Annotated in this window: 121 protein-coding genes, 1 tRNA gene, 1 pseudogene and 3 riboswitches (1 of these 126 running past the window's edge); of the genes and pseudogenes, 92 read left to right on the forward strand and 31 right to left on the reverse strand. The window is 41.0% G+C overall.

Annotated elements, in window-relative coordinates:
- The first annotated feature begins 233 nt into the window (after positions 1–233).
- The 9 genes from LCL91_RS10955 to LCL91_RS10995 all read left to right on the forward strand — a co-directional run bounded on the left by LCL91_RS10955 (position 234) and on the right by LCL91_RS10995 (position 9,212).
- A complete protein-coding gene (locus tag LCL91_RS10955; protein WP_098444888.1) occupies positions 234–566 on the forward strand; it encodes a hypothetical protein in 333 nt (110 codons plus the stop codon).
- 45 nt (positions 567–611) lie between these two features.
- A complete protein-coding gene (locus LCL91_RS10960) occupies positions 612–884 on the forward strand; it encodes a YusU family protein (RefSeq protein WP_160917736.1) in 273 nt (90 codons plus the stop codon).
- Positions 885–1,217: 333 nt separating this feature from the next.
- A complete protein-coding gene (locus LCL91_RS10965) occupies positions 1,218–2,132 on the forward strand; it encodes a proline dehydrogenase family protein (RefSeq protein ID WP_224882369.1) in 915 nt (304 codons plus the stop codon).
- A gap of 185 nt (positions 2,133–2,317) precedes the next feature.
- Positions 2,318–4,714, forward strand: coding sequence for a 3-hydroxyacyl-CoA dehydrogenase/enoyl-CoA hydratase family protein (locus LCL91_RS10970; RefSeq protein WP_224882371.1), 2,397 nt, complete (start codon positions 2,318–2,320; stop codon positions 4,712–4,714).
- A gap of 19 nt (positions 4,715–4,733) precedes the next feature.
- The gene (locus LCL91_RS10975; protein WP_224882372.1) at positions 4,734–5,909 is read left to right on the forward strand and encodes an acetyl-CoA C-acetyltransferase; all 1,176 of its coding nucleotides are present in this window, start codon (positions 4,734–4,736) and stop codon (positions 5,907–5,909) included.
- 26 nt (positions 5,910–5,935) lie between these two features.
- Positions 5,936–7,720, forward strand: coding sequence for an acyl-CoA dehydrogenase family protein (locus LCL91_RS10980; protein ID WP_224592347.1), 1,785 nt, complete (start codon positions 5,936–5,938; stop codon positions 7,718–7,720).
- 240 nt (positions 7,721–7,960) lie between these two features.
- Positions 7,961–8,320, forward strand: coding sequence for an arsenate reductase family protein (locus tag LCL91_RS10985; protein WP_224882373.1), 360 nt, complete (start codon positions 7,961–7,963; stop codon positions 8,318–8,320).
- Between the two features lie 97 nt (positions 8,321–8,417).
- Positions 8,418–8,807 (forward strand): glycine cleavage system protein GcvH, encoded by a 390-nt coding sequence (gene gcvH, locus LCL91_RS10990; protein ID WP_098444881.1) that lies wholly within the window; start codon positions 8,418–8,420, stop codon positions 8,805–8,807.
- Between the two features lie 156 nt (positions 8,808–8,963).
- Complete coding sequence (locus LCL91_RS10995; RefSeq protein ID WP_224882375.1) at positions 8,964–9,212, forward strand: YusG family protein; 249 nt, start codon at positions 8,964–8,966, stop codon at positions 9,210–9,212.
- Positions 9,213–9,412: 200 nt separating this feature from the next.
- Here LCL91_RS10995 and LCL91_RS11000 read toward each other — a convergent pair whose 3' ends face one another.
- Positions 9,413–9,916: a peroxiredoxin family protein gene (locus LCL91_RS11000; RefSeq protein WP_224882379.1), complete on the reverse strand. Its 504-nt coding sequence runs from the start codon at positions 9,914–9,916 to the stop codon at positions 9,413–9,415.
- Between the two features lie 139 nt (positions 9,917–10,055).
- Here LCL91_RS11000 and LCL91_RS11005 point away from each other — a divergent pair, with 139 nt between their 5' ends.
- The 5 genes from LCL91_RS11005 (at position 10,056) to LCL91_RS11025 (ending at position 13,899) form a co-directional block, all read left to right on the forward strand.
- Positions 10,056–10,580 carry a TraR/DksA C4-type zinc finger protein gene (locus LCL91_RS11005; protein WP_224882383.1) on the forward strand — a complete coding sequence of 175 codons (525 nt, stop codon included), beginning with the start codon at positions 10,056–10,058 and terminating at the stop codon, positions 10,578–10,580.
- A gap of 140 nt (positions 10,581–10,720) precedes the next feature.
- A complete protein-coding gene (locus tag LCL91_RS11010; protein ID WP_224882384.1) occupies positions 10,721–11,050 on the forward strand; it encodes a toprim domain-containing protein in 330 nt (109 codons plus the stop codon).
- Positions 11,051–11,122: 72 nt separating this feature from the next.
- On the forward strand, positions 11,123–11,425 hold the full coding sequence (locus LCL91_RS11015; RefSeq protein WP_224882385.1) for a thioredoxin domain-containing protein: 303 nt from the start codon (positions 11,123–11,125) through the stop codon (positions 11,423–11,425).
- Between the two features lie 352 nt (positions 11,426–11,777).
- Entirely contained in the window at positions 11,778–12,542 is a 765-nt protein-coding gene (sigI, locus tag LCL91_RS11020; RefSeq protein ID WP_224882387.1) for an RNA polymerase sigma-I factor, read from the forward strand.
- Positions 12,543–12,564: 22 nt separating this feature from the next.
- Entirely contained in the window at positions 12,565–13,899 is a 1,335-nt protein-coding gene (locus LCL91_RS11025) for an anti-sigma factor domain-containing protein (protein WP_224882390.1), read from the forward strand.
- Positions 13,900–13,968: 69 nt separating this feature from the next.
- Here the strand turns inward: LCL91_RS11025 and LCL91_RS11030 are convergent, their stop codons facing one another.
- Entirely contained in the window at positions 13,969–14,388 is a 420-nt protein-coding gene (locus LCL91_RS11030) for a TlpA family protein disulfide reductase (RefSeq protein WP_224882392.1), read from the reverse strand.
- Between the two features lie 181 nt (positions 14,389–14,569).
- A riboswitch (SAM riboswitch) is annotated at positions 14,570–14,680 on the forward strand.
- Between the two features lie 95 nt (positions 14,681–14,775).
- Here LCL91_RS11030 and metX point away from each other — a divergent pair.
- From metX to LCL91_RS11100, 14 genes are all read left to right on the forward strand, one after another.
- Positions 14,776–15,861 (forward strand): homoserine O-acetyltransferase MetX, encoded by a 1,086-nt coding sequence (gene metX, locus LCL91_RS11035; RefSeq protein ID WP_224882394.1) that lies wholly within the window; start codon positions 14,776–14,778, stop codon positions 15,859–15,861.
- Position 15,862: 1 nt separating this feature from the next.
- Positions 15,863–17,161, forward strand: a complete 1,299-nt coding sequence (locus tag LCL91_RS11040) for an O-acetylhomoserine aminocarboxypropyltransferase/cysteine synthase family protein (protein ID WP_224882396.1) — start codon at positions 15,863–15,865, stop codon at positions 17,159–17,161.
- A 760-nt stretch (positions 17,162–17,921) separates the two neighbouring features.
- The gene (gene ilvE, locus LCL91_RS11045) at positions 17,922–18,827 is read left to right on the forward strand and encodes a branched-chain-amino-acid transaminase (protein WP_224882399.1); all 906 of its coding nucleotides are present in this window, start codon (positions 17,922–17,924) and stop codon (positions 18,825–18,827) included.
- 358 nt (positions 18,828–19,185) lie between these two features.
- Positions 19,186–20,901: an acetolactate synthase large subunit gene (gene ilvB, locus LCL91_RS11050; protein ID WP_224882400.1), complete on the forward strand. Its 1,716-nt coding sequence runs from the start codon at positions 19,186–19,188 to the stop codon at positions 20,899–20,901.
- Complete coding sequence (gene ilvN / locus LCL91_RS11055; protein WP_098444868.1) at positions 20,898–21,419, forward strand: acetolactate synthase small subunit; 522 nt, start codon at positions 20,898–20,900, stop codon at positions 21,417–21,419. Before ilvB ends, ilvN begins: the two co-directional genes overlap by 4 nt.
- Positions 21,420–21,454: 35 nt before the next feature.
- The gene (gene ilvC / locus LCL91_RS11060; RefSeq protein ID WP_224882401.1) at positions 21,455–22,480 is read left to right on the forward strand and encodes a ketol-acid reductoisomerase; all 1,026 of its coding nucleotides are present in this window, start codon (positions 21,455–21,457) and stop codon (positions 22,478–22,480) included.
- Positions 22,467–24,008 carry a 2-isopropylmalate synthase gene (locus tag LCL91_RS11065; protein ID WP_224882402.1) on the forward strand — a complete coding sequence of 514 codons (1,542 nt, stop codon included), beginning with the start codon at positions 22,467–22,469 and terminating at the stop codon, positions 24,006–24,008. Before ilvC ends, LCL91_RS11065 begins: the two co-directional genes overlap by 14 nt.
- Before the next feature lie 16 nt (positions 24,009–24,024).
- Positions 24,025–25,131 carry a 3-isopropylmalate dehydrogenase gene (gene leuB, locus LCL91_RS11070; RefSeq protein WP_224882403.1) on the forward strand — a complete coding sequence of 369 codons (1,107 nt, stop codon included), beginning with the start codon at positions 24,025–24,027 and terminating at the stop codon, positions 25,129–25,131.
- Between the two features lie 26 nt (positions 25,132–25,157).
- Complete coding sequence (leuC, locus tag LCL91_RS11075) at positions 25,158–26,570, forward strand: 3-isopropylmalate dehydratase large subunit (RefSeq protein WP_224882405.1); 1,413 nt, start codon at positions 25,158–25,160, stop codon at positions 26,568–26,570.
- A gap of 17 nt (positions 26,571–26,587) precedes the next feature.
- On the forward strand, positions 26,588–27,178 hold the full coding sequence (gene leuD / locus LCL91_RS11080; protein WP_224882744.1) for a 3-isopropylmalate dehydratase small subunit: 591 nt from the start codon (positions 26,588–26,590) through the stop codon (positions 27,176–27,178).
- Positions 27,175–28,185: a threonine ammonia-lyase gene (gene ilvA / locus LCL91_RS11085; protein WP_224882407.1), complete on the forward strand. Its 1,011-nt coding sequence runs from the start codon at positions 27,175–27,177 to the stop codon at positions 28,183–28,185. Before leuD ends, ilvA begins: the two co-directional genes overlap by 4 nt.
- 135 nt (positions 28,186–28,320) lie before the next feature.
- A riboswitch (SAM riboswitch) is annotated at positions 28,321–28,430 on the forward strand.
- A 157-nt stretch (positions 28,431–28,587) separates the two neighbouring features.
- A complete protein-coding gene (locus LCL91_RS11090; RefSeq protein WP_224882409.1) occupies positions 28,588–29,610 on the forward strand; it encodes a methionine ABC transporter ATP-binding protein in 1,023 nt (340 codons plus the stop codon).
- Entirely contained in the window at positions 29,603–30,271 is a 669-nt protein-coding gene (locus tag LCL91_RS11095) for a methionine ABC transporter permease (protein ID WP_224882412.1), read from the forward strand. The genes LCL91_RS11090 and LCL91_RS11095 overlap by 8 nt, the downstream gene beginning before the upstream one ends.
- A gap of 18 nt (positions 30,272–30,289) precedes the next feature.
- Positions 30,290–31,129: a MetQ/NlpA family ABC transporter substrate-binding protein gene (locus tag LCL91_RS11100; RefSeq protein WP_224882414.1), complete on the forward strand. Its 840-nt coding sequence runs from the start codon at positions 30,290–30,292 to the stop codon at positions 31,127–31,129.
- 39 nt (positions 31,130–31,168) lie between these two features.
- On the opposite strand, the gene LCL91_RS11105 is transcribed toward LCL91_RS11100, so the two are convergent.
- Positions 31,169–32,119: an L-lactate dehydrogenase gene (locus tag LCL91_RS11105; protein WP_224882415.1), complete on the reverse strand. Its 951-nt coding sequence runs from the start codon at positions 32,117–32,119 to the stop codon at positions 31,169–31,171.
- 179 nt (positions 32,120–32,298) lie between these two features.
- On the opposite strand from LCL91_RS11105, the gene LCL91_RS11110 reads away from it, so the two are divergent.
- The 14 genes from LCL91_RS11110 (at position 32,299) to LCL91_RS11180 (ending at position 47,091) form a co-directional block, all read left to right on the forward strand.
- Positions 32,299–32,670, forward strand: coding sequence for a carboxymuconolactone decarboxylase family protein (locus LCL91_RS11110; RefSeq protein ID WP_224882416.1), 372 nt, complete (start codon positions 32,299–32,301; stop codon positions 32,668–32,670).
- Positions 32,671–33,408: 738 nt separating this feature from the next.
- Positions 33,409–34,194 carry a Fe-S cluster assembly ATPase SufC gene (gene sufC, locus LCL91_RS11115; RefSeq protein WP_224882417.1) on the forward strand — a complete coding sequence of 262 codons (786 nt, stop codon included), beginning with the start codon at positions 33,409–33,411 and terminating at the stop codon, positions 34,192–34,194.
- A gap of 18 nt (positions 34,195–34,212) precedes the next feature.
- Positions 34,213–35,520 (forward strand): Fe-S cluster assembly protein SufD, encoded by a 1,308-nt coding sequence (sufD, locus tag LCL91_RS11120; protein WP_098444857.1) that lies wholly within the window; start codon positions 34,213–34,215, stop codon positions 35,518–35,520.
- 3 nt (positions 35,521–35,523) lie between these two features.
- Positions 35,524–36,744, forward strand: coding sequence for a cysteine desulfurase (locus LCL91_RS11125; RefSeq protein WP_224882746.1), 1,221 nt, complete (start codon positions 35,524–35,526; stop codon positions 36,742–36,744).
- Positions 36,734–37,177, forward strand: coding sequence for a Fe-S cluster assembly sulfur transfer protein SufU (sufU, locus tag LCL91_RS11130; RefSeq protein WP_224882418.1), 444 nt, complete (start codon positions 36,734–36,736; stop codon positions 37,175–37,177). The genes LCL91_RS11125 and sufU overlap by 11 nt, the downstream gene beginning before the upstream one ends.
- A gap of 101 nt (positions 37,178–37,278) precedes the next feature.
- The gene (gene sufB, locus LCL91_RS11135; RefSeq protein ID WP_194218983.1) at positions 37,279–38,676 is read left to right on the forward strand and encodes a Fe-S cluster assembly protein SufB; all 1,398 of its coding nucleotides are present in this window, start codon (positions 37,279–37,281) and stop codon (positions 38,674–38,676) included.
- Positions 38,677–38,847: 171 nt separating this feature from the next.
- Positions 38,848–39,702 (forward strand): DUF72 domain-containing protein, encoded by an 855-nt coding sequence (locus tag LCL91_RS11140; RefSeq protein WP_224882419.1) that lies wholly within the window; start codon positions 38,848–38,850, stop codon positions 39,700–39,702.
- Between the two features lie 11 nt (positions 39,703–39,713).
- Positions 39,714–40,535 (forward strand): sulfite exporter TauE/SafE family protein, encoded by an 822-nt coding sequence (locus LCL91_RS11145; RefSeq protein ID WP_224882420.1) that lies wholly within the window; start codon positions 39,714–39,716, stop codon positions 40,533–40,535.
- Positions 40,536–40,550: 15 nt separating this feature from the next.
- Positions 40,551–41,939, forward strand: coding sequence for a bifunctional metallophosphatase/5'-nucleotidase (locus tag LCL91_RS11150; protein ID WP_224882423.1), 1,389 nt, complete (start codon positions 40,551–40,553; stop codon positions 41,937–41,939).
- A gap of 84 nt (positions 41,940–42,023) precedes the next feature.
- The gene (locus LCL91_RS11155; RefSeq protein ID WP_224882424.1) at positions 42,024–42,326 is read left to right on the forward strand and encodes a YunC family protein; all 303 of its coding nucleotides are present in this window, start codon (positions 42,024–42,026) and stop codon (positions 42,324–42,326) included.
- 141 nt (positions 42,327–42,467) lie between these two features.
- Positions 42,468–43,247, forward strand: a complete 780-nt coding sequence (gene yunB / locus LCL91_RS11160; protein WP_159784581.1) for a sporulation protein YunB — start codon at positions 42,468–42,470, stop codon at positions 43,245–43,247.
- Positions 43,248–43,318: 71 nt separating this feature from the next.
- Positions 43,319–43,499, forward strand: a riboswitch (Lysine riboswitch).
- 149 nt (positions 43,500–43,648) lie between these two features.
- Positions 43,649–45,223 (forward strand): Na+/H+ antiporter NhaC family protein, encoded by a 1,575-nt coding sequence (locus LCL91_RS11170; protein ID WP_224882425.1) that lies wholly within the window; start codon positions 43,649–43,651, stop codon positions 45,221–45,223.
- A 235-nt stretch (positions 45,224–45,458) separates the two neighbouring features.
- Entirely contained in the window at positions 45,459–46,985 is a 1,527-nt protein-coding gene (locus tag LCL91_RS11175; protein WP_159784572.1) for a sodium-dependent transporter, read from the forward strand.
- Position 46,986: 1 nt separating this feature from the next.
- On the forward strand, positions 46,987–47,091 hold the full coding sequence (locus tag LCL91_RS11180; RefSeq protein ID WP_098444849.1) for a methionine/alanine import family NSS transporter small subunit: 105 nt from the start codon (positions 46,987–46,989) through the stop codon (positions 47,089–47,091).
- 37 nt (positions 47,092–47,128) lie between these two features.
- Here LCL91_RS11180 and LCL91_RS11185 read toward each other — a convergent pair whose 3' ends face one another.
- Positions 47,129–48,115 (reverse strand): M23 family metallopeptidase, encoded by a 987-nt coding sequence (locus tag LCL91_RS11185; protein WP_224882426.1) that lies wholly within the window; start codon positions 48,113–48,115, stop codon positions 47,129–47,131.
- 183 nt (positions 48,116–48,298) lie between these two features.
- Here LCL91_RS11185 and lipA point away from each other — a divergent pair, with 183 nt between their 5' ends.
- Positions 48,299–49,186: a lipoyl synthase gene (lipA, locus tag LCL91_RS11190; RefSeq protein WP_098444848.1), complete on the forward strand. Its 888-nt coding sequence runs from the start codon at positions 48,299–48,301 to the stop codon at positions 49,184–49,186.
- Between the two features lie 48 nt (positions 49,187–49,234).
- On the opposite strand, the gene LCL91_RS11195 is transcribed toward lipA, so the two are convergent.
- Positions 49,235–49,894 carry a YhcN/YlaJ family sporulation lipoprotein gene (locus LCL91_RS11195; RefSeq protein ID WP_224882427.1) on the reverse strand — a complete coding sequence of 220 codons (660 nt, stop codon included), beginning with the start codon at positions 49,892–49,894 and terminating at the stop codon, positions 49,235–49,237.
- Positions 49,895–50,019: 125 nt separating this feature from the next.
- On the opposite strand from LCL91_RS11195, the gene LCL91_RS11200 reads away from it, so the two are divergent.
- The gene (locus LCL91_RS11200) at positions 50,020–50,325 is read left to right on the forward strand and encodes a YutD family protein (RefSeq protein WP_159787681.1); all 306 of its coding nucleotides are present in this window, start codon (positions 50,020–50,022) and stop codon (positions 50,323–50,325) included.
- An 11-nt stretch (positions 50,326–50,336) separates the two neighbouring features.
- On the opposite strand, the gene LCL91_RS11205 is transcribed toward LCL91_RS11200, so the two are convergent.
- Both LCL91_RS11205 and LCL91_RS11210 read right to left on the reverse strand, forming a co-directional pair.
- Positions 50,337–50,606, reverse strand: coding sequence for a hypothetical protein (locus LCL91_RS11205; protein ID WP_224882428.1), 270 nt, complete (start codon positions 50,604–50,606; stop codon positions 50,337–50,339).
- A 48-nt stretch (positions 50,607–50,654) separates the two neighbouring features.
- Positions 50,655–50,927, reverse strand: a complete 273-nt coding sequence (locus tag LCL91_RS11210) for a DUF3055 domain-containing protein (RefSeq protein WP_098444844.1) — start codon at positions 50,925–50,927, stop codon at positions 50,655–50,657.
- A gap of 154 nt (positions 50,928–51,081) precedes the next feature.
- Between LCL91_RS11210 and LCL91_RS11215 the strand changes: the two genes are divergently transcribed.
- Both LCL91_RS11215 and LCL91_RS11220 read left to right on the forward strand, forming a co-directional pair.
- Positions 51,082–51,528: a DUF86 domain-containing protein gene (locus tag LCL91_RS11215; RefSeq protein ID WP_224882429.1), complete on the forward strand. Its 447-nt coding sequence runs from the start codon at positions 51,082–51,084 to the stop codon at positions 51,526–51,528.
- 169 nt (positions 51,529–51,697) lie between these two features.
- Positions 51,698–52,462 carry a TIGR01457 family HAD-type hydrolase gene (locus LCL91_RS11220; RefSeq protein ID WP_224882431.1) on the forward strand — a complete coding sequence of 255 codons (765 nt, stop codon included), beginning with the start codon at positions 51,698–51,700 and terminating at the stop codon, positions 52,460–52,462.
- Between the two features lie 31 nt (positions 52,463–52,493).
- On the opposite strand, the gene LCL91_RS11225 is transcribed toward LCL91_RS11220, so the two are convergent.
- Positions 52,494–52,991 (reverse strand): phosphatidylglycerophosphatase A family protein, encoded by a 498-nt coding sequence (locus LCL91_RS11225; protein WP_160920723.1) that lies wholly within the window; start codon positions 52,989–52,991, stop codon positions 52,494–52,496.
- A 169-nt stretch (positions 52,992–53,160) separates the two neighbouring features.
- On the opposite strand from LCL91_RS11225, the gene LCL91_RS11230 reads away from it, so the two are divergent.
- Complete coding sequence (locus LCL91_RS11230; RefSeq protein WP_224882433.1) at positions 53,161–54,156, forward strand: hypothetical protein; 996 nt, start codon at positions 53,161–53,163, stop codon at positions 54,154–54,156.
- A gap of 44 nt (positions 54,157–54,200) precedes the next feature.
- Here LCL91_RS11230 and LCL91_RS11235 read toward each other — a convergent pair whose 3' ends face one another.
- Positions 54,201–54,422 (reverse strand): NifU family protein, encoded by a 222-nt coding sequence (locus LCL91_RS11235; RefSeq protein ID WP_142329613.1) that lies wholly within the window; start codon positions 54,420–54,422, stop codon positions 54,201–54,203.
- 236 nt (positions 54,423–54,658) lie between these two features.
- Here LCL91_RS11235 and LCL91_RS11240 point away from each other — a divergent pair, with 236 nt between their 5' ends.
- Both LCL91_RS11240 and LCL91_RS11245 read left to right on the forward strand, forming a co-directional pair.
- On the forward strand, positions 54,659–54,967 hold the full coding sequence (locus LCL91_RS11240) for a DUF1462 family protein (RefSeq protein WP_159784554.1): 309 nt from the start codon (positions 54,659–54,661) through the stop codon (positions 54,965–54,967).
- A gap of 122 nt (positions 54,968–55,089) precedes the next feature.
- Positions 55,090–55,437, forward strand: coding sequence for a DUF898 domain-containing protein (locus tag LCL91_RS11245; protein ID WP_224882435.1), 348 nt, complete (start codon positions 55,090–55,092; stop codon positions 55,435–55,437).
- A 91-nt stretch (positions 55,438–55,528) separates the two neighbouring features.
- On the opposite strand, the gene LCL91_RS11250 is transcribed toward LCL91_RS11245, so the two are convergent.
- The gene (locus tag LCL91_RS11250; RefSeq protein WP_224882437.1) at positions 55,529–56,593 is read right to left on the reverse strand and encodes an NAD(P)/FAD-dependent oxidoreductase; all 1,065 of its coding nucleotides are present in this window, start codon (positions 56,591–56,593) and stop codon (positions 55,529–55,531) included.
- A 212-nt stretch (positions 56,594–56,805) separates the two neighbouring features.
- Here LCL91_RS11250 and LCL91_RS11255 point away from each other — a divergent pair, with 212 nt between their 5' ends.
- The 15 genes from LCL91_RS11255 to LCL91_RS11325 all read left to right on the forward strand — a co-directional run bounded on the left by LCL91_RS11255 (position 56,806) and on the right by LCL91_RS11325 (position 70,893).
- Positions 56,806–57,036, forward strand: coding sequence for a DUF1450 domain-containing protein (locus LCL91_RS11255; RefSeq protein WP_224882439.1), 231 nt, complete (start codon positions 56,806–56,808; stop codon positions 57,034–57,036).
- 238 nt (positions 57,037–57,274) lie between these two features.
- On the forward strand, positions 57,275–58,498 hold the full coding sequence (locus tag LCL91_RS11260) for a NupC/NupG family nucleoside CNT transporter (protein WP_224882440.1): 1,224 nt from the start codon (positions 57,275–57,277) through the stop codon (positions 58,496–58,498).
- A gap of 135 nt (positions 58,499–58,633) precedes the next feature.
- Positions 58,634–58,873: a hypothetical protein gene (locus tag LCL91_RS11265; RefSeq protein ID WP_160920729.1), complete on the forward strand. Its 240-nt coding sequence runs from the start codon at positions 58,634–58,636 to the stop codon at positions 58,871–58,873.
- Between the two features lie 22 nt (positions 58,874–58,895).
- Complete coding sequence (gene dapF / locus LCL91_RS11270; RefSeq protein ID WP_224882441.1) at positions 58,896–59,753, forward strand: diaminopimelate epimerase; 858 nt, start codon at positions 58,896–58,898, stop codon at positions 59,751–59,753.
- Positions 59,754–59,898: 145 nt separating this feature from the next.
- The gene (locus LCL91_RS11275; protein WP_165997680.1) at positions 59,899–60,255 is read left to right on the forward strand and encodes a HesB/IscA family protein; all 357 of its coding nucleotides are present in this window, start codon (positions 59,899–59,901) and stop codon (positions 60,253–60,255) included.
- Positions 60,256–60,393: 138 nt separating this feature from the next.
- The gene (locus LCL91_RS11280) at positions 60,394–61,263 is read left to right on the forward strand and encodes a hypothetical protein (RefSeq protein WP_224882442.1); all 870 of its coding nucleotides are present in this window, start codon (positions 60,394–60,396) and stop codon (positions 61,261–61,263) included.
- A 154-nt stretch (positions 61,264–61,417) separates the two neighbouring features.
- A complete protein-coding gene (locus tag LCL91_RS11285) occupies positions 61,418–62,170 on the forward strand; it encodes a sugar phosphate isomerase/epimerase family protein (protein ID WP_224882443.1) in 753 nt (250 codons plus the stop codon).
- A gap of 129 nt (positions 62,171–62,299) precedes the next feature.
- Entirely contained in the window at positions 62,300–63,289 is a 990-nt protein-coding gene (locus LCL91_RS11290) for a LacI family DNA-binding transcriptional regulator (protein WP_224882444.1), read from the forward strand.
- A gap of 90 nt (positions 63,290–63,379) precedes the next feature.
- Positions 63,380–64,696 (forward strand): ABC transporter substrate-binding protein, encoded by a 1,317-nt coding sequence (locus LCL91_RS11295; RefSeq protein WP_224882446.1) that lies wholly within the window; start codon positions 63,380–63,382, stop codon positions 64,694–64,696.
- Between the two features lie 157 nt (positions 64,697–64,853).
- Positions 64,854–66,200, forward strand: a complete 1,347-nt coding sequence (locus LCL91_RS11300) for a carbohydrate ABC transporter permease (RefSeq protein WP_224882448.1) — start codon at positions 64,854–64,856, stop codon at positions 66,198–66,200.
- Positions 66,201–66,236: 36 nt separating this feature from the next.
- Positions 66,237–67,064, forward strand: a complete 828-nt coding sequence (locus LCL91_RS11305; protein ID WP_098444829.1) for a carbohydrate ABC transporter permease — start codon at positions 66,237–66,239, stop codon at positions 67,062–67,064.
- 21 nt (positions 67,065–67,085) lie between these two features.
- Complete coding sequence (locus LCL91_RS11310) at positions 67,086–67,805, forward strand: ThuA domain-containing protein (RefSeq protein ID WP_224882450.1); 720 nt, start codon at positions 67,086–67,088, stop codon at positions 67,803–67,805.
- 24 nt (positions 67,806–67,829) lie between these two features.
- The gene (locus tag LCL91_RS11315) at positions 67,830–68,858 is read left to right on the forward strand and encodes a Gfo/Idh/MocA family protein (RefSeq protein ID WP_224882452.1); all 1,029 of its coding nucleotides are present in this window, start codon (positions 67,830–67,832) and stop codon (positions 68,856–68,858) included.
- A 4-nt stretch (positions 68,859–68,862) separates the two neighbouring features.
- The gene (locus tag LCL91_RS11320) at positions 68,863–69,903 is read left to right on the forward strand and encodes a Gfo/Idh/MocA family protein (protein ID WP_224882455.1); all 1,041 of its coding nucleotides are present in this window, start codon (positions 68,863–68,865) and stop codon (positions 69,901–69,903) included.
- 21 nt (positions 69,904–69,924) lie between these two features.
- Positions 69,925–70,893, forward strand: a complete 969-nt coding sequence (locus LCL91_RS11325) for a sugar phosphate isomerase/epimerase family protein (RefSeq protein ID WP_160920738.1) — start codon at positions 69,925–69,927, stop codon at positions 70,891–70,893.
- Positions 70,894–70,949: 56 nt separating this feature from the next.
- On the opposite strand, the gene LCL91_RS11330 is transcribed toward LCL91_RS11325, so the two are convergent.
- Entirely contained in the window at positions 70,950–71,771 is an 822-nt protein-coding gene (locus LCL91_RS11330) for an SDR family oxidoreductase (protein WP_224882457.1), read from the reverse strand.
- 189 nt (positions 71,772–71,960) lie between these two features.
- Here LCL91_RS11330 and LCL91_RS11335 point away from each other — a divergent pair, with 189 nt between their 5' ends.
- The gene (locus LCL91_RS11335; RefSeq protein ID WP_224882460.1) at positions 71,961–72,155 is read left to right on the forward strand and encodes a hypothetical protein; all 195 of its coding nucleotides are present in this window, start codon (positions 71,961–71,963) and stop codon (positions 72,153–72,155) included.
- A gap of 52 nt (positions 72,156–72,207) precedes the next feature.
- Here the strand turns inward: LCL91_RS11335 and LCL91_RS22035 are convergent, their stop codons facing one another.
- Positions 72,208–72,336, reverse strand: coding sequence for a hypothetical protein (locus tag LCL91_RS22035; protein ID WP_255640012.1), 129 nt, complete (start codon positions 72,334–72,336; stop codon positions 72,208–72,210).
- Between the two features lie 23 nt (positions 72,337–72,359).
- Complete coding sequence (locus LCL91_RS11340; RefSeq protein WP_224882462.1) at positions 72,360–73,367, reverse strand: NAD(P)/FAD-dependent oxidoreductase; 1,008 nt, start codon at positions 73,365–73,367, stop codon at positions 72,360–72,362.
- A 370-nt stretch (positions 73,368–73,737) separates the two neighbouring features.
- Here LCL91_RS11340 and LCL91_RS11345 point away from each other — a divergent pair, with 370 nt between their 5' ends.
- From LCL91_RS11345 to LCL91_RS11365, 5 genes are all read left to right on the forward strand, one after another.
- A complete protein-coding gene (locus tag LCL91_RS11345) occupies positions 73,738–74,940 on the forward strand; it encodes an NAD(P)/FAD-dependent oxidoreductase (protein ID WP_224882464.1) in 1,203 nt (400 codons plus the stop codon).
- A 224-nt stretch (positions 74,941–75,164) separates the two neighbouring features.
- Positions 75,165–75,641 (forward strand): NUDIX domain-containing protein, encoded by a 477-nt coding sequence (locus LCL91_RS11350; protein ID WP_224882466.1) that lies wholly within the window; start codon positions 75,165–75,167, stop codon positions 75,639–75,641.
- 188 nt (positions 75,642–75,829) lie between these two features.
- On the forward strand, positions 75,830–75,970 hold the full coding sequence (locus LCL91_RS11355; RefSeq protein ID WP_160920744.1) for a YuiA family protein: 141 nt from the start codon (positions 75,830–75,832) through the stop codon (positions 75,968–75,970).
- Between the two features lie 272 nt (positions 75,971–76,242).
- A complete protein-coding gene (locus LCL91_RS11360) occupies positions 76,243–76,560 on the forward strand; it encodes a YuiB family protein (RefSeq protein WP_098444820.1) in 318 nt (105 codons plus the stop codon).
- Between the two features lie 122 nt (positions 76,561–76,682).
- Positions 76,683–77,273: a 3D domain-containing protein gene (locus LCL91_RS11365; RefSeq protein WP_224882748.1), complete on the forward strand. Its 591-nt coding sequence runs from the start codon at positions 76,683–76,685 to the stop codon at positions 77,271–77,273.
- A 48-nt stretch (positions 77,274–77,321) separates the two neighbouring features.
- Here the strand turns inward: LCL91_RS11365 and LCL91_RS11370 are convergent.
- Together LCL91_RS11370 and LCL91_RS11375 are read right to left on the reverse strand one after the other, a co-directional pair.
- Positions 77,322–78,125 (reverse strand): annotated as a pseudogene (locus tag LCL91_RS11370) (cobalamin-binding protein).
- Positions 78,126–78,140: 15 nt separating this feature from the next.
- Positions 78,141–78,623, reverse strand: a complete 483-nt coding sequence (locus LCL91_RS11375) for a divergent PAP2 family protein (RefSeq protein ID WP_224882468.1) — start codon at positions 78,621–78,623, stop codon at positions 78,141–78,143.
- 296 nt (positions 78,624–78,919) lie between these two features.
- Between LCL91_RS11375 and LCL91_RS11380 the strand changes: the two genes are divergently transcribed.
- The 3 genes from LCL91_RS11380 (at position 78,920) to LCL91_RS11390 (ending at position 81,927) form a co-directional block, all read left to right on the forward strand.
- Positions 78,920–80,242 (forward strand): Na+/H+ antiporter family protein, encoded by a 1,323-nt coding sequence (locus LCL91_RS11380; protein WP_160920752.1) that lies wholly within the window; start codon positions 78,920–78,922, stop codon positions 80,240–80,242.
- A 128-nt stretch (positions 80,243–80,370) separates the two neighbouring features.
- The gene (locus LCL91_RS11385; RefSeq protein WP_224882470.1) at positions 80,371–80,967 is read left to right on the forward strand and encodes a sulfite oxidase-like oxidoreductase; all 597 of its coding nucleotides are present in this window, start codon (positions 80,371–80,373) and stop codon (positions 80,965–80,967) included.
- Positions 80,968–81,192: 225 nt separating this feature from the next.
- Positions 81,193–81,927, forward strand: a complete 735-nt coding sequence (locus tag LCL91_RS11390) for an STAS domain-containing protein (protein WP_224882473.1) — start codon at positions 81,193–81,195, stop codon at positions 81,925–81,927.
- A 36-nt stretch (positions 81,928–81,963) separates the two neighbouring features.
- On the opposite strand, the gene LCL91_RS11395 is transcribed toward LCL91_RS11390, so the two are convergent.
- Both LCL91_RS11395 and LCL91_RS11400 read right to left on the reverse strand, forming a co-directional pair.
- Positions 81,964–83,349 carry an N-acetylmuramoyl-L-alanine amidase gene (locus LCL91_RS11395; RefSeq protein WP_224882476.1) on the reverse strand — a complete coding sequence of 462 codons (1,386 nt, stop codon included), beginning with the start codon at positions 83,347–83,349 and terminating at the stop codon, positions 81,964–81,966.
- 101 nt (positions 83,350–83,450) lie between these two features.
- Positions 83,451–84,035 carry a YiiX/YebB-like N1pC/P60 family cysteine hydrolase gene (locus tag LCL91_RS11400; protein ID WP_224882478.1) on the reverse strand — a complete coding sequence of 195 codons (585 nt, stop codon included), beginning with the start codon at positions 84,033–84,035 and terminating at the stop codon, positions 83,451–83,453.
- 169 nt (positions 84,036–84,204) lie between these two features.
- Here LCL91_RS11400 and LCL91_RS11405 point away from each other — a divergent pair, with 169 nt between their 5' ends.
- Entirely contained in the window at positions 84,205–84,915 is a 711-nt protein-coding gene (locus LCL91_RS11405) for a hypothetical protein (protein WP_224882480.1), read from the forward strand.
- 71 nt (positions 84,916–84,986) lie between these two features.
- On the opposite strand, the gene modB is transcribed toward LCL91_RS11405, so the two are convergent.
- The 6 genes from modB to LCL91_RS11435 form a co-directional block, all read right to left on the reverse strand.
- Positions 84,987–85,646, reverse strand: coding sequence for a molybdate ABC transporter permease subunit (gene modB, locus LCL91_RS11410; protein ID WP_224882483.1), 660 nt, complete (start codon positions 85,644–85,646; stop codon positions 84,987–84,989).
- Positions 85,639–86,397, reverse strand: coding sequence for a molybdate ABC transporter substrate-binding protein (modA, locus tag LCL91_RS11415; protein WP_224882486.1), 759 nt, complete (start codon positions 86,395–86,397; stop codon positions 85,639–85,641). Before modA ends, modB begins: the two co-directional genes overlap by 8 nt.
- Before the next feature lie 134 nt (positions 86,398–86,531).
- Positions 86,532–87,413, reverse strand: coding sequence for a vanadium-dependent haloperoxidase (locus LCL91_RS11420; protein ID WP_224882489.1), 882 nt, complete (start codon positions 87,411–87,413; stop codon positions 86,532–86,534).
- Positions 87,414–87,494: 81 nt separating this feature from the next.
- Positions 87,495–88,136 carry a response regulator gene (locus LCL91_RS11425; RefSeq protein ID WP_224882492.1) on the reverse strand — a complete coding sequence of 214 codons (642 nt, stop codon included), beginning with the start codon at positions 88,134–88,136 and terminating at the stop codon, positions 87,495–87,497.
- A 2-nt stretch (positions 88,137–88,138) separates the two neighbouring features.
- Entirely contained in the window at positions 88,139–89,167 is a 1,029-nt protein-coding gene (locus LCL91_RS11430) for a histidine kinase (protein ID WP_224882495.1), read from the reverse strand.
- Between the two features lie 17 nt (positions 89,168–89,184).
- Entirely contained in the window at positions 89,185–89,904 is a 720-nt protein-coding gene (locus LCL91_RS11435) for a cell wall-active antibiotics response protein (RefSeq protein ID WP_224882497.1), read from the reverse strand.
- 394 nt (positions 89,905–90,298) lie between these two features.
- Here LCL91_RS11435 and LCL91_RS11440 point away from each other — a divergent pair, with 394 nt between their 5' ends.
- Positions 90,299–90,628, forward strand: a complete 330-nt coding sequence (locus LCL91_RS11440; RefSeq protein WP_224882500.1) for a hypothetical protein — start codon at positions 90,299–90,301, stop codon at positions 90,626–90,628.
- 18 nt (positions 90,629–90,646) lie between these two features.
- Here the strand turns inward: LCL91_RS11440 and LCL91_RS11445 are convergent, their stop codons facing one another.
- Together LCL91_RS11445 and LCL91_RS11450 are read right to left on the reverse strand one after the other, a co-directional pair.
- Positions 90,647–91,477 (reverse strand): alpha/beta fold hydrolase, encoded by an 831-nt coding sequence (locus tag LCL91_RS11445; protein WP_224882503.1) that lies wholly within the window; start codon positions 91,475–91,477, stop codon positions 90,647–90,649.
- 203 nt (positions 91,478–91,680) lie between these two features.
- Entirely contained in the window at positions 91,681–93,021 is a 1,341-nt protein-coding gene (locus LCL91_RS11450; RefSeq protein ID WP_224882505.1) for a sodium-dependent transporter, read from the reverse strand.
- Between the two features lie 317 nt (positions 93,022–93,338).
- On the opposite strand from LCL91_RS11450, the gene yugI reads away from it, so the two are divergent.
- Positions 93,339–93,755: a S1 domain-containing post-transcriptional regulator GSP13 gene (gene yugI, locus LCL91_RS11455; protein WP_098444801.1), complete on the forward strand. Its 417-nt coding sequence runs from the start codon at positions 93,339–93,341 to the stop codon at positions 93,753–93,755.
- A 46-nt stretch (positions 93,756–93,801) separates the two neighbouring features.
- On the opposite strand, the gene LCL91_RS11460 is transcribed toward yugI, so the two are convergent.
- The gene (locus tag LCL91_RS11460) at positions 93,802–94,032 is read right to left on the reverse strand and encodes a DUF378 domain-containing protein (RefSeq protein ID WP_098444800.1); all 231 of its coding nucleotides are present in this window, start codon (positions 94,030–94,032) and stop codon (positions 93,802–93,804) included.
- Between the two features lie 295 nt (positions 94,033–94,327).
- On the opposite strand from LCL91_RS11460, the gene LCL91_RS11465 reads away from it, so the two are divergent.
- The 3 genes from LCL91_RS11465 (at position 94,328) to LCL91_RS11475 (ending at position 97,893) form a co-directional block, all read left to right on the forward strand.
- A complete protein-coding gene (locus LCL91_RS11465; RefSeq protein ID WP_224882508.1) occupies positions 94,328–95,491 on the forward strand; it encodes an iron-containing alcohol dehydrogenase in 1,164 nt (387 codons plus the stop codon).
- Positions 95,492–95,866: 375 nt separating this feature from the next.
- Positions 95,867–97,228 (forward strand): glucose-6-phosphate isomerase, encoded by a 1,362-nt coding sequence (locus LCL91_RS11470; protein WP_160920790.1) that lies wholly within the window; start codon positions 95,867–95,869, stop codon positions 97,226–97,228.
- A gap of 254 nt (positions 97,229–97,482) precedes the next feature.
- Positions 97,483–97,893: a YugN-like family protein gene (locus LCL91_RS11475; protein ID WP_160920792.1), complete on the forward strand. Its 411-nt coding sequence runs from the start codon at positions 97,483–97,485 to the stop codon at positions 97,891–97,893.
- Here the strand turns inward: LCL91_RS11475 and LCL91_RS11480 are convergent.
- Entirely contained in the window at positions 97,884–98,876 is a 993-nt protein-coding gene (locus LCL91_RS11480) for a potassium channel family protein (protein ID WP_224882511.1), read from the reverse strand. The two genes, LCL91_RS11475 and LCL91_RS11480, sit on opposite strands and share 10 nt — an antisense overlap.
- Before the next feature lie 122 nt (positions 98,877–98,998).
- Between LCL91_RS11480 and LCL91_RS11485 the strand changes: the two genes are divergently transcribed.
- Entirely contained in the window at positions 98,999–99,307 is a 309-nt protein-coding gene (locus LCL91_RS11485) for a YggT family protein (protein WP_098444795.1), read from the forward strand.
- A 106-nt stretch (positions 99,308–99,413) separates the two neighbouring features.
- On the opposite strand, the gene LCL91_RS11490 is transcribed toward LCL91_RS11485, so the two are convergent.
- Positions 99,414–100,193 (reverse strand): carbonic anhydrase, encoded by a 780-nt coding sequence (locus LCL91_RS11490; RefSeq protein ID WP_224882515.1) that lies wholly within the window; start codon positions 100,191–100,193, stop codon positions 99,414–99,416.
- Between the two features lie 360 nt (positions 100,194–100,553).
- On the opposite strand from LCL91_RS11490, the gene LCL91_RS11495 reads away from it, so the two are divergent.
- Entirely contained in the window at positions 100,554–101,267 is a 714-nt protein-coding gene (locus tag LCL91_RS11495) for a DUF4386 domain-containing protein (protein WP_224882517.1), read from the forward strand.
- On the opposite strand, the gene LCL91_RS11500 is transcribed toward LCL91_RS11495, so the two are convergent.
- Positions 101,264–101,857 (reverse strand): Crp/Fnr family transcriptional regulator, encoded by a 594-nt coding sequence (locus LCL91_RS11500; RefSeq protein ID WP_224882519.1) that lies wholly within the window; start codon positions 101,855–101,857, stop codon positions 101,264–101,266. The two genes, LCL91_RS11495 and LCL91_RS11500, sit on opposite strands and share 4 nt — an antisense overlap.
- Before the next feature lie 161 nt (positions 101,858–102,018).
- Between LCL91_RS11500 and LCL91_RS11505 the strand changes: the two genes are divergently transcribed.
- Both LCL91_RS11505 and LCL91_RS11510 read left to right on the forward strand, forming a co-directional pair.
- Positions 102,019–102,198: a hypothetical protein gene (locus LCL91_RS11505; protein ID WP_224882521.1), complete on the forward strand. Its 180-nt coding sequence runs from the start codon at positions 102,019–102,021 to the stop codon at positions 102,196–102,198.
- Positions 102,199–102,323: 125 nt separating this feature from the next.
- Positions 102,324–102,396: transfer RNA gene (locus LCL91_RS11510), tRNA-Ala, on the forward strand.
- A gap of 1,088 nt (positions 102,397–103,484) precedes the next feature.
- Here LCL91_RS11510 and LCL91_RS11515 read toward each other — a convergent pair.
- On the reverse strand, positions 103,485–103,793 hold the full coding sequence (locus LCL91_RS11515) for a hypothetical protein (RefSeq protein ID WP_224882523.1): 309 nt from the start codon (positions 103,791–103,793) through the stop codon (positions 103,485–103,487).
- A 308-nt stretch (positions 103,794–104,101) separates the two neighbouring features.
- Entirely contained in the window at positions 104,102–105,076 is a 975-nt protein-coding gene (locus LCL91_RS11520) for a hypothetical protein (protein ID WP_224882525.1), read from the reverse strand.
- Between the two features lie 272 nt (positions 105,077–105,348).
- Here LCL91_RS11520 and LCL91_RS11525 point away from each other — a divergent pair, with 272 nt between their 5' ends.
- The 9 genes from LCL91_RS11525 to rhaI form a co-directional block, all read left to right on the forward strand.
- Positions 105,349–106,035, forward strand: a complete 687-nt coding sequence (locus LCL91_RS11525) for a DUF421 domain-containing protein (protein WP_224882527.1) — start codon at positions 105,349–105,351, stop codon at positions 106,033–106,035.
- Between the two features lie 427 nt (positions 106,036–106,462).
- A complete protein-coding gene (locus LCL91_RS11530; protein ID WP_224882528.1) occupies positions 106,463–107,314 on the forward strand; it encodes a DegV family protein in 852 nt (283 codons plus the stop codon).
- Positions 107,315–107,531: 217 nt separating this feature from the next.
- Positions 107,532–109,007, forward strand: a complete 1,476-nt coding sequence (gene argH / locus LCL91_RS11535; RefSeq protein WP_224882529.1) for an argininosuccinate lyase — start codon at positions 107,532–107,534, stop codon at positions 109,005–109,007.
- 367 nt (positions 109,008–109,374) lie between these two features.
- Positions 109,375–110,124 (forward strand): SDR family NAD(P)-dependent oxidoreductase, encoded by a 750-nt coding sequence (locus LCL91_RS11540; RefSeq protein ID WP_224882530.1) that lies wholly within the window; start codon positions 109,375–109,377, stop codon positions 110,122–110,124.
- 97 nt (positions 110,125–110,221) lie between these two features.
- Positions 110,222–110,731: a pyridoxamine 5'-phosphate oxidase family protein gene (locus tag LCL91_RS11545; RefSeq protein WP_224882531.1), complete on the forward strand. Its 510-nt coding sequence runs from the start codon at positions 110,222–110,224 to the stop codon at positions 110,729–110,731.
- Between the two features lie 410 nt (positions 110,732–111,141).
- Positions 111,142–112,461: an MFS transporter gene (locus tag LCL91_RS11550; protein ID WP_224882532.1), complete on the forward strand. Its 1,320-nt coding sequence runs from the start codon at positions 111,142–111,144 to the stop codon at positions 112,459–112,461.
- A 92-nt stretch (positions 112,462–112,553) separates the two neighbouring features.
- Entirely contained in the window at positions 112,554–114,620 is a 2,067-nt protein-coding gene (locus LCL91_RS11555; protein WP_224882533.1) for a bifunctional aldolase/short-chain dehydrogenase, read from the forward strand.
- Between the two features lie 22 nt (positions 114,621–114,642).
- Positions 114,643–115,008, forward strand: a complete 366-nt coding sequence (locus tag LCL91_RS11560; protein ID WP_224882535.1) for a sensory rhodopsin transducer — start codon at positions 114,643–114,645, stop codon at positions 115,006–115,008.
- A 31-nt stretch (positions 115,009–115,039) separates the two neighbouring features.
- Positions 115,040–115,343, forward strand: the 5' end (the start) of a protein-coding gene (gene rhaI / locus LCL91_RS11565) for an L-rhamnose isomerase (protein WP_224882537.1). Its footprint extends 923 nt past the window's final position; 304 of the gene's 1,227 nt are visible here — the first part of the coding sequence; it begins with the start codon at positions 115,040–115,042; the stop codon falls past the right edge of the window.

Raw genomic sequence — 115,343 nt, forward strand, 5'->3', positions numbered from 1 at the left:
GAGCTAGGTGAAGGAGAGTTTTTTTCATCTTATATACTTCAAAACACCATTTCAACTAACAGGAAAATCAAAACCATTAAAAAAGCTTGTAGAGGAACCAAGGGTTCCTCTACAAGCTGTGAGTCAGAATTTATTCTGACTCTTTTTTTATTTTAGTAAACGAGTTGTTTCTTTCAGCGGCCCTCTCTCAGAGGCGTTTGTGTTCGAACCTTGTAAAGAAGGGGGAATTAGCCTTGCTTGAAATAATTGAAATCGGAAAAAATGAGCATGGACGAGAGCTGACGATTCGAGAGCTCATTAAGAAGCTTGAAGAACATCCTCTTGATCCAGCTTTTGAAGAAAGCGGGAATTTTATTTTTCCATATCAGCCACTTCGTGATGCAAAACGGTATGAGGGTTGTCGAGCATTTTTCGGAGATTTTGCGATGATATCCTGTCGTTTCTTTATTGTGACAGATGAAAAGGTACTGATAGACGAGTTAATAAAAGCGATCAAAGAAAACCAGGAACGCATCGATTATGGAAGATTAAGAGATGTACAGATGAATGGTCGGGTATCGCATTAAATATGCTACAATTGGGGTATTCTGCGTGTGATTGGAGTGAGTAAAATGAGTCTTGAAACACTTCAGGAACAAGTTGATGGATTGATGGATAAATATACAGAGCTTCTCCTTGGAGATACAAGCCCTGAGCTCAAGGAGAAAGTAAAGCTGTGGGCCATGTACACGCATCTCTCAAAAACGATGCCTCCATTAGCGAAGCACTGGAACCAAACATATCCTGATGCAAAAGATGCCATGAAAGAGTTAGTGGCTGAAATTAAAACCATGAATGAAGAGCACCGAAAAGCTCAAGCGTCAAATAAAGACACTGATCAATGAAACCAGGATTTCTTCTGGTTTCATTTTTTTGCATAGACAAATTTTAATAAGTGTAGCCACAAATAAACAAAAGTTAAGTATCCGAAAAAGACGATCGGAAATATACTAGTGTATGACTTTTACTTTCTGTTTAGAGGGGTATAGAGTAAGGAGATAGTTAAAATTTAACAAGATTAATTCGAGAGAAAATCTATCAAAACTAGACTAATCTATAGCATGTCATGGTAAAATAGCATTGAAGGCGAAATATGGCGGTATTTGATACTATATGCCGATTTTCTCCAGAATATATTTTTTATAGCGCTTTGTATGCGTTTTCATGGAGGGGTTATGATGGAACAAGTAATGCGTAATTTCTTTTTATACATGGGGAAGAATAGGGTAGCAACGAAAGTAGCGAAACGGTATGGTATGCGTTTTGGAGCAAGTCGCTTTGTAGCTGGTGCTTCTCTTGATAGTTCCGTGAACGCGATAAAAAAGTTAAATCAAAAAGGATTGTCCGTTACAATCGATCATCTCGGTGAATTTGTTGATAATGCTGCTGAGGCGGATGAAATGACAAATCACTGTATTGAAGCGATTGAGCGTATTGCAGCAGAAAACCTTGATTCTCAGCTTTCTCTTAAACTAACATCTATGGGTCTCGATATTGATGATCAGATGGCATTAAAGAATATGCGTCGCATTCTCGAAGCCGCTGATCGCCACGACGTGTTTGTCACAATCGATATGGAAGATTTCGAGAGGTGCGGTAAAACCATTGAAATTTTCACTGAACTTAAGAAAGAATTCGCAAACATCGGTACTGTTCTTCAAGCCTATTTGTACCGGGTAGCTGAAGATATTGAGAAGTTAAATGAGCTGTCTCCTAATCTTAGACTTGTGAAAGGGGCTTATAAAGAGTCCCATAAAGTAGCATTCCCAGACAAAAAAGACGTCGATGAAAACTTTAAAAAGATTATTAAAATGCATTTATTAAATGGAAATTATACCGCGATTGCCACTCACGATACCCAGATTATTGAATACACAAAGAAACTTGTTGAAGAATACACTATTCCACATACACAATTTGAGTTTCAAATGCTTTATGGGATCTGTGTGGAAAAACAAGAGGAGCTTCTTAAAGAAGGTTATAAGATACGCGTCTATGTACCTTATGGTAAGGACTGGTACGGCTACTTTATGAGAAGACTTGCAGAGCGGCCGGCAAACGTGGCTTTTGTGTTAAAAGGAATGATGAAATAGAAGAAAGCGGACAATCGTCCGCTTTCAACAAGTTGTGCTTAAATTCGTAAAATTTTGTTAAAAAAATATACGTGGTATATTGCTAAATTTCAGAATATATTTTATAGTATAGACAGAGGAAATGATCTCGCTCTTTTTTTTGAGACAAAAATGAATGAGCATTCATTCAACAGGGGAGGTTCGCTATGACACGTAGCATTCATAAAGTAGCTGTATTAGGAGCAGGAGTAATGGGATCAGGCATTGCCGCCCACCTGGCGAATGTTGGAATTCCAAGTTTGTTATTGGATATTGCACCAAAAGAACCAAACGAGAAAGAAAAAGCTAAAGGACTTACGCTAGCTGATCGCGCTGTCAGAAACAGACTTGCATCAGAGGCGATTGAAAAGTTAAAGAAACAAAAGCCAGCACCACTTTCGAAAAAAGATCACATTCAATTAATTGAAGCAGGAAATATGGAAGATGATATGGAGCGCTTGCAGGAAGTTGACTGGATCATTGAAGTGGTTGTTGAAAACTTAGAAATTAAGAAAAAAGTATATGAAAAAGTTGATCAGTATAGACGACCTGGAACGATTGTAAGCTCAAATACATCAGGTATATCGGTTGAAGCAATGGCAGAAGATCGCTCGGAAGATTTTAGAAAACACTTTCTTGGTACACATTTCTTTAACCCACCAAGATATTTAAAACTTCTTGAAGTGATTCCTACGAAAGATACCGATCCAGAAGTTCTCTCATATATGAAAACATTTGGTGAGGATACGCTTGGCAAAGGCGTCGTCGAAACGAAAGATACCCCAAACTTTATTGCCAATCGCATTGGAACATATGGACTTCTTGTAACAGTGAGAGAAATGCTAAACCGCGGCTTTTCGGTTGGTGAAGTAGATTCCGTTACTGGTCCAGCAATCGGCCGTCCAAAAAGTGCCACGTTTAGAACGCTTGATGTAGTTGGTCTTGATACGTTTATTCACGTAGCAAACAACGTTTTTGAACAGGTTGAAGGCGATGAAAAAGAAGTTTTCCGTATACCTGAATTTATGCAGCAGATGAAAGAAAAAGGCTGGATTGGAGCAAAAGCAGGTCAGGGCTTTTTCGTAAAGCAAAAAGGGGCAAAAGGTAGCGAAATTTTAGAGTTAAATCCAAAAACGCTTGAATATGAACCAAGACAGAAATTAAAAACAGCATCTGTTGAGGCTAGTAAACAAGCAAAGTCAAAAGCGGATAAACTGAAAGCGCTTGCTTACGCGAATGATCGCGCTGGTGAGTTAATCTGGAACATTATGAAACCTGTCCTTCTTTATTCTGCGGAGAAAGCTTATGAAATTGCAGACGATATTGATGCCGTCGATCGCGCGATGAAATGGGGCTTTGGCTGGGAAATGGGTCCTTTTGAAACGTGGGATGCATTAGGAGTAGAGAAATCCGTTGCTCGAATGAAGGAAGAAGGCGAAACGATTCCTGAATGGGTCGATCAGATGCTTGCTTCAGGGCAGACCTCTTTCTATCAGCAGGAAGGCGCCACTCAATCTTTCTATCATAAAGGTGATCAGAAAGTAGTTGAAGAAAGCAAGAAGATTATTCATCTTAAAGGACTAAAAGCTCAGAATCGCGTGATTAAGAAAAACACTGGCGCAACGCTTCTTGACCTTGGCGATGGCGTCGCTGGTCTTGAGTTCCATTCTCCAAATAATGCGATCGGGATGGATATTCTTCAAATGATCAACGAAGCTGTTGATGAAACGGAGAAGAACTTTGAAGGGCTTGTGATTGGAAACCAGGGTAAAAATTTCTGTGTGGGTGCCAATGTTGCTTACATGTTAATGGAAGCGCAGGATGATAATTTCTTTGAAATTGAAATGGTTGCTAGGAAGTTTCAGCAGTCAATGGGGCGTATCCGTTATTCAAAGAAACCAGTTGTTGCAGCGCCTTTCCAAATGACACTAGGTGGTGGAGCGGAAGTATGTATGCCTGCCGCTTCCATTCAAGCTTCATTTGAAACCTATATGGGTCTTGTAGAAGTAGGGGTAGGCTTGATTCCAGGCGGAGGCGGAAACAAAGAGCTTTATCTTCGCCAGTTGGAACAAACACCTCCTGGAGTGAATGTCAATCTTACTGATATTGCCGCCAATGTTTTTGAAACCATTGCAATGGCGAAAGTGTCAACATCCGCACATGAAGCAATGGAGCGAGGGTTTATTCGGCCCCAGGATGGGATTAGTGCGAATGCAGATCACATTCTTCATGATGCAAAGGAAAAAGTGCTCTTCCTTGCTGAACAGGGCTATCAGCCGCCTGTTTCTAAAAAGATTCCAGTTGCAGGAGAAGCAGGATATGCTGCCATGCTAATGGGTGCGAAAACGATGAAGTGGAGCGGTTACTTGTCAGATCATGATTTGACGATTGCAACGAAGCTTGCTCACGTTATTGCAGGCGGAAAAGTAAAAGAAGGAACACTTGTTGATGAACAATATTTACTTGATCTTGAGCGTGAAGCGTTCCTCAGCCTGCTAGGAGAGCCAAAAACGCAAGCAAGAATGCAGCACATGTTAGTAAAAGGAAAGCCGCTGCGTAACTAGTATGGAGGAGGGAAGTTTGATGAGAGAAGCAGTTATTGTATCTGGAGCTAGAACACCTGTAGGAAAAGCTAATCGTGGCACGCTTGCAAATATGCGTCCTGATGATCTTGGGGCGATCACCGTGGCGGAAACGCTTAAGCGGGCAGGCGGTTATGATGGTGAAATAGATGACGTAATTATTGGATGTGCCATACCTGAAGCGGAACAAGGGCTAAACGTAGCGAGAATGGTCGGTGCAAGAGCGGGACTTTCAGAAACGGTTCCAGCGATTACGATCAATCGCTATTGCTCCTCTGGCTTGCAAAGTATTGCTTATGCCGCTGAGCGAATTATGCTCGGGCAATCAGGGGCAATTCTAGCAGGTGGCGTAGAGTCTATGAGTCTTGTACCAATGGGGGGACACGTCATCAAGCCTAACCCGGCACTTGTAGAAGAAAAGCCGGAATATATTATGGGAATGGGTCACACTGCTGAAGAAGTGGCTCGTCGCTTTGAAATTAGCCGAGAAGATCAGGATGCTTTTGCATTAAGGAGTCATCAGCGTGCTGCTCAAGCAATCAAAGACGGTAAATTCCAGGATGAAATTGTTCCGGTTGAAGTGACGAAGAAGTGGATTGATGCGAAAAACAAGCTACAAGAAAAGAAATTTCTTTTTTCTCAGGATGAGGGAGTACGTGCAGATACATCTCTAGACGTTCTAGGAAAATTGCGACCGGTCTTTAATGTAAGGGGTTCTGTTACAGCAGGGAACTCTTCACAAACTAGTGACGGAGCGGCGAGCGTCCTCGTCATGGATCGTGAAAAAGCGGAGAGCGAAGGATTAGCGCCAATGGCAAAATTCCGATCGTTTGCTGTAGCGGGAGTCGCGCCAGAAATCATGGGGGTTGGCCCAATTGAAGCCATTCCTAAAGCACTTCGTCTTGCAGGCCTCGAACTATCAGATATAGGATTGTTTGAACTAAACGAGGCTTTTGCTTCTCAATCACTTCGCGTTATACGAAAGCTTGGTCTAGATGAAGACAAAGTGAATGTCAATGGGGGCGCCATTGCTCTAGGTCATCCACTTGGATGTACGGGGACGAAGCTAACGCTTAGTTTAATTCATGAAATGAAGCGTCGTGGAGAACAGTTTGGTGTTGTCACAATGTGTATTGGAGGCGGCATGGGTGCTGCTGGTGTGTTTGAAATTCTATAAACAATGAAAACGGAGGAATGATCAGCATGTCTAATACAATGAACAAAACAATCAAAGGTGCGAGCTTTTTAGTAGAGGACGTTACGTTTGAAGATATTTTCACACCAGAGGATTTCTCTGATGAGCATGTCATGATGGGCAAAACAACGGAAGACTTTGTATTAAAAGAAGTCGTTCCTCAACTTGAGAAGCTTGAGAACCATGAGTTTGATATCTCTCGTACATTACTTGAAAAAGCAGGTGACCTTGGTCTTCTTGGAGCAGATGTACCTGAAGAATATGGTGGTTTAGGACTCGACAAAATTAGTTCTTCCGTGATAACAGAAAAATTCTCTCGTGCTCGAGGCTTTTCAGTTAGCTATGGTGCACACGTGGGAATTGGTTCACTGCCAATTGTGTTTTTCGGGAATGAAGATCAAAAGAAAAAGTACCTTCCAGGTCTAGCTACTGGCGAGAAGATTGCTGCCTATGCACTAACCGAGCCTGGTTCAGGGTCCGATGCTCTTGGAGCGAAAACGACAGCGAAGCTGAACGAAGAAGGAACGCACTACATTTTAAATGGTGAGAAGCAATGGATTACAAACTCTGCATTTGCAGATGTCTTCATTGTATATGCGAAAATTGACGGTGAGAAGTTCACTGCTTTTATTGTGGAGCGTGATTCTAAAGGGCTTTCGACAGGTCCAGAAGAAAAGAAAATGGGAATTAAAGCTTCTTCTACAAGAACATTGATTCTTGATGATGTGATGGTACCTAAAGAAAATCTCCTTGGTGAAGCAGGGAAAGGCCATGTGATTGCATTTAACATTCTGAATGTAGGTCGATATAAGCTTGCAGTTGGTACAATTGGTGCCATGAAGCGTGGGGTTGAACTTGCTGCTAAATATGCTAACGAGCGTAAGCAATTCAACACGCCAATCGCAAAGTTCTCTCTTATTCAAGAAAAATTAGCAAACATGGCCGTTGCCACTTACGCTACGGAAAGCTCAACATACCGTACTGGTGGACTTTTCGAGCAAAAGTTAGGAAAACTCACTGATGAGGAACAGAAAAACGGTGCAAAAGTAGCGGAAGCAATTGCAGAATACGCGATTGAATGCTCATTGAATAAAGTATTTGCTTCGGAATCACTTGATTATGTAGCTGATGAAGCGCTTCAAATTCACGGTGGTTATGGTTTCATGTCTGAATATGAAGTTGAGAAAATGTATCGTGATTCTCGCATTAACCGTATTTTTGAGGGAACTAATGAAATCAATCGTCTTCTTGTTCCAGGGACACTGGTTCGTAAGACAATGAAGGGTGAACTTCCATTATTTGAAAAAGCAACGGCTCTTCAAGAAGAACTCATGATGCTTACACCTCAAGAAATTGGGGATGCGCCACTTGAGCAAGAAAAGCACCTTGTTGCAATGGCAAAGAAAATCATGCTATTGGCTGCTGGAACAGCCGTGCAAAAGTATGGTAAAGCGCTTGATAAAGAGCAAGAAGTTTTATCAAACATCGCAGACATCGTAAGTGAAATCTACTCAATGGAGTCAGCTGTCCTACGCACAGAAAAAGCGATCAACAAAACGAGTGCAGAAAAGCAAAACCAAAAGCTTCTTCTTACACAAGTTTTCTGTCAGGAAGCGTTTAATCGCATTGAGGCACATGCGAAAGAAACGTTAGTGGCTGTTGAAACTGGCGATTCTCTCCGTATGATGATTTCTGCTCTACGTAAACTGTCGCGCTACACGCCAATTAACGTAATTGCAAAGAAACGTGAAATTGCTGCTACCGTACTGGAACAACAACGGTTTACTGTTTAATTAACTAAGGTTATGTCATTCAATGATTTAAAATCACTTCCAAACCAAACTCTCTTTTTATCCCTCCAACATTGGGGGGATTTTTTTCTCCTTATTAGGAAATATAAAGAGTGGATTTATTAAAGGATTTTAGTTTTTTATGCCGAAAGCTACTTTTAGAGAAGCGTCTGTATTTGTCCTTATCCTGTCATGTGGTAAACTATCCATAGAATCACATGATGCCTTTAAGGAGGAACAGATTTGCCCATTACATTTTATGCCTATCCTAAATGCGGGACATGCCGTAAAGCCAAAAAATGGTTTGAGCAAAACGATGTAGAAGTAAATGAAATTCATATCGTAGAAAATCCGCCGTCGAAAGATGAATTAGCTACAATGGTTAATCAGAGTGGATTACCAATCAAGAAGTTTTTTAACACAAGTGGTCAGAAGTATCGAGAGCTTGGTTTAAAAGATAAAGTTGCCTCATCTTCTCAAGATGAATTGCTCGATATCCTTTCATCTGATGGGATGTTAATAAAGCGCCCATTAGTAACAGATGGACAGAATGTGACAGTCGGATTTAAGGAAGATGTTTTTGAGGAAATGTGGAAACGATAAAATAGTTGCTTAATTAATAATAACTATTATACGATAGTTATTGTAATTAATATAATTGACCTTAATTAAGAGGAATTATTTCAGGGAGGAATTACCAATGAACTTACCAAAAGATTTTCGCTACTCAGAAGAACACGAATGGGTACAAGTACAAGAAGACGGAAACATCCGAATCGGTATTACAGATTTCGCTCAATCAGAACTTGGAGACATCGTATTTGTTGAACTTCCAGAAGAAGGCGACACAATCGAATCCGACGAGCCATTTGGTAGCGTTGAGTCTGTAAAAACTGTATCCGAGTTGTACGCACCAATCTCAGGCAAAGTTCTTTCTGTCAATGAAGATTTAGAAGACAGCCCTGAATTTGTTAATGATTCTCCATATGAAAAAGCATGGATGGTTGTTGTAGAACCTTCTGAGCCTTCTCAAATTGAAGAACTAATGACTGCAGAAGCTTACGAAAAAATGGTAAGTGAAGACGAATAATAAACTCAATGTGTTGTGCCATCACCCATTTACAAAATAAATGATGAGATGAAACGGTTCATCATACACTCTACTTAGTGGTTCTTTTTTGTTTTAGTCATCTGTTAGTCACATAGAGGCTTTATGGAAAGAAACGATATAGAGGAGATGATCCAAATGATTGATACTTCTCGTCCTATGGTAAGAATTGATGTCACGAACAAGATTCATGGTAAATTTGATCAAAAAGCAATGAATTTGTATCTGAACAAAGAAAAAATCGGCCGTATTTTATTCTCTGATCAGGGCAATCGCTACGAATTATCAGACGGATACGAATTTGATCAACATAAAATTTACCACTATGAACAAGTTTTAGAGCAAAAGGCAAAGTATGTCGAAGACTGCGACCTCGGCTGGTGTTAGTAAGAAAAGCGAAAGCGCCTGTTTATCCCCGACAAGCTTAAGGCGAGCCTAAATGTGGCGTTTTTGGCTACAATTAGGATTGACTTAAGACCTCGAGGGGATAGGCGCAGTAGCTGGACAGAAAAGCTAATGCGTTCGCAAGGCTCGACCAGCTGAATATCTTCATAAAAAAACGGCCAATTGGCCGTTTTTTTATTTTTTTATGCTTTATTTTTACGAATGTATTTAATGGTCGTAATCAATCCATCAGCTGAAGGTCGTCCGAATGGACTGGATTGGAGAAACTGTGCCATCAGCTTACCGTTCTCGTCGATTAGGAAAATGGCTGGTTCGCCATGTTCACCATGATCTTCGTAAGGATCGTTTTCGCGATGCATCATAACGCCATAAGAGTCGATTGCAGCGTTTTCGTTGTCACTTAAGACTGGGAAATCAAGGCTGTGTTTATCTTTCATTTTTCGAAGCGATTCTAATTCGTCTTTCGCGATTGCAATTGGGTGTACGTCTAGTTTTTGGAATGCGCCTAGATGTTCTTGTAGTTCTTCTAACTGTTCGTTACACACAGGACACCATTCACCTCTAAAAAAGACAAGCATATGCCAGCGGTTATCTTCTTGTTGGTGCTGCTCAAATTGGAACAGCTCACCTTCTGTGTTAATTAGTGAAAAAGAGGGTGCCTGGTCTCCAAGTTTTAATTTAGCCATTTTTACCACTCCATTCTTTAATCATATTCATTTATTTCCACGAGTTGAGCATGATAAAACATAATTGCATGGTTTAACTGCACGGTGGTTAAGGGAAAATAGGTATTGGAAAAGAAAATCACCTATGGAGGTAATGATAATGGCTTTGTCGAAGGAAGAATTACAGCAATTTAAAAAACAGTTACTTGATTTAAAGAAAGAGCTTTTAGATAGTGGTGCTAGTCATCGCGATGAAAATGCGGCATTATCCGATGAGACTGGAGAATTAACGTCGTACGATAATCATTTTGCTGATATGGCTTCTGAGTTGGACCAACGTGAGAAGGATATTACTTTAGAAGATGCAGCAAGAGAAAGATTGAGTTTAATTAATACAGCACTTGATCGTATTCGTGAAGGAAACTATGGCATTTGTGTGGATACTGGAGAAGAGATTGATAAAGAACGCCTTGAAGCCATTCCTTATGCTATTCGTACGAAAGAAGCACAGGATAAATTAGAAGAGGCGAAAGAAGATAGCCGACCAGATGATGAAGCTACTTTTGAGACCGCAGGTAATCGAGAAGATGATCGTCTACGTACAGTTGATGATCTTCAAAGAGAACACGGTAATTCGACTTCCGAAACGTATCTAGAAGAAGATCCGGATAGAGAAACGGAGTAATTGACGGTTACCTGGCTCAATAGCTGTTGTATAATTATATCCCGTTAGCTAATCTACTTCTAAAGTGAAACGATTTGCTTCCAACCACCATATGCTATAGCAATGCATTGATACGACAGCTTGAAATGGAGCGTTGTGCCATGAATGATAAAGTAATTATTGTCGAAGGAAAAACAGATAAACAGCAGCTAATGAGAGTGTTGGATGAACCTGTTCATATTATTTGCACCTATGGAACAATTAGCTTTGAGCGACTTGAAGAATTAAGTGAGGAACTTGAAGAGAAAGACGTGTTTGTACTAGTTGATGCAGATGATGCAGGTGAGAAATTAAGGCGACAATTAACACAGGAAATTCCCCACGCAGAACATCTTTATATCACAATGCTTCACCGCGAAGTAGCAGAGACACCGCTAAATTATTTAACAAGAATTTTAAGAGCAGCGAAGTTTAAAGTAGTAACTGTATAATGTAAGTAAAAGATTAACGAAGGGAAGCTTTAAGTAGCTTCCTTTTGGTCTTAAAGGGATTGAGGCATATTGATGCAAGATATTACTGACGAAGCTTTGATTAAAGAGCTTTTAGAAAAAGAAGGTAGTGTTATATTCTTCTATACTCCCTTTTGTCAGACATGTAAAATAGCAGAGCGAATGTTACATATTGTTACAGAAGCAAAAGAGATGGACACTGTTGTATATACGTGCAATTTGAATTATTTTCCTTGGGTTGCCGAAGTGCTTGAAATACAAAGTGTTCCTGCATTAACAATTATTGGTGGAAAAGATGAAAATCGGATCCTTTTTGCATTTGAATCCGTGGTAACAATCGATAAATTTCTTAATTAAAGTAAATTCGTTTGATGAATTTTGACCATCTAGCCGTTTTTTATAAAATGCAAAAACCTTGTCTGCAAGGGAAAAAATGAATATTTAATTTGCTGAAAATTAAGCAAGATTAATAATGATAAGATAATATAACAGGAAGTAAAGAAACAGTAACATTGTCATAAAATTGTATTTTCGTTGATGCTGATTGAGTGGTATAACTGAATAGAGTCACCATTCCACTGTTTCGTACGGATGGTGGCGCATTTCATTTTCTAACCTATTATAGAATTTCCAGAACTTAAAAACATCTAAGAATTCAACCCGAAAAGCGGTCTAGTTGAGATTGACTGCAATATGAGAGGTGTATAACATGACAACCATTTCAATCAGCGCAATGGGAAATTTCGCTAATAAAAATGAAAACAAAAAAGAGACTATTACTTTAGAAGATAAAGTTGATCGTATACAGAATGGAAATCAAGCGTTACGCAATCAGCTTTTAGAAGACTATCAACCTTTTATTAAGAAAATCACGTCTAAAGTTTGCAATCGCTATATAAATCATTCGATGGATGAGTTCAGTATAGGACTATCCGCTTTTAATGAAGCGATGGATCAGTATCGAAAAGGCCAGGGAAGCAGATTTTTAACATTTGCTGATATGGTGATTAGAAGAAGAGTGATCGATTATATACGAAAAGAAGCGCGACAAAATAAGTATATTTACCTTGAACCTGAGGAACTTGATGAGGAAGGTCGGCTAGAAGATAGCTTTGCAGAACAAAAAGCCGCCCTTGATGTATATGAGATTGATAAACAACGTGAAGTACGAATGTTTGAAATTGAGGAATATGAGCAGTTGCTGAAGAAATTTAGTATTACGTTTAAGGTTCTTAGCAAAAACTGTCCGAAACATATTGATGCAAGAGAAAATGCCAAGATGATTGCAAAATTAATCGCAGATGATCACGTTCTTTCAGGATATTTATTAGAGAAAAAGCAGCTCCCTATAAAAGATTTGCTGGCGCTCGTTACATGCAGTCGCAAAACGATTGAACGTAATCGAAAGTATATAATAGCAGTTGCATTAATTCATTTGGGTGGATTTAATGCGCTGAAATCTTATATACAGTAGTTGGAAAAAAGGGGGCCAGGGGATGAAAAAAGGGGTCATTATGGACATTCGCGGAAGAAAGGCAGTTGTACTAACTCCTGATGGAGAATTTTCAACGATCAATCTGAAGCGAAATCATACGTTAACAATCGGCTCTGAAATTAAACTTGCACCAAAACCACTAAATAAGAAAAAAGGTTATTTTACCCCCTCTATGCCCACCCTGGCCGGTATGGCAGCAATTCTATTGTTAGTCGTCATCGTAACAGGCGTTATTCCTGTTAGACAGAATGATGTAGTTGCAGCCTATGTAAGCTTTGATATCAATCCAAGTATTGAGGTTGGAGTTAATTCTGATCTTGAAGTTATTCAATATCAAGCATGGAATTCAGACGGTGAAGGGTTGAACTTAGAACGGGATACAATGAATATGCCACTTAGCGAGTTTGGAGGATTACTTGTCTCGAAACTCGATAACGAAGGCTATCTAGAAGAAGGTCGGGAATTGCTTATTGTCGCTTCGAACGTTGAAGCAAAAGAAAGTAAAGGAATCACCGGGGATCTAGAAGCCGTTATCAGAGGGATAGAAAACAATCACGCACTTGTTACTCAAGCAGTTGCTATTACAACCATCCTTGATGCTGATTTCAGTATGCGCGAAAAAGCAATAGAACATGGGATATCTCAAGGGAAATATATGGCCTACCTCGCAGCCGTTGATCGGGGAGCTTCTTTGTCAATGGACGAAGTACGAAATCTATCTGTGGAAAAAATGGATGAAATGCAACCCGAAAGTATGACCGCCGCTGAGGCGAAAGAATCGGAAGTTCCTGATGAATCCAAAGTGAAAGATCCGCAAACACCTATTGAAGATTCTGTTGTCCAATTAAACGACAAAAAAGTACCTGATCAAGAGGATGAAAACGGAGAACTTATCCTCAAACAACCTGAAAAAAAACCTGTTCCTGAATCAAAAAACAATCAATCGAATAATGTTAATTCCAATGAGGCAAAGAAAACTAATTCTTCTAATGGCACGCGGACACAAAAAGATGACAAAGAAGATCAACATGAAAAAGAGAAACAAGATAAACCAGAAAAAAAAACGGAAACTAAAGTAGAAAAAGAACAAGAAAAAGAAAAAAAGCAGGCTGCAAAACAAAATAGTAAAATAGATAAAGCACAAGAAAAAGCTGAAAAGAAGGATGAGAAGGAACAAGAAAAGGCTGAAAGAAAAAGCGATAAGTCTCAAGAAAAGTCTGAGAAGAAAGACGAGAAAGCGCAAGACAAAGAGGAAAAGAAAAGCGAAAAAGCTCCAAAGAAAGAAGACCCAGAAAATAATAAAGGCAAGTCTGAAGAAAAGAAAAAAGATTCGTGAAGCATCATGCTATTATTCATTTTATATCCATTATTTAAGCCAGAGGGATTCCGATTCCTCTGGCTTTTTTTACTTCATGATGGATGGAAGAGCTTTCGCAATATCGAGGAAAGAAGATTGGTCATTAAAAACGTTAACAATTTGATGATTTCTATCGAGTAGAACTGTTGTTGGAACTCCAGTACACCCGTAATCATCATACGTTTCTCGACCATTGTCACGTAAGACAGGAAAAGGAAGATCGTTTTTTATCGTAAATTCTTTTCCGGCTTCCTCTGATCGTTCTCGTCCAGTTACATTTATTGTTAAGAAGGCTAGCTTTTCAAGATCAGCATGGTGGTAAAATTGCTCTTTCATCGGCAGATCTTTCATACAGTCAGGACACCAGGATGTCCAGAATGTGATCATTACTGGTTTTCCAACAAAGTCAGTAAGGCGAATGACATCGCCACTATTCATATCCTCTAATGCAAAGAAGGGTGCTTCCATAGTTGTTCACCTCTTTTAAATGGTCTATCGTTACCTTATCAAAAAGTTCATTCTAACGAAAGATTTCTGGTCATAGACTGTTTTATCCCTGAGTTCAAAAGAATAAAAAATCTGAAAAATGTTTGACACTAATGCGCCACCTTGCTAAAATAAACACAATTAATTAAAAACGAAATATTCTTACTTATCTAGAGAGGCGGAGGGACTGGCCCTATGAAGCCCGGCAACCGTCAAACCAATCTTGGTTTGAAAAGGTGCCAAATCCTGCAGGAGAAATCCTGAAAGATAAGCGGAGCTGATGAATAAATCAAGCCTCTCTGTCTTTCAGAGAGGCTTTTTATTTTAAGTAAAAACAAGCAGCATTTGTTTGAAAGGAGTGATAGGGGTTTGGATAGAGAGACGATATACGAAGATCAGACGGTATCGATTGGTTCGTTAATCTTAGAATCTGGCAATGAACTTCATGACGTTGAACTTGCATATGAACGTGTGGGTCCAAGGGGAGCGCCGATGATTCTTGTCTGTCATGCTTTAACGGGAAATCAGTATACCGTCGGCCATGAAGAAGCTGGCTGGTGGAAAGGATTAATTGGGAAAGGTGCTTCGATCGATACTTCTGATTTTCAAGTGATTACATTTAATGTCCTTGGGGGATGTAATGGCTCGACAGGACCACAATCGATCAACCCAGTTACGCAGAAGCGTTACCAAGCCGATTTTCCGTTTGTTTCTGTAAGAGACATGGTGCATTCTCAGAAGAAAGCGTTAGAGGCACTTGGTATCCACCACCTCCATGCTGTCATTGGTGGATCTCTTGGAGGGATGCAGGTACTTGAATGGGGGCTCCTCTATCCAGATTGGATGGATCATCTTATCCCACTTGCCGTCACACCAACCCTGAACGCCTATGGAATTGCCTATAATGCCATTTCTAGATTTGCGATTACGAATGATCCGAACTGGAGGAATGGTTACTATCATAGTGATCAAGCTCCAACATCTGGGCTTGCAACCGCAAGAATGATTGGAATGGTCTCCTATCGAACGGATGAAATGTTCCAAAAAAAATTCGGTCGAGGCGTTAAAGGGGCTTCAGTTAGTCATAAAGAACCCCAATACGATGTCGAATCCTATCTTCAATATCAAGGAAATAAACTTGTAAGTCGATTTGATGCAAATAGCTACTTATATTTGTTAAAGGCGATGGATAACCACGATATTGGCATTGAAAGAGGCAATCTTACCTTAGTAAACAAAAGATTCAAAGCAAACATCCTCGCAATTGGGTTCAAAGGGGATCTGATTTATCCACCAGATGAATTAGAAAAACTTTTTCATCAAGGCTCATCCTCTCAGTTTTATCTTGTCGATACAAAATTTGGTCACGATGGGTTTCTTGTTGAGTTTGATAAATGGGGACCGCTTATAAAAGAACAACTTACAATGATAAACAAAATCGAAGGAGTGAAGTGAAATGGCAGATAAAAAATATCATTTAGAAACGATTGGCATTCATGGAGGGTTACAAGCAGATCCTGCTACGGGAGCTAGAGCACTACCAATCTATCAATCCAATGCTTATCGATTTGACAATACTGACCACGCCGCTGATTTATTTGCATTAAAAGAAGAAGGGTTTATCTATTCAAGGATTGGAAATCCAACTGTCGGAGCGCTTGAAGAACGAATTGCTCAGCTTGAAGGTGGTGTTGGAGCGCTTGCACTAGCAAGTGGTATGGCAGCCATTACTACGGCGATATTAAATGTTGCAAATAGCGGAGATGAAATTGTTTCAGCATCAACTTTATACGGTGGAACGTACAATCTCTTTTCAGCTACACTTCCGAAATACGGGATAAAAACCAACTTTGTTGACCCGGAAAATGTGGAATCCTTTAGGCAAGCCATTACACCAAACACGAAAGCCATTTTTGCTGAAACGATTGGAAATCCTGGTCTTCACGTATTGAATATCGAAAAAGTAGCTGAAATTGCACATGATGCGGGCATACCACTAATTATTGACAATACCTTTGCAACACCTTATCTATGCCGACCAATTGAACACGGAGCAGATATCGTCGTTCATTCAGCGACAAAGTGGCTTGGTGGAAATGGCTCAACGATGGGAGGCATCATTGTGGATGGAGGAAAGTTCGATTGGAACTCCCCTAAATTTCCTGGATTCACAGAGCCAGATCATACGTATCACGGCATCGTTTTTGCTGAAGCCCTCCCAGAAGCTGCGTACATTGTTAAAGCAAGAGTGCAGCTCCTAAGAGATACGGGTGCTGCGCTTAGTCCATTTAACGCTTTTCAAATAGCTCTTGGCGTTGAAACGCTGCATGTTCGCATGAAAGAGCACATTGCTAACACGCGAAAGCTAGTCTCTTATTTGAAAGACAATCCGTCCGTTGAATGGGTGAGCTATCCTGAGGAAGAGGACCATCCTTCACATCAACTTGTTCACAAATATCTTCCGAAAGGCGCCGGGGCTGTCGTTGTATTCGGCATTAAAGGAGGTCGTGAAACAGGTGCAGGGATTATCAATGCTGTTGATCTCTGGTCTCACGTTGCAAATGTTGGGGATGCGAAAAGCTTAATTATCCATCCAGCAAGTACCACTCATCAGCAACTAAGTGCTGATGAACTAGTGGCATCTGGTGTAAGAGACGATCTGATTCGACTCTCTGTCGGAATTGAGCACATTGATGATTTAATTGATGATTTAGATCAAGCGATCGCAAAAGCAAAAGTGGAAGCTAGCGTTTAAGAAATATTAGTGGAAAGCCCTTTTCTCATTGAGAAGAGGGTTTTTGCATGTTTTCTATTTTTGTTCAAATAAAGTTTGCCTATGACACGACATCTGTAAATGTTCAATATTATCTTTAAAGATAATGCACGCTATTAAGGATGCAACTTTAATAATAGAATTTGATAAATATGCTTTTGTATAAATGAACAAAATACGCAAGGTTTCTATGAAGATCGATTGTTGAGTAAGCTAGAATCAAACCCCTATTTTCAATGGAGGAAGTATAAAATCGATTACTTTGGCATCTTTCAAGTGCAGTGGTTATAAGTAGAAAAACAAGATGAGTTAAATAATTATGCAATGGTAGCTGTCTATGGTCGTAAGCTAGATAAAAGTTGAGGATTAGCAGTTGTAAAGGAGGTTTTTCACTTAACTGAGAAAGGGATGACGTTCACCAACGTAACCCTAGTTTAAGTGATTAACATCATGTAAGCGCTTTTATTAATTTTACAATAAAAAATTTCGTGTGACCAAATCTCACGCACGACAGGATTGTAAGCGTTTACAAATAAACTGATATATCATAATTATCAAAAAACTTAGCTTTTAGGTGTTGACCTTACGTCCAAACCGGCGTAATATAATCCTCAATTAAACAAACGAAGTATTCTAATAAATCAAACAAAACGACAACAGGGCCCTTGAAAAATGATTGGTCCTATCATTAGACACTAACGCTTTACTGCGTCTAATTAACACATAGAAAGGAGTGAACAAGGTGAGTGAACAGTGGATCTACCTTAACGGAGAATTTGTGAAAAAAGAAGATGCCAAAGTATCGGTGTACGATCATGGCTTCCTCTATGGCGACGGGGTGTTCGAAGGAATTCGCATGTATGATGGGAATGTCTTCAGATTAGAACATCATCTGCAGCGCCTCTATGATTCAGCTCATTCAATTATGCTAAAAATAACGCACACGATGGAGGAAATGACTGACATTATTGTGCAGACGCTGAAAAAAAATAACCTTCAAGATGCCTATATTCGCATCGTTGTATCTCGCGGTGTAGGGAATCTAGGGCTCGATCCATTCACATGTAAGGAACCACAAGTGATCGTTATTGCAGAATCACTGGCCTTGTTCCCTAAGCGATTATATGAAACAGGAATTGAAATTGTCACGGTAGCAAGCAGACGGAACCGCTCGGACGTATTGAGTCCTAAGGTGAAATCATTAAACTACTTAAATAATATTCTTGTCAAAATTGAAGCCAATTTAGCTGGTGTCAGTGAAGCACTGATGTTAAATGATCAGGGATATGTCGCTGAAGGTTCGGCTGATAATATATTTATCGTGAAAGGTAACGTCATTAAAACACCGCCCGGCTATGTCGGTGCGCTAGAAGGCATTACGCGAAATGCCATTATGGAACTCGCCAGACAAAAAGGGTATGACATGCGCGAAGAAACATTTACGCGTCACGACGTCTATGTTGCAGATGAAGTCTTTTTAACTGGAACGGCTGCTGAAGTCATAGCCGTTGTGAAAGTAGACGGTCGTGAGATTGGAAAAGGGAAGCCAGGTAAGACGACAAATGACCTTCTTGAAGCATTTAGAGATATTGTTACAGTGGATGGTGTCACTGTTTATCCTTCAAAACGTGATGTGCAGGCAGGTTAAAAAAGTAAATATTTATAATCGATGACGAGGCAAAAGAAACAGGAATTGGTATTAACCAGAGAGCCGGTAGTGGTGGAAGCCGGTATTACCCCCTGTATCGACATCCCCTCCGAGTGTTGATCTGAACTAAGTAACATAGGATCAACCAAGTGTTCTTTAAACACTTGTTATCAAAACGAGCAATTTGCTCATAAGGCGGCAGTTTATTGTCGTAAAAGTAGGGTGGTACCGTGAAGTCTTTTCGCCCCTATGGACCGTAAAAAGCGGCGTAGGGATGAGAAGGCTTTTTTTTATTAATAGTTAGTAACGCTTCAACGTTAAGACGGAAGCGGGCAAATAAGCATTGGAGGGTATGAATATGCGGGCGAAGGCAAAACCAGAAGCCGAAGCGGTAACAGCGGAAATGACCGGGGCAGATGTATTAATCCATTCTTTAAAAAAAGAAAATGTTGACGTTCTCTTCGGGTATCCAGGAGGAGCAGTACTTCCAATCTATGATGCATTATATCGATCACCGATTAAGCACATTCTTTCAAAGCATGAACAGGGCTCAATTCATGCAGCTGAAGGATACGCAAGAGTGAGCGGAAAGCCGGGCGTTGTCATTGCTACTTCAGGACCGGGTGCGACCAATCTCGTAACAGGAATTACCGATGCAATGATGGATTCCCTGCCACTTGTAATCTTCACAGGTCAGGTGGCCAGTACGGTAATCGGAACAGACGCTTTTCAAGAAGCGGATATTATGGGGATCACGGCACCCATCACCAAACATAATTATCAGGTGCGTGATGTTCAGGACCTACCAAGAATTATTAAAGAAGCGTTCCATATTGCAACAACGGGGCGTCCCGGTCCCGTTCTCGTTGATATCCCTAAGGATGTGGCGAACAAAACCATTTCACCCGACTATGATTCTACTATCCATTTACCAGGCTATCAGCCAACCTTTTCGCCTAACATTTTGCAAATTAAGAAACTAGCAGATGCGGTTGGAGCTGCAAAGAAGCCGGTGATCTTAGCCGGAGCAGGTGTCCTTCATGCGAATGCGGGTAAAGAACTCGTTGCTTTTTCTGAGAAACATCGCATTCCGGTGATTAATACATTGCTTGGCCTTGGAAGTTATCCTGGCAATCATCCCCTATTCCTAGGGATGGGAGGCATGCATGGAACGTACACAGCGAACATGGCTCTATATGAATGTGACTTGTTAATTAGTATTGGGGCACGGTTTGACGATCGATTAACTGGTAACCTTGAGCACTTTGCTATTCATGCAACGGTGGCTCATATCGACGTTGATCCTGCCGAAATCGGGAAAAACGTTCCGACGCAAATTCCAATCGTATCTGATGCTAGAGAGGCATTGAAGAAGCTTCTAGAGATTGAATCCCCTCTTCCTGATACAGAGGAATGGCGTAAGAAGCTAACACAAAATAGTGAAGATTTTCCGCTTTGGAAGAAAGTATCAACTACTGAATTTCTCCCACAGCGCGTCGTAGAACTCGTACACGAATATACGAAGGGTGATGCGATTATTACGACCGATGTTGGTCAGCATCAGATGTGGGCAGCCCAATATTATGCATTTGCGGATGCAAATCGATGGGTAACATCTGGAGGACTTGGCACAATGGGATTTGGCTTCCCTTCCGCTATAGGAGCCCAGCTTGCTTTTCCAGAACAAACGGTTGTTTCACTAACAGGTGATGGAGGATTCCAAATGACGTTACAGGAGCTTTCCACGCTTCAAGAACTTAATCTTCCTGTAAAAGTTGTCATTATGAATAACCAGACGCTTGGAATGGTGAGACAGTGGCAGGAAGCTTTCTACGAGGAACGCTATTCCCAGTCACTAATCCCTGTACAGCCTGACTTTGTAAAGCTAGGTGAGGCGTATGGAATTAAATCATTTAAAGTTACAAATGAAGAAGAAGCGAAAGCTGTTTTTGAAGAAGCTTTTTCTCACCGCGAGCCGGTCTTAATCGATTGTCGCGTAAGTGGAAAGGAAAATGTCTATCCAATGATTGCCCCTGGTAAAGGGCTGCATCAGATGATTGGGGTGAAACCATGAAACGAATCGTAACCGCAACGGTCATTAACCAAAGTGGGGTGCTAAATCGCATCACAGGCCTCATGACAAAACGGCAATTTAACATTGAAAGCATCACGGTTGGTCATACCGAAAAAGAAGGAGTTTCAAAAATGACCTTTGTCGTTAATGTTGATGACAATGCCAAAATTGAGCAGCTCATCAAGCAACTCAATAAGCAAGTCGATGTGTTGAAAGTAACTGATATAACGGACCAGGCGATTGTGGTCCGGGAGTTAGCCTTAATTAAGGTCATAAGTAATGCTCAAATACGAAGTGAAATTTCCGGCATAATTGAACCGTTTCGGGCTTCCATTATTGATGTAAGTCGTGAAAGCATCACGGTTCAGGTAACAGGTAATTCCGATAAGATTGAAGCGATTTTAGATCTTCTCAGGCCATATGGCATTAAGGAAATGGTTCGAACGGGGATCACAGCGTTCCCTCGAGGAAGCCAAAAATCCGTAACAGATTTGAAGCAGTATTCCATCTTAAATTAAAAAAATAAACCTAAATGATGAAGGGATGAATGAAAATGGCAAAAGTATATTATAACGGTGATATCAACGAGGAAACGCTAAAAGGGAAAAAAATCGCGGTAATTGGGTATGGTTCTCAAGGTCACGCTCATGCTTTAAATCTTCGTGAAAGCGGCTTTGATGTAACGGTAGGCCTTAGAAAAGGACGCTCATGGAATCAAGCAGAAGAAGATGGGTTTGCAGTAAAAACAGTAAAAGACGCAAGTGATGAAGCTGATGTTATCATGATTCTTCTTCCAGATGAGTATCAGCCGGAAGTATACAAAGAGGAAATCGAGCCGGGTCTTCGTGCTGGTAATGCACTTGTTTTTGCTCATGGCTTTAACGTTCATTTCAACCAGGTTGTTCCTCCATCCGATGTCGATGTTTTCCTTGTTGCTCCTAAAGGACCAGGACACCTTGTAAGAAGAACATTTGAAGATGGTGCAGGCGTTCCGGCTCTATTTGGTGTATATCAGGACGTATCTGGTGACGCAAAAGAACTAGCTCTTGCTTACGCAAAAGGAATTGGCGGTGCTCGTGCAGGTGTTCTTGAAACATCCTTTAAAGAAGAAACCGAAACAGATCTCTTCGGTGAACAGGCCGTTCTTTGTGGCGGATTGTCTTCACTTGTGAAGGCTGGATTCGAAACATTGACAGAAGCTGGCTATCAACCGGAAGTGGCGTACTTTGAATGTTTGCACGAACTAAAGCTTATTGTTGATTTGATGTATGAAGATGGTATTGCTGGAATGCGTTATTCCATCTCTGATACAGCTCAGTGGGGTGACTTTGTATCAGGTCCTCGTGTCGTTGATGCTGATACAAAAGCACGCATGAAAGATATCCTTGAAGATATCCAGACAGGTAAATTTGCTAAGGGCTGGATTCTAGAAAATAAACTAAATCGTCCAGAATTCCACGCGATTAACGAGAAAGAGAAGGATCATCCAATCGAACAAGTAGGAAAAGAGCTTCGTGCGATGATGCCATTTGTGAAACCAAAATCAAAGAAGGAAGTGGTTACCAGTGCAAAAGATTAATGTATTCGATACAACGCTTCGTGACGGAGAACAGTCAGCCGGAGTCAATCTGAATGCATTAGAAAAACTGGAAATCGCAAAGCAACTTGAGCGTCTGGGGGTAGACATCATGGAAGCAGGCTTTCCTGCTGCTTCCAAAGGTGACTTTCAAGGTGTGAAAAACATTGCTGATACGGTAAGAAATGTTTCCGTAACAGGTCTTGCGAGAGCAAACATGAAAGACATTGATGCAGCCTGGGAAGCCCTTAAAGGTGGTGCCGATCCAAGACTTCATGTTTTTCTAGCCACTTCCCCTATTCATATGACTCATAAGCTGAAGAAGACACCGGAAGAAGTTGTAGAAACGGCTGTTGGTGCAGTAAAATACGCGAAGAAATTCTTTCCGAAAGTGCAGTGGTCGGCTGAAGATGCTTGTCGATCTGATCGAACTTTTCTAGCCAGAATTATTAAAGAAGTTATCGATGCTGGTGCATCTGTCATTAATATCCCAGACACAGTCGGCTATAGAAGTCCACAGGAGTATGGGGAGCTTTTCACATATTTGCGAAACAATGTTCCGAACATTGAAGGTGTTGATTTATCTGCTCATTGTCATAACGACCTTGGCATGGCGGTAGCAAATTCCTTAGCTGCAATTGAATGTGGAGCAACTCAAATAGAAGGAACGATTAATGGTATTGGAGAGCGGGCAGGTAATGCCGCTATTGAGGAAGTAGCTGTTGCACTTCGAATCCGGAATGACTTTTATCAGGCAGAAACTGGATTGAAACTAGATGAAATCAAGCGCACAAGTAACCTTGTCAGCAAACTTACTGGCATGGCAGTGCCAGGCAATAAAGCGGTTGTTGGTGCCAATGCATTTGCTCATGAATCAGGTATTCACCAGGATGGTGTATTAAAAGAGAAAACGACTTATGAAATTATTAGTCCACAGCTGATCGGAGTTCAGTCTAACAGTCTCGTTCTTGGAAAACATTCTGGTCGACATGCCTTCAGAGATAAGGTGAAAGAACTCGGTTTTGAACTAGATGAAGCAAAGATTAATGAAGCATTTGCTGATTTTAAAGACTTGGCTGATAAGAAAAAGCAAGTAACAGAAGACGATCTATTCGCACTATTAACAGATATTCAAACAGATGAATTTGTTGATAAATATGAGATTCATAGCATTCAAGTTCAATATGGGACAGCAAATATTCCGACAGCTACGATTTCAATCGAGAAGCCGGATGGAACGATGATTCAGCAAGCTGGAACGGGTTCTGGTAGTGTGGAAGCTATTTACAACACGCTTGAAGAAATGATCCCAGGCACGCTTCAACTTCAAGATTATCGGATTAATTCGGTTGGTGGTGGCAGAGATGCTCTTGCTGAAGTTCATGTTCGTGTGATGTACAACGGAATTGAGTCGAATGGTCGAGGCACTGCTCAAGATGTTCTAGAGTCCTCAGCAATTGCTTACTTAAACGCAGTGAATCGCGTTCTTGCTCGAGAAAGCTATCAAGTTAAAAAACAAGCGCACGTCTAACAGGGAGGTTAGAAGGATGAAGAGAAAAGTTGCGGTATTACCAGGTGACGGCATTGGCAAAGAAGTAATGGAAGGAACGATGAAAGTTCTGAATGCCGTGGCAGATCGATTTGGCCATACGTTTGAATTTCACTTTGCAAGAATCGGAGGGGCGGCTATTGATCAAGAGGGGATGCCTTTACCCGAAGAAACTTTAAACATCTGTAAGAAAAGTGATGCAGTTCTTCTTGGTGCAGTCGGTGGCCCGAAATGGGAAAACCTTCCCGGTCATCTTCGTCCTGAACGAGGTCTTCTTGGAATTCGTAAAGAGCTAGGCTTGTTTGCAAACCTTCGTCCTGTAACGGCATTTGAAAGTTTAATTGATGCTTCTCCTCTTAAACCCGATCGAATCAAAGGCGTGGATATGCTAATTGTTCGTGAACTAACAGGTGGCTTGTATTTTGGAACGCCAAGCGAGCGTCGCAACAACGGGGAAGAAGTTGTCGATACGCTTCATTATACAAGGAATGAAATTGAGCGAATTGTTGATCAAGGATTTGAAGCAGCACGGAAGCGAAATAAGAAGCTAACAAGCGTCGATAAAGCGAACGTTCTCGAATCAAGCCGAATGTGGAGAGAAGTTGTGGAAGAGAAAGCACTTGCTTATCCGGACATTGAGGTGGAACATATGCTGGTTGATGCAGCTGCAATGAAGATGGTTCAAAATCCGGCTCATTTTGATGTGATTGTAACTGAAAATCTATTTGGCGATATTTTAAGCGATGAAGCATCCATGATTACAGGATCACTTGGTATGCTACCATCCGCAAGTCTTCGAAGTGATGGATTTGGCATGTATGAGCCTGTTCATGGTTCAGCACCAGATATCGCAGGAAAGAACATTGCGAATCCACTTGCGATGATGCTTTCGGGAGCGATGATGCTCAAATATTCCTTTGATATGAATGAAGAAGCCGATGCGATTGAAAAGGCCGTGAAAGAAGTGCTTGATGCCGGCTACTACACGAGTGATTTAACAAGTAACTCAACAAAAGCACTTGGAACAGATGCAATGATTAAGAAAGTGATTTATCAATTAGAAGAAGCCGGTGCTACAGCAGGTATCATGGAAGCATACGCTTAATGACAAATAGGTAAAGGGGGATCAGTGTGGAGCCAAAAACAATTATTGAGAAAATTTGGGATAAACATGTTGTACATGAAGAAGAGGGTAGCCCGGATCTCCTGTATATAGATTTACATCTTGTACATGAAGTCACTTCTCCGCAGGCCTTTGAAGGTTTGCGGATGAACAATAGACGTGTCAGAAGACCGGATTTAACCTTTGCTACGATGGATCATAACGTGCCTACGATTGCACGCCACATCATTAATGACCCAGTATCTAAGGTGCAAATGGAGAAGCTAGAAGAGAATTGTAACGAGTTCGGTGTGGAAATTGCAGATATAAATCATCCAGATCAGGGAATTGTGCACGTCATCGGTCCTGAGCTTGGGTTAACTCAGCCAGGAAAAACAATTGTTTGTGGAGATAGCCATACTTCAACACATGGTGCGTTTGGTGCTCTAGCCTTTGGAATCGGAACGAGCGAAGTAGAGCATGTTCTTTCAACACAAACGCTCTGGCAATCGCGTCCGAAAACCATTGAAATACGCGTGAACGGACGTCTTGGTGCTGGAGTAACAGCTAAAGACTTAATTCTTGCCGTTATTGCCAAGTTTGGCGTGAATGCAGGGACGGGAGCAGTTGTTGAGTATACGGGTGAAGCGATTCGTAACATGTCAATGGAAGAGCGGATGACCGTTTGCAATATGTCCATTGAAGCTGGTGCAAAAGCGGGACTTATTAGTCCTGATGAAACGACTTTTTCCTATTTAAAAGGGAAGAGACATGTTCCAGCAAACGAAGCGTTCAATGAAGCAGTCGCTGAGTGGAAAGAGCTTGCAACTGATCCAGGTGCAACGTATGATGAAGTGCTTGAAATTGGCGCTGAAGAAATTGAGCCACAAGTGACGTGGGGAACGAATCCTTCCATGGGCTCTTCTGTCTACGCTCGAGTCCCTTTCCCTGAAGATTACGAAGATCCAGGTGACCAAAAAGCAATCAAACAAGCCCTTGCTTATATGGATCTTAAACCGGGTACGCAGATTCAAAACATTGCGATACAATATGTCTTTATCGGATCATGTACGAATTCACGATTAAGTGATTTGCGAGCTGCGGCTGAAATTGTTCGCGGGCGAAAAGTCCATGAAAGTGTTACAGCGCTAGTTGTACCTGGTTCTAAGTCGGTCAAGGACGCTGCTGAAGCGGAAGGTCTAGATCAAGTATTTCAAGAAGCTGGGTTTGAATGGCGAGAAGCAGGATGTAGCATGTGTCTTGCGATGAATGATGATATTGTTCCTCCGGGAGAGCGCTGCGCATCGACCTCTAATCGGAATTTTGAAGGTCGCCAGGGCAACGGTTCCCGAACACACCTTGTAAGCCCAGCGATGGCTGCAGCTGCAGCTATTGAAGGACGATTTACTGATGCTAGAAAAATAAAACCACTTGTGATGTGAAAAAGGAGTGAGACGCCCTGGAACCGATTAATGAATACAAAGGGATTGTTTATCCCCTTGAACAAGTGAACGTCGATACCGATCAAATTATTCCAAAGCAGTTTTTGAAAAGGATTGAGCGAAAGGGCTTCGGTCAATTTCTTTTCTATAACTGGCGTTTTGATGATGATGGAAAGCCTCGTGATGACTTTAGCTTAAATGAAGCGCAATACCAGAATGCTTCTATTCTCGTAGCTGGAAAAAACTTTGGGTGTGGGTCTTCAAGAGAACACGCTCCGTGGGCTTTGCTTGATTATGGCTTTCGGGTCATCATAGCGACGAGTTTTGCTGACATTTTTTATAACAACTGTGTAAAAAATGGTATCCTTCCTGTTGCGCTTGATCAAGAAGTTATAACTGAGCTTTTTCAGAAGGCAAAAGACGGATACGAACTTCAAGTCGATCTGCAAAAACAAGAAGTTCGTGATGGAGAAAGCATTCAGGCTTCTTTCAAAATTGATCCTTATTGGAAAGAAATGCTGTTAAATGGTTGGGATGAAGTATCTCGTACGTTGTCCCTTGAAGAAAAGATTAAATTGTATGAAGAAAAACAACTTGTAGGAGAGTGAATGACGTTGGGAATTACCAGGAGAAATATAACGTTCATGTCGTAGAAGCAATGGAGAATTTGCTGGAGGCGGTTCATCGTACACCGCTTCAGCAATCTACAACGCTGAATGGATTTACAAATAAAGATGTCTTCTTAAAGATGGAGAACCTCCAACGAACGGGGTCATTTAAACTACGCGGTGCTTACAATAAGGTTGCCTCATTAACGGAAATCGAAGCCGCTCGAGGAATCGTTGCCGCTTCAGCAGGTAACCATGCTCAGGGAGTAGCGCTATCTGCGAAGGAGCGAGGCATCAAAGCAAAGATTTATATGCCGATTCATACGCCAAAAAGTAAAATTGAAGCAACCCGATCTTATGGCGCAGAGGTTGTCCTTGAAGGCGAATCCTATAACGAAGCGTTTAGTGGAGCGGATCGAGAGCGTGTTGAAAAAGGGGCAACATTTGTTCATGCGTTTGACGACCCTATTGTTATGGCAGGACAAGGAACCGTTGCACTTGAAATGATGCAACAATGTCCTGACTTAGATACGATTCTTGTCCCCGTTGGAGGTGGAGGATTATTAGCAGGAATGGCGCTGGCAATTAAGTCGTTCTTTCCTCACGTCAAAATCATTGGAATCCAGGCGTCGGAAGCATCTGCGACATGGAATCGATTTAAAGGTACTGGTCCTCTCGTTCTTCAATCAGTAAAATCGATAGCCGATGGCATTTCTGTGAAGGAAGCAGGAAAACGAACGTATCCGATTATCGAAGAACTCGTTGACGATATGATGACTGTTTCTGAAGAAGAAATTGCTGCTGCAATCGTCTTTATGCTTGAAAGACATAAGACACTTGTTGAAGGCGCTGGTGCGGCATCTGTCGCTGCTGTCTTGTGTAAAACAAGCCGGTTGGAAGGTAGCAAAATTGGGGCTGTTGTGAGTGGAGGAAATGCTGATCTTGAGAAATTAGCTCTTTACAAACAACTTTCTGAGCGAACAAAAACCATCAGGCGAATCAGCTGATGGTTTTCTCTTGGTTAATAACAGTTAATATGTTTGATTATTGTGACTTTTTGCTCAGTAATTGACACTCATAAAGTACCATGCTAGAATTCAATTTAGCACTTAACCACAGTAAAGTAATTTTAATTTTATAATCTCTTATTCAGAGAGGTGGAGGGACTGGCCCTATGAAGCCCGGCAACCGTCAAACGACTCGTTTGAAAAGGTGCCAATTCCTGCAAAGCGATTGCTTTGAGAAATGAGAGGAAGACATTGATTGATAACATGCCTTTCTACTCAAAGTAGAAGGGCATTTTTTAAATCATTTTTTAAGTGCTTAAAGGTAAAGAATAAAAGCATGGGACTAAAGTCCTTTTTCAGGAAGCTGGTACAACATGCAAATGCATAAAGGATGTGAGACATGTGATTGAGCTTAAAGGCATTAATAAAACCTTCTTTTCGAAGTCTGGAAAGGTAGAGGCCGTTAAGGATGTTAACCTTTCAGTGAAAAAAGGGGAGATCTTCGGTGTTATTGGATACAGCGGTGCCGGAAAAAGTACGCTAATTCGGATGCTCAACCTGCTTGAGAGACCGACGGACGGTACGGTCACGGTGGCTGGAAATAATTTATCCTCTCTTAAAGGAAAAGATCTACGTGCAGCAAGACAGGAAATCGGAATGATCTTCCAGCATTTTAATATTCTTTGGTCAAGAACGGTACGTGATAACATCGCTTTTCCACTCGAAATATCAGGGGTTTCCAAAGAGAAACGAATGAAACGTGTCGATGAATTAATTAAGCTTGTTGGACTGGAAGGACGAGAAGCCGCTTATCCATCACAGCTAAGTGGGGGACAGAAGCAGCGTGTTGGTATTGCACGAGCACTTGCGAATAACCCTAAGGTATTGCTTTGTGATGAAGCAACATCTGCTCTAGATCCTAAAACAACGGATAGCATTCTCGAACTTCTGACAGAAATTAACCAAAAACTTGGTTTAACTATTGTCTTGATTACCCATGAAATGCACGTTATTCGCAAAATTTGTCACCGGGTGGCAGTGATGGAGAACGGTAGAGTAGTTGAGAACGGTTCAGTACTTGAAGTCTTTCATCATCCGCAAGAAGATATAACAAAAGATTTCGTGAATCAGTTAAGTGAGCCTGAGGAAATGAAGGAATCGATTGCACATTTAGCAGCAAGCCAGGAGGGGGAACTCGTTCAATTTACGTTCCTCAAAGGTAAAACGGGGTCACCGCTTGTAACAGAGTTAATTCGTCAGTTTGATATTGAAGTAAACATTATTCAAGGAAAAATCTCTCATACGCAAGATGGTCCTTATGGTAAGCTATCTGTCTTTATTAAAGGTGAACCGACTGTCATTGAAAGTGCACTGAAGTATGTTCGTGAGCAAGGTGTAGAAGCGGAGGTGATTACGAATGGTTGAAACACTATTTCCTAATGTGAACTGGGAATCGATGTGGGAAGCGACTATTCAAACAGCTTACATGACGGCCATTTCCGTGCTAGCAACGTTTATTCTCGGTATTCTACTTGGACTACTATTGTTTCTAACCGGAAGGGGAAACATATGGGAGAACAAGTTTGTTAATAGCATTATTGCTGGAATCGTAAACTTATTTCGCTCGATCCCGTTTATCATTTTAATCATTCTACTCATTCCGCTTTCTGTTTACATTATTGGAACGATGCTTGGCGCGAATGCAGCTCTTCCAGCCCTTATTGCAGGTGCGGCACCATTCTATGCGCGAATGGTCGAAATTGCTCTTCGGGAAGTGAATAAAGGAGTGATTGAAGCATCTCAGTCAATGGGGGCTTCGAACGGGGAGATTATCTTTAAAGTACTTCTTCCTGAAGCAATGCCAGCCCTCATTTCGGGTATTACCGTAACGGCGATTGCGCTAGTAAGCTACACTGCAATGGCTGGTGTGGTTGGTGCAGGGGGACTTGGGAACCTCGCTTACCTTGAAGGTTTTCAAAGAAACAATCCTGACGTGACGCTCGTTGCGACAGTTTTAATATTGGTTATTGTTGCGATACTTCAGATTGCTGGAGATTTAGCAACGAGAGTAATAGATAAACGATAAGGAAAAGGAGAGAATAAGATGAAGAAATTTTTATCCCTATTTGCAATACTGACTCTTGCAGTACTTGCAGCGTGTGGCAACAATGGTGGAAACAGTGAAGGATCTGGAGAAGGCGAAGATTCAAAGAAAATCGTAGTAGGTGCTTCAAACATTCCGCATGCTGAGATTCTTGAAGAAGCAAAGCCGTTGCTTGAAGAAAAAGGCGTAGAGCTAGAAGTTAAAACGTTCCAGGATTACATTCTACCGAATAAGACGCTAGCGAATGGTGAATTAGATGCAAACTACTTCCAAACGATTCCTTATATGGAGTTGCAAATGGAAGAAAATGATAATTATGATTTTGTTAACGCTGGAGGCATTCACATTGAGCCAATCGGTGTTTATTCACAAGATTATAAGAGCTTAGATGAGCTTCCGGATGGTGCTCAGATCATTATGAGTAACTCTGTTTCTGACCATGGACGTATGCTTTCTTTACTTGAAGCTCAAGGACTTATCACACTAAAAGAAGGCGTGAAGGCTTCTGATGCAACAGTAGAAGATATTGCAGAAAACCCTAAAAACATTGATTTCAAAACAGACGTAGAAGCTTCACTTCTTCCCCAGATCTACCAGCAAGGTGAAGGCGATGCGGTTATGATCAATACAAACTATGCGATCGATGCGGGTCTAAATCCTCAAGAAGATGCCATTGCTCTTGAAGATTCCGACTCACCTTACGTGAACGTAATTACTGTCAATAAAGGTGATGAAGATAACGAAGCGATTCAAGCATTAGTTGAGGTTCTACATTCTGATGAAATTCAGAGCTTTATTGAAGAAGAATATGATGGTGCTGTCGTACCAGTAGACGAATAAGAAAAAAGGTTCTCCGTCATTTGACAGAGAACCTTTTTTTTAATGCTGGAACACTGGCTTCATTGCTTCTTTTAGCGTTTTGGCAGAGTGGTGCAATTGATCTAGCTCAGTTTGATCAAGATCAAGTTCAATAATTTCACGTATGCCGTTGTTGTTCACTATCGCAGGTACGCCGATATACAAATCATCTAACCCATACTCACCTTCAAGGAGCGTAGACACAGTAAGGATTGAGTTTTCATTTCGAATAATCGCTCGCGTTAACCTTACAAGCCCCATCGCAATGCCGTAGTATGTCGCTCCCTTACGATTAATAATATGATAAGCGGCATCGCGCACATTGACAAAGAGTTTCTCAAGGTCTTCTTTTGCCTCTGGTTTATCTTTAATGAGGGACATGATTGGTCGACTACCAATAGACGCATGACTCCAGACTGGAAGTTCCGTGTCGCCGTGCTCACCAAGAATATAACCATGTACATTTCTAGAATCGACATTAAAATAATCACTTAGTAAATAACGGAATCGAGCTGTATCAAGAATCGTACCTGAGCCGATGACGCGTTCTTTCGGTAACCCTGAGAACTTCCATGTTGCATAAGTAAGTACGTCTACTGGATTCGTTGCGACGATAAAAATCCCATCAAATCCACTTTCCATTACACTTGATACGATCGTTTTAAAAATGGCTGTATTTTTATCGATAAGATCTAAGCGTGTTTCGCCGGGAGCCTGATTTGCACCTGCAGCGATCACTACGATATCAGCGGTTTTACAGTCCTGATAGTCACCAGCCCAAATTTTCATAGGAGCGCCAAAAGGTAGACCGTGATTTAAATCACGTGCTTCTCCTTCTGCCTTTTCTTTGTTTACATCAATTAATACAAGTTCATTTACTAATTCTTGATTCAATAACGAGAAGGCGTAGCTTGTCCCGACAAATCCAGTTCCAATTAATGCAACGCGTGTTGTTTTTCCTTCGTACATCATCTTCACCTCTGCTAGTAGATATTGTCTTCATAAGCATCATAACGTATCCCGTTCGTTATTAGTGTGATATACATCACATGTAAGCGATACAAAAAACATTTCTATAGAAAAGAATGGATAGCATGGTTAACCGCTTCTCATACTAGTATGGACAATTAAGATAAAAGGAGGCCTGTGTTTTGAAACAGGAACAGGAATTTAACAATTTCGCAGAAGCGGCATTACATGATTATAAAGAAGGATTAGGCACATTTACCGAGAAGATGCCCCAGCTTGCTAAAAAGTATTCGGCATTTACAGAAGCATGCTTCAAAGAAGGGGAAGTTAGTCAAAAAGAGAAACAGATGATTGCGCTTGGGATTTCGATTTTTTCGCAAGATGAATACTGCATTATTTATCATACAAAAGGTTGCCTTGATCAAGGTTGCTCCGAACAGGAAATTCTTGAAACGATAGGGGTAACAGCAGCTTTCGGCGGTGGAGCTGCCATGAGTCAGGCTGTTACACTTGTACAAGAATGCATAAAAGATTTGAATCAACCGAAGCACTAAGTCAATCAAGTTTCTTCCTATATATAAGCTGTTTTGCATCGAGCGTGAATGAGGGCGGATTTGGAAGAAAAAATAAGAATTGATGTTTTTTAACTATTCAGAACAAGCTTCATCCTCCATTACTCGCTCTCATCCCTTAATATGATGTTTGTGGACTATTGATGTAACGTGATAAAGTATTTCTTGTAAGTAAAACGATATTGAAAGGATTGATTCATTATTAGCCCCATGCGGTTAAACCACACACCTGAAATGGAAAAGGCGATGTACCAGTCTCACGGAGTAGGTTATGCAGAATATAGCCAAAATTTCAACAAGCGTATGCAAGTCGAAAAAGAGCGTGAGATGGATCACCGTCGGAGTCTCAAAATGGTTAGTGAATTCGACCGTAAACTATCTAGATGAATCAGCATCCAAAATAACCAGATATAATGAAAACCAGTCCAATGTGACTGGTTTTTTATATGAGGATTTCGTTGTAGGTGTATGGATTAAATGGTAGGCTTAGAAGGGTATGAAACGAAAAAATCAACGATTCATTCTCATTTTGAATAGCAACCCGATTCGTAGCGAACGCTATAAAGTATGATCACTGCGTTCCTTGATATTAGTTTGGATTTGTTATAAAATAAGAATGAAAATAGATTGAGAATGAATCAGCACACATTCCTTGACATACACCTTATAGTTACTACAATAAGGAAGGAATAGTATAAACGTTATTGGAGGTATTCACAAATGGCAGCATCAACTCTAAAGATTGAGAATCTTCATGTTTCCATTGAGGGAAAAGAGATTATCAAAGGATTGAACCTTGAAATAAATGGTGGAGAAATCCACGCAGTAATGGGGCCGAACGGTACAGGTAAATCTACCCTTGCTTCAGCTATTATGGGCCATCCAAAATATGAAATCACTGAAGGCAGCGTCTTCCTTGATAATGAAGATGTACTTGAAATGGAAGTTGATGAGCGTGCAAAAGCTGGACTCTTCCTTGCAATGCAATATCCTAGTGAGGTAAGTGGCGTAACAAACGCTGATTTCCTTCGTTCTGCAATCAATGCTCGTCGTGAAGAAGGCGATGAAATTTCTCTAATGAAATTCATCAAAAAGCTAGACGGCAAAATGGCTGAACTTGATATGGGTGAAGAATTTGCACAGCGTTACCTGAACGAAGGTTTCTCTGGTGGTGAGAAGAAGCGTAACGAAATTCTTCAGCTTATGATGCTTGAACCAAAGATCGCTGTTCTGGATGAAATTGACTCCGGTCTAGATATCGATGCGCTTAAAGTTGTGTCTAAAGGTGTTAATGCAATGCGTAATGAGAGCTTCGGTTGCTTAATTATCACTCACTATCAGCGTCTATTGAACTACATTACACCTGACAAAGTACACGTTATGATGCAAGGTCGTATTGTTAAATCTGGTGGTTCAGAACTAGCCCAGCGTCTTGAAGAAGAAGGTTATGATTGGATTAAAGAAGAACTCGGAATTAAAGACGAAACAGTTGGTCAAGAAGCGTAAGCAGTAAGGAGGATGACAATGTCAGTGGATACGAAAATTGCATTCGATCAAGAATACATTAAAGCTTATTCAGAAAAGCGTCAGGAACCGAAATGGATGGCTGCCCTACGTTTGAAGGCATTAGAGAAGTCTGAGAACCTTCCAATGCCAAAGCCTGATAAAACAAAAATCGATAAGTGGAACTTCACTTCATTTAAACATGATGTAGCTGGAGAAGCGATTTCATCACTTGATGATCTTCCTGAAGATGTGCGCGATCTTGTTGCTAAAGATCAAGAGTCAGGAAATCTTCTTGTGCATCGTAATACAACGCCTGTTTTTAGTCAGCTATCGAATGAGCTAAAAGAACAAGGTGTGATTTTCACAGATATTCAAACAGCTCTTCAAAATCATGGGGATCTTGTTGAGAAGTATTTCATGAAAGATGTTATGAAGGTAGATGAGAACCGTCTAACTGCCGTTCACGCAGCTCTTCTTAATAGTGGTACTTTCTTGTATGTTCCTCGTAACGTAGAAGTGGAAGTGCCAATTCAAGCTCTTTATTGGCAAGAAGACCCTGAAGCTGGTTTGTTCAACCACGTTATCATCGTAGCCGAAGACAATAGCTCAGTCACATATGTGGAGAACTTCTTATCATATGGACATGATGTAGAGTCGGTTGCAAATATTATCGCTGAAGTTCATGTTGGACAGAATGCCCGCGTTACGTTTGGTTCTGTTGATAACCTTGCAAAAGGTGTGACAACTTACGTAAACCGTCGTGCGAATGTGGCACGTGATGGGAAAGTTGACTGGGCTCTTGCTCAAATGAACGATGGCAACACGGTTTCCACAAATACAACACACCTTATTGGTGATGGTTCTTATGCTGATTCTAAGACCGTAACGATTGGTCGCGGAAGTCAGAGCCAGAACTTCACGAATCAGATTTTCCATCATGGTCAAAATTCTGAAGGTGTTCTTCTTGTACACGGTGTTCAAAAAGATAGTGCGAGCGCGATCTTTAACGGCGTAACGAAGATTGAACATGGTGCGAAGAAATCAAATGGTGAGCAAACACAGCGTGTTCTCATGATGAACGAGAAAGCGCGTGGGGATGCAAATCCAATCCTTCTCATTGACGAAGATGATGTTATGGCAGGCCACGCTGCATCAGTTGGTAAAGTTGATCCAATTCAGCTTTATTACTTGCAAAGCCGCGGGATTTCCCGTCAAGAAGCGGAACGTTTGATCATCCACGGTTTCCTCGCTCCAGTTATTAACGAACTTCCGATCGAAGGCGTTCGTAAACGTGCGGTAGAGGTTACTGAAGGGAAAGTTAATTAAATGATGAATGTCCAGGACATTCGCAAGCAGTTTCCCATTTTACATCAAGAGGTAAATGGGAAACCTCTTGTATACCTTGATAGTGCAGCAACGTCTCAGAAACCAACTCAAGTCATTGACGCAGTGGAGCGTTACTACAAGGAAATTAACTCAAACGTTCACCGTGGTGTTCATACGCTTGGAACACATGCAACAGATGCTTATGAAGGCGCACGTGAAAAGGTTCGTGAATTTATTCATGCTTCTTCCACAGAAGAAGTGATTTTTACTCGCGGAACGACTACAGCCCTTAATATGGTCGCTTCAAGCTATGGACGTGCAAATCTTCAAGAAGGTGATGAAGTTGTCATCACAGCGATGGAGCATCACAGCAACATTATTCCATGGCAACAGGTTGTAAAAGCAACTGGAGCTACTCTAAAATATATTCCCCTTCAACCAGACGGAACTATTGCGCTGGAAGACGTCGAGAATACAGTAACAGCAAACACGAAAATTGTTTCTGTTATGCAAGTTTCGAACGTACTCGGAACAATTAACCCGATTAAAGAAATTGCTGCCATTGCACACCAAAATGGTGCAGTTATGGTTGTTGATGGAGCACAAAGCACCCCTCATATGAACATTGACGTTCAGGATCTCGACTGCGATTTCTTTGCATTTTCTGGTCATAAGATGTGCGGACCTACTGGGATAGGCGTCCTCTACGGGAAGAAAAAGCTCCTTGAAAACATGGAGCCATTTGAATTCGGTGGAGAAATGATTGATTTTGTTGGTCTGTATGATTCGACGTGGAAAGAGCTCCCTTGGAAATTTGAAGGGGGCACACCAATCATTGCAGGTGCGGTTGGTCTTGGAACTGCGATTGATTTCTTAAATGAAATTGGCATGGACAACATCCAACAGCATGAAACTCATCTTGCAAAATATGCTATGCAGCAGTTATCAACAATCGAAGGCGTATCCATTTACGGACCTGAAAAACGTGCTGGAGTTGTCACTTTTAATAGTGATGAAGTTCACCCCCACGATGTGGCCACCGTACTTGACACAGAAGGCATCGCTGTCCGCGCTGGACACCATTGTGCTCAGCCACTAATGAAGTGGCTAGAGGTATCGGCTACTGCGCGTGCTAGCTTCTATTTATACAATACTGAAGAAGACGTGGATACGTTTGTAGCCGGATTACGAAAAGCAAAGGAGTTTTTCGGTAATGTCTTTTAATAATTTAGACCAGTTGTATCGACAGGTCATTATGGATCATTATAAAAATCCAAGAAATAAAGGGGAGCTTGAAGAAGGCGCCCTTAAAATAAATATGAATAACCCTACATGTGGAGATACAATTCAGCTTCAGCTGAAAGTAGATGATGGGAAGATTTCGGATGCGAAGTTTATTGGAGAAGGTTGCTCTATAAGCCTGGCATCAGCGTCGATGATGACACAGTCAGTCAAAGGACTTGAAGTTGATCAGGCCTTAAAACTATCGGGGATTTTCTCAGACATGATGCAGGGAAAAGAGTACGACGAAGAGAATTTCGATCTTGGCGACATTGAAGCACTGCAAGGCGTTTCGAAGTTCCCGGCTCGAATCAAATGTGCAACACTCTCTTGGAAGGCAATGGAGAAGGGTTTCAAGGAACAGGATGAAGCTTAACCCACTTCCAAGTGTTGTCACCGCTTCTTTTTCATACTAGAATGATGGAAAGAGAACAACAGCCAAACACTGACATGTGTAATGTCAAGGAGGGAAATAGAATGGCTAAAAAAATGCCTGAAGTTGGCGAATACCAATATGGTTTTAGTGATAAAGACGTTTCAATTTTCCGCTCAGAGCGCGGTCTGACTCCTGAAATTGTGAAAGAAATTTCACGCATGAAGGATGAACCTCAGTGGATGCTTGATTTCCGCTTGAAATCACTTGAGCATTTCTACAGCATGCCAATGCCTCAATGGGGTGGAAACCTTGCTGATCTTGATTTTGATGAAATTACGTACTATGTAAAGCCTTCTGAGAAGTCTGAACGTTCATGGGATGAAGTACCAGAAGAAATCAAAGCAACATTCGATAAGCTTGGTATTCCTGAAGCGGAGCAAAAATACCTTGCGGGTGTTTCTGCACAGTACGAATCTGAAGTAGTTTACCATAACATGCAAGAAGACCTTGAGAACATGGGGATTGTCTTTAAAGATACCGATACGGCTCTTAAAGAAAACGAAGATCTTTTCAAAGAATACTTCGCGAAAACAATTCCTCCAACGGATAACAAGTTCTCAGCTCTTAACTCTGCTGTATGGTCAGGCGGTTCATTCATCTACGTTCCTAAAGGTGTGAAAGTCGATACACCGCTACAAGCATACTTCCGAATTAACTCTGAGAACATGGGTCAGTTCGAGCGTACGCTTATCATCGCTGATGAAGGTTCTTCTGTCCATTACGTTGAAGGTTGTACTGCACCGGTTTATACAACTAACTCTCTACACAGTGCTGTAGTTGAGATCATTGTTAAGAAGGATGCATACTGCCGTTATACGACGATTCAGAACTGGGCTAACAACGTGTTTAACCTTGTTACGAAGCGTGCAGTTGCGGAAGAAAATGCTACGATGGAATGGATCGATGGTAACATTGGTTCCAAACTTACAATGAAGTATCCAGCTGTTATCTTAAAGGGTGAAGGCGCTCGTGGTATGACGCTTTCAATCGCTCTTGCTGGTAAAGGACAGCACCAGGATGCTGGCGCTAAGATGATTCATTTAGCACCTAACACTTCTTCGACAATTGTTTCGAAATCTATTTCAAAACAAGGCGGTAAAGTAACATACCGTGGTATCGTTCACTTTGGCCGCAAAGCGGAAGGTGCTCGTTCAAACGTTGAGTGTGATACGCTTATCATGGATAACGAGTCGACTTCTGATACAATTCCTTACAATGAAATCCTTAACGATAACATTTCTCTTGAACACGAAGCGAAAGTATCGAAGGTTTCTGAAGAGCAGCTCTTCTATCTTATGAGTCGTGGTGTATCTGAAGAAGAAGCAACTGAAATGATCGTAATGGGCTTCATCGAACCATTTACGAAAGAACTACCTATGGAATATGCGGTTGAAATGAACCGTCTCATTAAATTTGAGATGGAAGGTTCAATCGGTTAAACTTCCATTCCCAACGAACCGGATTTTCCGGTTCGTTTTTTCTATTAGATCGGCTTCAAAGTGGGCATGATTGACGTTATCTTGAAATAGTAGAGGGGGATTTTCCCTTGCTATTTTCGGGTAATGATATGAGAATAAAGTAAGAGAATCAATGAAGAGAGGAAGTATTGCATGATTTACATAGGTGTAACAGGATGGGGCGATCATGATGATCTATACCCACCAGGTGTAAAAAGCAATGAAAAACTTTCGATATATGGTTCACACTTTCCTACTGTTGAAGTTGATTCGTCTTTTTATGCTGTGCAACCGGCTCGAAACTTTCAAAAATGGGCTGATGAAACGCCTGAGGGCTTTCAATTTGTTGTGAAAGCTTATCAGGGAATGACGGGTCATCAAAGAGGAGATATTCCTTTTGAGTCGCGTGATGAAATGTTTCAAGCGTATAAGGAATCGCTTCGCCCGCTTCAAAAAGCAGGGAAGCTTGCGATGGTGCTATTTCAATTTCCACCATGGTTTGACGTGAACAAAGAAAATGTGAACATCTTGAGAGACTGCAAAGAGCGGATGGGAGACATTCCATGTGCTGTCGAATTTCGGCATCAGTCTTGGTATCATGAAGCATTTCGTGAGAAAACACTGAGCTTTCTAGAAGCGCAAGGATTCATTCATACCATATGCGATGAACCTCAGGCAGGAGAAGGATCCGTTCCATTAGTGATGGAAACCATACATAAGGATCACGTTCTTGTGCGTCTTCACGGAAGAAATACGAATGGATGGACGAATCCAGGGAATCGTCATAACTGGCGAGAAGTGCGTTACCTGTATGATTATAATGAAGAAGAATTGCTTGAATGGAAAGAGCGAATCCTAGAATTAGAAAAAGAATGCAATGAAGTGTTTATTCTATTTAACAATAACTCAGGTGGTCACGCTGCAAATAATGCAAAGTGGATGATTCAAATGCTTGGAATTGAGTATACGAATTTAAATCCTAAGCAACTTGATCTTTTTGACCTGTAAGGAGCTATACAATGCTAATGTGGATACTGTTATTTATCATTGGTCTAGCTGCTGGAACGATTGGTAGCCTGGTCGGTCTTGGCGGGGGGATTATTATCGTTCCTGTGCTTCTGATTATTGACCAGTACACAAATTGGCTTCCAGTCTTATCACCACAAAAAATAGTTGGAAGCTCAATCGTTGTCCTTGTCGCCATCGGACTTTCTTCTACCCTCGCCTATATGAAAAAGAAAAGCGTGGATTATAAAAGTGGCGCTCTTTTTTTTCTAGGCAGTGGTCCAGGAGCAATTCTTGGGGCGTGGCTGAATAAATTTATACAGGTTGATTATTTTTCCATCTATTTTGGGGTATTTATGGTGCTTGTTTCCATATTATTAATGGTAAGGAACCGTTTACGTCCGATGAAGTTGAATGGGCAATTTCAACGCTCGTATACGGATTCAGATGGAGTACAAGTAAACTATACCTTTTCTGCTCTTGCAGCTGTGATCGTTTCGTTCGTTGTTGGCGTCATTTCCGGTCTTTTTGGAATAGGTGGCGGGTCTCTCATGGTACCGGCGATGATTCTCTTATTTGGATTTCCGACAACAGTTGCGGTTGCGACCTCGATGTTTATGATTTTTCTTTCAAGTATAACAGGTACCCTGACGCATTTAGCGCTTGGTAACATTCAGTGGTTTTTACTACTCGGATTAATTCCAGGGGCCTGGATTGGAGCAAAGTGCGGATCGTTTATTAACCAGAAACTTTCGGACAAAACCATCGTGGTGATTTTAAGATGGATGTTAATCATTGTCGGTGTCCGACTTATCTGGCAGGGAACGATGGGGTAAGAAAGGAAGAGTGTCTTGACTTCTAGAACATTACAATTTTATTATACGAACGATCTTCACAGTCATTTCGAAAACTGGTCCAAGGTGTCGTCTTATCTCAAAGAGAAGAAGCGCATGCACGAGCTTCAAGGCACACCCTATCTCCTTCTCGATTTAGGAGACCATTCTGATAAGGTTCATCCAATGACTGAGGGAATGGTTGGAAAGGGCAACGTTCAGCTGTTGAATGATCTTCAATACGACTACGCCACAATTGGCAATAATGAAGGCATTACGTTTTCAAAAAAAGAGCTAGAAGCGCTGTATACGGAAGCTAGTTTTGAGGTGCTTGTGGCGAATCTCTATCATCAAGATGGCACAAGACCCGCATGGGCGGCCCCTTATAAAATTCATGAGTTAAACGGTGTGAAAGTGGGGATCATTGGCATTACGATTCCGTATGAGCAATTTTACTCGCTATTAGGTTGGAAAATCGATTCGCCATATGATTTTCTACAAGCTATGATTGATGAAGTTCGGCAACACTCAGATATTGTCGTGCTGATGTCTCATATGGGACTAGGCAATGACGAACAAATGGCACGAGAGATGAATGGCATTGATATTATTATCGGTGCTCATACCCATCATGTATTGAAGCATGGGATGCTTGTAGAGGACACGCTCATTACACAGGCAGGGAAAAACGGGAATTACGTTGGAGAAGTGACTGTTTGCATCGATATGGACACAAAGGAGATTATGGATAAAGAGGCGTATGCAATTTCGGTTCGAAATCGGAAAGAAGATCGTTCAACTTTTGAAATGATTCAACGATTAAGTATAGAAGCGCAATCGATGCTAGAAGAAGTTGTCTGTCGACTTGAGCAACCCCTTGAATCTGAGTGGTTTCAACGGTCGGTTTTAGCGGATGAATTAGCCGCTGCCCTTCGTGAATGGTGTCATGCAGATATTGGCATGATTAATGCCGGTATGCTCCTTGATGGATTACCAGAAGGACATGTCTCACGAGAAGATCTCCACCGCATTTGTCCTCATCCCGTAAACCCTTGTAAAGTGATCTTAAGAGGAAGTGAGTTACGCGAAATCATTTCCCACGCGATGTCAGATGAAATCGTGAACTTAAGTTTTAAAGGACTAGGATTCAGAGGAGAAGTGATGGGCATCATGGCATTCGACGGTCTTGAAGGGACGACGGTTGAGATGGAAGATGGACTTCGTCATGTCACTGACGTTCTTCACAATGGTCAGCCACTCATATCTGATCAAGAATATGCCGTGGCCACAGCTGATATGTTCACGTTTGGTAAATTCTATCCACAAATGAAGCATGCAAAGAAGAAGTATTATCTTCCTGAAATGCTTCGTGATCTTCTTGCCTGGCGTCTTGAGAATAGGCATTAAAACTTTGTACGTATGATTGTCAAACATGCTGTTGGGTTCATATAGATATAGTGATACTCATTCAGGTCAGGAGGCGGGAATGACGTGATCACTATGACACCAATTATGATTGATGGTCATCCGTTTACAGCAGTTAGTATGCAGCTTCCAAAAACAAATTTTCTGGCGGTCATGAATGAAAATGGCTATATTATGTGCGGCGCACTGGATATTGCCTTACTTAATGAGAAGTTAAGTGACCGGAAGATTATTGCAGGAAGAGCTGTAGGCGTAAGATCGATTGATCAGCTGCTTGATGCCCCACTTGAATCTGTTACGCTTGAAGCAGAAGCACGAGGCATTAAGGTCGGCACCAAGGGCAGAGATGCCATGCTTAAGATGATGTGAAAAAAGCCGTAGCTAATTTGCTTAGGCTTTTTTCTTTTTTTATTAGAAAATCATATTAATAAGGAAGCAGCATTCTGGAGAAATTGTCCATACTTCTCTCTTTCATGGCATATACATGAGGAAGAGAAGGGAGGGTTCATGGTGTTTCGAACTCGTAGAAAATTCTTTAGGAAGGGGCCGCTTCCCTTTCGTTATGTATTTGTCATCTCCTTCTTACTATTCATTTTTATGACGGTCCAGGGGCTATGGATCGTTGAAAAAGGAATAAAGCCTACACTGATTGAAATTGCCCGTACAGAGACGAATCGGATCGCAACAATAGCGATTAACGAAGCCATTAATCAGAAGATGGCTGAAGAAGTAGATAATTATCAAGATTCGTTAATAAAAGAAGTGACTGATAATGAAGGAAAGTTGGTGCGAGTTCAGATCAATCAAAGGGCAGTTACTCAGGTGCTTGCCCAATCAACTGAAAAAGTACAGCGATTTCTAAAAAGTGTGGAAGACGGAACGTTAGATTACTGGGCGGAACAAAATGGTGTGGAGCTTGAAGTAGATGATCAAACATCGTTAGATAATGGGATCATTCATTATATTCCAATTGGCCAGGCGTTTGATAACACGTTACTTGCCAATATGGGACCAAAAGTTCCTGTGCGTTTCACAGCGATCGGTGAAGTGAAATCTGATTATAAAAGTACAATTGAACCAGTTGGTATTAATAATATTTCTGTCGACATTCGGGTTCATATTGAAGTGAAAGTAAAAATCGTTATCCCATTTGCGACGGATTCTGATGTGGTGACGACGGATATTCCCGTTTTGTTAACGATTATTCCAGGTGAAGTACCAAATTTCTATAACAATGGTTCAGAAGGTGGGTTACCTACTCCATCTATTCAAATTGATGATATGGAATAATCTACAATTGCAGGATGAGAGAAAGTAAGGTATACTTTAAAACTGAACTTAATATTGTTCCTTATCTTATACGATGAGGTAGAGGAGCAGATCCTCATGAGTACGTGTTGGGAGAATGACACCAATGATCAGCATCGAAAGGGAGATCTGCCGAAGCATAAATAACGGTCACATTATTTATGTTGGGGCGGCATTGAAAAAGTGTCGAACTGTCATTATGAGTCTAACTTGTAATGGAGAACTACTGATCGGGGTGGACACTTAACATTGACTCGGTGAAGCGAGCAATGATAGGACCAATCCTATCATTGCTCGCTTTTTTGCGGTTAAATACGACGAGAAAGCTGAGGGTAGGCGTCCATTCCGATTATGATGATCAATCATTTATTAGGAGGATATTCATGGAGAATTCAATTCTATCCATTATTCCACCACTCATCGCTTTGCTGATGGTAGTGGTGACAAGGAAAGTGCTTCCTTCTCTCGGAGTGGGAATTATTCTTGGTGCACTTATGATCAACAATTGGAGTGTGCCAGGATCATTAAATGAAATTTATACAATCGTGAAAGGTATTTTTATTGATTCCGAGAGCGGTGGCTTAAATACTTGGAACATGTACATTATTTTCTTCTTACTTTTATTAGGAATGATGACAGCCTTTATCTCGATCTCAGGTGGAAGTCGTGCCTTTGGTGAATGGGCGATGAAACGCGTCAAAACAAGAGTTGGCGCACAGCTTGTAACAGCCGTATTTGGTATTATTATTTTTATTGACGATTACTTTAATTCGCTAGCCGTTGGTAATGTGAGTCGACCGATTACGGACAGGCATCATGTATCAAGGGCAAAACTTGCTTATATTATTGACTCCACTGCAGCACCGATGTGTATTATTTCCCCGATTTCAAGCTGGGGTGCTTATATTATCGCACTTATTGGTGGCGTACTAGCAACACATAGTATTACAGGGGTTGGCGCATTAGAAGCGTTTATCAGAATGATTCCAATGAACTTATACGCTCTTTTTGCTCTAGCTATGGTTTTCTTTGTGAGTTATTTCGATATCAACTTAAAAGCAATGAAGGTTCATGAAGATCGTGCCCAGAAAACTGGTGATGTTCTTGATCCTGATCAAGGTGCCGTACCTGGTCAAACAACAGGTCTTCCTGAAAGTGAAAAAGGGAAAGTAGCAGATCTTGCATGGCCGATCATCATGCTGATTGCAGGAACTGTGGCGTTTATGATTATCACAGGCATCCAGGCGGTGAGTGGAACAGATACAGCAGTAACCGCTTTGTCGATTTTTGAAAACACGGATGTTGCCGCATCGCTTCTATATGGTGGATTAATTGGGCTTGCAACATCTCTCATTTTCTTCTTTATGAAACGAATGGGCGGTGCCGTGCTTGGTAAAGGAATATGGGAAGGAATTAAGTCAATGCTTCCGGCGGTATACATTCTTTTCTTTGCGTGGACGCTAATTGAGATTATTGGAAGTCTAGGAACAGGAAAGTATCTTGCAGGTCTAGTAAATGACCACATTATGATCGGCTTCTTGCCTGCCATTTTATTCTTGCTTGCAGGCGTAATGGCCTTTGCAACAGGTACTTCGTGGGGAACATTTGGCATTATGCTTCCAATTGCGGGGGAGATTGCTGCGGCAACTGATCCTACTTACATGCTGCCAGTTCTTGCAGCTGTCCTTGCCGGAGCTGTCTTCGGTGATCATTGTTCACCGATCTCAGATACAACCATTCTTTCTTCCACAGGGGCAGGAAGTCACCATATCGATCATGTGATGACTCAGTTGCCTTATGCTTTGCTCGTAGCAGGAATATCATTGCTTGGCTACCTTGTTTTAGGATTTACAGGTAGTGCGATTATTGGATTTGTTGTCACAGCCGTTTTCTTTGGAATTCTCGCTTTTATCCTGAAAACAAAGTATGCCAACAGACCGGTTGAAGCGGCAAAATAATAATGAAACAGGAGGTATTTCCTCCTGTTTTTTTATGTTTTCACACAAAAATAGAGAGATTTCTATGAAAAATTGAACGATTCATACCAAAAAAGAAAAAAGATTGTTTTGACAAGGACATACGTACTAGATATACTATAAACAAAATAATCTGAATTTACTTAAAAGTCTTAACCTTTTTCTGGAAGGGGGCTTATAGTGAAAAGGGTTTAATTTGTTCAAGGGGGTAATTCATTTGGAAAATCGTGCGCAATGGGGAACAAGGGCTGGATTTATTTTAGCTGCAGTTGGATCAGCGATAGGTCTAGGAAACATTTGGAGATTTCCGGCTGTTGCTTATGACAATGGTGGCGGGGCATTTTTTATACCTTATTTATTTGCATTACTAACAGCTGGAATCCCAATTTTAATTCTTGAATTTACAATAGGGCATAAGTTCCGTGGATCAGCGCCACTTTCGTTCTTTCGAATGAATAAAAAGATGGAGTGGCTTGGCTGGTGGGGCGTTATTGTTGCCTTCGTTATCTCGACATACTACGCCGTAATTATTGCGTGGGCGATCTCGTATAGCTATTTTGCTTTCAACCAGAGCTGGGGTTCAGATACAGAAGCGTTCCTTTTTAACGACTATTTGAAATTGACGGTTGATCCTGGACAAACAGGTAGTATCGTACCAGGCGTATTTCTTCCGTTAATTGCTGTATGGATTATCACATTAGGCGTTCTTCTTGCCGGTGTTAAAAAAGGAATTGAGCGTGCAAACAAGATTTTCATTCCTACTTTAATTGTTCTTTTCTTAATTATTGTCATCCGAGCAGTGACGCTTCCTGGTGCTGCTGAAGGACTAAATGCTTTCTTTACACCGAATTTTGACAGCATTACATCTGGTAGTGTATGGGTTGCTGCCTATGGACAAATCTTCTTTAGTTTATCAATTGCTTTTGCTATTATGATTACTTATTCTAGTTACTTACCGAAGAAGTCAGATATTACGAATAACGCCTTTATTACTGGTTTCGGTAACTCAGCATTCGAATTACTTGCTGGTATTGGTGTATTCTCAGCACTAGGTTTTATGGCCCAACAGCAAGGACTTAGCGTTGGAGAAGTAGTGAGCGGTGGCGTAGGACTAGCTTTTGTAGTCTTCCCACAAATTATTAATGAGTTCCCAGCATTGAACGGTTTGTTTGGCTTCTTGTTCTTTGCATCACTTGTTCTTGCTGGATTGTCTTCTCTTATTTCCATTTCAGAAACGTACGTTGCAGGGGTTTCTGAGAAATTTGGCATTTCTCGTACAAAAGCTGTGTTAATTGGTGGAGGAATTTCTTCCATTATCTCCATTTTATTTGCAACTCAAGGTGGCTTGTTCTTCCTAGATGCAGCGGATTATTTCATTAACCAGTTCGGTATTGCATTTGTTGGTCTTGTAGAAGTAGTCGTTGTTGCGTGGGTGCTTCGTGAGCTTAATACGCTTGAAACACATGCAAACGGCATTTCAGATATTTCGCTGAAGTACTGGTGGAAAGCATGTCTTGGCGTTATTACTCCGTTAGTACTTGGATACATGATGTTTGATCTGTTTAAAACGAATCTTCTTCGTCAATTTGATACGCCTACTGGAAACTATGAAGGTTACTCAAACGGCTTTATCCTTTATAGCGGCTGGGCTGTCGCAGGGTTCGCCATTCTGGTTGGAATTCTATTCAGCCTAAAGAAATGGGATGCGAAAGTAGAGCAGCAAAAGTATAAGGAGGTAAGCTAATATGGGTGGTAGTGCGATCTTTATGATGATTGTTGGAATGGTTATTATCTGGGGAGGACTTGCAGCAAGTATTCTAAATGCTGTTAGAGTCTCAAAAAAACAATGAAACTAAAAGAAGAACTAGCGCGCTAGTTCTTCTTTTTTTAGGATTTTTTTCGCGCTCTTTCCTGGCGTTCCCAAAGTCGTAAAGAAGGATAAGGATCATATGACCATTCTGTTCTTCCGTTATCTTTATAAATACCGTAATGCAGGTGCGGTGGAAATTTCCCGGCTGTTCCTTTAGGGCCATATCCTGAGCTACCAACGTAGCCAATGATCTCACCAGGCTGAACAACGCTTCCCTTCTCAATCCCTTTTTCAAAACCGTTTAGGTGTGCATAGTAGTGGTAATTTCCATCAATATCCCGGATGCCAATCCGCCAACCACCATATTCATTCCATCCTTTTGTTTCAACAGTTCCATAACTTGTGGCTTTAACACCAACACCATAAGAAGCAAAAATATCTGTTCCTTCATGAATGCGAAGGCCACCCCAACCTCGTCGGTCACCCCACGTGCTTCGGTAGCTGTAGTTTGCGTGCAGAGGGACTGGAAAGGCATGTTTATCAAGCTTTAGCGTTTCGAATCGTTTGTAAACAGCGCTATTGCTTGTAATGGTTCGAACTGCCTGATCGCGGTGATAAAAGTCCCATAATCCAATTTGTAGGTCTTCGAACGAAGTTCCGTATTTTTGCAAGAAGTCACCAATCGTATAAAGAAGATCTTCATCATTCGTTCGGTCTGCTTTACCATCACCGTTCCCATCAAGTCCTATGCCGCCAAAAAACGAAATCGACTCTGTGCTTGTATCTTCCTTATTCGGATTTGCTGCGCCCGTCCATTTTTCTGGAGCAATGTAAATGGCTATAGCTCCTTTTTCACGAGGAATATCTTTTTGAGACCTCCTAATGCTTCGTTCATATTGATCAATTCCGGCGTAAAGATACCATGGAACTTGCGTGACGGCTTCCATCTTATGAAACAGCATCATGCGTTCGTTCCTTAATTTATCTTCATCTACTTCAGCAGAAAAAACAGTAGCTGGTATGAGAAAGAAAAGAACAAGGATAAGAAAACTGCATTTTCTCAATCGTTTCTTCTCCTTTCGTTATTTGTCATTACACTTAGTGTGCATTTCAAATCGCAAATCATTAGATCTAAATAATGGAAGGTCTAAAGTCTTAATCGTCACGAGATTCACACTTTTTATGGAAATCCATGGGGCAACTATGGTATTCTTTAATACAGAAAAGTGATAGGTGAGGTGAATGTATTGAGTAAGAAAGAAGAGTATCTAAGAAAACCCGAATGGTTGAAAATAAAATTAAATACGAACGAGAACTATAAAGGTCTTAAAAAGATGATGCGTGAGAAGAAACTACATACGGTCTGTGAAGAAGCGCGTTGTCCTAATATTCATGAGTGCTGGGCAGTACGTAAAACAGCGACATTTATGATTCTTGGTGATGTTTGTACGCGAGCGTGCCGTTTCTGTGCGGTTAAAACAGGTCTTCCAACAGAACTAGATTGGGCTGAACCAGAGCGTGTTGCTGATTCGGTTGAACAAATGGGCTTAAAGCACGTTGTCATCACGGCAGTAGCCCGAGATGATTTGAAAGATGGCGGTGCAGCTGTATTTGCTGAAACGGTTCGAGCTATTCGTAGAAAAAATCCATTCTGCTCAATTGAAGTTCTTCCTTCTGACATGGGTGGTCAATACGAAGCGCTTGAAACCCTTATGGACGCAAAACCGGATATCATGAATCATAATATTGAAACAGTGGAGCGTTTAACGCCAAGAGTGCGTGCGCGTGCAAAATATCGTCGTACTCTTGAGTTTCTTCAGCGTGCCAAGGAAATGAACCCTGAGATTCCGACAAAATCAAGCATTATGCTGGGACTAGGTGAAACAAAAGAAGAAATTATTCAAACATTGGATGATCTTCGGGCACACGACGTTGATATTGTGACACTTGGCCAATACTTACAACCTTCGAAAAAGCATTTAAAAGTTGAAAAATATTGGACGCCACAAGAATTTCTTGAGTTAAAGGATATTGCATTGGAAAAAGGATTTAAGCACTGTGAATCAGGTCCAATGGTACGTTCTTCTTATCATGCGGATGAGCAAGTTAATGCCGCGAAACAAGCAACAAATTAAGTTAGTTTTAGAAAAACCAGAAAATCGGCCTGCTGAGGGCCGATTTTTTTACTTCGACATCATTTCCTTACCGCCTGTATCGTTTAAATCCTCATTCATTTCACCTTTCATTTCACCGTTCTCATTCTCTCCATCACTCACTTTTTTGCCTTGTGGTGCTTTTTTCATTTTAGAAATGGTTTCCTCAATGCTTTGATCTAAATCCCCTGTTGCCGCAGAGGCATTTTGATACCGTTCAACTTCCGCAATCATTCCTTCTTCGTCTGAAACATACACATGGTAATACCTTGGGATAACGGAAAGGGCTGTTTTCTTAACTTGATCAGCGGTTGCATCACGGTCTTTCGAAGTGGATTTATAGGCGATTAACACTTCTTCATCTGTCACTAGCGTTGCCACATCATTCACATAAGGAAGCACGATGGCCATCGAGCCGATCATATCAGACATACGATCACGATCGAGGTAAGCAATGTTTTCAGGTTGCTTTTGAGAATTCATGTTGTTTGTATTTCGTGTGTGGCGAATGTAACCAAATCCGCCTTTTTTGGCCTTTTCCTGAGAGTTTGCCGTATTCATTCCGTACTCTTCTGGATCGGTTTTAACCGGTGTTAAATCTGCATGATCAAAGGAATCAGTCGCATTTTCTCCCTGACATGCCGTAATTCCGATTGCAAGTGGCAGTATAAGCAATATGTGTTTTTTCAAATGTCTTCACCTCCATACTGTTATCATGACCGAACTAAGCTTCTTTTTTCCTGGTATTACTTGGACAATTCCAATAAAAAAGGTATCATTAGACTAATGAGCCCATTTGAAATGAGGGAAGTAGCATGATAAAAGTGAATCAACATACATTTGAGTTGATGAAAGATGAAAGAGAAGGATGGAACGAAGAAGCTTTTCTTGCTCGATATAGTGAGATTCTAGATAAATACGACTATATTGTCGGAGACTGGGGATACGGTCAGCTTCGATTAAAAGGATTTTTTGATGATCGCAATCAGAAAGCGACATTTGATACAAAATTCAGCACGGTGCTGGATTATTTATATGAATACTGCAATTTTGGCTGTCCTTACTTTGTATTAAAAAAGCAAAAGAAAGAAAATCCTAAGAAGCAACAACAAGAAGCATAAGCCGAGTAGGCTTATGCTTTGTATGGTTTTTCAGAGTCCTTGTTTGGATCATCGTGTGGTGGATGGGAACCAGGGTACTGACGAGGTAAGTGTTGGTGAAGGTTTTTATTCTCGTAGTTAAACGCACTGTAAGATCGCTGCCCTTCTCGCCATGGCGTCGTTTTACCCAGCTTTTTATTTACCGGTGAACCATATGGACCTTCAGGGGTATCTTCTGGAAGGACGTAATTTCTTCCTTTTTCTACGTTAGCAAAGTCTTGATAATCTTCATCATCAAACATGAATAAACACCACCTTAGGAGGTAGTGTATTCATTGCTAACTAAAATATTAGTGACTTAGAACTTCTCTCAAGAAGTTGCGAAGTTCTTCGGCATCTTCCTCATTGAGAGAGTAGGCATGCTCGAGGTTTCCTGGCTCATTTAGATCATCGTGGCCGATAATTGCAAATTTGCCTCCCTGAATATCGAGGACTAACGATTTTCCATAAAAGCGATCTGATTTTACAATACAAAGGTCAAAACGATGATTGCTTCCCATAAAGCACACGAACCTGGCTTCAGTAGCCTCCTGTTCGTCGTAGATGAGTCGTTCATCTTCCATCATAGCACCCTCCTTTTCTAGTTAACGCTATCATACCATCTTATGAAGCGTTCTCATACAAGCTTTCAATAGAAAATGTAAGCTTTTGCATTTTAGGATATGATACACTAAAGAAAAGTATTTATATCGATTGGATTAGAGGCAGGTGTATTCTATGTACTTTGTGGATCGTAAGAAGATTGAAGAACAACTCATTTATTTTGATAAAATGATTAGGATATTAAAAGAAAGTTCTTTTGAGACGGAACTTCAAATGCTTGGATTAGAGAGACTTCATCATGTTTTTATTGAAAGCATGATCGATGTCGGAAACAGCATGATCGATGGTTTTATTATGCGAGATCCGGGTAGTTATGAGGATATTATTGAAATTTTATCTGATGAAAAAGTGATTTCCTCTGAGAATGCTGTTCGGTTAAAAGAAGTAGTGGGTATGAGAAAACCGCTTATGCAGGAGTATGTGAACACTCAACATGGCCCATTGGAGCAAAACCTTCGGAAAAATCTCAGTGCACTTGAGCAATTTCCTGCTGATATTAGAAAGTACTTAACGCAAGAATTGGGCGCAGTCTCAGCTTTTCTTCCAGACAATCATCGTTAAAACTTGAATAATCGAAGCATGTAAAGAAAGAAGGGTGTTTTTGATGAGAGGTAGTAAAAACTGTGAAAAGCAGCTAACGTTATGCATTAAAAACACGACAAGGGAACCGCTTTCGATAAATGAAAGCGGTTTTCTTATGGAATGGATAAATAGAAGGAGGAAGTAAAAAATGAAAAACTATAAAGGTTATTTAATTGATCTAGATGGCACGATGTACCGTGGCACTGAAAAGATTCATGAGGCAGTTGAATTCGTGAAGCGTTTAAAGGAAGCGGATATTCCTTATTTATTTGTGACGAACAATTCATCAAAACGGAAAGAACAAGTGTCTGAGAAGCTTGAGGCATTTGGTGTTCCTTGCACGCCAGATCATGTGTTTACAACAAGTATGGCGACAGCAAGCTATATCTCACATGAGAAGAATGATGCATCGGTGTATGTAATCGGTGAAGAAGGGATTCTCGATGCGTTAACGGATGAAGGACTAACGCTTCAAGACGATCATCCCGATTACGTTGTCGTTGGCATTGACCGCTCAATTACTTATGAAAAATTTGCTAAAGCTTGTATTGCCGTTCGAAACGGGGCTACGTTTATATCAACTAATGGCGATATTGCGATTCCAACAGAACGTGGATTGCTACCTGGTAATGGTTCATTAACTTCAGTGGTTTCTGTTTCAACAGAAACGGATCCGATTTTTATTGGAAAGCCTGAACCGATTATTATGGAACAAGCTTTGGCACAACTCGGTACATCTAAGGAAGAGACGTTAATGGTAGGGGATAATTACCGTACAGATATCCTTGCAGGCATTAACGCAGGATTAGATACCCTGCTTGTGCATACGGGTGTCACGACGAAAGAGCACTTGGAGTCAGTGGAAAAGCTCCCAACGTATACCATTCAAACATTAGATGAATGGAGCATATAAAAACGCCCCCGGAGGGCGTTTTTATATTGGGTTATTCCGTTTTTTGTGCTCGATGTGCAAGACGACTTGAGGCGGCTGCTGCAATCGCGCCAACAATATCATCGAGGTATGTGTGACATTCACCTGTCGTCTTATCATTTAATCGTTCTAGAATACCTGGCTTTTGCTTATCGATAAAGCCATAATTCGTAAAACCTATCGAACCATACACGTTGACGATTGATAAAGCAATAATTTCATCGACACCATATAACCCTTCATCTTTCATTAAAATATCTTGGAGCGGTTGATCAAGAAGTTTTTTCTCCGTTAATTCATCAAGTTGGATGCCAGTTAATACTGCATTTTGAACTTCTCTTTTTGATAACACGCGTTCTACGTTCTGGATACATGTTTCTATCTTAAGGTTAGGGTGATATTTTTCTTGAAGGTAAAAGACGAGGTCTGCGATATCTTTGATCTCGACTCCACGTTCTTTTAATTTACTTCTCGCTGCTTTTTCTACAAGGTCCATATGTTCTTGGCCCATTCTTGTCCCACCTAACTTTATAGTAAATTGGTATTGGATAGAGTTGATTATATTAGTATATGGTGAAGGGCGGAGGAATATGACAGTTATGTTCAGTTGAATCGATTACACCGATTGGGCGCCTTAGGCATATAGTACAAATACAAAGACGAAATGCCGGAGGGTTAGCATGCTGGAGCGGGAGATTTTTCATCAATATGGAATTGTTGTGGATCAGCAGAATGAGGAAAAAGGTGGCTACTTACTTAGGGGTTCAGATCAATCAGAATTTATATTGAAACGGGCACAGTTAGAGCAGGAAAGTGAATTCCCTTGGTATGTTATGGTGGCCAATTATTTTAATCACCAGAATGAACCAACGATGTTGCCAATTGCTTCAAGAAGAGGGAAGTATATTGAGACGATACAAAATGAAGCTCACGTTCTTTATCAAAAACCGTTTCAACGTCACACTTATCATAGTGACGGCAGTCGGCTGGCACTCTTTCATCGAAAAGCAGGTAATCTTCTAGTGGCTTACAATGATTTACCGGAAATTCAACCATGGCAAATGAGATGGCAGTTCAGAATGGATCAGCTTGAATCGTTTCGAGAAGAATTGAAAAATCAGGCACAGCCTCATCGAGAATTTGATACATGGTTTATTGAAACGTTTCCTTATTACTCTGGCTTAGCAGAAAATGCGATTCAGTACATCGTGGACTGCGGGATTGATACAGGAACAAATCCATTTCAAGTTAGAACCCTCGCGTTTAACCGGTATACAGCGAAATATCGCCGGAATTCAGAAGGACTGTTTCCAAATGATTTTATATTAGACCATCCAGCTAGAGATCTTGCCGAATGGATTCGATATGAGTTGGTAGAAGGAGAAGGGAACTTTGAAACAATCAGGCAGTTCTTGTGGGATTATCATGAACGTCGGTCGCTGAATCAAATGGACTGGAATCTCTTATATGCACGTTTGCTTTTTCCGCTCCCTTATGTGGAGACGGTTGAGCATTATTATAGTGATGGCAATTTGAAAGAGAAAGAACGGAGCTTTCTAAACTTAAAGAAATTTGTGAGAAGAGAAGGTGAGCGAGAGGAAGTTTATCGTTTGTTATTTCAAGAGTTGATGGGGGATTACGGGAGCCAAATGAGACGAGTGGATTGGCTAAGTTAAAACAAAAAATCCCCTCTAGTCTAGAGGGGATGGATGTGTTTGGTTTAAAATACTTGCTCGAGTTCTGTTACACCAGGAACTTCTTCAAGTAGTGCACGTTCGATTCCTGCTTTAAGTGTAATTGTGGAACTTGGGCAGCTGCCGCACGCTCCCATTAGACGTACTTTAACTACGCCGTCTTCGATGTCTACAAGCTCTACGTCTCCGCCGTCACGCAGGAGGAATGGACGCAGTTTATTCAATACATCTTGTACTTGCTCTTGCATCATTCATCGACTCCCTTCATACTTCCATTATACTAATGATGATGTGAAAAATCTATGTGTTATTGTGGAATGATTATTATTCTCATCTTACTTTATCATGGTATGAAATCAGATTCAAGATGGAACATCTAGGGAAATGATTGCAAGTACTAAAAAAGGCGAATGGTTCTTTTCTGTCTCAATGGAATAAGGTACAATAAAGGTAAATGGATTGAATAGAAAGGACGTTTTTCATCATGGAGGAAGTACTTGTCTATGGAGCAGGCGAACGTTGTGCAAGTTGTGTGAACCTGCCTTCTTCAGAAGAAACGGCTGAATGGTTAAAAGCTGCCCTTGATCGGAAATACCCGGATCGACAAATTGCCGTTCGATATATTGATATTCATAGTCAACTCTCAGGAGCAGAAGCGATTTTTGCCGCTAAAGTAATTGATGAAGATCTATTTTATCCCGTCATCGTCGTTCAAAATGAGATTGTTTCAGAAGGAAATCCAAGGTTGAAAGATCTCTATGCTGTATTGGAAGATCAATCAGCTACGGCATAAAAAGGCAAGAAGAGCGAGTTGAAAGCAACTTGCTCTTTTTTTTGCTTTTGAGAAGGAAACAAATGGATAATTAGAGAAGATAAGGAGGTTGTTATTATAAATTTATTTAGGAGAGATGATAATTGGAGACAGGATCAGTCACGGAAATTCGATTACAGCGAGGAGAAACAAGCTCATACTTTGACGGTGGACTATTCCAGCTTATTGGCTACACTTTGTTAGGGTGGATCGTTACGGTCATAACGTTAGGGATTTGTTTTCCATGGTCTTACACAATGATTTATTCATGGAAAGCAAGACATACGGTAATTGGTGGAAAACGACTTCGGTTTGATGGTACTGCATTGCAGCTTTTTGGTAATTGGATAAAATGGTGGCTTTTAACCATTATAACTTTAGGAATCTATAGCTTCTGGTTATATATTGCTCTTGAAAAGTGGAAAACGAAGCATACACACTTTGTAAATTAAACAAAGTATCTGTTTGTTGATTACACATATACTTTATTTTTTTGAGTTTTATCAAGAAACCCCTCCACTAATGTAGTAGAGGGGTTTTGAATTAACCATTATGATTTTTATACATCCATAAGATCCCTGACTTAAGTAGACGCGGTACTCGACCAGTGAGTGGTCGATTCGCCATCACGCCAAAGCCATGTTTACTTCCGAGTGAGCCAAGCGTTCCTTTGATCTTAATCGGTGGAAGAGCTGGCGGTGTTTCATTTTTCCATTGCTTTTGTAGCACAAGGGCAATTTGTTCAGCCTGTTCTTCAGCAAGCTGAGCACTTGGTGCATGTGGCAAACTGGCGCAGTCGCCAACTACAAAGACATTGTCGTGATTTGGAATAGAGTGGTAGTCATTCAGGATAATCCTCTGCTGTGGATCTTTTTCTACGTCTAGCTCACGAACAATTTTGTTTGGCTGAATGCCGGCCGTCCAAACAATTGAGTCACAGTGAACGGGTTCTCCATGATTAAAAAGGGTATTCGGTTCTACTTTTGTTATATTGGATTCACTAACCACCTCAACACTGCGTTCTTCAAACCAGGACTGTACGTACTTTCCGAGTCTTTCAGGAAAAGCGGAAAGGATGGTATGCCCACGATCAAATAATTTAACTTGAAGATCGGGTCTGCTCTCGTGAAGTTCACTAGCAAGCTCAACGCCACTCAAGCCAGCTCCAACAATTCCAACAATTGAGTTTGCACCGAGGTTATTCAAGGTTTCATATGTTCTTCTGGAAGAATCAATGGTTTGAATACTTAACGTATGAACATCTGCACCTGGTACATTGTGATATTTATCTTCACAACCTAGGCCAATCACAAGGGTGTCGTATGCTAGGGTTTCATCATCCTTCAAGTGAATTTCATTAGCATCCATGTCAATACTTTCGATTTCACCATATTTGATTTCAAGTTTTTGATGGACTGGGAATTGGACGCGTATGTGGTGATCACTTGCTGTGCCGGCTGCAAGCGCGTAATATTCCGTTTTCATACTATGATAAGGATTTCGGTCAACAAGCGTAATCGTGAGGTCTTCTGGTAAATCAGATGAAAATAATTTCTGTAGAATGCGCATACCACCGTATCCGCCGCCTAAAAGCACTAGCCTTTTCATGATAAGAGGTCCCCTTTGATAAAATTCAATAACGCTGTCTTCCTATATAATGTAGAGAAGCTAAAGAAGAAGTTAAGATTTAGGAAGAAATAAGGAAGCGACACGCGCTATACTATACTTATACATTTGAATGTTTTATGACAGTTAAAAGTATAGCGAAACTGAGACTTATGTACAATAACATTTCTGAAATGCGTAGCTGGGGGAGTGGTATGAAAATGAAAACAATCGAATTTTGTGCTGGTAATGTAAGAGAAAATCGAAAGGTATGGGAAGTATTCGAGAGAGTACCAGGAGTTCAATTAATTGATTATGGTTGCCTTGGTTATTGTGGGAATTGCTACAGTGAGGCGTTTGCGATTGTTGAAGGTCGCTTAATCAATGCTGAAACGTCAGAATCTCTAATTAAAAAAATTACGCAAAAATTAAATGAGGACAATTAAGGGCTTTCATTGCTCATATTCTGTGTTATAATGACAAAGGTTCATTGAAGTCTGATAGAGAGAGAGCAGACTTTTTATTTTCCGCTTATCTGCGAAAAATGTCGAATTTTCAGACGACTAAAAAAACTGTTTGTAAGCGCTGTATTTAGCTGAATGCTATAATATTTCTATTTTAAATCTGGTAATGGGGTAGCCTATGCTTATAAACGGATACAATATTTAACGAGGGGTGTAAAATATGCAAATACTATGGGGATTTGGTGGTATGGCTGTACTTTTTGCCATTGCCTTAATCTTTTCAACAAACCGCAAAGCGATTAACCTTCGTACGGTGCTAGGAGCACTTGCAATTCAGGTCGCATTTGCATTTGTGGTACTTAAATGGGAAGCGGGTAAGGCAGCTTTAAAGCAATTATCCTTATTCGTTCAAGATATTATTGGCTATGCTAATGAAGGAATTGGATTCCTATTCGGTGGTTTAATTGGTAATGAAGATATTGGGATGATCTTTGCATTTCAAGTTCTAACCATTATTATCTTCTTCTCTTCTCTTATTTCAGTTCTTTATTATCTTGGTATTATGCAATGGGTCATTCGTATTCTTGGTGGAGCGATCTCATGGGCACTTGGAACAAGTAAAGCGGAATCTTTATCAGCAACAGCGAATATCTTTGTTGGTCAAACAGAAGCACCGCTTGTGATTAAACCTTACTTGGATAAAATGACGAAATCTGAGTTATTTGCCGTTATGACAGGTGGACTTGCTTCTGTTGCCGGCTCTGTATTAATTGGTTATTCTTTGCTCGGTGTACCGCTTGAGTATCTCCTAGCGGCAAGTTTCATGGCAGCGCCAGGTGGTCTATTAATGGCGAAGCTGATTATGCCTGAAACAGAAACACCAGAAACAGCTAAAGAAATTAAAATGGAAAGAAATGAAGATCACGTTAACGTGATTGACGCTGCGGCACACGGTGCATCAGACGGACTGAAACTTGCTTTAAACGTTGGAGCTATGCTTCTTGCATTTATCGCTTTAATTGCGCTTTTAAATGGCTTGCTTGGTGCAGTTGGCGGTTGGTTTGGTGCAGGTGGCTTAACCATTCAGCAAATTCTTGGGTATATCTTCTCACCACTTGCGTTTGTAATTGGTGTTCCATGGCAAGATGCTGTCCAAGCAGGTAACTACATTGGACAGAAGTTGATTTTGAACGAATTTGTGGCTTTCTCTTCTTTCGGACCGGAAATCAGTGCTGGGAATCTATCTGATAAAACAGTGGCGATTATTAGCTTCGCTCTATGTGGATTTGCAAACTTCTCATCTCTTGCAATCCTATTAGGTGGACTAGGCGGTCTTGCACCGAAACGTCGTCCGGAAATTGCAAAGTTTGGAATGCGTGCGATCTTAGCTGGTACCCTTGCAAACCTGTTAAACGCAGCAATTGCGGGTATGCTTATTTTCTAAGTTGAAAGCCTCTTTTAAAGGGGCTTTTTTTTATGGTAATTTTATCATTTCGTGATGCTAATTCAAGCAAACCATTGTTGTAATTTTATAATTTTACGATATACTTGTTTAATTAAAAGGCAGGAGGGATCACTGATGAGTAGCTTTGAACATACATTGCCGTATGATCGTATGATGGGCGACGTTTACGTTCCAGAATGCCCATTCTGTCAGACGGAGAATGTTTTAACACCGATGACAGAACGAGATTATCAGCAAGGCTGTGAAGAAATAAAAACAAGACTCGTGATGCCTTGTTGTAACGGCAAGCTCGTGATTGAAAAAATCGATAGCGACTATTTCTGGACGACAGAAGCTGTGCGGAAAAACCAATAAAAACAGAGAAAGAGTGACAGCATTGCAGGAAATTACGTATACAAAAATGCATGGTCTTGGCAATAACTACATTTATATCAACACATTCGAGCAACCGTTAAACGAAAGTAACCTTCCTCAATATGCAAAAGAAGTGTCTGATGTTTACACGGGCATCGGATCAGACGGCATGATCTTGATTTGTCCATCAGATAAAGCTGAAGTGAAAATGAGGATTTTTAATAAAGATGGATCAGAAGGTAGAAACTGTGGGAATGGATTACGCTGTGTAGCCAAATACGCTTATGAAAATAAGCTTGTTACTGAAACGAAATTTGCGATTGAAACGCTAGCTGGGCTCGTGCAAGCAGAAGTTCATCTCGTTGGTGATGTTGTTGAAACGGTAACAATTGATATGGGAAAACCTCAATGGACAAGAGGGAGTCTTCCGATGAAAGGGAATGCGGAAGAAAAAGTAATTAATGAACCGATTGATTTTGAAAGTCAATCCCTACTTATGACGGGAGTTTCAATGGGAAATCCTCATATGGTGATGTTTGTCGAAGATATTCATTCTGCACCTCTTACGACGGCAGGACCTTATTTTACAGATCATGAGCTATTTCCAGAAAGTATTAACGTGGAGTTCGTTGAGGTTGTATCAAGCAGTGAGTATCATTTTCGTGTATGGGAACGAGGTTCAGGTATCACACAAGCTTGCGGAACGGGGGCGTGCGCCGCTGTCGTTGCAGGTGTATTAAATAATAAAACGTCTAAAGGAACAAAGGTAACGGTTCATCTTGCTGGTGGTGACCTGGACATTACTTGGGATAGTGATGACCACGTGTGGATGACGGGACCGGCTGTTACTATTTCGACAGGGGTATACTTCGTGAAATAGAGTTTGCTTATAGTCAAAAGCTTGATGAGAAGCATATGATATTTTTACATTGAGATATAGGGCGAGCACCTGAGGTTCAATTGTTGAGCTTCGTTCGCTCACGCGGTATACTAGAAGTAGCATTACGGTGATTGGAGGGATTTTAATGATCCATTTATCTGAAGCTGCAGCAGCACAGGTAAAAGAAATGATGAAGCAAGAAGAAGGTGACAACCTTTACTTGCGTGTCGGCGTAAAAGGTGGCGGCTGTACTGGTTTAAGTTACGGTATGGGTTTTGATACTGAAATGAAAGCCGATGATCAAGCACTAGATCCGCAGCACGGCGTCACGATTATTATGGACAACGAAAGCGCACCGGTTTTAGATGGTGTAAAGATTGATTATAAACAAAACATGATGGGCGGCGGGTTCACTATTGATAACCCGAATGCAATCGCATCATGCGGCTGTGGTTCTTCGTTTAAGACAGCGACGAACGCTGGTACGCCGGAGAATTGCTAAGCATTGAAAACAACTTTAACTCCTCCATTGTTCTGGTTATACAGAGCAGTGGAGGATTTTTTTTAGTGAAAGCGAAAAGCATTGCCAGGTTGGATTGTTTCTCATTATGGGAAAACAAGGAGGGATAGGAGTGATACAATGAATCGATCTTTGTTATCAACATGTCAACTATCTATGGCAAAGTCTCTGTTGAAACAAGCTATACACCACCAACAAGAATTTGAAAAATCGCTTGAGCTTATTGAAAGAGCAGCTCCTGTTCTATGGCGTGGCCAAATTCAATCTGGCAATATGGTGACTATCGGAACGAATCCTTCTGCTCGCGAATTTTTAAAGTCAGATCAGACGCTACTTGAGAATGAAAAAGCTAGTCTATATGTTCGGGATCAAGATCTAACCGTTGCCAACTATCAGAAAGACGAAGAACAACTAGAACAAACGATTGAAAACTACTGCACTTATTTCCAGCGAGACACAGCATATCGGCGCTGGTTCGGGAAAGAAAATGGGGGAAAGCTCGAAGCATTCATGAATGGTTTGGGGGGCTCGTTTTATGCATCTGATCAGTTTACTCCAGTCGTTCACATGGATATCTTTCCATATGCTACATATAAGCAAATGGGACAAATCCCTTATAAAGAAAAATGGCTACAATCGAATGAGCTGAATGAATTGTTAAGAGATACATTGAGATTATTAAATCCGTCTCTATTGGTCATTCTAGGAAAAGAACATTGTCAAAGATTATCCGAAAACGACCACTTATTTTCTTTGAAAGAAATAATGTTCTCAACGGAATACCCAGATGCAAGATATCAGCTTGGTTTTTATTCGGATAAGAAAATTCCCCTTATCGGACTTCACTACAAACCATCTGAACAATTTGTAGCGCTTGGGAGCAAACGAGATCGGAATGGTGTGAATCACGGTACCTATGGATCACGAGCAGTTTTGTATAAACTCGGTCAAGAAGTAAATGAGCAGCTGAAATCTCAAGAAAAACGATAAATTGTTTTTTGTCATAAAAAAGGGATTTCAGTCGTTTTATCGAAAATAAGTGGGTGGTGGAGAATTTTTATCTCACAAAGTTTTTTACATAGAGTTTAACAGAGCAAGGGCGTTAAACTTCAAAATGATTTTAATATAAAAGGAGTGTCATGAGATGAATGAAATTGGTGTAGGTTTACAACTTTATACATTGCGAAATGAATGTGAAAAAGATTTTTTTGAAACGTTAGTAAGGGTAGAAGCCATCGGTTATGAAGGTGTTGAGCTTGCTGGGCTTCATGGTCACAAACCAGAAGATGTGAAGAGTAAGTTAGATGAGCTTGGTCTTTCTGTCATCGCCCATCATGTACCAATTGAACGTATTGAAAATGAATTACAAGCAGTTATCGACGAACAAAAAGTGTTAGGAAATACGCGGATTGTTTGTCCATGGTTACCTCCTGAAAGAAGAAGCCCTGAAGATTATAAGAATGTAGCAGAGACCATGAAATATGCAGCGCTCGTTTGTAGTAAACAGGGAATGGAAATGGCCTATCATCATCATGATTTTGAACTCGGCCGTAGTATTGAAGGTAGTGACCTATATCGCATTTTAGATGCACATGATGCTATCCAAGCTGAATTTGATATTTATTGGCTCAATCAAGTTGGACATGATCCGGTTGAATGGATGCAAAAATTTGCAGGAAGAACACCAATCATCCATTTGAAGGACCGGTCAGATGATGAAAGAGAAGCAACGGTTATCCTTGGTACAGGAAACATTGCTATTGAAGAAGTGATTGAGCAGGGACAAGCTTGCGGTGTGCAGTGGTGGGTTGTTGAACAAGATGACTGTGACTTCGATCCGATTGAAAGTGTGACACAGAGCTACAAATATTTACGTGAAATTCAGCTAAAAAAATAAAAGCGTTATAATAGTTTGAAAATAAAGTTGAACATTCTGTGAACATGCGTTATGATGTTTGTAATCGATTTCATGAAATCGATTACAAAAGAAGGGAGGGTCTTTTGTACTTTCAGAGGAGGATGGAATATGGCAACTATTGCTGACGTCGCAGACTATACTGGATTATCACGAGCGACAGTGTCACGTGTCATTAATGATTATCCGCACGTATCCAAAGACAAACGTCGATTAGTTCATGAGGCGATGAAGGAACTCGGGTATTTCCCAAACACGTCTGCTCGAAATCTACGTAATCGTAGAACAGATCTTGTAGCGGTTTTGATCCCGAGGTTAACCAATCCTTTCTTCACATTGATATTAGATGGCATTGAGAAAGTTGCAGAGGAAAATGGCTTTCAGCTTATTATTTGTCAGACAAAATCAAGTAAGAAGAAGGAACTAGAATTCCTCAATCTCTTGCAAACGAAGCAAGTTGATGGTGTGATCTTCACTTCAATAGAAAATGATTGGGAGCAAATTCAGCCATATACCGATCATGGACCGATTATTCTATGCAACGAGTATCATCACGATGCGACAGTACCGATGGTTCGATTGAATCAAGTTCAGGGGAGTTATTTAGGGACAAAGCATCTGATTGAACGAGGGCATCAGCGACTCGCATACTGCATGGGATCAACAAGTGGATTATCCAATGATCGCCGCAAAGGATTCTTTCAAGCAGTGAATGAAGCTGGTCTTGAAGTGAAAGCAGAATGGATCTTCCATGATACATATACGATGGAAGATGGTGTCAAAACATTTAACAAAATTTTATCGTTAACAGAACGACCGACAGCCATCTTTACTGGTGGGGATGAAGTAGCGGCAGCAATGGTGAAGGAAGCGAAGCGAAATGGGTTGGATGTTCCTGGAGACATAGCGATACTAGGATTTGATGATCAGCCGATTGCCAGTATGATTGAACCAGAGCTAACGACAATTTATCAACCAGGTGCCGAGATTGGTAGTCGTGCGATGACTATTTTTATTGATTGTTTAAAAGGAAAGCGTGAACGTGTTAGACAAAGTGTAATGGAGCTACCATTATCGCTTGTTATTCGAAAGTCGACTTAACTCGCAACTTATGTAAGCGCTATCTTTTATATTGAAATCGATTTCAAAGTTGGTATCGATTTCAACAAAATTTAAGGGGGATTTTGTATAATGCGAATATTGAAGAATAGTAAACTACTTTTTATTGTTTTGGCCCTTATTCTTGTTCTATCAGCATGTAGTTCTTCAAATAATTCTTCAAGTAATACTAGCAACAATTCTGGTGATGAAAATGCAAGTTCAGGTGACGGAGAAAAAGTAACGCTCGTTTATGCTCGTGGTAAAGATGCAACAGGTGCAACCGACGTTATGGTTGAGGAATTCGAAAAACAAAACCCGAATATTGAAATTGAATTCCGCGAAATGCCGACAGATACGGGAGCACAGCATGATGCATATGTTACAATGCTGAACGCTGAATCATCTGAAATCGATGTGTTTGATATCGACGTGATCTGGCCTGCGGAATTTGCTCAAGCAGGATATGTTCTTCCTCTAGACCGCTTTATTGAAAAAGACGGCATCAACATGGATGACTACAACCAGGGACCGGTAACAGCAGCAACATTTAATGGGAAGCAGTGGGCAATGCCGAAGTTCATTGATACTGGAATGCTTTTCTACCGCTCTGACTTAGTATCTGAAGCGCCAAAAACGTGGGATGACTTGATGACTCAAGCTTCTGAGCTAAAAAGTGAAGACGGTACGAAGTTTGGTTACCTCATGCAAGCGAAGCAATATGAAGGTCTCGTGACAAACGCAGTTGAATTTGTTGGTTCTTACGGTGGTGCGTTTATTGATGAGAATGGAGAAGTTGTCATCAATAGCCCTGAAGCAATCAAAGGTATTTCAAAAATGGTTGAAATCGCAAACTCTGATTTCGTTCCTGGTAACATCAATACGTTTACTGAAGTAGAATCTCATACTGCATTTATTGAAGGTCAATCTCCATTTATCCGTAACTGGCCATATCAGTTCGCACTTGCGAATGATGAAGAACAGTCTAAGATTGTAGGGAATGTTGAAGTCGCTCCACTTCCTGAAGGTGATGCAGGATCAGCATCAGCACTTGGCGGTTGGATGGCAGCCATCAATAATTTCTCTGAACATCCTCAAGAAGCGTGGGAATTCTTGAAGTTTATGACTGGTGAAGAAGGACAGAAGATTGATGCGATTGAAGGCTCTCATGCTCCAACGCTACCAGCTCTTTTTGAAGATAAAGAAATTATCGAAGCGAACCCATTCTTTGGAGAAGAAGGATTCCAAACAGCACTTGAAGCAGCTGTTTCCCGTCCTGTAGCTCCAAACTACCCTGAAATCTCTGAAATCATTCAAATCCACATTTCTAAAGCCATTGCAGGAGAAGAAACTCCTGAAGAAGCAGCAGCTGCGATGGAAAAAGAAATGAATGAAAAGCTAGAAAAATAATAGAAAAGTTCATTAGCCTTCCACAAGAAGGCTAATGTCTTTCCTACATATTTTTTGAGAAAAGGGCTATAAGAAAATTTGAATTATCAAATGCGGTGTCTTGTAGCAATGTAACCGAACAATAAGACACCTTTTTCTTAAAGAGAGGAGCGTTGGTATGCAAACAGATATCGATCCAAAAGAGCCTATTAAAGTGGAGAAACAGCCCAAAAAGAAGAAAAAAAACGATGCGGTTGTCGGTTATTTACTTCTTGCCCCAGCACTGATCCTAATTCTAGCGATTTCTATTTGGCCAGTTTTCCAGTCATTTTATTTTAGTCTTTTCGACCTTCGTCTCAATGAACCAACTAAATCAGAAGTCCATCTTGATTATCAAATTGACCTGGACCGCTATTTGCAAAACTATCCCTTCCTAGTCGGGGCAATTAATTCTGAAATTGATAATGGTAATTCAAGTGAAGAGCTGACCGAGATGAAAACAACATTAGAAAATCTCGATGCCAGTATTAAAGAAAACCCGCAAGCAGCAGAAAATTATGATGTGATTAATGAAAAGCTAGACAAGTTTGAAAATATTCCTGACGATATGAAGTACGTTGAAATTGATGAAAGCGTAGCAGATGATTTTACGTCTTCCGTTAAAGCAATCAATAATGATTTAATGACGATCAATGAAAATGGAAGTTTGGAAAAAGGCGATAAGATTGTTGGTTTATCATCCGCACTAACTGAAATTGTTGTTGAACCGAACTTCATTGGATTTGAGCATTACAAAGATAATTTAACTGATCAGCGGATGTGGAAGTCTCTTTGGAACACGACTGTGTTTACATTTATTTCTGTTCTAGCTGAGCTCATTCTTGGTCTAGCGATTGCTCTCCTTATTAACAAAGCTTTCTTAGGGCGAGGATTGATTCGAGCAAGTATCCTAATCCCATGGGCAATTCCAACAGCTGTTGCGGCCCTCATGTGGAAGTTCCTTTATGATGGTCAAAACGGTATCGTAGCGAAGCTGTTTGAAGATGTTGGTTTAATAGATCGCATGGCCATGCTTCTTACAACTGATACTGGTGCCATGTTCTCTGTTATCTTCGCTGACGTATGGAAAACGACACCATACATGGCGCTACTTTTATTAGCTGGTCTGCAAACGATTCCATCTTCTCTTTATGAAGCGGCATCGATTGATGGAGCGAACAAGTGGAAACAGTTCGTAACGATTACCTTGCCACTTTTGAAAACAAGTCTTCTTGTTGCACTCTTATTCCGTACGCTAGATGCGTTCCGTGTGTTTGACTTAATTTACGTATTAACTGGTGGAGGTCCAGCGAACTCAACCGAAACGATCTCAATGCTCGCTTATACGTTGATGTTTACTCAGACTAATTTTGGTGAAGGTTCTGCGATTTCAGTTGTTGTGTTCATCTGTGTTGCCATCATCTCTGGGATCTTTATTAAATTACTTGGTGCTGAATTAATAAACGACGGAACTGGAAAGAAATGAGAATGTATTTTATCATGAAGAAGGAGGGCCAGCCAGATGAATAAGAAAGCGGGACCGATGTTTTACGTTTTCCTTGTTGTGTTTGTCTTTGTTGTCATGTTTCCGTTCTTATGGATGCTCGCAAGTTCGATTAAACCGCTAACAGAGCTCTTTGGTGAGAAAGCGTTCAATCCGTTTACGAATAACCCTACCCTACAAAACTATGTATCCGTTTTCGTAGATTATCCGTTCCCTCGCTATCTCTGGAATAGTACCGTTGTTGCGACGATCACAACTGTTTACACCGTGCTAGTTGCCTCATTTGCGGCGTACTCCATCGCGCGGCTGAATTTTAAAGGGAAGCCGATTATTTTAGGTATCGTCTTATCCGTTTCAATGTTTCCACAAGTGGCGACGATTTCACCAATTTACATTTTTCTAAAGAACTTAGGACTTACAAATAGTTATCTTGGGCTTATCATCCCTTACACGACGATCACGCTACCATTATCGATCTGGCTTCTCGTGACCTTCTTCCGAAAAATCCCGTTTGACTTAGAAGAAGCAGCGAAAATTGATGGCGCTTCCTTATGGCAAACGTATTGGAAAGTGATTATGCCGCTTGCGGTGCCAGGTATTTTCACAACTGCGATTCTCGTCTTTATTGCCGCATGGAATGAGTTCTTGTTTGCTCTTACGATTAACACGGCAGATAAGTTTAAAACCGTACCAGTTGGAATTGCGCTTTTCCAGGGACAGTATACGATCCCGTGGGGAGAAATTTCAGCAGCGACTGTTGTTGTAACGGTTCCTCTTGTCATTATGGTATTGATTTTCCAAAGAAGAATCGTGTCAGGTTTAACATCAGGTTCAGTAAAAGAATAGATAAAATAGGAGTGGATTTGAATGCTTAACGTTACTGTATGGAACGAAAATCGTCATGAACAGAGTAGTGAAGAAGTAAGAAGAGTTTATCCTAACGGGATTCATGGAGCGATTGCGGAATTTCTGAAAGAAGATTTTGAAGTGAGGACGGCTACTTTGGACGAGCCTGAACATGGTTTATCGGAAGAGGTTCTGAACAACACAGATGTTCTTTTCTGGTGGGGACATATCGCTCACGAAGAAGTATCTGATGAAATCGTGAATCGTGTGCATCAGCGTGTTTTAGATGGCATGGGTCTTATCGTCCTTCATTCCGGTCACTTTTCGAAAATTTTTAAGAAATTGATGGGAACAGGATGCGACTTGAAATGGCGTGAAGCCGATGAGAAAGAAAGAATGTGGGTTGTCGATCCAACGCATCCGATCGCTGAAGGACTTGGAGAGAAAATCGAACTTGAGCGAGAAGAAATGTATGGCGAGCATTTCGATATCCCAGCACCTGATGAGCTTGTGTTTGTAAGCTGGTTCGAAGGCGGAGAGGTCTTCAGAAGTGGCTGTACATATAAGCGCGGACAAGGAAAAGTCTTTTATTTCAGACCAGGTCATGAAACGTACCCAACGTATTACCATAAAGAGATTCAACGCGTCATGAAAAATGCGGTTGCCTGGGCTAAACCGACGACGATCCCAAAGCCAGTCTATGGAAATGCCAAACCGCTTGAAACGATCGCGTCTAAATAAGAGATTGATTGAGGAGGAGAAACCATGAATGAATTAAAAATTGGTGTTATCGGATGTGGGAGTATTGCGAAACACCGTCATTTACCAGAATACGCGGCAAATACACAAATAAAAATTGTTGCGGTATGCGATATTGTGAAAACAAGAGCGGATGAAACGGCCGCCCTTTATGGCGCAAAAGCTTATGAAAGTTATGAAGAGTTGCTTCAAAATAGTGAGGTGGATGCTGTAAGCGTTTGTACGCCAAACTACCTGCATGCCCCGATTTCTATTGCTGCATTAAAAGCAGGAAAGCATGTGCTTTGTGAAAAACCAATGGCAACGTCACGCGCAGATGCCGAAGAAATGATCGAAACGGCTAGTACGAGAGGGAAGAAGTTAATGATTGCGCACAATCAACGATTCGTTCCGTCTCATGCAAAAGCAAGAGAAATCCTTGCCAGCGGTGAAGTCGGCAAAGTGTATAGCTTCCGAACCGCTTTTGGCCATCCAGGACCTGAAGGATGGAGTGTGGATGGCAAAGAGAGCTGGTTCTTTGAGAAAGATAAAGCATTTATTGGAGCAATGGGAGATCTTGGCGTTCATAAAACAGATCTCATCCGTTTCTTGTTAAATGAAGAAATCGTCGAAGTGGGGTCCTTTGTCGAAACAAGCGCGAAGGAGTTTGCAACGGTTGATGATAATGCGGTCTGTATCTTAAAGTCTGAAAGCGGTATTATCGGAACGCTAGCTGCAAGCTGGGCCTATACAGCAAAGGAAGACAATTCAACGATTATCTATGCAGAAAAAGCCATCCTAAGACTTGAAGAGGATCCAGTGAATTCACTCGTTGTCCAGTATCACACAGGTGAAGTGGTGAAATATGAACTTGGCGGCATTCAAACAAATGATAGTGGCGGTCAATCGAGTTCGAAGGTTATCGATCAATTTGTAGACAGTATTCTAGAAGATAAAGAAGTTCCTGTTAGCGGTACAGAAGGAATGAACTCGCTACAAGTTGTTTTAGCGGCATTAGAATCGAACGAAACAAAGAAAATCATTAGCCTGAGGTGATCAAGTGAATAAATTACGTATGGGGATTATCGGGTCTGGCGGCATCGCTCAGTCCCGCCATATCCCAGCGTACCAACAGCTCTCTGAACAAGTAGAGTTGTTTGGTGTTTATGATGTGGATTATGAGAAAGCAAAGCAAGCCGCCCTCGTGTTTGCGATTCCGAATGTCTATGATGACGTTCAAGCTCTATTAAAAGAAGTAGATGCTGTTACGATTTGCACTCCGAATAAATTTCATGCTGATCTTGCAGAACAGGCTCTGCTCGCTGGTGTTCACGTTCTTTGTGAGAAACCTATGGCGATGACGGTAGAAGAATGTGATCGTATGATCGCCGCTGAGAAATCATCTGGCAAAATACTATCAATCGCGTATCATTATCGGTTTATGAAAGAACCGCGTGCCGCACGTCAACTCATTCAAGAGAATGAAATCGGTGATCCAATGGTCGCAAGAGTCCAAGCTCTCCGTCGTCGAAAAGTACCAGGATGGGGCGTGTTTACGAATAAACAGCTTCAGGGCGGTGGAAGTTTAATTGACTATGGCTGTCACTTCCTAGATTTAAGCATGTGGTTGATGGGGAATGCGAAACCAGTTGAAGTGACTGGCACAACCTATAATCGTCTCAGCCAAACGCCTGCACAAGTAAATCAGTGGGGGACGTTTGATCATGAGACATTTAATGTAGATGATCATGTAACGGCATACATTCGCTTTGATAACAACGTCTCCATGCTTTTTGAAACATCTTGGTCCGCTAACATTGCAGAGGACAAAGAAGCGGTGAGTATTTCTGGAAGCGATGGAGGAATTGATGTCTTTCCATTTCAATTAAATAAAGCACAGCACGGCATGCTATTAAACACGAGTAGTCAGTGGACACCTGGAGATGACGATCCAGGATTGCCTCAAGCAGCAAACTTCGTTAACAGCTGTCTTGGCCTCGAACAACCGATCGTAAAATCAGAAGAGGCGAGACGCGTTTCACAAGTAATTGAAGCGATCTATGAAAGTTGTTCCACTGGTAGAAGCATTCGACTTGAATAATAACTTAAGAGGAGTGATCCTATGAAACTAGGTGTATTTACCGTTCTATTCTCAGATAAGTCATTTGAAGAAATGCTTGATCACGCGAAAGCGTCTGGACTGAAAGCGGTCGAAATTGGTACGGGGGGTTATCCGGGTGATGCGCATTGTAATCTAGATGAATTGCTCGAAAGTGAAGAAAAGCGCTCGGAATATCTTGATAAAGTTCATTCAAGAGGACTTGAGATTAGTGCATTTAGCTGTCACGGAAATCCGATTTCTCCTGATAAAAAATTTGCTAAGGAGTGCCATGATACGTTCGTTAAAACTGTGAAATTAGCATCAGCCATGAACGTTCCAGTTGTGAATACATTCTCGGGCACGCCCGGAGATAGTGAAGACGCGAAAAACCCAAACTGGCCTGTTACGCCATGGCCAGCTGAATACTCAGATATATTGAAGTGGCAGTGGGAAGAGAAGCTAGTTCCTTATTGGAAAGAGTGGGGGCAATTCGCGAAGGATCATAATGTGAAAATTGGTCTTGAACTTCACGGGGGTTTTCTTGTGCATACGCCATACACAATGCTTAAGCTTCGCGAATTAACGTGCGATGCTGTTGGTGCAAACCTTGATCCAAGTCACATGTGGTGGCAGGGCATTGATCCGGTCGCAGCGATTAAAATTCTTGGGAAAGAAAATGCGATTCACCATTTCCATGCGAAAGATACGTATATTGATCAAGATAATGTGAACATGCATGGGTTAACCGATATGCAGCCGTATGGCGAAGTGAAAACGCGCGCCTGGACATTCCGTTCTGTCGGCTGCGGACACAGCAACCAAGAATGGTCCCATATGATGAGTGCACTTCGTACCTATGGCTATGACCACGTTGTTAGCATTGAACATGAAGACCCGCTTATGTCGATTAACGAAGGCTTCCAAACTGCGGTTAAGAACCTTCAGTCTGTTTTAATTGTTGAACAGCCAACGGAGATGTGGTGGGCTTAACTATAATCAAATCAAAACCCCGATGCTTGTTGCATCGGGGTTTTGCTTCATACTTTTTATTCTGTTTCCTTTTTCCACTGCTCATCAATAAGCATTTTACCTGGCCATGTATACGCCATAATGCCACCATCAGCTGTAATATCTTCACCTGTTACATAAGAGCTATCGTCTGATGCTAAGAAAAGAGCAACCTTCGCCATTTCATCAGGACGTCCAAGTCTTCCAAGCGGTGTCACCCACTTGTTAGCATCTCTAAACTTCTGACCCATTTCTTCATCCTTCGTACCTGCGAGTTCATCGATTAATGGTGTTTCAATCGTACCAGGAGAAAGCGAGTTGACGCGAATTCCCTGTCTTGCATAGTCAATCGCCATGGCTTTCGTAAAGTTTGTAATGCCACCTTTAGCCGCATTGTAGCCAGAGCGATCAAGGTCAGCCGCTCGGCCTGACATCGATGACGTGTTAATAATTGAACCTCCATTATCCATCATTAACGGTAGTAAGTATTTGCTTGTTAAGAATGTACCACGTAGATCAACAGAAATAATACGATCAAACAATTCAACCGGATATTCGTGTACTTTACCGCCTTCCTGATCCACTCCTGCATTATTAAAGAGGACATCGATCGTGCCATATTCTTCTTTCACTTTGTTAGCGAAGCTTGTCACGCTATCCTCACTTGAAACATCAACATGGTAGGTTTTTACGTTACCGCCGTCACTATTCAGCTTCTCAGCCGTTTTGTTCATTTCTTCCGTATTCACGTCCGCACATAATACGGTTGCACCTTCTTTTGCGAAAAGTTCGACTGTTGCTTGTCCTATGCCAGTGGCAGCTCCTGTGATCACGGCTGTTTTATCTTGTAATCGATTCATGAGTAAATCCTCCTGCACTTGTTTTTTGAAGTCTACTTCGGGTTTACCCACATTAAGAAGAAAATAATCATTACGAATGTGCCGATTAGAAAATAATTTTCCTGGAAAATGATGGATGTGGTGTAAACTATTTGTCATATCTCATGATTTCTAGCGGTGATAAAATGACTGTAGAAGGAGGGGATTGAATTGTTTACAGTAAAGATACATGAAGAGGGGTCTGGAGATCTGGAGGCCGAAACGTTTGATGTTCGCTACCAGGCAAATGTCGCTTTTAAAGAAAAAACGCTCACTTACTCAAATCAAGCAGGTCGTTACGAAATTTCGTTAAAAGAAGATTCAGGTGAAGAAATTTTGGTTACTAAAGTTGGACTTGGATGGTAAAAACATATACATATTAAAAACCCCGTACCGTTTGTACGGGGTTTTTAACGTTTTAGTGAGAAGAATGAAAGAGGTTCTGTTTAACCTTTTTCCAATTCGGTTTTGGCGTTTCTTTTAAACTGTTATAAAGAGAATAACCAAGACCTGCGACCATAACGATGATAAAAAGAATTTGATCCATGTGTATCCTCCCTTTCGTAGGACTTACTTTTTCTTATCGAAGAGGCTTGTGCTGTGAAGTGGCTGTACCTTTGCATCAGGATCCATATAGGATTTGGCATTGTTAACAGCTGTTGGTGCTTCACCAAATCCAGAGGCGATGAGTTTTACTTTCCCATCGTATGTAGCCACATCACCAGCAGCGTAAATACCAGGAATATTGGTTTCCATTTTGGAATTAACGACGATTGAATTCTTTTCAATATCGAGACCCCACTCTTTAATCGGCCCAAGAGAAGAAATAAAACCGTAATTTACAATCACTGCATCGACATCTTTTGTGATGGTTTCTTCTCCTTTAACCTGTTCGAGAACGACTTGATTAATACGCTCACCGTCCCCAATAAACTCGGTGATGTTATATGGTGTTTGAACGTTAACAGAGGAGTTCATAAGCTGTTCCACACTATGCTCATGCGCTCTGAATTTATCGCGACGGTGAATAAGCGTTACCTCTTCAGCAATTGGCTCAAGCATGTTTGCCCAATCAACAGCGGAATCTCCACCACCGGCAATCAGTACCTTTTGACCAGCAAACGCAGTAAGATCATTTACGAAATAGTGAAGGTTTTTCCCTTCATAAAGATCGGCGCCTTCTACTTTAAGACGTCGTGGTTGGAATGCACCAACACCGGCAGTAATGATCACTGCGCGCGTATAATGCTCATCACCCGTATTTGAACGTAGATAGAGTGTACCGTCTTCTTGCGTTGACACTTCTTCAACAGACTGTTCTAACACAACGTCTGGATTAAACTGATTAGCCTGTTCAACAAGATTGTCCACAAGGTCTTGGGCAAGCACCTTTGGAAAACCGGCAACGTCATAAATGTATTTTTCAGGATAGAGCGCAGAGAGCTGCCCTCCAAGTTGAGGCATACTTTCAATTATTTTAACCTTAAGTTGGCGCATACCACCGTAGAATGCGGTGAATAAGCCAACAGGACCTCCACCAATAATTGTTATATCATAAAGTTCTTGTTGGTCTGTCATAGTCAGTCCCCCTATAAATTATTCACTGTGCTTTCATTATTATAATCATAATGAAAACGGAACTAAACCCCTAAGGCAAAAACACCTCTAGAACTTTTATTATAAAGGTTGAAAAAGGAAATAAAAAAGAATATGATTAGAATGGAGCGTCAGATTTGAAAATTTTATGACAAAGTGCGTGCTGGATCAACATTTTTTTGGTCTAGAACGTGAAATACTTAACAATCTCTTTTGATCATACGAAGGGTTGTTTATTTTGAACCAAGAGATTCCTTATAATCAGCGTTTATTGACGTTTCACGATAGGACTATGCAGGGAAATTAACAATATGTCCGAAAAAAATACCGATAAAAGGTGGATGTGATTCAAGTGAGTAGGCCAAAAATAGCAATTCTAGGTGCAGGGTACGGCGGAATTATGACAGCAGCTCGTCTTCAAAAAGAGATGGGATCAAATGAAGTGGAAGTAACGTTAGTGAATAAGCACGACTATCACTACCAAACGACGTGGCTTCATGAGCCAGCTGCAGGCACAATGCATCATGACAAAACGCGTATTATGATTAAAGACGTTATTGATATGAACAAAATTAAATTTATTAAAGACACAGTGGTAGAAGTTAAGCCGAACGAAAAGCGCGTTATCCTTTCAAATGGTGAACTTGAGTACGATTATCTTGTGTTAGCACTAGGCTTTGAGCCAGCTACGTTTGGTATTAAAGGGTTGAAAGAAAACGCCTTCAGTATTCGTAGCGTAAACTCAGTTCGTAAAATTCGTGAGCATATTGAATATCAGTTTGCGAGCTACAACAATGAGTCAGATCGTCGTGATGATCTTCTAACCATTATCGTCGGTGGTGCTGGATTCACTGGAATCGAGTTTGTCGGTGAATTAGCCGAGCGTGTACCTGAACTTTGTAAAGAGTTCGATATCCCACGTGATCGCGTTAAGATTATTAATGTGGAAGCCTCTCCAACTGTTCTTCCAGGATTCGACGAGGAGCTTGTGGAATACGGCATGAACCTTCTAGAACGAAAAGGAGTAGAGTTCCGTACGAGTACGATGATTAAAGAAGTGACTGAAGACGGTGTTATCCTCGGTGAGAACGAAGAAGTGAAAGCTGCTACAGTTGTTTGGACTGGTGGCGTTCAAGGAAATTCGATCGTTGCTAATTCTGGTTTCGAAACAAACCGTGGTCGCGTACCTGTTCGTAAAGATCAGCGTACACCGGATTACGATAATGTTTTCGTTGTTGGAGACTGTGCGCTTCTGATTAACGAAGAAATTGATCGTCCGTTTCCTCCAACGGCTCAAGTTGCGATTCAAGCAGCTGGAGCTGTTTCTAAGAACTTATTAAACCTTGTACGTGGGAAAGAGCTTGAAAGCTTTACACCGGACATCAAAGGGACAGTGGCATCACTTGGAAAAGGCGAAGCAATTGGTAAAGTTGGAAACAAGAAACTTTATGGTAGCACAGCTTCTGCTATGAAAAAAGTGATTGATAATCGTTACCTGTTCATGCTTGGTGGACCAGGGCTCGTCTGGAAAAAAGGAAAGCTTAAATTATTTTAAGATCATCAGATAAAGAGGGCAAAGACATGATGTCTTTGCCTTTTTTCGTATCATTAAGTCGTTTTTTTAAACGCTAGCATGAATCATTGTTTAGAAGAAAAACGATGGCTGCCGTCTTAAAGGAATGGACGACGAGCCACGTTTTTCTAATCTATTCAATCGAATAGGGGCTATGATAAATCTTATGAGCGATCGACTTTATTTATACCTGGGGGGACGTTGTCTTGAGTAAACGAGGGAAAGTGTGGCTTGCAGCTGCAGGCATCGTTGAGTATGAAGAAAAATATCTTGTGGTGATGAAGAAATATGGTGGCTTAAAAGGAAAGTGGTCCTTTCCGGCTGGGTTTGTTGATCCAGGAGAAACGGTGGACGAAGCCGCTGTAAGAGAAGTTTACGAAGAAACAGGTATTGTAGCCGAAACGATTGGAATTGCCGGTATTCGTTCCGGTGTGATCAATCACGATATTAGTGACAATTTAGTTGTTTTTCATATGAAAAGAACAGGAGGGAGCGAAGTATCGGAGACGGCAGAAATTGCAACTTGTGCCTTTTTAACAAAGGAAGAGCTTCTTGCAGATCCACGAACCTCTTCAATGATCCCTTCTTTCTTAAATGGAATGGATCAGTTTATGACAGAAATGAATCCTGGTAATCAGTTTCAGTACACCACATATAAATTGATGTATCATACGCCTAAGTAGCGTAGGAGAACAAGAGTGAGCAGAATTGAATTCTATCATAATAGCTGAAATGATTTGATAATTGACGAAATAATATGATAATAATAGATGTATCCGCTTACACAGGCTGTCAGGCAGAAATTTGAGGTTTTTCTTTTTCAACGATTCTTGATATATTATCAGAAAATTACAACAAAGGAGTGGTTGATGTGAGAAGACAACAAAATAAGGCGAAAGCTACAGACTGTCCTTATTGCCAGGGGAAGGGGTACTTTCAACTACTTCTTGGTGGATCGGAAACTTGTGATAATTGTGGAGGTAGTGGAGCTAAACAAAATCCAACAAGCTAAGCGCTTAAAGGCGCTTAGCTTTTCTTTGATCTAGCTTCCGCTTTTTAAGATCCAGCTACGACTCGCAGAAACTCCAATATTTCACTCTTTCACCAGAACACAAAAAGCGTGTTCTAGTTCAAGAGTTCCAATATCTCCGTTTCTAAACGCTCGTCTTCACTTTTCATTATCGGACCTATCTGGGCGCTTCCGCTTTTCTTTGTTCACTCTCCGTTCATTGACTAAAAAGGGACAATCCAGTAAACTAACAATGATTACTTGGGGGTGAAACAATGGCTATTCCACAGCTGATTATTTCGATGCTGTTGTTTATTGTTCTTTTCTTTGGGATTGGATTTCTGCTTAATATGCTCCTTCGTTCAACTTGGATCATGGCAGTTGCTTATCCTGTAATCGTTATCATGATCATTGATAACGTTTCGTTCTTTCAATATTTCTCGTCACCAGGTTCTTCTTTTAAAGCGTTAGGAACGGACCTTCTTTCTCTTGGAAGTGCCGATGCGATTATTTTATCCGCTGGCCTTGTTGGAGCAGTCTTTGCAGGTGTTGCCATTCGAATGCTTCGTGTAAGAGGATATCAAATGTTCTAAAAAGCTTCGCCAATTGTTGGCAGAAGCTTTTTTTGCTTCATAGAATCCGAGTAACGGAATGAATAGCTTTTCACTTCTCTGGAAATGAATAGACCATGAGAGGAGTGGAAGATGTGCGAGTCATTCTGCTGATCGCAAAAGGTGTCGCGTTTACCGGACTTTTTGCAGCAGCTTTGCTATCAACTTATTTATTATTATCTGGTCTTTCGGTAAATGAAGTCTCAAAATGGCTATTTCCTGAACAGGTCGTCTTCAGTAAAGAAGATCGCTTGACGCTTGCGAAGTCCCAGGATTGGTCCCGGTATCCTGTGCACACAGTAACAGCAACTGGTTATACAGCGGGAGAAGAGTCAACGGGAAAAACGGCTGATCATCCTGCTTATGGAATTACCTATTCAGGGGTAAAAGTGAAGCGTGATCTTTATTCCACGATTGCGGCTGATACGTCTGTATTTCCAATTGGAAGTGTTCTTTTTATTCCAGAATACGGATTTGGTGTGGTCGCGGATACAGGAAGTGCCATTATAGGGGATCGTATCGATCTATATTACGACACCGTTCATGATGTTTATACGGAATGGGGAAAGAAGACACTGGACGTTTATCTCATTCAAAAAGGAGAGGGGACGTTAACAGAAGAAATGCTCCAAACCTTGAATGAAGAAGAATCGATGCAAGTGTTTAGACAGGAGTTAATGAGCGAAAAAGAATAGGGAAAAGCAAAACGTCGGAGAAGCGCTTCTCCGACGTTTTGTATCGTGCTATTTTTCTAGAAACATGTCTTCTCCTTCAAAAGCAGGATAGCGTTCAGGATGAAGGATCGTAGCTAGTTTCACAAGCCCAGTCAATAAACGAGGGGATGGACGACAATATAACCATTCTTCAAGGACATGAATGGGGCGATCCTGAAGCTTCTCTCAGTCTGGTCGTTTTTTTACGATAGCCGGATTCACTTTGTTTTGTCGAACCCCCACCCATGCAAGACAAATATGATCAGGTTTGCGATTCACGACGTCTGTCCAGTCTGTTTGCACGGAGGCGAGTTCCACATCTCGAAAGAGGTTCTTCGCTCCTGCTAGCTCGCTTATTTCAGTTAGCCAGTTTGTTTTTCCTGGAGTGAAGATCGGTTTTGGCCACCATTCCCAATAAATTTCTGGTTTGTCCGGAATTTGCTCACTAATTTCTTTGTACTGTTTCATCACTTCTCTAAAACGATTGGAAAGAGAAGCGGCTTCGTGCGCTTTATTCGTAAGTCCCCCAAGGGTAACGATATCGTTGCAAATGTCTTCAAGTGAATTGGGATTTAAGATGGTGTATGAAAGTCCAAGTTTGTCGAGACCTTCAATGTTTTTTTCCATTCCAGGTACGCTTAGAGAAGCAAGAATGAGGTCTGGCTCTAGCTCCTTCACTCGTTCTAAGTCAATTGAAAGATCGGGACCAAGCTTTGGTAGACGAGTGATTTGCTCGGGCCAGTCCGAGAAGTCATCAACTCCGACGAGCTGATCGGTTAACCCAAGGTAGGCACACAATTCAGTATTACTAGGACATAACGAAACAATGCGCATCAAAGTCCTCCTTCTTTAAGCAAGTTGAAAAATGTAATAGAGAATTAAAGTTGAGATAATCCCCAGTAAACCACCGACAAGAACTTCAATTGGCTTATGGCCAAGCAGTTCTTTTAATTCTTCAATCTTTTCTCGCTCTTGTTTTTGTTGCCAGTTTTTGGCTTCAGATACAAATCTATTAAAATTCATCACAAGCTGGTTTAAGACAATTGCTTGTTCACCGGTTTGCCTACGAACGCCTGTGGAATCAAACATTACAATAATACTGAACATCGCAGCAACGGCGAAAATAGGTGAATCCAGCCCTGTTTCAAGGCCAACTCCAGTTGCTAACGCTGTTGTGGCAGCAGAGTGAGAGCTTGGCATACCACCTGTGGCATTAAATAAGGACCAATTAATTTGTTTTGTAGCAATAAAGTAGATCGGTACTTTTAAGAACTGCGCAAACACAACACCGAATAGCGCTGCCCAGAGCGGAAAGTTTAACAAAATATCCATGAGTGACAACATCTTCCTTTCTACATGATTCCTATGAATGGTGTACCCGAAGATTTGGATGTTAAATCGAACGAATGGTGAAAAAGAGGCTGATTAAGGTGTGAATGGGACTATGTAAAGCGAGAAAAACAAGTCTTTTAATATGTAAATGATCAGTCTATTATACCATATGACACTGTATTTGTAGTTGGCGTTCAGCTCCAAACGGCAACGACTTCCATTGACACAAAAATTCTTTCGTGTTAACTTATTAGTGATTTACCAAACTAAAGGATTTGTTGAAAGGTTGTTGCACGATGAATGCCGTTATTCTTGCTGTTTTAATTATGCTAGGCCTTAGCCTATTTCGTATACATGTTGTCGTCGCTCTTGTTGTCGGCGCAATCGCTGGTGGTCTGCTTGGGGGTTTGTCTCTTGATGATACCATTACAGCGTTTAGTTCTGGTCTTGGAGGCGGAGCGACGGTTGCACTGAGCTATGCATTACTTGGAAGCTTTGCCGTTGGTCTTACTCGAACTGGACTACCTGAATTGATCGTAGAACGTGCCCTAAAACTCGTTAATCGGCAGGGAGGCGATCGGAAGAAAGGTCTTGCAAAAGTACTTATTCTTTTTATCATTCTGTTGATTTCTTGTTTCTCACAAAACCTTGTTCCTGTACACATTGCGTTCATCCCGATTCTGATTCCACCCATTCTTCAAGTGTTAAATGAACTTGGATTGGATCGTCGGGCCGTTGCAGCCGTACTAACATTTGGTTTAACTGCACCATATATTCTTTTGCCTGCTGGATTTGGGAAAATATTTCACGAAATCCTTCAGTCAAATATGGCGGATAGCGGGATGGATATTGAACTCTCTTCGATTCCAACGGCGATGCTTTTGCCAACATCTGGCCTTGTTGTAGGTCTCGTGATTGCTGTATTTGTTTCGTACCGCAAGCCTAGAACGTATAAACAGCTTTCCATTGCTCAGGAGGATTCACCTGAAACGTATACCTATTCAAAAAGGTCGATCATCTTTGCAGCTATCGCTGTTCTAGTAACACTAGCCGTTCAAATACCAACTGAGTCTATGATCCTTGGCGCGCTATCTGGAATTATCGTTCTTTATGTAACAGGGAGTATCCGCTTATCAGAGTCAGAGGCCATTTTAACTGACGGAATGAAAATGATGGCGTTTATCGGATTTGTTATGCTTGCTGCGAATGGTTTTGCCGAAGTGTTAAGACAAACTGGAGAAGTTGAATCTCTTGTGACACAAGCATCTGGATTAATTGGAGACAATAAAGCCTTAGCTGCCCTTCTGATGTTAATCGTTGGATTGTTTATTACAATGGGGATCGGGTCATCGTTCTCTACGATTCCAATTATCGCAGCCATTTACGTTCCACTCGCAATGGAACTTGGGTTTAGCCCGATGGCAACGATTGCGCTTGTAGGAACAGCTGCCGCCCTTGGTGACGCAGGTTCTCCTGCATCTGATAGTACACTTGGACCAACATCAGGATTAAACGCTGATGGCCAACATAATCACATATGGGACACAGTAGTGCCAACGTTTTTACACTACAACATTCCACTCATCTTATTTGGCTGGATAGCCGCGATGATATTTTAAGTAAGAAAACACGGAGAGCGATCTTCGTGTTTTTTTACGATCATACTCCTTATTATGGTGCATTCTATAGAAAGTGAATGAAGACATTCTGTTACACTAATAGAAAAGAAGTTGAAAAGAGGTGCAGCATGTACTTTGGTAAAGAAAAGGAACAGAACAGTGATCGCACACCGCCTAATCAGCGCATCACGACGGGGTGGCCTGTTCTTCACGTTGGTAACGTTCCGTATTATGAGAAAGATTTGTCAAATTGGGACTTAAGAATAGGAGGACTAGTAGATCGTCCGACTGTGTTTTCGTTTCAGGAGTTGCTTACGTTACCTGAAGCATCAAAAAGAAATGACATCCATTGTGTAACAGGATGGTCTAAGTTTGATAATGAGTGGGAAGGGATTGCTACAACGACAATTGCGGAGCATGTAGGGATTCGAAAGGAAGCAAAATTCGTTATGGTCGAAGCAGAAGAAGGATGGACAACGAACCTTCCGCTTGAGGACTTTCTTGCGGAAACAAGTTTACTTGCCTACAAACATAATGGAGAAGTATTAACTCCAGAACACGGATATCCATTTAGGCTAGTTATTCCACATCTGTATTTTTGGAAAAGCGCAAAGTGGATCCGGGCCATTAAATTTCGTTCGGAAAACCAGCAGGGATTTTGGGAGCGGAATGGTTATCATATGTATGGAGACCCGTGGAAAGAACAGCGCTTTGCATGGGACTAAAAAACTGCCGGCCAGGCAGTTTTTTTCGTTCTGAAGAAATTACTCTTAAAGTATTATCTTCTAATGAAAAAATGTTTCATTTGAAGAAACAGGGATATGCGTTTAAATGTAGAAAGTATCATATAGAATGAACTTTGTGAGCATAGATGAACAAGAACCTGAAGAGGATATAGGTTGATGCACTCTCCTTATCGATCATGAGAAGAAATAAATAGGAGTGATGAATTGAGTAAATTGCAGGATCATATAATGAATCATTTATCATGTGGCGTTCTGTCGATTGATCTGGATTATCGTGTCATTCAGGTGAATGAAGTGGGAGAGAATATTTTAAAAGTGAATCGGAACGAGATATTAGGTGAAAGTGTATACGATATCTTTCCCATGGCTCCAGAAGAAGTACGTCATGTTGAGCGGACGGTTCAGACAGGAGAAGAATATTTTATTGAAGCGATGCCCTACCAATGGGGGAAGTTCGATATGTATTTAACGGTCCAAACGAAGGTGTTAATGGATTCGAACAAAATGTATGGCGCAATGGTGGAATTTCGAGATATGACACATGTTTATAAAAAGCAAGAAGAGTTGATTGAACGAATGGAAGATATGGCCGTGAACGTGATTCCGCTCATGGATCAACTTGGTCTGTTACCGATTCAACCTGTCGTAGAAGAAGTGGGCTTTCATTATTTACTTGATATCGGACTTCAAAAAGTAGCGGACATGAAGGTCAATACGCTTATTATGGACTTATCTTCTATTACATATTTAAATGACGACTTTACAGAGATGATTGCAAAGCTTTGCGGTGCGTTAAACCTGCTTGGTGTGGATATTATGATTACTGGGGTTAGGCCAGAGACTGCGCTCAGGTGGGTATCATCGGGTACGGATTATATAAAAACAACCTATCATCCTCATGTACAGGCGGCCCTTTCAACATATAAAAATAGTAGATAAAAAGAGCGTCCCGAAGAGGAAGCGCTCTTTTTTTGACTAAATATTATCCAAGTTTTCGATGGTCGTCTTTAGCGTGTTCCGCTCTTTTTCAACCTCTCTTAGAGCAAATTCTACCATTTTTTTGTACAATGCGAGAATGAGTTGACCGTAGGTTGTACCTGGAACGGCCCATTTTCCATTCAATGCTTGCCACGTTGTTGCGGAGCCCCGCGTTACGAGATCAAAGCGCGGATCCACTTTTTGGTCAAAAGCAGGAAGCGCTGACTTCGACGCATAAGCAAAAAGGTGTTGAATGTGAGCAAGAACACCAGTTGATGCATTAGGAAAAGTGGCACCACGAGCTCCGCCGCCAGTTGCGCCAATACCAGCAAAGTTATTTTGCTCAGGTTTCACGTCGCCTGTAAAACGAAAGAAATTTGTTTCATGTAGCGCCTGAGCAAAAGCAATATCGCCTCGAATGTTGTACTTTTTACTATATGACAAATACAGTTCAGCTACATCCGGTGCTGCGGGGTTAATGGTTCTTGCGTAGGCATCCATTTGTTTAGCCGTTAAAACAGCCTCTCCTTGAATTTTGTACCCTTTGTCTGGCACAGGAGGAGGTGGTGGAGCTGGAGGCGCATCCCCTTCAACTAGAATAAAGGACTCAAATCCCGCTTTCGTTAGCTTTTCAACTAATGCTTCAGCGTTTTTCTTGTCACTGAAGGCGCCTGTCTGAACGCGATAAAATGTTTTCTTGTCAATGACAGTTGTTGAAATAAATGCACCAAACCCGTTTTGCATTAATTTAGCAAGATGGATTTCAGCATTTTCGCGATCACTAAAGGATCCGGCAATCACCTTATATAAGGTACCCTCAATCGGCTTGGTTTTTAATGGGAGATTCAAGGCTTCAGCCGTAGCGTCTCCAATAACCGTCGATATATCCATAATAAAAGCAGGGTTCTGTAGAAGGTTAAGGTCTTTTTCATTATCAACAAAGAGGACTTCAATAAGCAAAGCGTTCATCTTTGTTTCACGCAACACGTGAAAATTTGCTCGTTTTTTACCGCGGTCTAGGATGTTGTATTTCTTTAGAATATCTTTTGCGATTCGATTGTGAATACTCGTCTGAAGTTGAACCGTCTCATTTGGGACAGTCCCATTAAAAATAAACGTTTCAAATCCACTTCCACCAGATGCGTTATTGTGAATACTTAGGAAGAAATTTGCCTTTATTGTATTCGCAAAATCTGTTCTTTGTTTTAGTGAGAACGTTTTATCTGTATCGCGCGTTAACACCACATCAACTTCGTACTTCGAAACAAGACGATCCCTCACCATACGCGATATCGCGAGGTTAAAATTCTTTTCCTGAAAGCTTTTATACGTAGCACCCGGATCTGAACCGCCGTGCCCTGGATCAATGACAAGTAATGTCATGATGCTCCCTCCATTATTTTTGGATACTAATAGTCTATTTATTCCAAACCATTTTGTCTGGACAAACCATAGAAATGGGAGGGATTTTATGAAAATGGGTTTTAAGGGACAAGTTCATAGAGTGGTCGCACATCCGGATCACTTGCAATATGCTCTGGATAAATGAAACCACGACCGTCATCTGGAAACGAGATGCCTGCTTTTTGATAGCATTCTTGAATAAATTCAGAACAAATGTATTTATCATTTGGGATAGATTCCAGGTCGTCAATAACGACGCTAGCAAGGATTTTAAGAATTTCTTCAATATCATAGAATTTTCCTGTTAAATCGGCGCCTCTTCTTAACATCGCATTTCGTTTGATGTCGTCTAAGTCTTTTACCTGGTTATGGCGAATGAGATAGAGTTTTCCTTTATAAGGCTTACCTGAATTCCGATAATCATTAAAATAATGAGAGAGAGGAACCATTCGGACACCAAAGCTTTCAACGCTCTCAAGCAACATTAAGCGGTCCATCCAATGAAATAAGAGGGCGACGTGACTGAATTTCGAATTGGATACATTTTGAATGATTTTACTAACAGGATAAGATCCGCTACAAAGGAGTAGATCACCCGTTTGAATAGCGCTCCGAACAGACTGATAGTTTTTAACGGTTAAGTTAACGTAGCGATCGGCTGTCATGATTTACCTCCTTATTCATGATAACTACTCTTTTGTAGTTAGATAGACTGAACGCTTTTCCTTCTTTTTACCAATAATTCATTCTCATGAAAAAGTTTAAGTAGTTATAGAAGAAACTATTGTATTTGCGAAACAATTGGTTTTATAGTTAATAATGAGGTGAAGGAACATGGATTTTTTGAAAACAGTGGTGATTATCGCATTTTTGCTGATGACCGCTAACATAGTTAAACCCTTCGTAACATCTTCGAGGAAAAGAGCGGCGGTTTTTGCTGGTTTCTGGCTTCTTTTATACATAGTTGTATGGGGCATTCCCGCTTTTGTCGATTCCTCTTCAGGTGAATCGAGTTCTGCCGACAATAAAACGACAGAACAGGAGAAGCAAGATGAAGATGAAGCGCCTGAGGCGGTAAAAGAAGAGGAAGCACAGATTGAAGAAGAGATTGACTTTGATCCTGCTTCGGTTGAGTTCATTGTCGATGCCAAATCCTTGCTCGGTTTATCCCGAGAAGAATTTGTTTCTCAATTTCCTAAGAACATTGAGGTAGATGAAAAGGACCCGCTGAAAATGACGTTTGAAAACGGAGAGGTGCTATTTAAGGATAATATCGCTACTTCCATGACGTACTTTCCTGAAGGGTTGCAATACTTAGAAGATAATCGCTTGTTGCTTGCTAGTTTGGGGTTTGAGGTAGATGAGCTACGTAAAGGTTCAAACCCATTTGAAACGCCTGTGACGCTCTACCTTGTCGAAGGTTTCTCAGATGTGACGATCTATGGGAGAGAAGATGGTGGAGAGGAAGCCTTGATTGAAAAGATCTACTTGAGGAAGGAATTCTACTCGACGCAAGGAGATACGGATGCCGAAGCGGAAGAGTAATAAATGGCGCTTAGTAGTATAAATGAAGCCTCTCATATGGTATGAAAAACTCGCTCAGCTGAGCGAGTTTTTTACATTTTGACGGTTACACGATAAGAAAGTAAAAGCATAACGGTTGAAAGAAAGATGGTGACCAAAACCCATGCCCAGGCAAGGCTCATTTGACCTGAATCAATGGCCACATAAATCGCTGTTGGCATTGTTTGTGTTTTTCCAGGAAGGTTGCCCGCGAACATTAACGTTGCCCCAAACTCTCCTAAAGCGCGGGCAAAACTTAAGATGATGCCAGAAATAAGGGCATTAGAAGCGAGCGGAATAGAAATCATTCGTAATACGGTCCAATTCCCTGCACCATCTACACGAGCGGCGTCTTCAATATCGCGATCTACCGCTTCAAAACCGACTTTAGCAGATTGATACATTAAAGGAAACGCGACGACGCTTGCAGCGATGACGCCGGCTTGCCAAGTGAAAATAAGCGGGTGCTGAAAGATGGCTTCAATCCACTGACCGACCGGGCTTGAGGCGCCAAAAAGAACGAGTAAGATAAATCCAACAACCGATGGTGGAAGAACGAGTGGTAGCATAATGATCGTATCGATGATGCTTTTTCCACGAAACGTTTTTCCAGCCATGAGTCGACTTACCGAAATACCTAACACCGTTACGATAATGCTTGCCACAAGCGAAATTTTCAGGGATATGAGAATAGGATCAAGGAAATTAGTCATTGGCACTCACATCACTTTGGAAACCGTACGATTCAAAAATCGCTTTTGCTTCTTTACTTTGAAGGAAAGTATAATAGTTCGTTGCTTCTTCACGAGCACCACGGACGACCCCGGCTGGGTAAATGATCGGTGAATACGCCTGTTCAGGAACTTCTTCTACAAAGTCTACGTTTTTAGAAGAACGATAATCGGTTTCATACACAATCCCTGCGTCTGCATTTCCTGTTTCAACGTATGTTAATACCTGACGCACATCCTTACCGAAAATTAGCTTTTCTTTTAAAGTTCCCCATACGTTCGCAAATGCTAGTGCTTGCTTCGCATAAGCTCCTGCAGGGACAGTTTCAGGGATTCCAATCGCTACTCGCTTCACGTTTTCGGAAGATAATTGTTCAAAATTTGCGAGATTAGATGAACGGCTTTTAATAAGTACGAGTTTATTCTTCAGTAATGGAGTCTGATGGTCAGGGTTTAGTAACTCTTTCTTTTTCACAGACTGAAAATGAGATTCGGATGCAGAAATAAACACATCAATTGGAGCACCCTGTTTAATTTGGTTGGCCAGTACTCCTGAAGAAGCAAGATTTAATGTGATGCTTGTATTAGGATGTTCTTTTTCATAAAGGGAATTAAGCTCGTTCATCGCATCACTTAAACTTGCAGCTGCGGCAACGGTTATACTAGTTGGCTCTGATTGGTGCGATTGACATCCTGAAATGATCAACGCGATCAAGAGAAATATGCGTTTCATATGTAAAGTCCTTTCATCTGCTAATCTTCCATCTATTATAACGAATCCAACCCATTTTGTACGGAAAGAACAAAGAGAAATCGAGTAAAGCTCCTTTTGCGAGCTTTACTCGATTTAAATGGTCAATTGAACAATTAGAAAAAGAGTTTAGGTTTTGGCTTTGTGGCATGCTGATGTGAGAACGGGTTTTCTGTACTTGAATCACAGGTTGAATCAAATTTGTAATCAATCACCTGTTTGTATGGCGGAGGAGTTAATTTCGCGTGATGATTTTCTCGATATGGGACGTCGATGGATTGACCTCGGCTATTTTCTTCTTTCTTTAGCTCTGAAGCAACGATTGATCCAATTTGTTTCCCAAGGCGAAGACCTTCTTCATTATCAACAGGGAAATGAACACCGGCGTACAATCTTGAGTCAGCACATTCTTTGGCGAGCTCAACTAATCGCTCCTTCTCGGTAGGAAAGAAATAGGATAAGATCTCGGCTGTTGCTCCGCTAATCGTTGCGTGTCCGGATGGATATGTTGGATGTCTAGGTGTGCAGAGAAGTGTCTTCAACTCATGGTCTAACTGGTTTGGTCTTGCAACATTCCAGCGGTACTTTAAATACCAGGCTGTTGTAAATGCGTCATTCATACCTGCAGAAGTAGCAGCTAGAATTCTTGCTGCGCGTGGAGCTGTCACACCATATGTGTCAATTAATTTATCGATAATAGGCGTCCATTGCTTGCTTGCAACCCCCGTCCCCCAATACTCTGCTAGCGTCGCCTCTTTTGGGGTAAGGTGCTTCTCGGCATGCTTGACCTTTTTTAATTCCTTCTCCCAATCAATGGATGAAGGGTGTTGGATGTCCAATCGTATTGGTCTTCCGTTAAGGGTAGCAAAACGCCCTGGTGGTTGGTTACGAAGGTAGTAATCCGGCCACGAACCCGCATATGGTTCTTCTGGATTATGAGGGGGCTTTTGTTCACCAGCATACGGAAGTTCTGACCATTTTTTATAATCGTCTGCCATTGGTTGTTTCCTCCTTAAATCGCTACTCATTATAGTAAATGCGTAGCGATTGAGAGAGGTGTCAAAAACAAACAGGTTTGCTTACCGAACCATACCGTTTCGAATGGCGTATACAGCAGCCTGGGTACGATCATTGACACCGAGTTTTCCAAGGATATTACTAACGTGGGTTTTAACCGTTTTTAATCCAATATACAACTCTTCTGCGATTTGGCTATTCGTTTTTCCTTCACCAATTAAAAGAAGAACTTCTTTTTCTCTTTTAGTTAATTCTTCATGTAGGGGTTTCTTAGGTTTCGAACGTAGTTGATTCATCATTTTTTGCGCTACTTTCTGCTCGATGACGCTTTCATCTTGAATCGCCTTTCGAATTGTAGCGATGATTTCATCCGCTGAGGCTGTTTTAAGCAAGTAGCTAAAAGCGCCTGCTTCAATAGCAGGAAAAACTTGTTCATCATCGTAAAAGCTCGTGATAATAATAATTTTTGTTTTTGGAAGAGTGGCCATTATTTCTTTTGTCGCTTCAATGCCTGTCATTTCTGGCATAATGAGATCCATTAAAATCACGTCAGGATGAAGCTCGTTTGCAAGTGATACTGCTTCTTTGCCATTTGCGCCTTCGCCAATAATTTGGAAATCGGGCTCCGTTAGAAGATACGCTTTTAGCCCTTTACGTACCATATCATGATCATCGACTATCATCATTTTAATTTCATCTGGCATGGTTATTCCTCCAATGGCACACGTACTTCGACTAATGTGCCTTCATCTGGACGAGATGAGACACGAAACTGTCCACCGATTTCATCACTACGTTCTTGCATTGAATCGAGACCGTATGCGCCTTTTTTATTTTCATTCATTTCAAACCCTTTTCCATTATCCTTGATATGTAATAAAAATTGCTTTTTCTTAAGTTTCACAGTAATGCGAATCACTGAAGCTTCAGCATGACGCAAAGCATTTCCGAGACTTTCTTGGACAATCCGGAATAAGTTTTCTTCAATTCCACCAGGAAGTTCCGGTAGTTCATCGAGTGTAAGGTGGAAAGTGACGCCAGATTTTTTTTCGAGTTCATCCACAAGCTTTGTGATGCCGACACAGAGAGTATCTTCTGATAGATGAATCGGGCGAAGGTGAAGGAGAAGCGCTCTCATTTCGACTTGTGCTTTACTAGCGAGATCTGCCACATCGACCATTTGGGATTTGGCTGTTTCGATGTCGCGGTCCATCATTTTAATAGAAGCAGAAGACATCATATTTAGGGCAAACAGCTGTTGACTAACAGCATCATGAAGGTCACGAGCAAGGCGCTGACGTTCTTCAATAATGGCAGCCCCCCTCGCTTTTTCGGCTAACTCAGCTTTCTGATTAGCTAAATTTTGGAGAGAGGTTACCTGCTTCTGTAGCTTGTCAGTGAGTTCATTTAACTCGAAGCTAATCCGTCCAATTTCATCCTCTTCCGTAAGTTTTATCTTTTCAGTAAATCTTCCTCTCGATAACGTGATGATTTGGGTGGAAATATCTTCAAGACGGTTTCGGATAGAGAGCGTATCTTTGTAGCTAAAGTAACTTCCCAATACGATCACTAGCAACATGACGAAGAGGGGAGAAAGTAAGCTAAACCAGAGCGATACAAACCCGGGGTGAAGAAATAACCCTATTTGGACAAAGAGGAAATAAAGAATTCCTGTAAAAAGAGCTGTAAAAAGAATCGACTTAAGTAACTTCCATCGTAAAGTGGATTTGTTCACATTGATTGCACCTTCCTTTAAATCCGATCAACTCGTAAATCAAGCACAGAAAAATCAAGATAAAATACGATGCGCTGAAGAGCATCGTTAAAATCATCCGTTTCATAAGTGATGGCCTGTCCTCTACCCACATTATCCTGATTGTGTTTGTCGATTGTTGCGGATAAAACCTTGGCACTTCCCTCGATTCGAAATGGAAGATCTTCTGGAAGAATTACATTAATGTCACCAACAAAACCGGAGAGATGAATGACCGTTTCTTTTTCTGGGATGAGCGTTGTCGAAAAATCAAAATCGTAGTCGCATACAAAGCTCCAGTCATACATCGAGCGAACTTCCCAATTCGGTTTGTTGTAGGAATGGTCTCTAACTAGGCTAAATCCCTGAACTTTCCGGAACTGGCCAAGGATCTTAAAACCGATCAACACAAAAATGAGCGGCCACAGTTTCCAAATGCTCGAAAGGGTAAAATGAATCACTTGAAAACGATCAAGAACGAGTAGAAGGCCAACGATGAATAAGAGAGTGCCAGTTGTCCATTTCTTTCGTTTCATGGAAGGCATCAATGCTTCCAAAAGATATTTTACTCCGAGCAGAAGCAACAAAAACGGATAAAAAAAGACAATTGCTTCCGTCATTTCCATGGAAATAATGCCGAGATTTATAAGAAGAAGAAAAATTCCAAGACTAACAAAGAAAGTTGCTACGAGGAATCGTCCTGTTTGAATTCGTTTCATGTAATCTCCCCAATTCCTTCTGTCTCCTATGAGTGAACATATTTGACAGCAGTATGTTTATTTCCTGCCATATTTCTGAATAAGTCTTTATACTACGATAATCTTAAAGAAATACTTTCCTATTTAGGGAATGTTGAGTTAGACTGGTCTCATTTGATACTAGTTTCTAGCATGAAACACTGTTAAAATATTGGCAGCCTGTTAACTCTAGTGTATATCAAGATGAAGAACTGTGGGAGTTGCTTCCGATTGAAGTTTACTCCGCCTTAAGACTGAAATTTCATGTTAAAATGGAAACGATTAGTGGAAAGTATAGAATAATAGAAGGATGAAGCGCTTTTAACTCGAATAGATTGTTAAGAAGAGTAAGGTTTAAAATGAGAGAGGGAATAGAATGAAACAAAAACGCATGTTTAAACTGGCCGTTGCAGGATGTGTTCTTGGCATTATCGCAGCAGTGCTCTCAAGGTTTAATGTGATACCTCTAATTCAAGTCAAAGATATTTCATTTCTAACTGCATTTATTTTTCCCGCATTTGCCGTATTGGGCTGTTATTTTGTAAAAACAAGACCAATTATAGGAGGCTTCAGTCTGCTTGTTTCAGCAGCAGGCGGAATCATATTTTTGTCGATTTTTTATATTTTACCAGCTGCTTTTCTCGTAACTTCTGGGTTTTTAAGCATCTTATTAAAAGAAGAACCACAATTGGTTCCAAATAAATAACGGCGCCTCGAGGCGCCGTTATTTTTCATGAAGGAAATGTTGAATTGCCTTTGATGTTTCGAGAGGTCTTTCTTCTGGTATTAAATGGCCAGTATGAGAGAAAACAAGGAGATCTGCATCCGGCAGGTCTTTTTTCATCCGCTCTCCAACCCGAAGTGGAACAAGACGGTCATCACTTCCCCAAATTAATAAAATTGGAAAGTTGATCTTGTTTAGTGTTGTTGAAGCTAAATCTTCCTCCCGATCCCTGATCAGTCGACTTAGTGCCAAGAAAAAGCCTTTTTCATTAAAACTTGACGTATAGCCGTCAATTACTTGTTGAGTAAGAAGCTTCCGATCGTAGACAAGATGTTCGAAGTTTTTTCTTAAATTAATGGCGTTCATGGATAAGCTGAGGCAGTACGGAAAAAAAGGAAGATAAGAACAAACTCTCAGGCCTAACGATGATGATTTAATATAGCTTGAGCTACATAAAAGAATCAGTTTCTCAACGCGCTCCGGGTGTTGGATACAAGTACGAAGCGCGATTTGACCGCCCATCGAATGACCGATCAAGACCACTTTCGAAATTTGCATTTTTTCTAAAAGGCGGTTGGTGAGAGCGGCATACTCATGTAGGGAGTAATGGATGTCACAGTTCTTTTCGCTCTCACCAAATCCAGGTAAATCAAAACTCAATAAACTGTAATGATCATGAAGAAGAGGGAAAAGTTTGCGGAAACTATAAGAAGAGGAAAGAAACCCATGAATGAAGACCAGCGTGTGAGCTTTTTGGTCCGGGTGTTTGTAATACTCATAAGACAATGTCACGTTGTCGAGCTGTACTTTGTCTTTCTTAGTTTCGAACACACTTTTCAACTCCTCTCCTGCATTGGCTATTTAAAGTTTGGCTTACTTAGGTGAAGTTTATCCTAGTTGACGTAAGAGAGAAGATCATTCAAGACAAAAAAAGAGACGAGGCGTTGGCCTCGTCTTTCAAAAGGGGGAATATAGATAGCTTACTACTTCTGTTATTCCCAGATCATATGAATAATATACCTCTTTTTTTAAAATTAATATGAAAGTAACGATGTAATAAGTACGAGCGTAATGGCTGCTGGGACAAAATAACGGATAAGTCCGTACCAAATGGGGAAGATTACGCGCCCTATTTTGGAAGACATCATCACTTCATCCGCCAGGATCTCTCGCTTCATTTTTCGAGAAACAAAGACAGAAATCAAGAGAGCACCGATCGGCATTAATAAGTTACTTGCTAGAAAGTCCATCGTATCAAAAATGCTTCTGCCAAATACGGAAATGTCTCCAAGAACACCGAATGACAATGCGGATGGAATTCCAAGTAAGAAAACGCATAATCCTGCGATCCAGGATACTTTCTTACGCTTTTCTTCACCACGTGTTACCGTAGAAACGATAATCTCCATCAAAGAAAAAGCAGAAGTTAACGTTGCAAACAGCAAAAGCGCTAGAAATACGGTGAAAAACAATCCGCCAAACGCCATTTGGTTAAACACTGCAGGAAGAACGGTGAAAATAAGTCCAGGCCCTTCTGTTGGCTCAAAGCCAAATGCGAAGACAGCAGGGAAGATGGCAAGTCCAGCAAGAAATGAGATTAATACGTTTAAACTAACAACTGAAACAACGGAACCGGTGAGATCAGCTTTTTTATCAAGGTAAGAGCTGTACGTCACCATTAAGGATATACCGACACTGAGCGCGAAGAACGATTGACCAAGCGCGTCTAGAACGCCTTCAGCTGATAGCATCGAGAAATTAGGTTTCAGGAAGAATGAAACGCCATCCATGGCACCGTCTAAAGAGAGAGAACGAACAACAAGCACTAGAAAAAGAATAAAAAGAGCTGGCATCATATAACGGCTAGCTGTTTCGATTCCTTTTTGAACCCCAAATTGCACGATAGCTACGGTTATCGCTAGGAATAACGCTTGCGTCAGGAGTGCTGTTGAAGGACTGCCGATAATTTCTCCGAACAGTTCTTCATAACGGCTATTTGGAAGTCCGGTAAGAGATCCTGAGAAGCTTCTTGTTAAGTACGTGATCACCCATCCACCAATAACACTATAGAAGGATAAGATAATGAAGGATGCGGTTACCCCGAGATATCCGAGCCATTTCCATTTTGTACTACCAGAAATCGTCTGATAAGAAGAAACGGCATTTTGTTGGGAGTGTCGGCCAACGACAAATTCAGCAAGTAGCATCGGTGCTCCGACTAAAACAGTGAAAAGAAGAAAAACAAGGAAAAACGCTGCTCCACCGTTTGTACCTGCCATATATGGAAATTTCCACAGTGCACCAAGCCCGATCGCTGACCCAGCTGAAGCCAAAATAAATCCGAATCTTGACGACCATTGATCATTTGATTTCATCTTCTCTTGTCACCTCATACAATATAGTAAGTCCAAATGAATGGCATTTTAACACTATAGCGACCGGAAAGAATTCAGTCAATATCAAATATTCATGTATTTATTTACCACCTGCTAGAAGCGTTGCCATCATTGACATGATTACTTAGGTATCTGATTATTTTAATTTGAAAACAAATGCTTTATACTATTCACATGTCTTGCTATTCCTTCACTGGAAGGGTATGATTCTTAGAAAAGGCCAGTATGATGTTTTGTCTAGTTTCGACATCTATGTTATACTAGTTAAGTTGAAAAAATTTGTTAGGAGTGTTTTCATGGCAGAGCAATATAACGTCGGTGATATCGTAGAAGGGAAGGTAACTGGTATTAAGCCTTTTGGTGCTTTCGTTGCAATTGACGACCAAAAGCAAGGTCTAGTTCACATTTCTGAAATTTCTCACGGCTACGTAAAAAATATCGAAGATCAACTTACTGTAGGAGACGAAGTTAAGGTTAAAATCCTTAACATTGAAGAAGGTTCCGGTAAAATCTCTCTTTCAATCCGTGCTACTCAGCCTAAACCTGAGCGTCCGGAAAGAAAGCCACGCCCAGCAGCACCAAGCGGCGGAAACAAGAAACCACAACAAACTTCTTCTCCACAAGGCTTCAACACGCTTGAAGATAAGCTTAAAGACTGGTTGAAAGAGTCTAACGACCGTCAAGCTCAATTGAACAAGCGCCTTAAGAAGTAAGTAAAGACGAAAGAAGGCAGCCAACCGGCTGCCTTCTTTTTTTGATTTATGTTGTCGCACGATCTGGATCATGTGAAAGCTCTTCAGTAGGTTTGAATAGTAGCGTTAGGCAATAAAGTCCACTCAGCCCAACAAGACCATAGACAATGCGTGCGAGTGCAGCATTTTGTCCACCGAAAATCGCTGCTACAAGGTCAAATTGGAAAAATCCAATAAGTCCCCAATTGATCGCTCCAATGATAACCAACCCTAGTGCGACTCGTTGTAGTGTGCTCAAAAGACACCCTCCTTTTATAAAAAACATAATGATTCATTTATAAGATGAGAAAAATTCAGCAATCTTATACATTTCATCTCCACTTACTTCCTTTAAGCAGATTGCTTTATTTTTAAAATATGATGAGGCATAATAAAGTGAAACTTCCGTCGTCTGACGGTTAGTTGAACGAATCAGACCTTTAGGGGCAGTTTATTCTCACCTTAACCTCTGGTTTTACTAAAGGCTAAAGGTGAGTGTTTACTGCGCTTTTAGGCTGGAATAAACGTGATTTGAAATAAAGGAGGACATAACATTGAATAATTTTACATTCCAAAATCCAACAAAGTTGATCTTCGGTAAAGGGCAGCTTGAAGCGCTCAAAACGGAAGTTCCACAATACGGAAAAAAAGTCCTCGTTGTTTATGGCGGAGGAAGCATCAAGAAAAATGGTGTTTACGATAGCGTAATGAACACATTAAACGAAATTGGTGCTGAAGTATTTGAACTTAGCGGCGTTGAACCAAACCCACGCCTAACAACTGTTCATAAAGGCGTCGACATTTGTAAAGAAAACGATATTGATTTCATTCTAGCAGTAGGTGGCGGTAGTGTTATTGACTGCACAAAAGCGATTTCTGCTGGAGCTAAATATGATGGAGACGTTTGGGACTTCGTAACGAAGAAAGCATTCCCTGAAGCAGCTCTTCCATTCGGTACAGTTCTAACGCTAGCAGCAACTGGTTCAGAAATGAACCCAGGTTCTGTTATCACAAACTGGGAAACACAAGAGAAATACGGTTGGGGACATCCACTCGTTCACCCGAAATTCTCTATTCTAGATCCTGAGAACACGTACACAGTGCCAAAAAACCATACAGTTTACGGCATGGTGGACATGATGTCTCACGTACTTGAGCAATACCTTCACCCTGAATCAAATACAGAGCTTCAAGAAAACATGCAGTTCTCTGTACTTGAAACAGTGATGAACACGGCTCCAAAATTAATTGAAGATATGCAGAACTACGACCACCGTGCAACCATTATGTTGAGTGGTACAGTAGCGCTAAACCAATCACTACAGATGGGTGTTCGCGGTGACTGGGCTTCTCACAATATTGAGCACGCGGTATCAGCTGTGTATGATATTCCGCACGCTGGTGGTTTGGCGATTCTCTTCCCGAACTTAATGAGACACAACCTTGACGTGAACGTTGATAAATTCAAGCGTCTTGCTGTCAAAGTTCTTGGCGTAAGCGAAGAAGGTAAATCTGATCGCGATATCGCGCTTGAAGGGATCGACAAGCTAAGCGCGTTCTGGAGCAGCCTTGGTGCACCAAACCGTCTTGCTGATTACGACATCGACGATAGCCAACTTGATTTGATTGCTGACCGTGCGATGGCAAATGGCGCGTTCGGTAATTTCAAGTCTCTTGAGCGCGACGACGTGATGGCGATTTTGAAAGCTTCTCTATAAGATAAATGATAAGGACCGTTCCGTTTTGGAGCGGTTCTTTTTGTTTGGTTTTTAAATGGGGATGATTTTTAACTCATTTTCGCAATGTGTGAGAGGGGCGGTTAGAACAAATGAATTTGCTCACCTGGGCTGCCGAACACAGCGACCTTTAAGCTCCGCTTAAAGGCGATTGAAACTCTGGTTTCAATCGAATGTGTCAAAAATCGAGCGACGAAATTTGTACACTGAAGTGAATAAGGACAAAAGGTCAAAAGAGATTAAAAAGAAATCTTCTTAGGTAATCGCTTACATGGATCGGCGTTCTTGATTTCGACTAGGTCTTGGGCTAAAGTAAAATGTGGGTACTGAACAAAAAATGATAATTGGAGGCTAACTATGACTTCGAAAGTAAGTTTTGATTATTCAAAAGCATTGTCGTTTGTTGGCGAACATGAAGTAACATACATGGCGGATGCAGTGAAGGCTGCACACGAAGCGCTACATAATGGAACAGGGGCTGGCAGCGATTTTCTTGGCTGGCTAACGCTTCCGCATGATTATGATAAAGAAGAATTCTCACGCATTCAGAAATCAGCTGAGAAAATTAAATCAGATTCTGACGTACTTCTTGTTGTTGGGATCGGTGGTTCTTATTTAGGCGCTCGTGCAGCGATCGAAATGCTAAACCATTCTTTCTATAACGTCCTAACAAAAGAAGAGCGCAAAACACCACAAGTGTTCTTCGTAGGAAACAACATTAGCTCGACTTACGTAAAGGATCTTTTCAGCGTACTTGAAGGAAAAGACGTTTCTGTTAACGTTATTTCTAAGTCAGGTACAACAACAGAGCCTGCAATTGCGTTCCGTATTTTCCGTAAATTCCTTGAAGAAAAATATGGCGTAGAAGAAGCGCGTCGTCGCATCTATGCAACAACAGACAAGTCAAAAGGTGCGCTTAAAACACTTGCTGACGAAGAAGGATACGAAAGCTTCGTGATTCCTGATGATGTTGGTGGACGTTATTCTGTTCTTACAGCTGTTGGACTTCTTCCAATCGCAGCAAGCGGTATCTCCATTGAAGAGATGATGAAAGGTGCTCAGGACGCGCAAGATGACTTGAACACATCTGACATCGCTTCAAACGAAGCTTATCAGTATGCAGCGGTTCGTAATGCTCTTTACAACAAAGGAAAGAACATCGAGCTTCTAGTGAACTATGAGCCATCTCTACACTATTTCTCTGAGTGGTGGAAGCAGCTCTTTGGCGAAAGTGAAGGAAAAGACAACAAAGGTCTTTATCCAGCATCCGTTGATTTCTCAACTGACCTTCACTCGATGGGACAATACGTTCAAGACGGCCGTCGTAGCTTGTTTGAAACTGTATTGAATGTAGGCAAAGCTCGTCATGAGATCACAATCGAAGAAGACGACAAAAACCTTGATAAGCTGAACTACCTTGCTGGGGAAACAATGGACTTTGTTAACCAGAAAGCATTTGAAGGTACAATGCTTGCTCATACAGATGGTGACGTTCCGAACTTAATCGTGAACATCCCTGAAATGACACCTTACCACTTCGGTTACCTTGCTTACTTCTTTGAAAAAGCATGTGCCGTTTCCGGTTACCTACTTGGTGTGAATCCATTCGATCAGCCAGGAGTAGAAGCTTACAAAACAAACATGTTCGCCCTTCTTGGTAAACCAGGATTCGAAAAAGAAAAAGCAGAGCTTGAGGATCGCCTTAAGACAAACGAATAGATTGAACAAGAGAGAGCGCAGCAGCGCTCTCTTTTTTTAAATCTAGCTCCAGCGCCTACCCGCTCGAGGTCTTAAGTCAAGCCTCATTGTGGCAAAAGGCGCCACATTGAGGCTCGTCTTAAGCTTGTCGCGGGTGAACGAGGCGCTTGCGCTTTTTTAGTCTAGCTTCAGCGCCTACCCGCGCTTTTTTATCATGAAATTCCTCTGTTTGGACACGATAAGCGTAGACAATGTAAATAGGGAGGAAGCTATACATGATTCCAATGAATTCTGCGCTCGAAGGCAAAACGATTGAACTTAGCATTATGGAGGACAAGCTTCGTCAACTAGGCTATAGCTACGGAGGCGGATGGGAGTATGATCACGGTTATTTTGATTACAAAATCGATGATGAAGACGGCTATCTTTTTCTACGAGTGCCGATTAAAGCCGTGAAAAAAGAGCTTGATGCGGATGGCGCTATTGTCGAAATCGGCCAGCCGTTCATGCTCTCTCATATGTACCAGGCAGGAGTCGATCCTGAAGGGAATATCGGCAATATCTCAGCGTCCTTTAACCAGTTTCAGGAACCAACCGATAAAGATGCTGAAATTGATGAAAAGTGGTTGAAATACGGAGAGCGTTACGTGAAAGAGTTTGACGCAGCACTCTCGTCTTACGTGTGAATCACAAGTAAAAGATCATCTGACTCGATAACAAACGAAGGGGAGGGATTCATGACAAGATCGCTTCCTCTTTTTACACCAATCATCAGGATATCCTTTTCATTTAGCTGTTGAGCGACATCGCAAAAGGATTTCTCACTGTAAGCCTCCGCTTTCATAAAATCGAGCTGGTTTGGCTTTAAATGAGTAAGCATTTCAAGCAGTGTCGTAGAAATCCCGTGTGAAAAGACGCTATTCGTCATCACCGTACTTAGAAGATGAGCACTTTCAATAATTTCGTTCGCCCCCGCACGCTCGGCATTCACAATTTGCTCAGGTGATAGAATCTCTACAATCGTATACACAGAAGGGTTGATTCCTTTTACCGTTAAAAGGGTCAAAATCGTCTGCATATCCACTTCCATTTCACTTTTATACTGATCCGCAGTAATGAGGACGGTGTGCGCCTCGCTTATCTTTGCCTTTCGCAGTGTACTATCCTCACCAGGATTTCCTCGTATAAAATGAACGCCTTCTTTTTGGAGTGGGTTTTCCGTAAGCGAATGATCAACCAGTACAATAGATCGCTCAGGCTGATTTGATAGAAGTGCCTTAATCGTATGTCGGCTGCGTGAATTCCACCCAACGACGACAACGTGATTGGCTCGTTCGTAGCTGCGCTCTCCCCGTCCAAGTGCACCCTGGGTCATTACAAAGGAAGAAGCAAGCTTTGCCATATAAAAGGTCATAAATCCAGCTCCAAACATAATAAATACCATTGCAAATGCTTTTCCTCTCACGGTTTCAGGTGATGTATCACCATATCCAATCGTAGAAGCCGTGACAATCGCAAACCAAATCCCATCGAAAACGGTCGGAAACATCTCTGGCTCTACCAGGTGCATAATAAAGCCCATCGTAATTAGAATCACAACGATCAGCGCACCGAGTTGTAATACAGGAGGATACCGCGATATATAATAAACTAAGTCACGTAATCTCAAAACAAAACGCTCCTTTCTCCACTTCCATTATGCCCATCAATCACTGGAAAAAAACGACACGTGTGTGATCCTTCGCGACAGGGTAAAGAAAGGATATGACAGGACAAAAAGGGTGAAGAAATATGAGAGCACTATCATCATTCCTCGTATCGCTCGTACGCTTGATTTTCGGTATCATTGAAGCGATTCTTGGAATTCGCATATTGCTGAAACTATTCAGCGCAAATCCAACAGCTCCATTCGTGCAGTGGATTTATGACTTTTCAGCGCCATTGCTATATCCATTTCGAAACATCTTTCCAACCACGGAATTTGCTGGACAATATGTCGTTGAATTCTCTGCGGTGTTCGCACTGATTGTGTATAGTATTGTGGCATCACTTATTGTACGGTTTGTGGCAATGGGGCTAACGAGCCGGGAGAGAAGATAAGAGAGGAGAAACGCTGGGGGACAGCGTTTCTTTTGTTGTTTGGACGTTTATTGAACAAGAAGAACCCTCTTGCATCCGCAAAAGGGTTCTTTTGATGGAGAGTAGATTATTTCGCGTATACTTCTCTATTGTTTATCGGTTGAGGATCTCTCGCATTCCCATGCGGAAAACGTTCGGAAAATGCCTCAATCTGCTGTTCTGACAGCTCGATTGGCTCTTCGAGAACAACCCAGCTAACGCCTTCAGAACAAGGGGGAGTCGTTAACGAACCGCTGTACCGGAATGTAGACATGTCTTCTGGCAATAATAAATCCAGCTTTAGTTTACTTGAGAGCTCTTCTTTACTGTGCTCTGAAGGGATATTTGAAAAGGCTTCAGCTAAGACTGGATTATCTTCACCTTCTTTAATAAGGAAGGCGAGAACGGCCAGCTCACCCGCTTCACTTTGATGAACAAGGTGACCTTCCATTTCAAAATGATCACCGTTCAATGAATTTTCACTTGGGGTATGGAAATGGAGTTGTTGTAAGGTATATTCTTCTCCTTGTAATGAAATACTGTTTTCCCCAGTTGGATCCGACAGTTGAACCGTGTGTCCGTTGTGTTCTAATGTAAATGGAGTGGATTGGTACGTGAGTTCAAGTGCTTCTAAATCATCGTTCAGTTCAACAGTTGAAACGTCAATGTTGATTGGAGACTGTTTTTCTCCTTCACCGCATGCCGCATACTCAGGGTGCAGCGTATGCCAATTGGATGGCCCAGTTTCTCCTTCATATGACCACGTCACGTCTTCCGTTTGACCTTCATCGATTTTTCTCTCCGTTTCAGCGGAGCACCCCATTAGCATGGCTATTGATAAAACTCCTGCAGGACTAATCTTTTTCAACATTTGACTCCATCACCAACCTCACTTTAGTTCTTTTTAATTCAGTTAACAATCGCGCACTTCAATTATTTCAAAGCACCTAAAGTGGTTCAAAAGGATTTCGACCTAAACAGATCTTCACAAATTCCTTTGCTAACCCTTTTAATAGAACAATTGACTTGGGAGGATAGAGCTATGGTATAAAAAAAGTGATTCGTGATCTTTATTGAAATTAGTGTGGTTTACTTAGGTAATCTCATTGTGGATAAGAATGGGACTTGCTTAAATTTCTAAAAGCGCAAAATCCTTGATTTAAGTCAATGAAAGTCCTCCTCAGACAAAATACAATAGATTTAACATCAAAGTCGAGGAGGCTCTTATATGGAATTAAAGACAACAACTAATCAAAACATGCAGCAGAAAGCAGCAGTCTTTTCAGCAATTGCATTACTTATCATGACATTTGCTGCAGTTTTTGCTCAGGGGTATGTGCACAGTTCATTAGTCGTTGAGGGAGATGCAGCAACGACATTAAAAAACATCCAGGCATCTCAAGGACTGTTTCGTCTTGAGGTACTTGGATGGTTAATCATTATCATTCTGGATTTAATTGTATCATGGGGCTTTTATTTATTCTTAAAGCCGTTCCATGCTGGTTACGCATTATTAGCCGGTGGGCTTCGTTTCCTTTACACAGTCATTCTAGCCATAGCGGTTTCGCATCTTGTGATAACCAATTCTGTTGTTCAAAATGCAGAGTTAGGCACGTCATCGGATACTGTAGCACAGCAAGTAATGGATGCCATCACAGCTTTTGAAGCAATCTGGTCATTTGGATTAATCATTTTTGGACTTCATTTGATCGTAGTCGGCATGGTAGCATGGAAGACAACCAGAATACCAAAAGTGATCAGCTTTCTTGTCGTTCTAGCCGGTTTCAGCTACTCGCTTATTCATTTCATATACCAATTTATCCCCCAACTTGAAAACGTTACGGGGCTACTAGAATTAATCCTTATGGTTCCCATGGTGATCGGTGAATTAGGATTTGGCATCTGGTTATTAGTAAAAGGAAGAAAAGTAACGATGGACTAATCAACAATCCGGAGGTTAGCTAAGGACCGTTTCTTAATCCGGCTTAGAGACTCTGGCTTGATTCCCAGGTAGCTTGCGAGTTGATACTGGGGAACTCGGTCAATTAAATCTGGTCTTTTCTTCACCAAGTTTTGATAGCGCTCTTCTGGCGTCGAAGAAATGAAGGAGGAGAATTCATCCCTCATCGCACCCAGATCTTCTTCCATCATCTTGCGAGTCAGTTCTTCTAACACCGGGTGCATGTCGTAAGCTTCCTGCTCAGTCGATAAATCACCAACAATAAGCGTACAGTCTTCCAAGCAGCTAAGAGAGTAGGGAGAAATTTTGTCAGGCTTATGCTGATTAAAGATCGTTACACTCTGTTCTTCTGTAAAGAAATTAAACGTATTCTCATTCCCATGTTCATCGACACCGTATAGGCGTACACACCCTTTTAAAACAAAATAGCATTTGTCAGGAACTTCACCTTGATGCAAAAGGACCGTTCCTTTTTTAAACGTAGAAACAGGAATATCGATTGTGAGCTTTCTTAATTCGGATTCACTTAGATCCGAGAAGCGTTTCATATACTGGATAAGGACATCTTTCATCGTATTCATCTCCCTTACCAATTCTCATTATTATTTAGTATAGCATGATAAAAACAGAGAGAGGTGGCGTAATAAAACTGGTTATTCGATAGTAAAATGAATATGTGGTGACTACGCACCAGTATACTTTAAAAACAAGTAACACCTAGGAGAGGATCAAATTGGACCTATTTTTATTTATATCCGTAATCGTTGGGATGACGTTTATTTTCTTATATTTTGTAATGAATTTTGACTTGAAAAAGAAAAAGTTAGAGGTAGAGGAAAAGAAACTGGAGTTGGAAAAGAGGAGGTTGGAACTGAAAGAAGAAGGAGAGGAAGTAGGGGAAGGAAAGCTTTAAAAGAATTTAATAGGTAAAAGACCCTCAATATAGTGCACTTTTACATGTTTCAAAAAATAAGTTGCCCTTATAATAAAAGCTATGATAAAATAAATCTTGTCGACAGGAAATCGCTGTCATTATACGGGGCATTAGCTCAGCTGGGAGAGCGCTACACTGGCAGTGTAGAGGTCAGCGGTTCGAGCCCGCTATGCTCCATCTACGGTAGGTATCGCGCTATATCAACGTTGACTTACCAATGACTTAGACGCAGGGTAGCGCTACTACGAAAAACGGTGTACAGCACCGGTCAAAACGCTTCTTATTCCGAAATTGATTCGGAGTAGGGGGCGTTTTTTGTTTTGCGCAAAGGTATGAACGTTAAGCAAATGAGAATAGCCGGAGCTTATAGCAAATCTATCCACAAATTGGACTCATTATTCGAGAAGTTCATTAACGTAAAGGTAGCCGAAGATAGCGGAAGGAACCGTAAATAAATACTGCCTATACTATCGTTTCTTTGTGGAATATATGGACGTAAAAGAACTCGGTAGTGACGTTCGAAATGTAGACACGGATTTGATACGCGCCTATGCCGCTTGGATGTTAGAGGATCGCGTTAAATTGGACGGTCATAAGTTGCGGATGCATATTCGTTATACTTCATTTATCGCAGAAGTCGTTAAAGAAACAATATGCGGACTTTTTGCCACTTAATGAAGTTCTTGGAAAATTGAATAAAGGCCGAAAGATCAAGGGTTAGACAAAAAAAGCCGCTCCATCCTTGCTGGAATGAGCTGCCCTCCTATCGTAGCTAAGTAGGTTCACTGTAGTATTATTATAGCGTGGCAGTACAAATATCGCATGGTCGTAAGAAAAATGAAATGAGGAAGTCATCCCGTTTGGATTAATAAATCGTAAATATATTTCTTAGTGAATGAGAATGTGCTTCTTATATATAAAATAGCGCGTAGATATTAATGGGGGGAGGCGTTATTTTATGAAAAGAAAGCCAATCACAATAGTAATTGGACTGATATTTACGATCATACTTGTAGTATGGGCAGAAGCGCAGCCGGTAGACACTCCGAAAAATGACGATTATTCGACATACAACAGGGCTAGCGTATCTCAATATTATCGAAGCATTTATAAATAGTCGAAATCAAAACAAGACGCTCATGTGGGCGTTCTTTTCTTGTGAAAAAAATCGCTAGGGTGTGCGAAATGAAAATACCGTGGGTACTATTTTGAAAATAGTTGGTGGGACGATGAGCCTGACAATCTGTCCGAATACTTAAAGGGTTTCAATTTTTTAATATAAGTTTTGCTCCGTTACCAGCTAAGCATGTATAAACAAAAGTTTTTATTTCATCTGATTTCAGGTCGTGCCCTCCCGAATGAACAAATGCTGCAATTATACGCATTTGAACTAAGATTACGCTATTGATGTTAGCTGGAAGGGTTAATGGTAATAGAACTATTCCACCAAGTTCAGATAAGAAACCACCAGTTGCACTTTTAGTATTTTGCCATCTAATTATGCTATGAACATTCTCTTCCAACGAACTATCTTTTTGACGATAATTATCTCCTAATTCAATTGCAACATCCATTCCTGGAATATCTCCATGGATTGCTTTATCGTATGAGTATTCTAATACCAGATAAAGGAGCGTTTTTCCCGCATCTACTGACAACTTCTAATGAATCTAATGGTTAAAGTAATTTCACCTTGTTCAAGTGGCTAATTAGGAATGAAGAAACGTTACAGCATTAGTAAAGAGTATAACCGCAGTTGGTTATACTCTTTTTTGATAGTTATTAAGTCGGTAGTGATCGTCTGCTTTGGGTAACAATAGTTTACTAGATGTCATAAAAAAAGGTAGAGTTCAATACGATTATTGTCATGAAAGGTGGACTTTTAAATAGCAAAAAATTCAATTGTCACCTGACCATCTCCATTACCAATACCGGGAATATTGACTTGATTAGTGCCATTATTTTGAGAGCCGCCCCCGCCACCTCCACCAATGGAATCGTCTGTACCCCCTGCACCTCCGCCACTAAATCCTCCGGCACCACCGCCTTCAGCAAAGCCGCCACCCCCGCCTCCGCCGAAGCCACCGTTAGAGCCATTAAACCCTGTGCCGCCTGCACCTCCATTAAAGATCGATTGCCCGCCAGAACCTAAACTACTTGCACCGTCTCCTAGTGGACTTGGTAGAATTCCTGCACCGCCACCACCGGAAAACGCATTGGTATTACCGCCTCTTCCATTTACTCCACCTGTGCCGCCGGGATTGCCATCCGTTCCACTGCTTGTAAGGGATGCGTTCACTCCTGGTAGTCCTTCAACTGTGCTAGCACCCCCGCCCCCGCCTGCTGCGATCAAAAGGGTTGAAGGAGTGACAGGTCCTGCTCCTCGCCAAACAAAACTGCCGCCACCACCCCCTCCGTTAAATAATCCGGGGGAACTTAAAGCGGTTTTTCCTTGTTGGCCAACCAATATACTTAGTGTTTCACCAGGTGTAACGGGGAAGTCTCCTTCAATCGAAGCGCCTAGTCCTGGGGCAGAAGTTCCACCACCACCTGAAGCACCAATGGCTTGTATTTTTGCAGTAGTTGCATCTTCTGGCACAGTCATGGTAATCACTGATCCTGTAAACTCAAATGTCCGTTGCACAGTGTGGATTTTTATAAAACTCGTCACATGATTACAATCAATAAAAATAGGTAAGTTATCCAATGTTTTACCTATAATACAATCATCTTTTACAGTATCAAATCTAATGATTACCTTTCCATTTATAAAGAAGAGTATGAGAAGTGTATTCTTTTTAAACTTTTTTAATTCTTTACAAATACAAGACGAGCAATGTTTTCTAAGTTTGTCCATGTATGTTTCCTCCTTCTTCTAGTAATTTCACTCATCCTATTCTATTCAAATCTTATTTCTATGTATGGTTAACTGACTAAGAATAGAGGGGGAGGAAGTTATGGTGGAATTTCGAATGGTGATTCTCATTTGCAGGATATGCGGAAAGGAACATATTGGATGAAGTATATGGTAACAATATGAGAGGCATGATGTATGGAAACGAATGAATCATGTATCAGCCTATCTTTCAGTTGTTTTTTCATAACTGTTTTATACAAAGAGGTGTCTATATGCTCTCGTTTATCGGAACAGTACTCATATTATTTTTAGTGACCATTGTGGTCATACGATCTATGGGGAAATCAGCCTTAGCTCAATTTACCCCACATGATTTAACAGCCCTATTTTTTATTGTCACCCTGGCGATTAAAGCAATCAAAGTCGATGGGGTTACTCAAGCCTTAATTGGGATTGCGATTATTATTATCATACATATCTCACTATCAAAATTAAGTCTATACAAACACCTCAACCGATTTGTAATAGGAGAGCCAACGATTTTGATAAAACATGGCAAGTTAATTAAAATGAACCTGAAAAAAAGTCGCTTTTCTTTGTCAGAATTATTATCAAGTATAAGAAGCAAAGGCTATGCTGACGTGAACAATATTCAATACGCTATTCTTGAACCAAATGGAGAAATTAGTGTCCTTCCAAAAGAAGAGTCTATGCCTGTGACACCAAAAATACTAAATTGTCATGTAGATTATAGCGGTCTTCCTATTGCAGTTGTCATTGAGGGGAAAATACAATATAGAAATTTAGAACTCATTCATAAAGATGAAGAATGGTTATTAAAAGAAATCAAAGCAGCAGGTGTTTCAAATATAAAGCATATTTTTTATGCTTCGGTAAGGGACGATGATTACTCCTTAACAGTAGACAATGGGAAAGGAAACATTGGAACATTAAAATAGAAAGGGATTATAAGTGACCATCAACTAAAGCTTCTTAAATTAAAGGAAAAGTTATCGAGCAGAATCAGTGGAAAAGGTGCTTGGGAGTTATTTTCATATTGAAATGCTGAGTAAATCATCAAAAAATGAATGTGCGAAGAGTCGTGAGAACCTCCTCACGATTTTTAATAGCCTGAATAACAGAAGGGTCTGATTCTATTTTGTGGATCGGGTCTTTTTTATGTAATATTAGTGGTTTTAAGGTTTAGTTAATAGAAGCTGTTTTCACAGATCCACACACCTTCAGTCATATTCAAATCCCCAAATTGTGCATTAAAAGTCACGAAAATAAAAGTTATCACAATGCTAATACGGTTTCTCCTGTATAGTTAAAGCATAATGCAGGAAGAGTGAAGGCGATCCTAAATATAACCAAGGGGGAAATCGAATGCGAAGGATTATCTTATCGACCGAAAGCGGCGCCGACGTACCGGGTGATTTAGCTGAAAAGTACGATATTCAAGTCGTTCCCATGCACATCATTATGGATGGTAAGGATTATTTAGACGGTTCATTGCCGGTCCAAGATATTTATGACTATTACGAACGGACGAAGAAAATCCCTTCTACTACCTCTACAAATGCTCATGAGTATCAAGAGTTTTTTTCGACTATAAGAGAGAATTCCCCAGACTGCATCATTGTACATATTGGTTATACATCAAAAGCATCTTCTTCTTTTCAAAATGCTGTCATTGCTGCGGAAGAATTTGAAGACATTTATCTCATTGATGCTTTGAACGTTACTGGAGGATTAGCTGCGATTGTATTGTACGCGGCTAAGTTTCTAGAAAAAGAACCCGACATCGAACCGGAGCGCTTAGTTGAAAAAATAGAGGCAATCGTTCCTAAATCAAGACTGGCTTTCATCCCAGGTAGCCTTGATTTTCTTAAAGCGGGAGGACGGGTAAGCAATATGGCTTCCTTGATTGGAGCACTATTGAAAATAAAGCCATGCATTGAGTTGAAGGATGGAAAGCTGATGTCTACAAAGAGATACCGCGGGAAAATGATCGGAGCTAGTGAAAAACTCTTAAGAGATTATTTAAATGAATTCAACATCGATCGAGAGCAGCTTTATTTTATCTACTCCATCGGACTCGATGAACGGATCAAAGAGCGGATGGGTCAGGTTGCAAAAGAAAACGGATTCCAAAATATAAGATGGATCCAAGCTGGCGGTATGATTTCGACTCATTCTGGAGCAGGGGGCTTCGGGATAGCGGGGATAGAGGAATAGTATGAGCTATATAATTAAAGGGAGGATTCTGTTTGAACCCAGTCGTTTAAGTGACATCCTACATGATCAAGCTGCTATTCAGCCATAACAACATATAATTAGTAATGAGTATAACCATACGTGGTTATGCTCTTTTTGATATTTTGACATTATTAGTAATGATACCGTCCAATGGAGTGAAATCAGAAAATACGCTCTAGTACAATGAGGTGAAACGATGAATAAGAGAAAGGAAGATTTTGAGTTAGAAGATGGCGCTTTTTTTCCCGGGAAAACCTACGTAGACGAGCTCCTAAAGCCGGTTTTTAAAGACCAGCGTGATTACTTATTTGATGCGATGTTTATGATTCATCGCGCGCATACAACGATGCTGAAGGAACAAAACATTATTACTACTGAGGAAGCAAAGAAGATATTGGATGGTGTCAATGAAGTAGCGAAGATGGAGAAGAAGCTATTAAACTTTGTCCCAGAATACGAAGATTTCTTTTTCCTTGTTGAAGCCGAAGTGGCGAAGTTAATTGGTGACGATTTAGCAGGAAAGATGCATATCGCGAAGAGTCGAAATGACATGGGTGAAGCCATGTATCGAATTGTGATTCGCGATCATCTGCTTGATCTGTTGGAGAACGTAAAAAAGCTAGGGCAAGCGCTAGTTAGTCAAGCGGAAGACCATATTCATACAATCATGCCGGCTCACACGCACACGCAACCTGCTCAGCCTACCACATTTGGTCATTATCTCCTCGCCATATCCGATAATCTATCTAGAGACGTCGACCGCTTGTGGCAAGCGTATCATACCGTGAATCGTTCCCCGATGGGGGCGGCGGCGATTACAACGACTGGTTTTCCAATCAGTCGAGAACGAATGGTTGAGCTACTAGGATTTGATGACGTGATGGAAAATTCTTATGATGCCATTGGAACAGGGGACTATTTACTTGAAACAGCTCTTACACTCGTTAGTATGATGACAAACATGGGCAGATGGATTCAAGAGCTTCTCCGCATGGCTTCCAATGAAGTCGGTTTGCTAAAAGTTTCGGATGCTTATGTCCAGGTAAGTAGTATCATGCCACAAAAAAGAAACCCGGTTTCTTTAGAACATTCAAGAGCGCTCGCTAGCAGTGCCGTAGGGGAAGGGCTTAGCGTCATTCAGATGATCCATAATACGCCATATGGCGATATTGTGGATACAGAAGATGATTTACAACCGCACCTTTATAACGGATTTCATAAAGCGAATCGTGTTACGAAGCTCTTAACGGCTGTCATGACGACGATGAAATTCAACAAGGAACGAGCACTTGAGCAAGCGAAAACAAATATGATTACAATCACTGAGTTAGCTGACGTCCTTGCTAGAGATTATAATGTGCCATTTCGAAGAGCACACCAAATATCTAGTTTCGTAAGTAAAAAAGCAAGCGAGGCAAAGAAAGAGTTGTATGAAGTGAGCGTTTCTGAAGTAAATGGGTGGATTGGCGGCGTGCAACTTTTAGAAGAAGATTGGAAAAATATCTGTGACCCTTCTACGTTTATTGAGAGAAGGAGCGTAACAGGTGGGCCAAGTCCACAAGTTGTAGAGCGGATGGTGTTGGATCGTAAAGGGCGGTTGAAGGACCTCACCGAGAAGATAGAAACGTATTCCACCCAGATCAATTCGATTAAAGAGAATTTGAAAAGTTGATAGAGCAGTAGTTAAGCGGGTTCTAATGTGATTGCTCGTAGTAATGAAGGGATTTTTTGCACTTATTTTTTTAAATCCTGAGTAAAAGAATAAATATTTGATAGTTGATGGATCCCCATAACTGATCCTGTTGAAAGAACGTGACTAGGAGAAAAAATCCGCGTTATGTTTCACTCCTACAGATTGCAAAAGTCCTTGGAAACAAGGGCTTTGTTAGTGTGGAATTACTGATCGTTGAAAAACGTGTAACTTTGTGGCTAAGCGGGAAACGAAAGTATAGGTGAATGGTAGAGACAGAAGGACAGGTTTTTGGTCTTTTGTCTCATGAAAAGAAACGAGTAAATTAGCGTGATGATAGGGGGACATGATGAGTAAAAAAGTTGCCCTAGTAACAGGGAGTTCAAAAGGACTCGGCAAAGTGATTGCACAAAAACTTGCTGAATCTGGAATAAAGGTAATTATTAATTACAGTAGCAATCAAGAAAAAGCAGAAGCGGTTGTTCGTGATATTCAAGAGCTTGGTGGAGAAGCAGTCGCTATTCAAGCAGACATCACAGATCAAAAAGATGTTGAAAAGTTGGTCACTGTTTCACGAGAGACTTTCCAGCAACCGATTGATATTCTCGTCAATAACGCCACGGGTCAACAGCCAGAACTATCATTGGAAGAAGTGACTTGGGAAGATTACTTGGATCAGCTGCATTTTACCGTGAAAGCCCCTTTATTACTTTTAAAAGAAGTTATGAAGCCTATGAAAGAAAACCAGTGGGGGCGCATTATTAATATTGGAAGCGAAGTTGTGGAATTAGGCAATAGCGATTTTTCAAATTATGTTACGGCAAAGTCTGCGGTCATTGGAATGACTCGCTCCTGGGCAAATGAGCTGGGGAAACATGACATCACAGTCAATGCTGTGCATCCAGGTTTTACTCCGGTAGAACGTCATGGGGAAGTTACAGAGACAAGTGCAGGTAGTTATATCAAAGGCCTTCCGTTGAATCGGTTAGGAAAGCCGGAAGATATTGCTTATATGGTGCGTTTCTTAGCAAGTGACGAAGCTAATTTTATTACAGGACAAAATATCAATGTAAATGGTGGGAATACCTTTGGAGTATAATTTTTTCCTAGTTTAAGTGGCGGACAAAGCCTAAATTAGGAGAGCCTCTAAACAATTCTTTTAAATCAAGTTTTACTATATGAAGGAGGAACCACAAATGACAAACCAACATTCAGAAAATCAGGAAACCCTTAAGAATATCAAAGATTTGATTAAAGATGAGAAGGTAGCGATGTTAACGACTGTATCGCCAGATGGCAAGCTAATGTCTCGTCCCATGCAAACGCAGGAAGTCGAATTGGATCAGGAAGAGATCTGGTTTATTACGAAAAAAGATACAGATAAGTATGAGGATATCAAGCTTACTCCTGCCGTAAACTTAGCGTATGCAGGGTCATCGTATGTTTCGATTAGCGGTACTGCTGAATTGGTGCAGGATAGTGAGAAGAAGAAAGAGTACATGAATAAGGTTGTTGAAAAACTGCTAAATACTTCTGCTGATGATCCGGATGTTGTACTGGTTAAAGTTACACCGGATGTTGCTGAATATTGGGAGTCGGGAGTGAATGTTAAAACGGTTAAAGAGTTTGTGAAAAAGGTGACAAGCAGTAAATCATTAGAAGAAGGCAATGATTTAAAAGATACGGTACACTTTAATAGGAATTAGAATCAGCAGAAATGATTCTATTGATTCGAGGTCAGTAAAAAATCTCTAACGAATTTGTTTAACGTAAACCCTCTTGCGAAAGCAAGGGGGTTTTAAATATGGATGATTTCAGAAAACAAGTAAACTAGGGGGAGGCTTTAGTATGACTCCCATACAATCTGCTATGCAACAGTGAATCGCTAGAACCGTCCCGCTAATCCAAAACAAACATAAACAAAAATAAATACATTTGTTTGTGTTGACTTATTTGGTTTTATTGTTTACTATTTCAATACAGGCAAAATAAGTGTTTATATTCAGAAAAATGAAACAGATAATTGCAGTTAGCCTTTAGAACCTATACTGGTTTATTTTTCTGAGGTTTACACCTTTGTTTGTAAGCGCTTGCTAATTTGAAGAGGAGGAAAAATATGGCGAAAATAGGTAGTAAAAGTACAACCGGTTGGAAGGCGACGATATCCGTTGCGATGGCAAACTATATTGAAGCCGGTTCGATCATCGCTGCGGCAAGTAGTTTAACGTTGTGGCAAGCTTATCTTACACTGGACAGCATGGCGATAGGGTTATTGAGTGCCCTGAGTGCTAACGCTTTTGGTGCTGCGGTTGGTGCATTAGTTGGTGGTTATTTATGTGATAAATATGGAAGGAAATTTATTTATACTTATGATTTATTGGCCTATATGCTGGGCGTGTTGTTGATCGCTCTTTCGTTCAATTTTCCTATGCTTTTAATAGGAACCATTATTACTGGTATTGCAGTAGGAGCGGGTGTGCCAGCTTCATGGACGTATATTGCAGAAGAAGCTCCACATGAAAAACGTGCCGCTCATGTTGGAACAGCACAGCTTGCCTGGTCGGTGGGACCAGCAGTAACATTTTTACTCGCTGTACTTCTTGCTCCATTAGGTTTAATGGGGAGTCGGCTTATATTTGTACATTTACTTATCATTGCCTTTATTACCTGGTATATCCGACAGGGGTTATCTGAATCTAAAATTTGGAAAGAGGGGAAAGAACGTGAGAAGCAAAGTGGATTATCTGGAAGCTTGTCACGCAGCTCTCTGAAAGAATTGTTTACTCTCAAAGTGAATCGCGAAGCTTTGTTCTTATTAGTGGGAATCTATCTTTTCTGGAACTTAACTGCAGGTGCAATGGGGTATTTTATGCCTTACATATATGAAAATGTAGGTGGATTATCAAGCGGACAAGCTAATTTACTTCAAGCATTTTTATGGATGTTAACAGTGGCTACGACATTCTTTGTCTTTATGAAATTTGGAGATAAGTATAGCCGTCGGTTTTTATTTGGTTTAGGCGCTGTTATGGGAATCGTGGCGTGGATTATCTTGACGTTCATGCCAATGAATTGGTTTTCGTTATTTGCTTTCGTCATTTTATGGGGATGTGCCGCTGGCTTTGGTGCTCAAGCGTTTTATGGTTTATGGGCTAGTGAGTTATTCCCAACGAAGTATCGTGCGGGAGCGCAGGGCATTATGTTCTTCTTAGTTCGGTTTGGTATCGCAATATGGTCGTTTCTACTTCCCACAGTTATGGACAACCTCGGGTTTCAAGCGGCTGGAATCGTTATGATTGTTTTCTTAGTAATCCATTTCTTGATTGGCATCATTCTTGCCCCAGAGACTAGAGGTAAAACCCTTGAAGAAATCGAGGAAGAGCGCTTTGGCCAAAAAGAAACCGTGGTAATAGAAGAAAATAGGAACTTTAATTAAAAACAAAGTAAACAAAAGTATTCAAAAATAAACAAAAGTTTGATATGTTATAGATAATGAATTTATAAAATTGCTTGTTTGGAGGAGAAAAAATGATTCAGAACCGATGGGATAGCCAGGAAGCGAATGATCGAAACGGTGTTGAAGAGCTTGTTTATCGCTCTAATTTATTAGGAAGTGATCGTTCAGTATGTAATTTTGGTGGAGGCAATACTTCCATGAAAACGATTGAGAGCGATTTCAAAGGCGAAGATGTGGAAGTCATGTGGGTGAAAGGCAGTGGTTCCGATCTCGCTACGATGGGAGAAAAGGACTTTACTGGATTAAAGATGGACGATATTCGCCCGTTGATGGAAAGAGATGAAATGACTGATGAAGAGATGGTGGGATATTTGTCTCATTGTATGATTGATAGTAAACATCCACGTTCTTCTATCGAAACGTTATTGCATGCCTTTTTACCTTTTAAACACGTAGATCACACACATCCTGATGCTATTATTAGTCTTTGCTGTGCACATAACGGTAAAGAAATTGCAAATGAAATATTCGGCGACCGATTTGTTTGGGTCCCTTACGTTCGACCAGGATTTACGTTATCAAAAATGATTTCAGAAGCTGTTCGTCAGAATCCTCAGGCTGATTTAGTTTTAATGGAGAAACATGGACTTGTCACTTGGGGAGAGACATCACAAGAAAGTTATGAGAAAACAATTTCCGTGATTCAAGAAGCTGAAAGTTATATAACAGAAAAGCAAAAACAAAAAGCGATGTTTGGTGGTCAAAAGTATGAGTCGTTAAATGATAACGAACATCAAAAGGTTTTAAGTCACATTCTCTCAGTCATTCGAGGAGAAGTTAGTGAGAATAAAACCATGCTGCTAACGTATTCCGATGATAAGGAAGTTTTGGATTTTGTTAACAGTGAAGATGCAAAAGATCTTTCACAAATAGGCGCTGCATGTCCAGATCACCTTGTTCATACGAAGCGAGTTCCGTTGTTTATTGACTGGGATCCCCAAAATCAAGGTACGGAAGATCTTATCCAGTTGATTAAAGCAGGAATAACGAATTATAAAGAGGAATACATTCAATACTTTGAGACAAATCGTTCCGAAGAGGACAAAATGTCTGATCCATCCCCGCGAGTTATTCTCATTCCAGGTATTGGAATGATTAATACTGGAAAAGACCTGAAATCAGCTAAAGTGAGCGGAGATCTCTATCATAGAGCAATCGCTGTGATGAAAGGAAGCACTGCACTTGGAGAATTTGTATCACTTAATGCAAATGAATCTTATCATATCGAATATTGGCCATTGGAACTTTATAAACTAAGCCTTTCGCCAGCAGAGGCTGAGTTTTCTCGAAAAGTTGCGTTCGTAACAGGCGGTGCAGGTGGGATTGGCGCTGCAACATGTGAGCGTTTTGCAAGGGATGGAGCGCATATCGTAGTGGCAGATATCAATGTGGACGGTGCTAAACAGGTAGCGTCTAATCTGGAAGAAAAGTATGGAGCTGGACGAGCGATTGCTGTAAAAATGGACGTTACGAAAGAAGAAGAAGTGGCTGAAGCGATACAACAATCCGTTTTGAAGTACGGTGGCATTGATATTATCGTCAACAACGCTGGGTTGGCAAGCTCAAGTCCGTTTGAAGAAACGACTGTAGAAAAATGGGATATGAATATGAACGTATTAGTAAAAGGATATTTCCTCGTTGCTCGAGAAGCTTTTAAGCTCATGAAGGAGCAAGGAATAGGCGGAAATATGGTGTTTGTCGGCTCGAAAAATTCTGTGTATGCCGGTAAGAATGCTGCTGCTTATAGTACTGCTAAAGCTGCTGAGGCTCATCTTGCACGTACAATAGCGGCGGATGGTGGCCAATATGGTATTCGAGTAAATACGGTATTACCTGATGCTGTGATTCAAGGTTCTGCGATTTGGGATTCGAAATGGAAAGAAGAAAGAGCCGCTTCGTATGGAATTGAACCAGATCAATTAGAAGAACACTACCGTAAGCGAACCATTTTGAACGTTAATATATTGCCTTCAGACATCGCTGAATCGATCGCGTTTTTCGCATCAAGCAATGCTGAGAAAACTACAGGGTGTATGATTACGGTTGATGGCGGAGTCCCAGCAGCCTTTACTCGCTAAATCATTGAATGGAGGTTTTCCAATGCCAATCGGAAAGAAATCGTGGATTATCCCAGATGCCTATATTCCTCCTAAAAGTTCTGGATCTTTAGAAAGTCACGAGGCGATCTGTGTGTTAAACCGTAACCAAGAGACTGTGCACTTGGACATACACCTGTACTTTGAAGATCGAGAACCGATCAAAAACATAAAATATGAGATTCATGGAAATCGTACAAAGCACTTAAAAACAGATTCCCTCCATATAGATGGGGAATCTGTCCCAAAAGGAGTCCCATATGCAATCGAAGTTACGAGTGACCTACCAATTGTCGTGCAATATAGTAGACTAGATACGACTCAATCTGAAAACGCTTTAATGACAACTTTAGCATACGCAACGGATTAATAGATACTGAGTATTGGAGAGGTGAGAGATAATGGGGAATTCTGATCGATACTATCATTTATTTGAAGAGCAACAAGAAGATAGAGGAATAAACCTTGATGAAGTGAAAACGAAGCTTAGAAAATTAAACATAGAAACACCTTCCTGGGGATATGGGGATTCAGGTACACGATTTAAAGTTTTCCAACAAGAAGGAATTCCACGCGATCCTTTTGAAAAAATTGAAGATGCAGCGCAAGTCCATAAACTCACAGGAAACTGTCCGGGCGTAGCTATTCATATTCCATGGGATAAAGTCGATGATTATAAGAAGTTAAAGCAGTATGCTATCGACC

The sequence above is a fragment of the Guptibacillus hwajinpoensis genome (assembly GCF_020171785.1).
In the GTDB taxonomy this organism is placed as follows: domain Bacteria; phylum Bacillota; class Bacilli; order Bacillales; family Guptibacillaceae; genus Guptibacillus; species Guptibacillus sedimenti.

Coding starts and splice junctions, on each gene's coding strand:
- LCL91_RS10960 (WP_160917736.1), top strand. CDS start 612: ATGAGTCTTGAAACACTTCAGGAACAAGTTGATGGATTGATGGATAAA.
- LCL91_RS10965 (WP_224882369.1), top strand. CDS start 1,218: ATGGAACAAGTAATGCGTAATTTCTTTTTATACATGGGGAAGAATAGG.
- LCL91_RS10970 (WP_224882371.1), top strand. CDS start 2,318: ATGACACGTAGCATTCATAAAGTAGCTGTATTAGGAGCAGGAGTAATG.
- LCL91_RS10975 (WP_224882372.1), top strand. CDS start 4,734: ATGAGAGAAGCAGTTATTGTATCTGGAGCTAGAACACCTGTAGGAAAA.
- LCL91_RS10980 (WP_224592347.1), top strand. CDS start 5,936: ATGTCTAATACAATGAACAAAACAATCAAAGGTGCGAGCTTTTTAGTA.
- gcvH (WP_098444881.1), top strand. CDS start 8,418: ATGAACTTACCAAAAGATTTTCGCTACTCAGAAGAACACGAATGGGTA.
- LCL91_RS10995 (WP_224882375.1), top strand. CDS start 8,964: ATGATTGATACTTCTCGTCCTATGGTAAGAATTGATGTCACGAACAAG.
- LCL91_RS11000 (WP_224882379.1), bottom strand. CDS start 9,916: ATGGCTAAATTAAAACTTGGAGACCAGGCACCCTCTTTTTCACTAATT.
- LCL91_RS11005 (WP_224882383.1), top strand. CDS start 10,056: ATGGCTTTGTCGAAGGAAGAATTACAGCAATTTAAAAAACAGTTACTT.
- LCL91_RS11010 (WP_224882384.1), top strand. CDS start 10,721: ATGAATGATAAAGTAATTATTGTCGAAGGAAAAACAGATAAACAGCAG.
- LCL91_RS11015 (WP_224882385.1), top strand. CDS start 11,123: ATGCAAGATATTACTGACGAAGCTTTGATTAAAGAGCTTTTAGAAAAA.
- sigI (WP_224882387.1), top strand. CDS start 11,778: ATGACAACCATTTCAATCAGCGCAATGGGAAATTTCGCTAATAAAAAT.
- LCL91_RS11025 (WP_224882390.1), top strand. CDS start 12,565: ATGAAAAAAGGGGTCATTATGGACATTCGCGGAAGAAAGGCAGTTGTA.
- LCL91_RS11030 (WP_224882392.1), bottom strand. CDS start 14,388: ATGGAAGCACCCTTCTTTGCATTAGAGGATATGAATAGTGGCGATGTC.
- LCL91_RS11040 (WP_224882396.1), top strand. CDS start 15,863: ATGGCAGATAAAAAATATCATTTAGAAACGATTGGCATTCATGGAGGG.
- ilvB (WP_224882400.1), top strand. CDS start 19,186: ATGCGGGCGAAGGCAAAACCAGAAGCCGAAGCGGTAACAGCGGAAATG.
- ilvN (WP_098444868.1), top strand. CDS start 20,898: ATGAAACGAATCGTAACCGCAACGGTCATTAACCAAAGTGGGGTGCTA.
- ilvC (WP_224882401.1), top strand. CDS start 21,455: ATGGCAAAAGTATATTATAACGGTGATATCAACGAGGAAACGCTAAAA.
- leuB (WP_224882403.1), top strand. CDS start 24,025: ATGAAGAGAAAAGTTGCGGTATTACCAGGTGACGGCATTGGCAAAGAA.
- LCL91_RS11095 (WP_224882412.1), top strand. CDS start 29,603: ATGGTTGAAACACTATTTCCTAATGTGAACTGGGAATCGATGTGGGAA.
- LCL91_RS11100 (WP_224882414.1), top strand. CDS start 30,290: ATGAAGAAATTTTTATCCCTATTTGCAATACTGACTCTTGCAGTACTT.
- LCL91_RS11105 (WP_224882415.1), bottom strand. CDS start 32,119: ATGATGTACGAAGGAAAAACAACACGCGTTGCATTAATTGGAACTGGA.
- sufC (WP_224882417.1), top strand. CDS start 33,409: ATGGCAGCATCAACTCTAAAGATTGAGAATCTTCATGTTTCCATTGAG.
- sufD (WP_098444857.1), top strand. CDS start 34,213: ATGTCAGTGGATACGAAAATTGCATTCGATCAAGAATACATTAAAGCT.
- LCL91_RS11125 (WP_224882746.1), top strand. CDS start 35,524: ATGAATGTCCAGGACATTCGCAAGCAGTTTCCCATTTTACATCAAGAG.
- sufU (WP_224882418.1), top strand. CDS start 36,734: ATGTCTTTTAATAATTTAGACCAGTTGTATCGACAGGTCATTATGGAT.
- sufB (WP_194218983.1), top strand. CDS start 37,279: ATGGCTAAAAAAATGCCTGAAGTTGGCGAATACCAATATGGTTTTAGT.
- LCL91_RS11140 (WP_224882419.1), top strand. CDS start 38,848: ATGATTTACATAGGTGTAACAGGATGGGGCGATCATGATGATCTATAC.
- LCL91_RS11145 (WP_224882420.1), top strand. CDS start 39,714: ATGCTAATGTGGATACTGTTATTTATCATTGGTCTAGCTGCTGGAACG.
- LCL91_RS11170 (WP_224882425.1), top strand. CDS start 43,649: ATGGAGAATTCAATTCTATCCATTATTCCACCACTCATCGCTTTGCTG.
- LCL91_RS11180 (WP_098444849.1), top strand. CDS start 46,987: ATGGGTGGTAGTGCGATCTTTATGATGATTGTTGGAATGGTTATTATC.
- LCL91_RS11200 (WP_159787681.1), top strand. CDS start 50,020: ATGATAAAAGTGAATCAACATACATTTGAGTTGATGAAAGATGAAAGA.
- LCL91_RS11205 (WP_224882428.1), bottom strand. CDS start 50,606: ATGTTTGATGATGAAGATTATCAAGACTTTGCTAACGTAGAAAAAGGA.
- LCL91_RS11210 (WP_098444844.1), bottom strand. CDS start 50,927: ATGGAAGATGAACGACTCATCTACGACGAACAGGAGGCTACTGAAGCC.
- LCL91_RS11215 (WP_224882429.1), top strand. CDS start 51,082: ATGTACTTTGTGGATCGTAAGAAGATTGAAGAACAACTCATTTATTTT.
- LCL91_RS11220 (WP_224882431.1), top strand. CDS start 51,698: ATGAAAAACTATAAAGGTTATTTAATTGATCTAGATGGCACGATGTAC.
- LCL91_RS11225 (WP_160920723.1), bottom strand. CDS start 52,991: ATGGGCCAAGAACATATGGACCTTGTAGAAAAAGCAGCGAGAAGTAAA.
- LCL91_RS11230 (WP_224882433.1), top strand. CDS start 53,161: ATGCTGGAGCGGGAGATTTTTCATCAATATGGAATTGTTGTGGATCAG.
- LCL91_RS11235 (WP_142329613.1), bottom strand. CDS start 54,422: ATGCAAGAGCAAGTACAAGATGTATTGAATAAACTGCGTCCATTCCTC.
- LCL91_RS11240 (WP_159784554.1), top strand. CDS start 54,659: ATGGAGGAAGTACTTGTCTATGGAGCAGGCGAACGTTGTGCAAGTTGT.
- LCL91_RS11250 (WP_224882437.1), bottom strand. CDS start 56,593: ATGAAAAGGCTAGTGCTTTTAGGCGGCGGATACGGTGGTATGCGCATT.
- LCL91_RS11255 (WP_224882439.1), top strand. CDS start 56,806: ATGAAAATGAAAACAATCGAATTTTGTGCTGGTAATGTAAGAGAAAAT.
- LCL91_RS11260 (WP_224882440.1), top strand. CDS start 57,275: ATGCAAATACTATGGGGATTTGGTGGTATGGCTGTACTTTTTGCCATT.
- LCL91_RS11265 (WP_160920729.1), top strand. CDS start 58,634: ATGAGTAGCTTTGAACATACATTGCCGTATGATCGTATGATGGGCGAC.
- LCL91_RS11275 (WP_165997680.1), top strand. CDS start 59,899: ATGATCCATTTATCTGAAGCTGCAGCAGCACAGGTAAAAGAAATGATG.
- LCL91_RS11280 (WP_224882442.1), top strand. CDS start 60,394: ATGAATCGATCTTTGTTATCAACATGTCAACTATCTATGGCAAAGTCT.
- LCL91_RS11285 (WP_224882443.1), top strand. CDS start 61,418: ATGAATGAAATTGGTGTAGGTTTACAACTTTATACATTGCGAAATGAA.
- LCL91_RS11290 (WP_224882444.1), top strand. CDS start 62,300: ATGGCAACTATTGCTGACGTCGCAGACTATACTGGATTATCACGAGCG.
- LCL91_RS11295 (WP_224882446.1), top strand. CDS start 63,380: ATGCGAATATTGAAGAATAGTAAACTACTTTTTATTGTTTTGGCCCTT.
- LCL91_RS11300 (WP_224882448.1), top strand. CDS start 64,854: ATGCAAACAGATATCGATCCAAAAGAGCCTATTAAAGTGGAGAAACAG.
- LCL91_RS11305 (WP_098444829.1), top strand. CDS start 66,237: ATGAATAAGAAAGCGGGACCGATGTTTTACGTTTTCCTTGTTGTGTTT.
- LCL91_RS11310 (WP_224882450.1), top strand. CDS start 67,086: ATGCTTAACGTTACTGTATGGAACGAAAATCGTCATGAACAGAGTAGT.
- LCL91_RS11315 (WP_224882452.1), top strand. CDS start 67,830: ATGAATGAATTAAAAATTGGTGTTATCGGATGTGGGAGTATTGCGAAA.
- LCL91_RS11325 (WP_160920738.1), top strand. CDS start 69,925: ATGAAACTAGGTGTATTTACCGTTCTATTCTCAGATAAGTCATTTGAA.
- LCL91_RS11330 (WP_224882457.1), bottom strand. CDS start 71,771: ATGAATCGATTACAAGATAAAACAGCCGTGATCACAGGAGCTGCCACT.
- LCL91_RS22035 (WP_255640012.1), bottom strand. CDS start 72,336: ATGGATCAAATTCTTTTTATCATCGTTATGGTCGCAGGTCTTGGTTAT.
- LCL91_RS11340 (WP_224882462.1), bottom strand. CDS start 73,367: ATGACAGACCAACAAGAACTTTATGATATAACAATTATTGGTGGAGGT.
- LCL91_RS11360 (WP_098444820.1), top strand. CDS start 76,243: ATGGCTATTCCACAGCTGATTATTTCGATGCTGTTGTTTATTGTTCTT.
- LCL91_RS11375 (WP_224882468.1), bottom strand. CDS start 78,623: ATGGATATTTTGTTAAACTTTCCGCTCTGGGCAGCGCTATTCGGTGTT.
- LCL91_RS11380 (WP_160920752.1), top strand. CDS start 78,920: ATGAATGCCGTTATTCTTGCTGTTTTAATTATGCTAGGCCTTAGCCTA.
- LCL91_RS11385 (WP_224882470.1), top strand. CDS start 80,371: ATGTACTTTGGTAAAGAAAAGGAACAGAACAGTGATCGCACACCGCCT.
- LCL91_RS11395 (WP_224882476.1), bottom strand. CDS start 83,349: ATGACATTACTTGTCATTGATCCAGGGCACGGCGGTTCAGATCCGGGT.
- LCL91_RS11400 (WP_224882478.1), bottom strand. CDS start 84,035: ATGACAGCCGATCGCTACGTTAACTTAACCGTTAAAAACTATCAGTCT.
- LCL91_RS11405 (WP_224882480.1), top strand. CDS start 84,205: ATGGATTTTTTGAAAACAGTGGTGATTATCGCATTTTTGCTGATGACC.
- modB (WP_224882483.1), bottom strand. CDS start 85,646: ATGACTAATTTCCTTGATCCTATTCTCATATCCCTGAAAATTTCGCTT.
- modA (WP_224882486.1), bottom strand. CDS start 86,397: ATGAAACGCATATTTCTCTTGATCGCGTTGATCATTTCAGGATGTCAA.
- LCL91_RS11420 (WP_224882489.1), bottom strand. CDS start 87,413: ATGGCAGACGATTATAAAAAATGGTCAGAACTTCCGTATGCTGGTGAA.
- LCL91_RS11425 (WP_224882492.1), bottom strand. CDS start 88,136: ATGCCAGATGAAATTAAAATGATGATAGTCGATGATCATGATATGGTA.
- LCL91_RS11435 (WP_224882497.1), bottom strand. CDS start 89,904: ATGAAACGAATTCAAACAGGACGATTCCTCGTAGCAACTTTCTTTGTT.
- LCL91_RS11440 (WP_224882500.1), top strand. CDS start 90,299: ATGAAACAAAAACGCATGTTTAAACTGGCCGTTGCAGGATGTGTTCTT.
- LCL91_RS11450 (WP_224882505.1), bottom strand. CDS start 93,021: ATGAAATCAAATGATCAATGGTCGTCAAGATTCGGATTTATTTTGGCT.
- yugI (WP_098444801.1), top strand. CDS start 93,339: ATGGCAGAGCAATATAACGTCGGTGATATCGTAGAAGGGAAGGTAACT.
- LCL91_RS11470 (WP_160920790.1), top strand. CDS start 95,867: ATGACTTCGAAAGTAAGTTTTGATTATTCAAAAGCATTGTCGTTTGTT.
- LCL91_RS11475 (WP_160920792.1), top strand. CDS start 97,483: ATGATTCCAATGAATTCTGCGCTCGAAGGCAAAACGATTGAACTTAGC.
- LCL91_RS11485 (WP_098444795.1), top strand. CDS start 98,999: ATGAGAGCACTATCATCATTCCTCGTATCGCTCGTACGCTTGATTTTC.
- LCL91_RS11495 (WP_224882517.1), top strand. CDS start 100,554: ATGGAATTAAAGACAACAACTAATCAAAACATGCAGCAGAAAGCAGCA.
- LCL91_RS11500 (WP_224882519.1), bottom strand. CDS start 101,857: ATGAAAGATGTCCTTATCCAGTATATGAAACGCTTCTCGGATCTAAGT.
- LCL91_RS11515 (WP_224882523.1), bottom strand. CDS start 103,793: ATGGATGTTGCAATTGAATTAGGAGATAATTATCGTCAAAAAGATAGT.
- LCL91_RS11520 (WP_224882525.1), bottom strand. CDS start 105,076: ATGGACAAACTTAGAAAACATTGCTCGTCTTGTATTTGTAAAGAATTA.
- LCL91_RS11525 (WP_224882527.1), top strand. CDS start 105,349: ATGCTCTCGTTTATCGGAACAGTACTCATATTATTTTTAGTGACCATT.
- LCL91_RS11530 (WP_224882528.1), top strand. CDS start 106,463: ATGCGAAGGATTATCTTATCGACCGAAAGCGGCGCCGACGTACCGGGT.
- argH (WP_224882529.1), top strand. CDS start 107,532: ATGAATAAGAGAAAGGAAGATTTTGAGTTAGAAGATGGCGCTTTTTTT.
- LCL91_RS11540 (WP_224882530.1), top strand. CDS start 109,375: ATGAGTAAAAAAGTTGCCCTAGTAACAGGGAGTTCAAAAGGACTCGGC.
- LCL91_RS11545 (WP_224882531.1), top strand. CDS start 110,222: ATGACAAACCAACATTCAGAAAATCAGGAAACCCTTAAGAATATCAAA.
- LCL91_RS11550 (WP_224882532.1), top strand. CDS start 111,142: ATGGCGAAAATAGGTAGTAAAAGTACAACCGGTTGGAAGGCGACGATA.
- LCL91_RS11555 (WP_224882533.1), top strand. CDS start 112,554: ATGATTCAGAACCGATGGGATAGCCAGGAAGCGAATGATCGAAACGGT.
- LCL91_RS11560 (WP_224882535.1), top strand. CDS start 114,643: ATGCCAATCGGAAAGAAATCGTGGATTATCCCAGATGCCTATATTCCT.